At 61.3% G+C, this 115,343-nt stretch carries 103 protein-coding genes, 3 pseudogenes and 1 riboswitch (1 of these 107 running past the window's edge); of the genes and pseudogenes, 46 read left to right on the forward strand and 60 right to left on the reverse strand.

All coding sequences use genetic code 11. From position 1 onward, the window contains the following. The 8 genes from AC1DTN_RS18175 to AC1DTN_RS18210 form a co-directional block, all read right to left on the reverse strand. Positions 1-914: MBL fold metallo-hydrolase (locus AC1DTN_RS18175; RefSeq protein ID WP_477921955.1), on the reverse strand; the 914-nt coding region annotated here is incomplete at its 3' end. 231 nt (positions 915-1,145) lie between these two features. Further along, positions 1,146-1,976: an alpha/beta fold hydrolase gene (locus tag AC1DTN_RS18180; RefSeq protein WP_439017209.1), complete on the reverse strand. Its 831-nt coding sequence runs from the start codon at positions 1,974-1,976 to the stop codon at positions 1,146-1,148. 405 nt (positions 1,977-2,381) lie between these two features. Next, positions 2,382-3,173: an aminoglycoside phosphotransferase family protein gene (locus AC1DTN_RS18185; protein ID WP_477921956.1), complete on the reverse strand. Its 792-nt coding sequence runs from the start codon at positions 3,171-3,173 to the stop codon at positions 2,382-2,384. A gap of 84 nt (positions 3,174-3,257) precedes the next feature. Continuing rightward, positions 3,258-4,496 (reverse strand): MFS transporter, encoded by a 1,239-nt coding sequence (locus AC1DTN_RS18190; RefSeq protein WP_477921958.1) that lies wholly within the window; start codon positions 4,494-4,496, stop codon positions 3,258-3,260. Then, positions 4,493-5,131 (reverse strand): ArsR/SmtB family transcription factor, encoded by a 639-nt coding sequence (locus AC1DTN_RS18195; RefSeq protein WP_477921959.1) that lies wholly within the window; start codon positions 5,129-5,131, stop codon positions 4,493-4,495. The genes AC1DTN_RS18190 and AC1DTN_RS18195 overlap by 4 nt, the downstream gene beginning before the upstream one ends. Positions 5,132-5,196: 65 nt before the next feature. Beyond that, positions 5,197-5,742, reverse strand: a complete 546-nt coding sequence (locus tag AC1DTN_RS18200) for a type 1 glutamine amidotransferase family protein (protein WP_477921961.1) — start codon at positions 5,740-5,742, stop codon at positions 5,197-5,199. Between the two features lie 82 nt (positions 5,743-5,824). Further along, positions 5,825-8,557, reverse strand: a complete 2,733-nt coding sequence (locus AC1DTN_RS18205) for an ATP-binding protein (protein WP_477921962.1) — start codon at positions 8,555-8,557, stop codon at positions 5,825-5,827. Between the two features lie 124 nt (positions 8,558-8,681). After that, positions 8,682-9,218 carry a DUF1003 domain-containing protein gene (locus AC1DTN_RS18210; protein ID WP_477921964.1) on the reverse strand — a complete coding sequence of 179 codons (537 nt, stop codon included), beginning with the start codon at positions 9,216-9,218 and terminating at the stop codon, positions 8,682-8,684. Here AC1DTN_RS18210 and AC1DTN_RS18215 point away from each other — a divergent pair. The 3 genes from AC1DTN_RS18215 to AC1DTN_RS18225 are packed head-to-tail and all read left to right on the forward strand — an operon-like array spanning position 9,217 to position 11,957. Next, positions 9,217-9,375: a hypothetical protein gene (locus tag AC1DTN_RS18215; protein ID WP_162748097.1), complete on the forward strand. Its 159-nt coding sequence runs from the start codon at positions 9,217-9,219 to the stop codon at positions 9,373-9,375. The two genes, AC1DTN_RS18210 and AC1DTN_RS18215, sit on opposite strands and share 2 nt — an antisense overlap. A gap of 44 nt (positions 9,376-9,419) precedes the next feature. After that, positions 9,420-11,099, forward strand: a complete 1,680-nt coding sequence (locus AC1DTN_RS18220) for an NAD+ synthase (protein ID WP_477922080.1) — start codon at positions 9,420-9,422, stop codon at positions 11,097-11,099. Positions 11,100-11,123: 24 nt separating this feature from the next. Beyond that, the gene (locus AC1DTN_RS18225; protein WP_477921965.1) at positions 11,124-11,957 is read left to right on the forward strand and encodes a TolB family protein; all 834 of its coding nucleotides are present in this window, start codon (positions 11,124-11,126) and stop codon (positions 11,955-11,957) included. 510 nt (positions 11,958-12,467) lie between these two features. Here AC1DTN_RS18225 and AC1DTN_RS18230 read toward each other — a convergent pair. From AC1DTN_RS18230 to AC1DTN_RS18245, 4 genes and pseudogenes are all read right to left on the reverse strand, one after another. Further along, positions 12,468-12,772 (reverse strand): annotated as a pseudogene (locus tag AC1DTN_RS18230) (3-deoxy-7-phosphoheptulonate synthase); the annotation flags it as partial. 121 nt (positions 12,773-12,893) lie between these two features. Then, on the reverse strand, positions 12,894-13,262 hold the full coding sequence (locus tag AC1DTN_RS18235) for a hypothetical protein (protein ID WP_477921967.1): 369 nt from the start codon (positions 13,260-13,262) through the stop codon (positions 12,894-12,896). A gap of 150 nt (positions 13,263-13,412) precedes the next feature. Beyond that, the gene (locus AC1DTN_RS18240; RefSeq protein ID WP_477921968.1) at positions 13,413-14,480 is read right to left on the reverse strand and encodes a 3-deoxy-7-phosphoheptulonate synthase; all 1,068 of its coding nucleotides are present in this window, start codon (positions 14,478-14,480) and stop codon (positions 13,413-13,415) included. A 241-nt stretch (positions 14,481-14,721) separates the two neighbouring features. Then, the gene (locus AC1DTN_RS18245; RefSeq protein ID WP_477921969.1) at positions 14,722-16,146 is read right to left on the reverse strand and encodes a DHA2 family efflux MFS transporter permease subunit; all 1,425 of its coding nucleotides are present in this window, start codon (positions 16,144-16,146) and stop codon (positions 14,722-14,724) included. A gap of 142 nt (positions 16,147-16,288) precedes the next feature. Next, positions 16,289-16,478: riboswitch (cobalamin riboswitch) on the forward strand. A gap of 42 nt (positions 16,479-16,520) precedes the next feature. Between AC1DTN_RS18245 and bluB the strand changes: the two genes are divergently transcribed. Then, entirely contained in the window at positions 16,521-17,222 is a 702-nt protein-coding gene (gene bluB / locus AC1DTN_RS18250; RefSeq protein WP_442205811.1) for a 5,6-dimethylbenzimidazole synthase, read from the forward strand. Positions 17,223-17,239: 17 nt separating this feature from the next. On the opposite strand, the gene AC1DTN_RS18255 is transcribed toward bluB, so the two are convergent. After that, positions 17,240-18,784, reverse strand: coding sequence for an MFS transporter (locus AC1DTN_RS18255; RefSeq protein WP_113324486.1), 1,545 nt, complete (start codon positions 18,782-18,784; stop codon positions 17,240-17,242). A 134-nt stretch (positions 18,785-18,918) separates the two neighbouring features. Here AC1DTN_RS18255 and AC1DTN_RS18260 point away from each other — a divergent pair, with 134 nt between their 5' ends. Then, positions 18,919-19,773 carry a LysR family transcriptional regulator gene (locus AC1DTN_RS18260; protein ID WP_113324485.1) on the forward strand — a complete coding sequence of 285 codons (855 nt, stop codon included), beginning with the start codon at positions 18,919-18,921 and terminating at the stop codon, positions 19,771-19,773. 29 nt (positions 19,774-19,802) lie between these two features. Here AC1DTN_RS18260 and AC1DTN_RS18265 read toward each other — a convergent pair whose 3' ends face one another. Continuing rightward, positions 19,803-20,885: a DUF2865 domain-containing protein gene (locus AC1DTN_RS18265; protein ID WP_477921970.1), complete on the reverse strand. Its 1,083-nt coding sequence runs from the start codon at positions 20,883-20,885 to the stop codon at positions 19,803-19,805. A gap of 197 nt (positions 20,886-21,082) precedes the next feature. On the opposite strand from AC1DTN_RS18265, the gene AC1DTN_RS18270 reads away from it, so the two are divergent. Continuing rightward, the gene (locus AC1DTN_RS18270; RefSeq protein ID WP_477921972.1) at positions 21,083-21,616 is read left to right on the forward strand and encodes a ribonuclease H family protein; all 534 of its coding nucleotides are present in this window, start codon (positions 21,083-21,085) and stop codon (positions 21,614-21,616) included. A gap of 48 nt (positions 21,617-21,664) precedes the next feature. Here the strand turns inward: AC1DTN_RS18270 and AC1DTN_RS18275 are convergent, their stop codons facing one another. Continuing rightward, positions 21,665-23,977 carry an NADP-dependent malic enzyme gene (locus AC1DTN_RS18275; RefSeq protein ID WP_439015118.1) on the reverse strand — a complete coding sequence of 771 codons (2,313 nt, stop codon included), beginning with the start codon at positions 23,975-23,977 and terminating at the stop codon, positions 21,665-21,667. Between the two features lie 491 nt (positions 23,978-24,468). Between AC1DTN_RS18275 and AC1DTN_RS18280 the strand changes: the two genes are divergently transcribed. Next, a complete protein-coding gene (locus AC1DTN_RS18280) occupies positions 24,469-25,281 on the forward strand; it encodes a UDP-2,3-diacylglucosamine diphosphatase (RefSeq protein ID WP_113325376.1) in 813 nt (270 codons plus the stop codon). A gap of 193 nt (positions 25,282-25,474) precedes the next feature. Next, positions 25,475-26,695 carry an MFS transporter gene (locus AC1DTN_RS18285; protein WP_113325375.1) on the forward strand — a complete coding sequence of 407 codons (1,221 nt, stop codon included), beginning with the start codon at positions 25,475-25,477 and terminating at the stop codon, positions 26,693-26,695. Here the strand turns inward: AC1DTN_RS18285 and dgcA are convergent. Beyond that, positions 26,647-27,630 (reverse strand): N-acetyl-D-Glu racemase DgcA, encoded by a 984-nt coding sequence (gene dgcA / locus AC1DTN_RS18290; protein ID WP_477921974.1) that lies wholly within the window; start codon positions 27,628-27,630, stop codon positions 26,647-26,649. The two genes, AC1DTN_RS18285 and dgcA, sit on opposite strands and share 49 nt — an antisense overlap. A gap of 100 nt (positions 27,631-27,730) precedes the next feature. Here dgcA and AC1DTN_RS18295 point away from each other — a divergent pair, with 100 nt between their 5' ends. The 4 genes from AC1DTN_RS18295 to AC1DTN_RS18310 are packed head-to-tail and all read left to right on the forward strand — an operon-like array spanning position 27,731 to position 31,771. Continuing rightward, positions 27,731-28,900 (forward strand): MlaE family lipid ABC transporter permease subunit, encoded by a 1,170-nt coding sequence (locus tag AC1DTN_RS18295; protein WP_477921976.1) that lies wholly within the window; start codon positions 27,731-27,733, stop codon positions 28,898-28,900. Between the two features lies 1 nt (position 28,901). Next, a complete protein-coding gene (locus AC1DTN_RS18300; RefSeq protein WP_477921977.1) occupies positions 28,902-29,753 on the forward strand; it encodes an ABC transporter ATP-binding protein in 852 nt (283 codons plus the stop codon). Between the two features lie 9 nt (positions 29,754-29,762). Further along, complete coding sequence (locus tag AC1DTN_RS18305) at positions 29,763-31,133, forward strand: MlaD family protein (RefSeq protein ID WP_113325371.1); 1,371 nt, start codon at positions 29,763-29,765, stop codon at positions 31,131-31,133. A gap of 23 nt (positions 31,134-31,156) precedes the next feature. Further along, positions 31,157-31,771 carry an ABC-type transport auxiliary lipoprotein family protein gene (locus tag AC1DTN_RS18310; protein WP_007826825.1) on the forward strand — a complete coding sequence of 205 codons (615 nt, stop codon included), beginning with the start codon at positions 31,157-31,159 and terminating at the stop codon, positions 31,769-31,771. A gap of 78 nt (positions 31,772-31,849) precedes the next feature. On the opposite strand, the gene AC1DTN_RS18315 is transcribed toward AC1DTN_RS18310, so the two are convergent. Then, the gene (locus AC1DTN_RS18315; protein ID WP_113325370.1) at positions 31,850-32,716 is read right to left on the reverse strand and encodes a D-alanyl-D-alanine carboxypeptidase family protein; all 867 of its coding nucleotides are present in this window, start codon (positions 32,714-32,716) and stop codon (positions 31,850-31,852) included. A gap of 180 nt (positions 32,717-32,896) precedes the next feature. Continuing rightward, the gene (locus tag AC1DTN_RS18320; protein WP_477921979.1) at positions 32,897-39,862 is read right to left on the reverse strand and encodes an apolipoprotein A-IV repeat region-like domain-containing protein; all 6,966 of its coding nucleotides are present in this window, start codon (positions 39,860-39,862) and stop codon (positions 32,897-32,899) included. Between the two features lie 463 nt (positions 39,863-40,325). Here AC1DTN_RS18320 and AC1DTN_RS18325 point away from each other — a divergent pair, with 463 nt between their 5' ends. Beyond that, positions 40,326-40,697, forward strand: coding sequence for an Hpt domain-containing protein (locus tag AC1DTN_RS18325; RefSeq protein ID WP_113325671.1), 372 nt, complete (start codon positions 40,326-40,328; stop codon positions 40,695-40,697). Between the two features lie 310 nt (positions 40,698-41,007). Further along, entirely contained in the window at positions 41,008-41,328 is a 321-nt protein-coding gene (locus AC1DTN_RS18330) for a 2Fe-2S iron-sulfur cluster-binding protein (protein ID WP_113325670.1), read from the forward strand. Positions 41,329-41,626: 298 nt separating this feature from the next. Here the strand turns inward: AC1DTN_RS18330 and AC1DTN_RS18335 are convergent, their stop codons facing one another. Next, positions 41,627-42,256: a DUF922 domain-containing Zn-dependent protease gene (locus AC1DTN_RS18335; protein WP_113325669.1), complete on the reverse strand. Its 630-nt coding sequence runs from the start codon at positions 42,254-42,256 to the stop codon at positions 41,627-41,629. 102 nt (positions 42,257-42,358) lie between these two features. On the opposite strand from AC1DTN_RS18335, the gene folP reads away from it, so the two are divergent. The 3 genes from folP to folK all read left to right on the forward strand — a co-directional run bounded on the left by folP (position 42,359) and on the right by folK (position 44,267). Continuing rightward, the gene (gene folP, locus AC1DTN_RS18340; protein WP_477921981.1) at positions 42,359-43,231 is read left to right on the forward strand and encodes a dihydropteroate synthase; all 873 of its coding nucleotides are present in this window, start codon (positions 42,359-42,361) and stop codon (positions 43,229-43,231) included. A gap of 159 nt (positions 43,232-43,390) precedes the next feature. Next, positions 43,391-43,759 (forward strand): dihydroneopterin aldolase, encoded by a 369-nt coding sequence (folB, locus tag AC1DTN_RS18345; protein WP_113325672.1) that lies wholly within the window; start codon positions 43,391-43,393, stop codon positions 43,757-43,759. Beyond that, on the forward strand, positions 43,740-44,267 hold the full coding sequence (folK, locus tag AC1DTN_RS18350; RefSeq protein ID WP_477921982.1) for a 2-amino-4-hydroxy-6-hydroxymethyldihydropteridine diphosphokinase: 528 nt from the start codon (positions 43,740-43,742) through the stop codon (positions 44,265-44,267). Before folB ends, folK begins: the two co-directional genes overlap by 20 nt. Positions 44,268-44,324: 57 nt before the next feature. Here folK and AC1DTN_RS18355 read toward each other — a convergent pair whose 3' ends face one another. The 6 genes and pseudogenes from AC1DTN_RS18355 to AC1DTN_RS18380 all read right to left on the reverse strand — a co-directional run bounded on the left by AC1DTN_RS18355 (position 44,325) and on the right by AC1DTN_RS18380 (position 49,402). Further along, entirely contained in the window at positions 44,325-44,900 is a 576-nt protein-coding gene (locus AC1DTN_RS18355; protein WP_477921983.1) for a cysteine hydrolase family protein, read from the reverse strand. Between the two features lie 21 nt (positions 44,901-44,921). Continuing rightward, positions 44,922-45,140 (reverse strand): annotated as a pseudogene (locus tag AC1DTN_RS18360) (hypothetical protein); the annotation flags it as partial. A 380-nt stretch (positions 45,141-45,520) separates the two neighbouring features. Then, a complete protein-coding gene (locus AC1DTN_RS18365) occupies positions 45,521-46,072 on the reverse strand; it encodes a hypothetical protein (protein WP_477921984.1) in 552 nt (183 codons plus the stop codon). 211 nt (positions 46,073-46,283) lie between these two features. Further along, positions 46,284-47,363, reverse strand: coding sequence for a YcjF family protein (locus tag AC1DTN_RS18370; protein WP_442205822.1), 1,080 nt, complete (start codon positions 47,361-47,363; stop codon positions 46,284-46,286). Further along, positions 47,360-48,835 carry a YcjX family GTP-binding protein gene (locus AC1DTN_RS18375; RefSeq protein WP_477921986.1) on the reverse strand — a complete coding sequence of 492 codons (1,476 nt, stop codon included), beginning with the start codon at positions 48,833-48,835 and terminating at the stop codon, positions 47,360-47,362. The genes AC1DTN_RS18370 and AC1DTN_RS18375 overlap by 4 nt, the downstream gene beginning before the upstream one ends. A gap of 72 nt (positions 48,836-48,907) precedes the next feature. Further along, positions 48,908-49,402, reverse strand: a complete 495-nt coding sequence (locus tag AC1DTN_RS18380) for a SixA phosphatase family protein (RefSeq protein ID WP_442205823.1) — start codon at positions 49,400-49,402, stop codon at positions 48,908-48,910. Between the two features lie 277 nt (positions 49,403-49,679). Between AC1DTN_RS18380 and dksA the strand changes: the two genes are divergently transcribed. After that, on the forward strand, positions 49,680-50,099 hold the full coding sequence (gene dksA / locus AC1DTN_RS18385; RefSeq protein WP_007826301.1) for an RNA polymerase-binding protein DksA: 420 nt from the start codon (positions 49,680-49,682) through the stop codon (positions 50,097-50,099). A gap of 94 nt (positions 50,100-50,193) precedes the next feature. Here dksA and AC1DTN_RS18390 read toward each other — a convergent pair whose 3' ends face one another. Continuing rightward, positions 50,194-51,297 carry a flagellar biosynthetic protein FliO gene (locus AC1DTN_RS18390; protein WP_477921987.1) on the reverse strand — a complete coding sequence of 368 codons (1,104 nt, stop codon included), beginning with the start codon at positions 51,295-51,297 and terminating at the stop codon, positions 50,194-50,196. 303 nt (positions 51,298-51,600) lie between these two features. On the opposite strand from AC1DTN_RS18390, the gene cckA reads away from it, so the two are divergent. Beyond that, positions 51,601-54,204, forward strand: coding sequence for a cell cycle histidine kinase CckA (gene cckA, locus AC1DTN_RS18395; RefSeq protein WP_310388289.1), 2,604 nt, complete (start codon positions 51,601-51,603; stop codon positions 54,202-54,204). A gap of 78 nt (positions 54,205-54,282) precedes the next feature. On the opposite strand, the gene AC1DTN_RS18400 is transcribed toward cckA, so the two are convergent. Further along, the gene (locus AC1DTN_RS18400; RefSeq protein ID WP_007826295.1) at positions 54,283-55,209 is read right to left on the reverse strand and encodes a pseudouridine-5'-phosphate glycosidase; all 927 of its coding nucleotides are present in this window, start codon (positions 55,207-55,209) and stop codon (positions 54,283-54,285) included. Between the two features lie 30 nt (positions 55,210-55,239). Then, positions 55,240-56,184, reverse strand: a complete 945-nt coding sequence (locus AC1DTN_RS18405) for a carbohydrate kinase family protein (RefSeq protein ID WP_310388286.1) — start codon at positions 56,182-56,184, stop codon at positions 55,240-55,242. Positions 56,185-56,413: 229 nt separating this feature from the next. On the opposite strand from AC1DTN_RS18405, the gene recA reads away from it, so the two are divergent. The 3 genes from recA (at position 56,414) to AC1DTN_RS18420 (ending at position 61,410) form a co-directional block, all read left to right on the forward strand. Next, the gene (gene recA, locus AC1DTN_RS18410; protein ID WP_007826290.1) at positions 56,414-57,505 is read left to right on the forward strand and encodes a recombinase RecA; all 1,092 of its coding nucleotides are present in this window, start codon (positions 56,414-56,416) and stop codon (positions 57,503-57,505) included. Between the two features lie 153 nt (positions 57,506-57,658). Continuing rightward, positions 57,659-60,313 (forward strand): alanine--tRNA ligase, encoded by a 2,655-nt coding sequence (gene alaS, locus AC1DTN_RS18415; protein ID WP_477921988.1) that lies wholly within the window; start codon positions 57,659-57,661, stop codon positions 60,311-60,313. Positions 60,314-60,558: 245 nt separating this feature from the next. Beyond that, the gene (locus AC1DTN_RS18420; protein ID WP_477921989.1) at positions 60,559-61,410 is read left to right on the forward strand and encodes an AraC family transcriptional regulator; all 852 of its coding nucleotides are present in this window, start codon (positions 60,559-60,561) and stop codon (positions 61,408-61,410) included. A gap of 63 nt (positions 61,411-61,473) precedes the next feature. Here the strand turns inward: AC1DTN_RS18420 and AC1DTN_RS18425 are convergent, their stop codons facing one another. Both AC1DTN_RS18425 and AC1DTN_RS18430 read right to left on the reverse strand, forming a co-directional pair. Next, the gene (locus AC1DTN_RS18425; RefSeq protein ID WP_113322769.1) at positions 61,474-62,103 is read right to left on the reverse strand and encodes a glutathione S-transferase family protein; all 630 of its coding nucleotides are present in this window, start codon (positions 62,101-62,103) and stop codon (positions 61,474-61,476) included. Between the two features lie 552 nt (positions 62,104-62,655). Then, positions 62,656-63,867: an NADP-dependent isocitrate dehydrogenase gene (locus AC1DTN_RS18430; protein ID WP_113322771.1), complete on the reverse strand. Its 1,212-nt coding sequence runs from the start codon at positions 63,865-63,867 to the stop codon at positions 62,656-62,658. A 189-nt stretch (positions 63,868-64,056) separates the two neighbouring features. Here AC1DTN_RS18430 and AC1DTN_RS18435 point away from each other — a divergent pair, with 189 nt between their 5' ends. From AC1DTN_RS18435 to AC1DTN_RS18460, 6 genes are all read left to right on the forward strand, one after another. Then, positions 64,057-64,599 carry a hypothetical protein gene (locus tag AC1DTN_RS18435; protein ID WP_477921991.1) on the forward strand — a complete coding sequence of 181 codons (543 nt, stop codon included), beginning with the start codon at positions 64,057-64,059 and terminating at the stop codon, positions 64,597-64,599. A gap of 143 nt (positions 64,600-64,742) precedes the next feature. Beyond that, positions 64,743-66,779, forward strand: a complete 2,037-nt coding sequence (locus AC1DTN_RS18440; protein WP_477921992.1) for an FUSC family protein — start codon at positions 64,743-64,745, stop codon at positions 66,777-66,779. Between the two features lie 16 nt (positions 66,780-66,795). Further along, positions 66,796-67,626, forward strand: a complete 831-nt coding sequence (locus AC1DTN_RS18445) for an RNA methyltransferase (protein WP_477921993.1) — start codon at positions 66,796-66,798, stop codon at positions 67,624-67,626. Continuing rightward, entirely contained in the window at positions 67,607-68,407 is an 801-nt protein-coding gene (murI, locus tag AC1DTN_RS18450) for a glutamate racemase (RefSeq protein WP_477921995.1), read from the forward strand. The genes AC1DTN_RS18445 and murI overlap by 20 nt, the downstream gene beginning before the upstream one ends. 97 nt (positions 68,408-68,504) lie before the next feature. Further along, positions 68,505-69,680: an MFS transporter gene (locus tag AC1DTN_RS18455; RefSeq protein ID WP_477921996.1), complete on the forward strand. Its 1,176-nt coding sequence runs from the start codon at positions 68,505-68,507 to the stop codon at positions 69,678-69,680. A 109-nt stretch (positions 69,681-69,789) separates the two neighbouring features. After that, entirely contained in the window at positions 69,790-71,304 is a 1,515-nt protein-coding gene (locus tag AC1DTN_RS18460; RefSeq protein WP_477921998.1) for an ATP-binding protein, read from the forward strand. Between the two features lie 6 nt (positions 71,305-71,310). Here the strand turns inward: AC1DTN_RS18460 and AC1DTN_RS18465 are convergent, their stop codons facing one another. Beyond that, complete coding sequence (locus AC1DTN_RS18465; RefSeq protein ID WP_477922082.1) at positions 71,311-71,649, reverse strand: cupin domain-containing protein; 339 nt, start codon at positions 71,647-71,649, stop codon at positions 71,311-71,313. A 97-nt stretch (positions 71,650-71,746) separates the two neighbouring features. On the opposite strand from AC1DTN_RS18465, the gene AC1DTN_RS18470 reads away from it, so the two are divergent. The 6 genes from AC1DTN_RS18470 to AC1DTN_RS18495 all read left to right on the forward strand — a co-directional run bounded on the left by AC1DTN_RS18470 (position 71,747) and on the right by AC1DTN_RS18495 (position 76,737). Continuing rightward, positions 71,747-72,277 carry a MarR family winged helix-turn-helix transcriptional regulator gene (locus AC1DTN_RS18470; RefSeq protein ID WP_477921999.1) on the forward strand — a complete coding sequence of 177 codons (531 nt, stop codon included), beginning with the start codon at positions 71,747-71,749 and terminating at the stop codon, positions 72,275-72,277. A 197-nt stretch (positions 72,278-72,474) separates the two neighbouring features. After that, positions 72,475-73,092, forward strand: a complete 618-nt coding sequence (gene rpsD, locus AC1DTN_RS18475; protein WP_113324725.1) for a 30S ribosomal protein S4 — start codon at positions 72,475-72,477, stop codon at positions 73,090-73,092. Positions 73,093-73,164: 72 nt separating this feature from the next. Continuing rightward, a complete protein-coding gene (locus AC1DTN_RS18480) occupies positions 73,165-74,094 on the forward strand; it encodes a glutaminase (protein WP_113324726.1) in 930 nt (309 codons plus the stop codon). A 59-nt stretch (positions 74,095-74,153) separates the two neighbouring features. Beyond that, positions 74,154-75,020, forward strand: coding sequence for a tRNA 2-thiocytidine(32) synthetase TtcA (gene ttcA, locus AC1DTN_RS18485; protein WP_310388258.1), 867 nt, complete (start codon positions 74,154-74,156; stop codon positions 75,018-75,020). Positions 75,021-75,064: 44 nt separating this feature from the next. Continuing rightward, positions 75,065-75,895, forward strand: coding sequence for an inositol monophosphatase family protein (locus AC1DTN_RS18490; RefSeq protein ID WP_477922000.1), 831 nt, complete (start codon positions 75,065-75,067; stop codon positions 75,893-75,895). 17 nt (positions 75,896-75,912) lie between these two features. After that, positions 75,913-76,737 carry an inositol monophosphatase family protein gene (locus AC1DTN_RS18495; protein ID WP_439015094.1) on the forward strand — a complete coding sequence of 275 codons (825 nt, stop codon included), beginning with the start codon at positions 75,913-75,915 and terminating at the stop codon, positions 76,735-76,737. 8 nt (positions 76,738-76,745) lie between these two features. On the opposite strand, the gene hisC is transcribed toward AC1DTN_RS18495, so the two are convergent. From hisC to AC1DTN_RS18525, 6 genes and pseudogenes are all read right to left on the reverse strand, one after another. Then, on the reverse strand, positions 76,746-77,804 hold the full coding sequence (gene hisC / locus AC1DTN_RS18500) for a histidinol-phosphate transaminase (RefSeq protein WP_477922001.1): 1,059 nt from the start codon (positions 77,802-77,804) through the stop codon (positions 76,746-76,748). 32 nt (positions 77,805-77,836) lie between these two features. Next, positions 77,837-79,117, reverse strand: a complete 1,281-nt coding sequence (locus AC1DTN_RS18505; RefSeq protein WP_113324731.1) for a multidrug effflux MFS transporter — start codon at positions 79,115-79,117, stop codon at positions 77,837-77,839. A 130-nt stretch (positions 79,118-79,247) separates the two neighbouring features. After that, positions 79,248-80,495 (reverse strand): multidrug effflux MFS transporter, encoded by a 1,248-nt coding sequence (locus AC1DTN_RS18510; protein WP_442205920.1) that lies wholly within the window; start codon positions 80,493-80,495, stop codon positions 79,248-79,250. Between the two features lie 137 nt (positions 80,496-80,632). Then, positions 80,633-80,971 carry a Grx4 family monothiol glutaredoxin gene (gene grxD, locus AC1DTN_RS18515; protein ID WP_007826252.1) on the reverse strand — a complete coding sequence of 113 codons (339 nt, stop codon included), beginning with the start codon at positions 80,969-80,971 and terminating at the stop codon, positions 80,633-80,635. A gap of 146 nt (positions 80,972-81,117) precedes the next feature. Next, a pseudogene (locus tag AC1DTN_RS18520) lies at positions 81,118-81,237 on the reverse strand (c-type cytochrome); the annotation flags it as partial. Between the two features lie 24 nt (positions 81,238-81,261). Next, on the reverse strand, positions 81,262-81,498 hold the full coding sequence (locus AC1DTN_RS18525) for a hypothetical protein (RefSeq protein ID WP_477922003.1): 237 nt from the start codon (positions 81,496-81,498) through the stop codon (positions 81,262-81,264). A gap of 166 nt (positions 81,499-81,664) precedes the next feature. On the opposite strand from AC1DTN_RS18525, the gene AC1DTN_RS18530 reads away from it, so the two are divergent. Beyond that, entirely contained in the window at positions 81,665-82,810 is a 1,146-nt protein-coding gene (locus AC1DTN_RS18530; RefSeq protein WP_477922004.1) for a hypothetical protein, read from the forward strand. A gap of 137 nt (positions 82,811-82,947) precedes the next feature. Here the strand turns inward: AC1DTN_RS18530 and AC1DTN_RS18535 are convergent, their stop codons facing one another. From AC1DTN_RS18535 to AC1DTN_RS18550, 4 genes are all read right to left on the reverse strand, one after another. Continuing rightward, positions 82,948-83,181 carry a BolA/IbaG family iron-sulfur metabolism protein gene (locus AC1DTN_RS18535; protein ID WP_007826248.1) on the reverse strand — a complete coding sequence of 78 codons (234 nt, stop codon included), beginning with the start codon at positions 83,179-83,181 and terminating at the stop codon, positions 82,948-82,950. A gap of 19 nt (positions 83,182-83,200) precedes the next feature. Further along, a complete protein-coding gene (gene purL / locus AC1DTN_RS18540) occupies positions 83,201-85,435 on the reverse strand; it encodes a phosphoribosylformylglycinamidine synthase subunit PurL (RefSeq protein ID WP_477922005.1) in 2,235 nt (744 codons plus the stop codon). 241 nt (positions 85,436-85,676) lie between these two features. Further along, positions 85,677-86,249 (reverse strand): acyloxyacyl hydrolase, encoded by a 573-nt coding sequence (locus AC1DTN_RS18545; RefSeq protein WP_477922006.1) that lies wholly within the window; start codon positions 86,247-86,249, stop codon positions 85,677-85,679. Between the two features lie 125 nt (positions 86,250-86,374). Next, the gene (locus tag AC1DTN_RS18550; RefSeq protein WP_113321800.1) at positions 86,375-87,793 is read right to left on the reverse strand and encodes an aminotransferase-like domain-containing protein; all 1,419 of its coding nucleotides are present in this window, start codon (positions 87,791-87,793) and stop codon (positions 86,375-86,377) included. Between the two features lie 80 nt (positions 87,794-87,873). On the opposite strand from AC1DTN_RS18550, the gene AC1DTN_RS18555 reads away from it, so the two are divergent. Next, complete coding sequence (locus AC1DTN_RS18555; protein ID WP_439015091.1) at positions 87,874-88,128, forward strand: DUF1127 domain-containing protein; 255 nt, start codon at positions 87,874-87,876, stop codon at positions 88,126-88,128. An 8-nt stretch (positions 88,129-88,136) separates the two neighbouring features. On the opposite strand, the gene AC1DTN_RS18560 is transcribed toward AC1DTN_RS18555, so the two are convergent. The 7 genes from AC1DTN_RS18560 to AC1DTN_RS18590 all read right to left on the reverse strand — a co-directional run bounded on the left by AC1DTN_RS18560 (position 88,137) and on the right by AC1DTN_RS18590 (position 94,046). Next, positions 88,137-88,541 (reverse strand): hypothetical protein, encoded by a 405-nt coding sequence (locus AC1DTN_RS18560; protein WP_113321798.1) that lies wholly within the window; start codon positions 88,539-88,541, stop codon positions 88,137-88,139. Between the two features lie 23 nt (positions 88,542-88,564). Beyond that, positions 88,565-89,236 (reverse strand): phosphoribosylformylglycinamidine synthase subunit PurQ, encoded by a 672-nt coding sequence (gene purQ / locus AC1DTN_RS18565; RefSeq protein WP_113321797.1) that lies wholly within the window; start codon positions 89,234-89,236, stop codon positions 88,565-88,567. Next, positions 89,233-89,784, reverse strand: coding sequence for an RNA 2'-phosphotransferase (locus AC1DTN_RS18570; protein WP_477922007.1), 552 nt, complete (start codon positions 89,782-89,784; stop codon positions 89,233-89,235). The genes purQ and AC1DTN_RS18570 overlap by 4 nt, the downstream gene beginning before the upstream one ends. Before the next feature lie 44 nt (positions 89,785-89,828). Further along, positions 89,829-90,071 (reverse strand): phosphoribosylformylglycinamidine synthase subunit PurS, encoded by a 243-nt coding sequence (gene purS / locus AC1DTN_RS18575; RefSeq protein WP_007826230.1) that lies wholly within the window; start codon positions 90,069-90,071, stop codon positions 89,829-89,831. 15 nt (positions 90,072-90,086) lie between these two features. Next, complete coding sequence (gene purC / locus AC1DTN_RS18580) at positions 90,087-90,851, reverse strand: phosphoribosylaminoimidazolesuccinocarboxamide synthase (RefSeq protein ID WP_007826228.1); 765 nt, start codon at positions 90,849-90,851, stop codon at positions 90,087-90,089. Between the two features lie 231 nt (positions 90,852-91,082). Further along, the gene (locus tag AC1DTN_RS18585) at positions 91,083-93,431 is read right to left on the reverse strand and encodes a putative bifunctional diguanylate cyclase/phosphodiesterase (RefSeq protein ID WP_477922008.1); all 2,349 of its coding nucleotides are present in this window, start codon (positions 93,429-93,431) and stop codon (positions 91,083-91,085) included. Positions 93,432-93,491: 60 nt separating this feature from the next. After that, positions 93,492-94,046 (reverse strand): RBBP9/YdeN family alpha/beta hydrolase, encoded by a 555-nt coding sequence (locus AC1DTN_RS18590; protein WP_007826223.1) that lies wholly within the window; start codon positions 94,044-94,046, stop codon positions 93,492-93,494. A gap of 161 nt (positions 94,047-94,207) precedes the next feature. Between AC1DTN_RS18590 and AC1DTN_RS18595 the strand changes: the two genes are divergently transcribed. Next, complete coding sequence (locus tag AC1DTN_RS18595; protein WP_310388226.1) at positions 94,208-95,011, forward strand: DUF2189 domain-containing protein; 804 nt, start codon at positions 94,208-94,210, stop codon at positions 95,009-95,011. Between the two features lie 123 nt (positions 95,012-95,134). After that, the gene (locus tag AC1DTN_RS18600; protein ID WP_113321803.1) at positions 95,135-95,596 is read left to right on the forward strand and encodes a low affinity iron permease family protein; all 462 of its coding nucleotides are present in this window, start codon (positions 95,135-95,137) and stop codon (positions 95,594-95,596) included. A gap of 45 nt (positions 95,597-95,641) precedes the next feature. Here AC1DTN_RS18600 and purB read toward each other — a convergent pair whose 3' ends face one another. The 5 genes from purB to AC1DTN_RS18625 form a co-directional block, all read right to left on the reverse strand. Further along, on the reverse strand, positions 95,642-96,949 hold the full coding sequence (gene purB / locus AC1DTN_RS18605) for an adenylosuccinate lyase (RefSeq protein WP_025668863.1): 1,308 nt from the start codon (positions 96,947-96,949) through the stop codon (positions 95,642-95,644). Positions 96,950-97,011: 62 nt separating this feature from the next. Further along, entirely contained in the window at positions 97,012-97,497 is a 486-nt protein-coding gene (locus tag AC1DTN_RS18610) for a hypothetical protein (RefSeq protein ID WP_310388224.1), read from the reverse strand. 2 nt (positions 97,498-97,499) lie between these two features. Then, on the reverse strand, positions 97,500-98,228 hold the full coding sequence (locus AC1DTN_RS18615; RefSeq protein WP_442205837.1) for a DUF2259 domain-containing protein: 729 nt from the start codon (positions 98,226-98,228) through the stop codon (positions 97,500-97,502). Further along, positions 98,228-98,905, reverse strand: coding sequence for a ribulose-phosphate 3-epimerase (rpe, locus tag AC1DTN_RS18620; RefSeq protein ID WP_113321791.1), 678 nt, complete (start codon positions 98,903-98,905; stop codon positions 98,228-98,230). The genes AC1DTN_RS18615 and rpe overlap by 1 nt, the downstream gene beginning before the upstream one ends. A 57-nt stretch (positions 98,906-98,962) precedes the next feature. After that, positions 98,963-100,045 carry an ABC transporter substrate-binding protein gene (locus AC1DTN_RS18625; protein ID WP_477922009.1) on the reverse strand — a complete coding sequence of 361 codons (1,083 nt, stop codon included), beginning with the start codon at positions 100,043-100,045 and terminating at the stop codon, positions 98,963-98,965. Positions 100,046-100,217: 172 nt separating this feature from the next. Here AC1DTN_RS18625 and AC1DTN_RS18630 point away from each other — a divergent pair, with 172 nt between their 5' ends. Together AC1DTN_RS18630 and AC1DTN_RS18635 are read left to right on the forward strand one after the other, a co-directional pair. Further along, positions 100,218-100,712: a flavin reductase family protein gene (locus tag AC1DTN_RS18630; protein WP_113185176.1), complete on the forward strand. Its 495-nt coding sequence runs from the start codon at positions 100,218-100,220 to the stop codon at positions 100,710-100,712. 29 nt (positions 100,713-100,741) lie between these two features. Next, entirely contained in the window at positions 100,742-101,059 is a 318-nt protein-coding gene (locus AC1DTN_RS18635; RefSeq protein WP_113321788.1) for a TfoX/Sxy family protein, read from the forward strand. Here the strand turns inward: AC1DTN_RS18635 and AC1DTN_RS18640 are convergent, their stop codons facing one another. The 5 genes from AC1DTN_RS18640 to AC1DTN_RS18660 all read right to left on the reverse strand — a co-directional run bounded on the left by AC1DTN_RS18640 (position 101,060) and on the right by AC1DTN_RS18660 (position 105,865). Next, positions 101,060-101,482 (reverse strand): NUDIX domain-containing protein, encoded by a 423-nt coding sequence (locus AC1DTN_RS18640; RefSeq protein WP_113321787.1) that lies wholly within the window; start codon positions 101,480-101,482, stop codon positions 101,060-101,062. A gap of 7 nt (positions 101,483-101,489) precedes the next feature. Further along, positions 101,490-103,049, reverse strand: a complete 1,560-nt coding sequence (locus tag AC1DTN_RS18645) for a DEAD/DEAH box helicase (RefSeq protein WP_477922010.1) — start codon at positions 103,047-103,049, stop codon at positions 101,490-101,492. Positions 103,050-103,147: 98 nt separating this feature from the next. Next, positions 103,148-104,470 (reverse strand): peptidoglycan DD-metalloendopeptidase family protein, encoded by a 1,323-nt coding sequence (locus AC1DTN_RS18650; RefSeq protein WP_477922011.1) that lies wholly within the window; start codon positions 104,468-104,470, stop codon positions 103,148-103,150. Positions 104,471-104,576: 106 nt separating this feature from the next. Further along, complete coding sequence (locus tag AC1DTN_RS18655; protein WP_442205841.1) at positions 104,577-105,395, reverse strand: ferritin-like domain-containing protein; 819 nt, start codon at positions 105,393-105,395, stop codon at positions 104,577-104,579. After that, positions 105,392-105,865: a peroxiredoxin gene (locus tag AC1DTN_RS18660; RefSeq protein ID WP_439015082.1), complete on the reverse strand. Its 474-nt coding sequence runs from the start codon at positions 105,863-105,865 to the stop codon at positions 105,392-105,394. The genes AC1DTN_RS18655 and AC1DTN_RS18660 overlap by 4 nt, the downstream gene beginning before the upstream one ends. A gap of 119 nt (positions 105,866-105,984) precedes the next feature. Here AC1DTN_RS18660 and AC1DTN_RS18665 point away from each other — a divergent pair, with 119 nt between their 5' ends. Beyond that, positions 105,985-109,377 (forward strand): hypothetical protein, encoded by a 3,393-nt coding sequence (locus AC1DTN_RS18665; RefSeq protein WP_477922012.1) that lies wholly within the window; start codon positions 105,985-105,987, stop codon positions 109,375-109,377. Positions 109,378-109,411: 34 nt separating this feature from the next. Beyond that, the gene (locus tag AC1DTN_RS18670; protein ID WP_477922013.1) at positions 109,412-109,894 is read left to right on the forward strand and encodes a GNAT family N-acetyltransferase; all 483 of its coding nucleotides are present in this window, start codon (positions 109,412-109,414) and stop codon (positions 109,892-109,894) included. Positions 109,895-109,954: 60 nt separating this feature from the next. Here the strand turns inward: AC1DTN_RS18670 and tyrS are convergent, their stop codons facing one another. After that, the gene (gene tyrS / locus AC1DTN_RS18675) at positions 109,955-111,211 is read right to left on the reverse strand and encodes a tyrosine--tRNA ligase (protein WP_439015079.1); all 1,257 of its coding nucleotides are present in this window, start codon (positions 111,209-111,211) and stop codon (positions 109,955-109,957) included. Between the two features lie 121 nt (positions 111,212-111,332). Between tyrS and AC1DTN_RS18680 the strand changes: the two genes are divergently transcribed. Beyond that, a complete protein-coding gene (locus AC1DTN_RS18680; RefSeq protein ID WP_439015078.1) occupies positions 111,333-112,457 on the forward strand; it encodes an anhydro-N-acetylmuramic acid kinase in 1,125 nt (374 codons plus the stop codon). Then, entirely contained in the window at positions 112,454-112,981 is a 528-nt protein-coding gene (locus AC1DTN_RS18685; protein WP_477922015.1) for a GNAT family N-acetyltransferase, read from the forward strand. The genes AC1DTN_RS18680 and AC1DTN_RS18685 overlap by 4 nt, the downstream gene beginning before the upstream one ends. Here AC1DTN_RS18685 and AC1DTN_RS18690 read toward each other — a convergent pair. Next, positions 112,974-113,651: an alpha/beta hydrolase gene (locus AC1DTN_RS18690; protein WP_113325620.1), complete on the reverse strand. Its 678-nt coding sequence runs from the start codon at positions 113,649-113,651 to the stop codon at positions 112,974-112,976. The genes AC1DTN_RS18685 and AC1DTN_RS18690 overlap by 8 nt on opposite strands. Positions 113,652-113,868: 217 nt before the next feature. On the opposite strand from AC1DTN_RS18690, the gene AC1DTN_RS18695 reads away from it, so the two are divergent. After that, the gene (locus tag AC1DTN_RS18695) at positions 113,869-115,035 is read left to right on the forward strand and encodes a cysteine desulfurase family protein (protein ID WP_477922016.1); all 1,167 of its coding nucleotides are present in this window, start codon (positions 113,869-113,871) and stop codon (positions 115,033-115,035) included. A gap of 141 nt (positions 115,036-115,176) precedes the next feature. Next, positions 115,177-115,343, forward strand: partial view of a Fe-S cluster assembly protein SufB gene (sufB, locus tag AC1DTN_RS18700; protein WP_310388190.1) — the start only. Its footprint extends 1,303 nt past the window's final position; only the first 167 of its 1,470 coding nucleotides appear in the window; it begins with the start codon at positions 115,177-115,179; its stop codon lies off the right edge, out of view.

Consider the following 115,343-nt stretch of genomic DNA (forward strand, 5'->3'; position numbering starts at 1 on the left):
CCCTTGCGCTCGGCATAACCGACGCCGGGATAGGACCAGTGATAGCCCAGCAGCTTGATCTTTTCCGAAGCGGCGCGGTCGAGCAGCATCCGGCGGTTTTTCAGGGCGGTTTCGGGATCGGTGTCGAAGCCGAAATGCCAGGCGGGATGTTCGAAGAAGATCACGTCATTGGTGCAGGCGTCACCCGTGATGAGGAGATTGCCGTCGCCGGCAAGCTCGAAGGAAATGTGGCCCGGCGTATGGCCTGATGTTTCGATCACTTGCATTCCTGGCAGAATTTCCTGTCCCGGCTTGACGAGGGTGAGCCTGTCTTTCACCGCGAAGAGATCGCGTTGTGCGCCGCGGGCAAAATCGTGCAGCGCTGATGGCATATGGGTCTCATAGTCCTTATCGGTCCAGAAATTCCATTCGGTCTCGCTGACGAAATAGTCGGCATTCGGATAGAACAGCTTACCTTCGGCCACGGTCGTGGCACCCGAATGATCGGGATGGGCGTGAGTGAAGATCACCTTGGTGATGGCTTCCGGCTCGATGCCTGCTGCCTTCAGGTTGGCGGCGAGTTTGCCGGCACTGGCCTGGAAGTGGCTKCCGGAGCCGTTATCGATGAGGATCAGGTCGCTGCCGTGGCGGATGAGCGGGATATTGGCCTGAACCGGCGCGCCGGCCGCATCGCCGCCGAGCCGCGCCAGGATCGGCCGGCGCTCTTCCGGCGTCGCATCGGGAAGCAGGACTTCGGCGGGCAGAGTGATGAAGCCGTCGCTGACGACGGTGATATCGAAGGCGCCGTGCGTAAAGCGATGAAACTGCGCCGCATAGGTGCCGCGCGGCAGGGCAAGGGCCGCCGCGCCCGAGAGGGCGCCAGCCAGCAGTTGACGGCGCGTGGCCGATAGGCCGAGATTGTCCGGATTGTTCATCTGCTCGTCTCCTCTGAGATATCAGCATGAGGAGACAATAGCAGCACGGCGATAGGATTTCTCCTATAAAATTCAACATTATCAATGATTTACATTGATTTTCAGTTCTTTACGGCCGATGCCGGGGACACTATACCGGACAACCATTCCCTGACGACGGTGACGACCGCATATCAGGATGAAAAAGGCGCGCCGCAAGGGCGCGCCTTCGCATGTCTTCGAGAGAAAAACTTAATCCTTGATGAAGGCCAGCAGGTCCGGGTTGATGACTTCAGGATGCGTGGTGCACATGCCGTGCGGGAAGCCGGGATAAGTCTTCAGCGTGCCGTTCTTCAGCAGCTTGGCCGACAGCGGCGCGGAATCGGGATAGGGGACGATCTGGTCGTCATCGCCGTGCATGACGAGAACGGGCACGGTGATCTTCTGCAGATCTTCGGTGAAGTCGGTTTCGGAGAAGGCCTTGATGCAATCGTAGTGCGCCTTGGCGCCGCCCATCATGCCCTGACGCCACCAGTTTTCAATCACGCCCTGGCTGACCTTGGCGCCCGGACGGTTGAAGCCATAGAAGGGGCCGGTCGGGATATCGAGGAAGAACTGGGCGCGGTTGGCGACGAGGGCTGCGCGGAAACCATCGAAGACTTCGAGCGGCAGGCCGCCGGGATTCTTGTCCGACTTGACCATGATGGGCGGCACGGCGCCGATGATCACGGCCTTGGCGACACGACCTTCCTTGGCACGGGCGACATAGTGGACGACTTCGCCGCCGCCGGTCGAGTGGCCGATATGGACGGCATTCTTGAGATCGAGGTGATCGGTCAGTGCGGCAACGTCGGCCGCATAGGTGTCCATCTCGTTGCCTTCGAAGGTCTGGGTCGAGCGGCCGTGGCCACGGCGGTCATGGGCGATGACGCGGAAACCCTTTTCGAGGAAGAACATCATCTGCGCGTCCCAGTCGTCGGCGCTGAGCGGCCAGCCGTGATGGAAGACGATCGGCTGGGCATCCTTCGAACCCCAATCCTTGTAGAAGATTTCAGTTCCGTCCTTGGTCTTGATGAAAGGCATCGTCTGGCTCCAATTATCTGGTGATGTTGGACTGGTTGCGGCAAGCGCGGCTTTCGGCAGGGCGATGGCCGCAACGGCGGCGCCTCCTGCCAGAAGAACGTCCCGCCGTGTGGCATCCGCCGTCAGTGCAATGCTGCGTTCACTCATGATCGCCTCCGTGTGGCATGCTTGCCTCCTTGCGGGCTTCTCCGCGCCTCTTCGACGAGAACAAGCTGACTCACTTCCGGCAGCGATACGAGTTAACCGTCGTAAATTGATGCAAAGCAAAAATGACGGCAATGCGCCATTAGACGTACTAACCTCATGAAGACAGTATGTTATCCGCAAGCTTTTTATTCTCGAAGCTGCCGGCGCTAGCGGGATTACCGCCTTCAGAAGATCAGCAAACTGGATTGCCCGAAGCGATCATTGCAGATTGCGCCAGATGACCGGCCGGTTCTCGTTGAAAGATCTGGCCTCCTTCTTCCAATGATTGAAGTGTCCGCCCTCTTGCAGCCTGGTTGCCGCGTCCCGACCGACCATCTTCGCAACCGCCGTCTCGTCCCCCATGTGGTTCAGCACCTCTAGGACCATATCGAGCAGGCCGACATAGTCGCTGGTGCCATAGGCTGAACAGAGCAGCTTCAGTCGGCTGCTGCCATTGGCAAGGTCGCGGGCCGAGGGTTCGGCTAGGTCTTCGGAGGAAAAAGAAAGCGGTGCGAACCAATAGGCGAGGTAAGCGAGGTCTCGCAGATGCGGCCCCGGACCTGCGAGGTCGAAATCGATGATCGCGACCGGGAGACCATCCCGAAAGATCATGTTGTAGGGCGCAAAATCATTGTGACAAATCACGTCATTGCGTTCGGCAAGAGGGTAGGTATAGGCCCAATTGCCGTCGGGGACGAAGTCCAGGCTTCGGGTCGCATCGTGCAACTTCCGTAACATTGTGGCGGATTCGGTGAGGGCAGCGGTATTCTCCCAGAGCGTCTCCGGGATCATCGCCGTGCCTGCCATGTAAGAGAGGATTTCTCTTCCGCTGTCATCGATACCTAGGAAACGAGGCGCATAGGCAAAACCCCACCGTTCCAGTTGCTTCAGCAGCCTGTGCACGTTCCGGCTATTCGGGCTCATTGAACGGCGTACCGTATCGGCGACCCTGACGACGCCGGCATTGATATTACCACCTGCGAGTGGCGTTTCGTCATCTGATGTCGGCATCCTTGCTCCCCCAGAGCCATGATCGCACTTGCAACCAGATAGCGGAAATAGACAGGGTTGCCCACGAACAGTTCGGCAGTCTGCTTAGGAGGGGCTGGCGTCGGCGATCCGCCGCTTGTCGAAGCCACGGAAACTGCTGTGCGCCAAGGGAGCGAGCGTGGCGGCGAGATAGGCGAGACCTGTCAGAAGCAATGCGGTTGAAAGGCCCCACGCATCGACCAATGCGCCGCCGACGAGCCCGCCCAAGGGGAGGAGCGCCCAGCAGAGAGCGGCATTCAGCGATGTGACGCGGCCTATCAAAGGCTTCGGCGTGCGCTCGAAGAGCACGGCCGAGAGGATGGGATTGAGGAAGCCCGAGGCAAAGCCGCCAATGGCGAGCGTCGTAAAAATGAGCGCAAGCGGCGTTTCCACCGCAAAGACCAGAAAGCGCGGAAAGCCGGTCAGCAGGAAGGCGACCGTGTAAACGGCAAGGCGCGGCAGGCGCTCGCCGATCATGGCGGCAATCACGGCGCCGATGATCGAGGCGCCGGAGAAAACGGCGAACATGGTTCCGAGCAGGGCCGGGCCATGGCCCGAGGTCTGCGTCCAGACCGGCAACAAGACGGCGCCAAAGGCCTGATCGAGCAGATTGGTGGTTGCCACCATCAGCACGATTGCGACCAGTACCGCATCGCGCCGCAGAAAGCGCCAGCCTTCCGCGAGTTCACGGCCATAGACGGCGATGCCGGTTGCTTCGGGCTTCGGAGCGCGCCGCAATTGGGGGATGCAGGCTGCGACGACCACGGCGGCGGCGGCGAWGGTGAGGGCGTTGACGGCTAGCGCCTGGCTTGGTCCGACAAGGGCGATCAGCGCGCCGGCGCCGGCCGCGCCTGCGGCCGATGCAAGGCGCTCGATGGCGCCAGCGACGCCGGTCACGCGTTCCAGCGGCACGGAGGCGAGTTCCGCAATGTCGGGGACCATGGATTGCTTGGCGGCATCCGAGGGACCGCGCAGCACGCCCATGGCGAAGACGATCGGCAGCAGGATCGGCATGGTGAGCAGGTCGAGAAGATGCAGCACGGGCACGAGGCCGACTGCGATCACCGAGGCGCTGTCGCAGATGATGGCGATGCGCTTCGAGCCGAGGCGGTCGATCAAGGGGCCGCCGAGCGCCTTGGCGACGACATAGGGCAGCATCTCCATCATGGCGACGAGGCCGGTCAGCACGGGACTGCCGGTCGTGCTCAGCACCAGCCAGGGGATGGCGATGCTGGAGAGCCGCGTGCCTGAAATGGAAAGCGTTTCGGCGACCGCGAGCGCGACGAAGGGACTGCGGCGGCTCATGGCTCGCTCTCTTCCTCGCCATGCGGCAGGCGGCCCGGATAGGGAAAGGCGTGCAGCATGACAGTGAAAGGCACCGTGCCTGATGGCAGTGGCCCGCCGAGGGGCGGGGCCTCGCGCATCGCCTCCATGAGGAGGTCGTTCAGCCGCTTCGTCAGGGCTTCGGCCTTTTCAGAAGTCAGCGGAATGATGATGTCGCTTGCGGTGCTGGCCTTCCGCCATGCCAGCGGCAGCTCGGCATATTCCTCGACTGCTTTCTGCATCTGATCGACCTGCAGGGAGAGGATTGCCTGCGTGAAGGCGACGTCCATATCGAAAGCTTCGCCTTCGGTTTCCGCCGGCGGCACCGAGGTGATCTCGTGGCATGCCCTCCACCAGCGGTCACGACGGGATGGCCCCGGCGCATCCTCGATGAAACCATACTGGGCAAGCTGGCGCAGGTGATAGCTCGTCGCGCCGCTGTTGAGCCCGAGCCGTGTCGCGAGCTGCGTTGCCGTTGCGGGACCATCGATGCGCAGCATACCGAGCATGCGCAGGCGCACCGGATGGGCGAGCGCCTTCAGCGCCGTGACGTCGGGAACGACCCGGCTGACGTTGCGGTATGTAGATGACCCAGGTGTAGGAACAGGTGTTTTCATAGCGGCAGCTTAGTACCGCAAATGAATCTTTGCAAAGATTTCTTTGCATATGTGACTGTAGACTGTCAGCCCGCCGACGTCACTTTCTTGCGGCCTTCCAGCACGACCTTGAGAAGCGCATGGGCTGACAGCAGCGGGGACGCTTCGCAGTCGGCGAGGATCAGCAGGCCGGTGGCGGCACCTTCGGGTGTTATGTCCAGACGCCGGCCGGGAATGACGGCGACTGGTTTGCCCGATGTCAGAAAGGCGCGGATCGTGGCTGCGACGCCCTCGGCGGACCAGAGCGGGCCGGAAAGGCCGATGCAGAAGGCGGCGTCGAAATCCTCTGTCACGATCTGGTCGAGGCGCAGCGTATCGGCGAGATCGTCACGTGCGGCGCGGTCGGTGAGGAAGCGTCCGACAGCAGGCTCCTTATGGACGGTCTGATGGACGGTCTGACGCAACTCGCTGGTCAGATCGGCGAAGCCGCCTGATGGTGTCGCGAGGACGACTTCTGCCGGTGCATCCTTGAAAAGATAGTAGGCGGGTGCGAGGCGCGCGATCCTGACCTCGCTGTTATCTCCATCCGCAGCGAGAATGATCAGAAAACGGATGGGTATTTGGCCGTCCATGGGCATCCTCCTCTTGGGGAGCAATGATGCACAGACAACGAGAAGCGGACGAGTTGATCGTTGTAAATCGGTGTAAACGGGTTTAGCCGGCCGCGCCCGAAAGCTGCGCCGGTTCATGGCCGAGGGCTTCGAGATCGACGTTGATGCGGCGTTCCCAGCCGATCGCGCCATCCTGCCTTGCGGCGACGCGTGCCGCCTCGAGGATGGCTGAAGCGGCGTCCAGCCCTTCCGGGCTCTGTCCCTTTGCGGTGACCATTGCCTTCACCCGCAGGAGTTCGGGCAGGCACCAGCGTTCGCCCGAGGCATCGCCATGCTCCAAGGCGCTATCGATCACCGCATGGGCTTCCGCATGTTGACCGAGGCCTGACAGGGCCTGCGCCTCGATGGACTGGAAGTAAGTGCGGAAAAGGTTGAAGCCGGCAAGATCGAGGATGTCCATCGCCGGGCGCAGCTTTGCGAGGCAGAGCCGGTATTCGCCGTCCCGCAGACGTAGTTCCGCTTCGAAGCCGTCGGCATAGGTGTGCCAGACATCGAGCGACAGGGCCTTGGTATGGTCACGCAGAAGCCGGATCGCGGCAGCCGCTTCGCCGTCGTTCCCGGAGAGAAGCGCCAGCGGGCAGATGGCCTCGGCGAGAAGATTGCTGATCGAATGGTTATGGCCGATATCGCGGGCGTAGCGCATGGTCTCTTCGACCTCGTTCAGCGCGGCCCTCTCGTCGCCCAATATCCAGAGGCAACGGGCGATGATGATGCGCGCCGTCACGCGCTGGTCGAACTGAAAGCGGACGGAATGGCGGGCCTGCGGCACATGCTCGTAGTCGGCAAGCATCGCCAGAAGCTCCTGGCGGGCCTCGCTGTGGCGGCCGAGCCAGTGGAGCGTAGCAGCCTTCATGCGCCTGCCGATGATGACATCGGTCGGATCGGCGGAGGACGGAGCAAGGGCTGCGAAGCGTTCCGCCAGCTCCAGTCCCTGGCGAGGCTCGGCGCGGTTCAGCACATCGACCCAAAGCGCCCAAATGGCGCGCAGCTGGTGATCGACATCGCCGAGTTCCTCGGCGATCCGCCAGGCCGTCGTCCAGGCGGCAACGCCGTCTTCGGGTGCATTGGTGGCACGAAGCTGCGGCCAGCCGAGCGCGGCATAGAGTTTCATGCGGCTTTTCTCGTCAAGGCCGGGGCGGGCATCGAGGAAGGTTATTGCATGGGTGAGGGCCGCCAGGCACTCGTCAAGCAATGACAGGCGAAAGAAAAGCGGCAGGGCGGCGACCGTCAGGCGTATGCCGAGCAGCGCATCGCCGCCTGATGGACCGAAGGCCCAGTCCAGGGCTGCGCGCAGGCCCGGCACCTGCTGGGCGAAATCATCAGGCCATTCCTCCGGCGAGGCGGCATAGAGATCCTGCTCGGCGCTTTCGAGCGCGATAGAGAGATAGGCGGAAAAGCGGGCCATGACATCGGGCAGTTCGCCCGAGGCCGCAAGCTTTTCGCCGGCATAGAGGCGGGTCGTATCGAGCAGGCGGTAGAACGTTTCGTCGGTCGCTGTCTCGACGACGACCAGCGATTTGGCGACGAGGGCGGCCAGCAAATCCCCGGGTTCGGTGCCGGAGAGGACCGCGGCTGCGGCCCCGCTGTTGAAGCGGCCGCGGAAGACGGAGAGTTCGCGCAGCGCCTGCTGCTCCTCCGGCGACAGGATGAGGTAGCTCCAGTCGAGCGTGGCGCGCAGTGTCTGGTGGCGGGGCAGCGCCGTGCGCCGGCCGCGCGTCAATACCCGGAAGCAGTCGGAGAGCGAGCGGGAGAGGGCGGCGATGCCCATCGCCTCCAGCCGGCCAGCGGCAAGCTCGATTGCCAACGCAATGCCATCGAGCCTCGTGCAGATATCGACGACATCGGCGGCGTCCCCGTCCGTCAGCTCATAACCGCCGAGGCAGGCATCGGCGCGTTCGACGAAAAGCTGGACGGCGGGCGAGGCCAGGGCAGCCTCTGCTGTCACGGCAGACAAGGGCAGGTCGAGCGGCAGCAGACGGTGGACACGTTCGCCTTCGGCGCGCAGCGGCTCGCGGCTGGTGGCGAGGATATGCAGATCGGGCGCTTCCGCCAGCAGGTCTTCGGCGAGCTTGGCGATATCGGACACCACATGCTCGCAGCTGTCGAGCACGAGCAGAAGATTGCGCGGCTGCAAATGGGCAGCGATCTCCACTGCGATATCGTCGCTGCGCGAGAGGATGCCGAGTGCAGACGCCACGACCGTCGGCACGAGATTTCCGGTCGCGACTTCCGACAGGTCGATCCAGACGATCTCGCCATCGAAGCTGCCGCGCGCAATCACGGCGCGGGCAACGGTGGATTTGCCGATGCCGCCAGGGCCGGCGATTGTCACGAGACGGCCCTTGGTCAGCTGTCCGGTCACGGCCGCGATCGTCTGTTCACGGCCGAAGATGCGGGCGGGCAGGCGTTCGGGGCGAAATTTCTGGAGTGTCGGCCGAGCGACGGGCGCTGCGCCATTGCTGCGGCGATTGACGGGCGCGATGAAGGTATAGCCGCGGCCGGGCACGTTGGCGATGAATTGCGGTTCACGCTTGATGTCGCCCAGCGCCTTGCGCAGCGCCGAGACGTGGACGCGCAGATTGGCCTCGTCCACGAACGTATCCGGCCAGACCTGCCTGACGATCTCCGCATTGGTCTTCAGCTCGCCCGGATGATTGAGCAAAAACAGCAGGATATCGACGGCGCGGCTGCCGAGAGGCACGGCAGACCCTTCCCGCAACAGGCTGCGCCTGGCGGGCACTATCGAAAATGCACCGAACTGAAGCTCTTCTTCCAAGCATGCTCCCTGCGTGATGGCCGCAGGTTGGCTAAATGCCTGCTCCCTGTCAAATGAAACGCGGTGACAGGGCTGGAATTGCGACGAGATTTCAGACGTTTAAGGCCGTGCTATTTTAGCGGGCTCAAGCTTGGCCGCGCTCAGCAAGGATGGCGTTCAGGCGGGAGACATCCTCTCGCAGCGCAGTCAGTTCCGTCAGCACCCGCATATCGATCTTCTGATGCAGCGACAGAACCTCAAGCTCGGCCTTCAGATTCACCTCATAATCCTTGGCGGCTTCGAAACGATCGCGTTCGGCCTGCCGGTTCTGCGACATCATGATGATCGGCGCCTGGATAGCCGCAAGCATGGAAAGGATGAGGTTCAGGAAGACGAAGGGATAGGGGTCGAAGGCGCGGGAAAAARGGATGACCGTGTTGATGATGGTCCAGACGACGAGAAAGGCCAGAAATGCCAGAATGAAGGACCATGAGCCGCCGACACGGGCGATGCCATCGGCCAACCGCTCGCCGAAGGAGGATTCGGCGGCAATGGCGGCGTTGACGTCGGTGGAGATGATCTTGCGTTCATGTGCCTTGGCCAACACGCGCTTTTCGATGTCACCCAGTTCTTCGGCCGGCTTGCCGAAATGCAGGTGGACGAAATTCGGAAGATTATACATGGCATTGTCCCGGGAGTGGATCGAATTGGCGCGCAGTATTCCGCCGTCGCCGCAAATTGCAATGCGTATCGGCGTCGCGCAAGACAAACAGAGGGATAGGCAGAGCGATGGGGCCACCCTTCATCAAATTTTCGCCGCAGATCGCTACGGCTTTTGAAGCGGCTTATTGCGGTGCACGAAGGGGCGGATTAAATGAATGACATGACACAGGAAAACGCTCTCTCCCAGACCTTCAACATCGCCATCGCCCAACTGAACCCCACGGTGGGCGATGTCGCCGGAAACCTTGCCAAGGTGCGTGAGGCGCGCGCCGATGCGGCGCGGCAGGGCGCGCAGCTCTTGATGATGACCGAGCTTTTCATCTCCGGTTACCCACCGGAAGATCTGGTTTTGAAGCCGGCCTTCATCCGCGCTTGCTGGACGGCGGTCGAGAGCCTCGCGGCAGACACCGCCGATGGCGGACCGGGCATCGTCATCGGCTTCCCGCGCCAGGACGAGACGGGCCGCTACAATTCCATCGCCGTGCTCGACGGCGGCAAGGTGATTGCCGTGCGCGACAAGATCGATCTGCCGAATTACGGCGAGTTCGATGAGAAGCGCGTCTTCGACCAGGGCGCGATGCCTGGACCCGTGAATTTCCGCGGCGTGCGCATCGGCATTCCGATCTGCGAAGATATCTGGGGCGATCTCGGTGTATGCGAGACGCTCGCCGAAAGCGGCGCGGAAATCCTGCTCGTTCCGAATGGCTCGCCCTATTATCGCGGCAAGGTCGATATCCGCCATCAGGTGGTGCTGAAGCAGGTGATCGAGACAGGCCTGCCGATGGTCTATGCCGCCCAGCTCGGCGGCCAGGACGAGCTCGTCTTCGACGGCGCAAGCTTTGCCTTCAATGCTGACAAGTCGCTCGCCTTCCAGCTCAGCCAGTTCGAAACGGCCCTCGCTGTGACGACCTGGAAGCGGACAGAAAACTGCTGGCGTTGCTCGGAAGGGCCGATGGCGCGCATACCCGAGAGCGAGGAGGCCGATTACCGCGCCTGCCTGCTCGGTTTCCGCGACTATGTGAACAAGAACGGCTTCAAGAATGTCGTGCTCGGCCTCTCGGGCGGCATCGATTCGGCGATCTGCGCGGCAATCGCCGTCGATGCGCTCGGCGAGGAACGGGTGCGCACGGTCATGCTGCCGTATCACTATACGTCCGAAGACTCGTTGAAGGATGCGGCCGATTGCGCCAAGGCGCTCGGCTGCCGCTACGATATCGTGCCGATTGAGGGACCCGTGACGGGCTTTTCCTCGGCGCTGTCGAGCCTCTTCGAGGGCACGAACAGCGGTATCACCGAGGAGAACCTGCAGAGCCGTGCACGCGGCACCATCCTGATGGCGATCTCCAACAAGTTCGGCTCGATGGTGGTCACGACAGGCAACAAGTCGGAAATGTCGGTCGGTTATGCGACGCTCTACGGCGACATGAACGGCGGCTTCAACCCGATCAAGGATCTCTACAAGATGCAGGTCTATGCGCTGGCCCGCTGGCGCAACGAGAATGTGCCGCCAGATGCGCTCGGCCCCTCGGGCGTGGTCATTCCGGAAAACATCATCGACAAGGCGCCGTCGGCCGAGCTTCGCCCCGACCAGAAGGATCAGGATTCGCTGCCGCCTTATCCTGTGCTCGACGACATACTCGAATGCCTGGTCGAGCGGGAAATGGGGGTCGAGGAGATCGTGGCGCGCGGCCATGATGTCGAGACCGTCCACCGTATCGAGCATCTGCTCTATCTCGCCGAATACAAGCGCCGTCAGTCGGCGCCGGGCGTGAAGATCACCAAGAAGAATTTCGGCCGCGACCGGCGCTACCCGATCACCAACCGGTTCCGGGATCGATAGAAAACTCATCTGGGAGAGGACGAGATGCGCAGCTCTGTCGAAATCTACAACGTCAGGAGAGGCGAAAGCCGCGTCGTCTGGCAGACGGAGGCGCTGGTGGAGGCGCCGAATTTCTCACGCGACGGTGCCTATCTGCTGATCAATGGCGACGGGCTGCTCTACCGCCTGCGGCTCGACGGCAGCGATCTCGTGGAGAAGGTCGATACCGGCTTTGCTGTCCATTGCAACAATGACCACGGCATTTCACCCGATGGCGAAGAGATCGTCATTTCCGACAAGACCGAGTTCGGCAAGTCGGCGATCTACATCCTGCCGATCGAGGGCGGCAAGCCGCGGCTGATCACCAAGAACCTGCCGTCCTACTGGCACGGTTGGTCGCCCGATGGGCGCGAGCTTGCCTATTGCGGCATCCGCAACGACGTCTTCGATATCTACACGATCTCGGTCAAAGGCGGCGAGGAGAAACGGCTGACGCATGGAGAAGGCCGCAATGACGGGCCGGACTGGTCGGCCGACGGGCAGTGGATCTATTTCAATTCCAGCCGCACCGGGCTTATGCAGATCTGGCGCGTGCATCCTGATGGCACGGGTCTCCAGCAGGTGACATCGGACAATTACGGCAACTGGTTCGCCCATCCGTCACCGAACAACGACAAGGTGCTGATCCTCTCCTACGACCCAGATGTCTTCGACCATCCGCGCGATCTCAATGTAAGGCTACGCATGATGGACATGGACGGCGGCAACCTGACAGAGCTGTTCGAGCTCTTCGGCGGGCAGGGCACGATCAACGTGCCGAACTGGTCGCCGGATGGCGAGGAATTCGCTTTCGTGCGGTATTTTCCGGTGAAGTCTTAAGAGCGGCGCACCGCCATTTGATGAGTGAGCGGTGGGGAATAGCTTCGGACTGCAACTTAGCGTACGACTATAGATTAAACACACAACATAATGCAGCGCATCCGCGAGATAGGGCCTTGCGTAAAATTCATTTCATAAGAAAATCGATGATCATAATATCTATAATATACTTCGTATTTCTCTACATTTTAGCGAGAATACCGATGTCATATTACAATGTATATGAAGAGATTTCCGACGCTGCCGAATTAAGAGGCCCGTTGCGTGGGATGCTTCTAATCTCCCCGCAAGCTTACCCCTTATTTATATTGTCACTGTTAATGCTCGTCTTGAGAAAAAACGAGCGCGCCCTAAAAGAAGCGATGTGGCTCTGGACAGTGATATTTGTAATTGGTTCGGCGTGGACCGCTCTGTTCATCTACGCAATCGAAAACTCGTAGTTTCCTAAAATCCTCTATAGCAGATTGGGAATGGGCGGCGGGGTTTACCCGCCGCGACTGATGCGGCCACTCAGGCTGCGACGGCGGCCTTGCGGCGGTCGCGGACAGCCTGGGCCAGATCCTCGAGTACATCCACCGACATATCCCAACCAATGCAGCCATAGGTGATCGACTGGCCGTAGACGAGCGGCTTGCCGGGCAGGAGATCCTGGCGGCCGGCGACGAGATTGCTCTCGATCATCATGCCCTTGATATGGTCGTTGCGGCGACGATCTGGGCGGCGACCTCGTGGACGACCTTCGGCTGGTTCATCGGATCCTTGCCGCTGTTGGCGTGGCTGGCATCGATCAGCACGCGCGGATCGACGCCTAACTGGTCGCTGGATGGCGAGGAGTTGCCTATGTGCGGTATTTTCCCGCCAACGCCGGATTGTTCTGATGAAAGAATGACACGACGGGATTTCGCCTGCCGCGCAGGAACCTGCCACTCGGGCTGCCTAATTCTTTGCTCCCGCCTCGACAAGCTCCGGAGTGATCGTAATCTCCACCGTGCCTGAAGCAGAGCCATAAGGCTCGCATTCTGTAATAGCCTCACCCAGCGCCGGAGCCGCGGTCATCTCCCATGCCGATGGCGGCGCGCGGAAATTGACAGAAACAAAATCGGCAGATCCTTCCTTGAGGACCACCACAGCCGAGAGACCATAGTCCTTCGGCGCTCCTGCGGGTAGTTTCAGACATTTAAGTACCTGGGTGGATACGGTTTTTCCGAGGTCATCAGATGCGGCGAAGGCCGCTATGTGGCTCGTCGCCACTGCGGCCAGCACAACAGGCAGCTTTAAGGAAATCGCCTTCACCAAAAAACGCATTCATCACCCCTTTAAATAGTCATTCGACATAATGTGCGGCAATTTAAAACTTATCATTGAAATCAGTAGCATTGGAAGCGCGCCGACCGCGCGACGCGCTTCAATTTTTCGATCCGCCCAAAATCGCTGCACGATATTAGGCGACCTACATCAAGCCGCAACAGCAGCCTTCCGCCGTTCACGGACGGCCTTGGCGAGATCCTCGAGCACCTCGACGGACGTATCCCAGCCGATGCAGCCATCGGTGATGGACTGGCCGTAGACGAGCGGCTTGCCGGGAACGAGATCCTGGCGGCCGGCGACGAGGTTGCTCTCGATCATCATGCCCTTGATGTGGTGGTTGCCGGCAAGAATCTGGCCGGCGACGTCATGGACGACCTTCGGCTGGTTCATCGGATCCTTGTTGCTGTTCGCGTGGCTAGCATCGATCAGCATGCGCGGGTCGACGCCGAGCTTGACGGCTTCGGCGATGACAGCCTGCACGTCAGCTGCCTCATAGTTCGGCCGTTTGCCGCCACGCAGGATGATGTGGCAGTCCTCGTTGCCGCGCGTGGAGGCAATCGCTGCCTGTCCATCCTTGGTGACAGCCGGGAAATGGTGCGGCTGGGAGGCCGCCATGATTGCATCGAGTGCGATGCGCGCGCTGCCATCCGTGCCATTCTTGAAGCCGATCGGGCAGGAGAGACCCGAGGCGAGCTGGCGGTGGATCTGGCTTTCGGTCGTGCGCGCGCCGATGGCGCCGTAGCTCACGAGATCGGCAATATATTGCGGCGTGATCGTATCGAGGAATTCGCAACCGGCCGGCAGGCCCATGGCGTTGATGTCGAGCAGCAGGCGCCGCGCGAGGCGCAGGCCTTCCTCGATACGGTAGCTGCCATCGAGATGCGGGTCGTTCATCAGGCCCTTCCAGCCGACGGTGGTGCGGGGCTTTTCGAAATAGACGCGCATGACGATTTCGAGATCGCCGGAGAGACGTCGTCGCTGCTCCATGAGGCGGCCGGCATATTCGCGGGCGGCTGCCGGATCGTGGATCGAGCAGGGGCCGATGATGACGAGCTGGCGGTCGTCCTGACCGGTCAGGATATTGTGGATCGTGTCGCGCGTGCTGGTTACTGTCTTGGTAACAGCGGCGTCACGCGGGATTTCCGAAAGGATATCGGCAGGCTTGGTCAGCGGGGTGATCTCGACGATGCGCAGATCATCAATAGTGTCAGTCACGGTATGCTCTCCTGTTTGGTCATACCGTGGCGGAACAAAAAAGCCGCCAGGTTGACTAGCGGCTGTTCGGGTTGTCGTCGCGTTAGTTTCGGTTACGCACAGACCCGCATCCGCTGGAAGCAGCGGTACGAATAAAATCGCGATGCGTAAACGGACGAAATCGACATGCGGCTTATGTAGCCATGCCGATTGGAATTGTCACGTAGAATCTGTGAGGAAAAACGACAAATCCGTGAAGTTTTCAGCGGCTCTCCGCTATTGCCTGTCCCTGGGCCTCTTCCGGTTCTGCCGCCGCGGCATGTCTGTTCTTGTGGCGGCGTGTCGTCAGCTCCTCGCCGGCATTGGCGGGCAGGCGCAGGAAAGTGATGCAGGCAAGTGCTGATATCGCCGCCACGATGAAGAAGGCGATATGAAAATCCGAGACCAAAAGCTTGCCGCCGTGGAAGCTCGAGGAGATTTCCAGGATCGTACCGGCTACCGCAACGCCCATGGCCATGGAGATGCGCTGCGCCACCGCGTTGATGGCAGTCGCCTGGCTGCTGTCGGCCTCGTCCACATCGCCGAAGGCCATAGCGTTGACGCCCGAAAAGGCCATGGAGCGGAGGAGGCCGCCGACAAGAAGACAGCCCATGATGACATACATCGGCGTTTCGGCAGTGAAGAAGCCATTCACGCCGAGGAAGATTGCCGCGAGGAAGGTCGTCAGCGCGATGACGTTGCGGAAGCCGAAGGCGTTATAGGTGCGGGTGGCTGCAAATTTCGAGCCCATGGAGCCAAGAGCGCTGATGAAGGTGATCGAGCCTGACTGCAGCGGCGTCAGGCCGAAGCCGAGCTGCAGCATCAGCGGCATGAGGAAGGGCAGCGCGCCGAGGCCCATGCGGAAATTCGAGGCGCCGAGGATCGCCGCCCGGAACATCGGGTAGCGGAACATCTTGGGGTCGAGCAGCGGATGCGAGGTGCGCCTGGCATGCACGAAATAGAGAATGCCGGAGAGGACGCCGACGGCCACAGTGACATAGCCGTAGATGACGGGAACGGCGGGCAGGCTGATGACCGAGAGGCCGAACACGAAACCGGCAAAGCCGATACCCGACAGGAAGAAGCCCGGAAAATCCATCGGCTTCGGGCTTCGCGGCTCGACGGCCGGCAGGAAACGGGTGACGAGGACGATGCCGATAATGCCGATCGGCACATTGATCCAGAAGATCCAGTGCCAGCTGAGATAGGTCGTCAGGAAGCCGCCGATCGGCGGGCCCATGATCGGGCCGATCAGCGCCGGAATGGTCAGCCATGCCATGGCATTCACCAACTGGTGACGTGGCGTGCCGCGCACCAGGAGCAATCGCCCGACCGGCGTCATCATCGAGCCGCCGGCACCCTGGATGAGGCGGGAAATGACGAAGGCGGCGATGGAATTGGAGAATGCGCAGGCGACCGAGCCAACCATGAAAACGAAGATCGCGAGCCGAAAGATGTTGCGTGCACCGAAGCGATCCGACATCCAGCCGCTGATCGGAATGAAGATTGCGAGCGCCACGAGGTAGCTCGTTACCGCAAGTTTCAGCGCGATCGGCGAAGTGCCTATATCGGCAGCAATCGCCGGCAGGCTGGTGGCGATCACGGTCGAATCCATCTGTTCCATGAACAGGGCGACCGCAAGGATCATTGGTGTTAGGCGGGACACGGGCAACCGGAAGGCAATGAGAGGGGATTCGGCGCCAGCGGCGTCGGGTCTCGTTCTAGGCCAGCATTTTCAGCCTGTCCACGAAATGAATGTCGCATGCAGCTTGCCGCCATGCCGTTTCCGCGCCATAGATCACCCGTCAGGTGCCCGCTTTCACAAGCGGGAGAATCGGGAATCCGGTGCAAGACCGGAACGTGCCCAACGCTGTAAGGCCGACGCTTGCCGCATAGAATGCCACTGGCCGCAAGGCCGGGAAGGCGGCGGTCAAGCGGATGACGCCAAGTCAGAAGACCGGCCTGGCAAGATAGACCCAACCCGCGCGGACGGCGGGCGGTTGCGTTGTTGGGGATTTGACGATGCGACCCATTGATGATGCCGTTTGCCCGGCATCCAGCTTTTCTGCGGCCGAACGCGAGGCCGTCTATCACGCGATCATGACGCGGCGTGACGTGCGCAGCCAGTTCCTGCCCGATCCCTTGCCGGATGATCTCGTGACGCGGCTTTTGACCGCCGCGCATCACGCGCCCTCGGTCGGCTTCATGCAGCCGTGGAATTTCATTCTGGTGAAGAGCGTCGAGGTGAGGGCGCGGGTACGCGATGCCTTCCTCAAGGCGAATGAGGAAGCGGCCCGCATGTTCGACGGCAAGCGGCAGGAGCAATACCGTTCGCTGAAGCTCGAAGGCATCGTCCAGGCGCCGCTCGGCATCTGCGTGACCTGCGATCCAACCCGCAGCGGCAGCGTGGTGCTGGGGCGCACACATAATCCGCGCATGGACAGCTATTCCACCGTCTGCGCCATCCAGAACCTGTGGCTTGCGGCACGAGCCGAAGGGGTGGGCATCGGCTGGGTCAGCATTTTTCGCGAGGGTGACCTGAAGGAGATCCTCGGCATTCCCAATCATATCGAGGTGGTAGCCTGGCTCTGCGCCGGCTTCGTCGACCGGCTCTATGATAAGCCGGAACTGGCGGTCAAAGGCTGGCGGCAGCGGATGGCGCTGGAAGAGCTGGTTTTCCATGATGGCTGGGGGCAGGTGGAAAGCGAGGCCGCGCCGGTCTGAGCCGGCGCGGGTGTGCATCATTCTGCCGGCTGGGTGCCGCAATCCTTGGCGCAGGCCGGCGTCTTCCGATGGGCAAAGACGAGGAAGCTTGCGGCGGCCAGAAGCCAGACGCCGATCGCGCCATAGAGCATGACGCCGCCGAAGCCTGCGACGAGCGCATCATGCACCGTCCCGGCGGGAATGTCTGGCAGGGAGGCAATGTTGCCGGCGGAGATCCGTTCGGCGAGCAGGCGCAGGTCGCCGGCATCCGTCGAGGTTGGCAAGGTGCTCTTGAGGTGGGAGAGCACGCCGCTGAACAGGATGAAGCCCATGACGGCGATGTTGATGGCGAGCGAGATCATCCGGGCGCTCATGTCGATGCCGGAGGCCATGCCGGCGCGATCGCTGGAGACGGCACCTGTCGTCGTATTGGTGACCGGGGTGTTGGTGAAGCCAAGCCCGATGCCGGCAAGCAGCGCGCCGGGCAGCATCGTCAGCCAGCTTGGCGCGGTGGCAGCACTGCCTGACTTCATCAGCAGGAAGCCGAGCCCGATGGTGAAAAGGCCGCCGGGAATGATGATGCCCGGCCGATAGCGCAGCATAAGCCGTTCGGCGAGCGGCGGTACGACGAGCGTCGGCAGCGTATAGGCAAGCAGCGCCACACCCGCGGCCACACTGCCATAACCGAGACCGGCTTCATACCAGATCGGCAGATAGATCATGAAAGGCCAGAAGCTGATATTCATGGCAGCCGAGCCGATGATGGCGCCCGAGAAGGCGCGAATGCCGAAGACCGAGGCATCGAACATCGGTCGCGGGTTCAGCCTCTCGGCAAAGATGAAGGCGACGAGGCTTGCCGCGGAAAGTCCGATGATGCCAAGCGCGGCAGGGCTGGCAAAGCCGAGAGCCGGACCCTGGGTGATGAAGAAAGCGAGGCAGAAGACCGCCAGCGAAAGAGTGGCGATGCCGGCCATATCGAGCCGTCCTGCAGCGGGGTCCCGCGATTCCTCAACGCCCGTTACGGCAAGGGCCACCGTCACGGCTGCCAGCACGGCATGGATGAGGAAGACCCATTGCCAGCCGGCGGCTGCTACGATCGCAACGCCTATGATCGGGCCAAAGCCGAGGCCGATCCCGAAGATGATGCCCCACCAGCCGAAGGCCATGCTGCGGGCTCTGCCCTCCGGGAATTGATGGGAGAGGACAGCCACCTGGCAGATCAGCATCACGCCGCCGCTCATGCCCTGCAGAAAGCGAGCAACGATCAGCAGCGAAACATCCTGAGCGAGGCCGGCAATCAGCGAGGTGAGGCCAAAGGCGGCAATGCCGATGAGGAAGACGCGCTTGCGGCCGTAGCGATCGGCCAATGTGCCTGCCGCCATCAGCACCGTCGTCACGGCGATCGTATAGGCATTCATGATCCATTGCAGCGCGCTGAAATCGGCATGCAGCACCTTTTCCAGCGTCGGCAGGATTGCCGGTACGCTCGATATTTCAAGGCCGAACATCAGTGAGGAGAGGCAGGCCGCCATCAGGGCGACGATGCCTCTGATACGTGAGGATGGAGGGGAGGCAGAGGTCATGCTTTGGCCTTTCGACGTTGAGACTTACAAGGGTGACATCCCTTGTCGTCCATTTGCGTCAGCATAAGCAGAGCTTGATCATTACAGAATTGGATGATTGACTATTTCAGACACAACAATTTCGGATAGATCCAATGACCATGCTCGATGTCGATTCCGTTCAGGCTTTCGTGACGATCGCCGAGAACAAGAGCTTCACCCGCGCCGCCAATGAGCTCGGCAGCACGCAAGGGGCGATTAGCGTCAAGCTCAAACGGCTGGAGGAGCGGCTCGGCCATCGGCTGATCGAACGCACGCCGCGGCTGGTGCGGCTTTCGGCACAGGGGGCGGTATTTCTTGATGCCGCACGGGAATTCCTCGCTGCCCATGACCGGGCGATCGCGGCACTTTCCTCGTCGCGCCGTCATTTCAGGCTGGGCATTGCGGCCCATGTCGCCGGCCCGGAAGTGCCGACGCTGCTTGCGCGCCTCAATGCCCATGATCCGGGGCTGACGATCGAGGTGCGGCTCGACAATTCCTGCGAGTTGCTCGCCGCCTTCGATCGCGGCGACCTAGATGCGGCGATCGTCCGTCGGGATGAGGACCGGCGCGATGGCGAGGTTCTGGCACCAGAGCATTTCGGCTGGTTTGCAACGCCGCAATTCGAATATCGCCGCGGTGAACCGCTGCGTCTTGCAGCACTGTCGCCCAACTGCAAGGTGCGGGATGTCTGCACCCGGGCGCTCGATGCGGCCGGTATTCCCTGGGCGGAAGTCTTCCTCGGCGGAGGCTCTTCGGCTGTGACAGCAGCCGTTTCAGCCGGGCTTGCCGTCTCGACCTTCTCCCATCGTCTGGCGCCTGTCGGCACGATCGAGGTCAGCGAGCGCTTCGGCCTGCCGGCGCTGCCATCCTCCGAGGTCGTGCTGCATTCGACACTGACGGATGCCAAGTCGCGTGCGGCGCTGCGCACACTGGCGGCAGCCTTCCGGGAGCATCGCTCGTCAAACTGAAGACGCGATTTCGACTGCCGATATCGTGGTTATTGCTGTTGTTGGGGCTGCGGGCCTGATGTCGCCGGATTGGTGAGATCGATCTTGCCCTGATCGCCAGCCAGGAATTGCGGGCCAACCTGGCGCACCTTGTTGCTGGCGGGGTCGTAGGGACGATCCGGCACCTGCGCCTGCGGGGCGGGCGGGGCGCTCACAGCCTTCGGTGCGTCTGTATGGATCGTGGTGATCGAACCCTTCGGCTCAGGCGCCGGCGCATAGGCTGCCTGGCTCTTGCGCATTTCCTCGTAATAGGCGGTCAGATTGCAGGAGCAGGCGGATTTTTCGCCGGGTGCGCGGGTCTTGTAGGCGAAGGCATTCTTCATCGCGCCATAGGGGGTGCCCGTTGCCGTCGAGATCATGTTCGAGGCTTCGGCGCTGGAGATGTCGCGGTAATAGAGCTCCGTCTCCACACCAGGGCACATCTTGGCGCAGGTCGCGGCATCGCGGCCGAAATCGACCGAGGTTGCATTATTGCTGATCGGGAAGAAGCCACCGTCGCAGGTGCGTACGCAGATGGTGCTGACGGGCGAGAGCATTTCCGCCCGCGGCAGGCCGTAACGCTCGCCGCCGCCAAGCGGAATGAAGGTGTCGCCGCGCATGGCCTGCTCCTCGATGGAAGGAGCCGGGGCATATGCATCGCCTTGCGCAGGTTCGCTAAAGCTGTCGCTGTTGCAGCCATTGTCTTCGAGTGCGGCCATCAGCCCCTCGCGGGCCGGATCGGCACCACCCTGGCGCAACTCGTTGCGGCGGTCCTGCAGGTAGCGGATATTGTCCACCATCTTGGCTTCGGACTGCTCAAGCTCCTCACAGAAGCCGGCATTTTCGCCGCCGACGACGACCATGCTGCCCGACGTGCAGCCGTAGCGGCGCAGATCGCCGCGCACCTTGCGCAATTCCAGGTTCTGTTCGGCAAGCGCGCCCGCATATTGGCGCATCTCGGCACCATTCGTGCCGATCGATTGCGGCAGATCGGCAAGACGCCCGCGCAGATCCTCGCAGATCGCATTGGTCTCAGCGGCTGCCGGAACCGCAAATGCCAGAAAGAAGAGGAGAGACAGGTTTCGGCGCTTCACGACGTCGTCCCGGAATGAGAAAGTATCTATCGGTCAATTGCGGCTTCAACCGACCGCGCTTTGTCTTAACGTATTTCCCTTAATAAGCTCGAAGTAATTCCTAGCGCATTTTTGCGATCTTATCCAGCAAGCCCTATGCTCCCACTCCCATCTCTCCCGCAGCTACGCGGGAGCCCGCTGATATCTAAACGGCTGATATGACAGGAATTTCCGACGAGATTCGTTCTCTCTCAACGACACCGGTAAAACCGGAACCCCGACACGGCCTTCACGTTTTCGTGGACGGTTGTTATGAGCCCGGTACGCGGCAGGGCGGGTGGGCCTTCGTCGCCTACCGCGATGGCGTGGAAATCGCGTCCGGTTTCGGCGGCGTAGAAAATTCCGCCAACAATGCGATGGAACTGACTGCAGTGCTCGAGGCGGCAATCTGGATCAGCCGCACAGCAGAGGGCGTGGCAGCGGTCATCTGGTGCGATTCCGTCTATGCCGTAGACGGCTGCAACAGCTGGCGTCCTATCTGGAGGAACAATGGCTGGAAGAAAAGCAACCCAGGTGGCAAGGCCAGAAACCGGGCGATCTCGGATGCGGAACTCTGGAAAGCCGTCGATATCGCGCTATCCCAGAATCGATTGATAGCGATTGCCTGGTGCAAGGGCCATTCCGGCATTGAAGGTAACGAACGCGCCGATGAGCTTTCGGATCAGGGACGCCGATCCATACGGCGTGCCTGATATGCCCTATGCCAACGGCCGTCGCTTCGCAGACGGCCGCAGCGCGGCTTACGCCGGCTGCGATGCCTCGACAACAGCAAGTGCTGCCATGTTGACCACACCGCGAGACGTAACCGACGGCGCCAGGATATGGGCCGGCATTGCGGTGCCGAGCAGGATCGGGCCGACATGCAGGCCGTCGGTCATCGACTTGACGACGCCGAGCGTGATGTTGGCCGCATCGAGGTTCGGGAAGACCAGCAAGTTGGCTTCGTCATGCAGCGTGGTGTGCGGCATGACGCGGCGGCGCAGCTCCTCGGAGATCGCGCTTTCGCCGTGCATTTCGCCGTCGACTTCGAGATCAGGAGCCGCTTCACGCACCAGCTGCAGCGCATTGCGCATCTTGGTGGCGCTTTCGGATTCGCGCGAGCCAAAGTTCGAATGCGAGACGAGGGCGGCGCGCGGGGTGATGCCGAAGCGCTTGATTTCCTCGGCTGCCAGCACTGTCGCCTCGGCGATTTCCTCGGCCGTCGGATTGAAGGTCACATAGGTGTCGGTGAAGAAGGTCGCGCCGCGCTGCGAAATCAACAGGCTGAGCGCGGAGAAATCGCGCACGTTCGGACGCTTGCCGATGATCTGACGCACGTCGCGCAGATGCTTCTCGTAACGCCCTTCGAGGCCGCAGATCAGGGCATCGGCTTCCCCGCGCTTCAGCGCCAGCGCACCGATGACTGTCGTGTTGGTACGCACGATGGTGCGCGCTGCCTCCGGGATGACGCCGCGGCGACCGACCAGCTGCAGATAGAGATCGACATATTCACGGAAGCGCGGATCGTCTTCGGGGTTGATGACCTCGAAATCCGACAGAGGGCGGATGCGCAGACCGTAGCGCTTCAGGCGCGTTTCGATGACCTGCGGGCGGCCGATGATGATCGGCTCGGCAATGCCTTCTTCGATCAGAACCTGAGCGGCGCGCAGCACGCGCTCGTCTTCACCTTCCGAGAAGACGACGCGCTTGCGCTCTGCTGTCTTTGCCGCCGTGAAGATCGGCTTCATGATGAAGCCGGAGCGGAAGACGAAGCGGTTCAGATGGTCGAGATAGACATCGAAATCGGTGATCGGCCGGCGGGCGACGCCGCTTTCGGCAGCAGCCTTTGCGACAGCAGGCGCGATGCGCAGAATGAGGCGCGGATCGAAGGGCGAGGGGATGAGATAGTCGGGGCCGAAGACGGGGGTTTCACCGGAATAGGCGCGGGCTGCAACGTCCGACGGCTCCTCGCGGGCGAGGGCCGCGATGGCGCGCACGGCCGCCATCTTCATTTCCTCGTTGATCGTCTCGGCGCCACAGTCCAGCGCGCCCCTGAAAATATAGGGGAAGCAGAGGACGTTGTTGACCTGGTTCGGGAAGTCCGAGCGGCCGGTGCAGATCATCGCATCCGGGCGGGCAGCGCGGGCGAGGTCCGGCATGATTTCCGGCGTCGGGTTGGCAAGCGCCATGATCAGCGGCTTGTCGGCCATCTGCGCCAGCAGCTCCGGCTTCAGGACGCCGGCAGCGGACAGGCCGAGGAAGACATCGGCGCCGCCGATATTTTCGGCGAGCGTGCGCGTGTCGCTCTTCTGGGCGTAGATCGCCTTCCACTCGTCCATCAGCTCGACGCGGCCTTCATAGACGAGACCTTCGAGATCGTGGACCCAGATGTTTTCGCGTTTGGCGCCGAGAGTCACCAGCAGGTTGAGACAGGCAAGGGCGGCCGCACCGGCGCCTGACGCGACGATCTTGACCTCATCGATCTTCTTGCCGGCGAGTTCCAGGCCGTTGAGGATGGCGGCGGCGACGATGATTGCGGTGCCGTGCTGGTCATCGTGGAAGACGGGGATCTTCATCTTTTCGCGCAGCTGCTTCTCGATGCGGAAGCATTCCGGGGCCTTGATGTCTTCAAGGTTGATGCCGCCAAAGGTCGGCTCGAGCGAGGCGACGGTAGCGACCATCTGATCGACATCTGGCGCATCCACTTCGATATCGAAGACGTCGATGCCGGCAAACTTCTTGAAGAGGACAGCCTTGCCTTCCATGACCGGCTTGGAGGCGAGCGGGCCGATGTTGCCGAGGCCGAGTACTGCGGTGCCGTTGGAGATGACGGCAACGAGATTGGCACGGGACGTATAGTCGGCGGCCTGCTCCGGATTATCACGGATGGCGAGGCAGGGCGCGGCGACACCCGGAGAATAGGCGAGCGCCAGATCGCGCTGGTTGCCGAGCGGCTTGGTCGCCTGGATTTCCAGCTTGCCGGGGCGTGGATAGCGGTGGAAGAAAAGCGCCTGCTCGTCGAGGCTACCGCCCGTCAAATTCTTTTCCGATTTGGATTTTTCCTGGTGATCCATCGCCGCCTCCAGCGTTGTTCGAAGTCTTTTGAAGACTCCTCCATACATCAATCGACCGGCCGGAACAGTACGGAAATGGCCGCAGCGGAACTTTTTGACCTGATGGTAATGGGGAGCTGACATTAAGAGCCTTCCCTGGTCAGATTGCAGCATTCTGCCGGAGCAGGTTTTCGTCAGGGCAGAAGCGATTGGCGAAGGGCATACCCCAAGTAAGTCCGAGCCGATCGCTTCTGATCCTGGCGGAAAGATGCCCGGCCCTAGCCGGTTTGCAAGCAAACCACCGGGGTTGGCTGAAACGGGCCGCCTGATCGACCGGCCGACTCCGTTTGAGCCAGCAGAATGCTGCAATGTGACCAGGGAAGGCTCTAACCGGTGGATTGAACGGCTTTGCCGGCCTTTCCTGCGGTTTGTCATCTTCCTGATACACGAGTCTGATTTTGGAAGACCAGACGAAGAACGATGGGACACGAGCGGAAAGGCTTGTGACAGACATGATGGAACCTCGGCGCTTCCGCACCCTCTTCATTTCCGATGTGCATCTCGGCTCGAAAGCCGCCAAGGCGGATTTCCTGCTGGATTTCCTGAAATACCACGAGGCAGACACGATCTACCTCGTCGGAGATATCGTCGATGGCTGGCGCCTGAAGCGTAGCTGGTACTGGCCGCAAGTCTGCAACGACGTGGTCCAGAAGCTCTTGCGCAAGGCGCGCAAGGGTACGCGCGTCGTCTATATTCCCGGCAATCACGACGAATTCCTGCGCGCCTTTCCGGGCATGCATTTCGGCGGCATCGAGGTCGTCGAGCGCATCATCCACGACGGCGCTGACGGCAAGAAGTACCTGATCCTGCATGGCGACGAGTTCGACGTCGTCGTGCGCAACGCTCGTCTGCTCGCCTATCTCGGCGACTGGGCCTACGACACGGCGATCCGCATCAACATCGTGCTCGCAGCGGTCCGCCGCCGCCTTGGCATGCCCTACTGGTCCTTCTCGGCCTGGGCCAAGCTGCAGGTCAAACACGCCGTCAATTTCATCGGCGAGTTCCAGCGCGTGGTTGCCGAGGAAGCCCGCAAGAGCGGCGCCGACGGCGTCATCTGTGGCCATATCCATCACGCCGTGATCGAGGATATGGACGGCATCCGCTACATCAATACCGGCGACTGGGTCGAAAGCTGCACGGCGATCGTCGAGCATGAAGACGGCAGGTTCGAACTCATCACCTGGCGTGCGCTCACCAGCAACGTGGCGGCACTCACATCGGTCGAATTGCTGGAAGAGGGCGATCTTGCCCCGCAGGCTGCCTGAATAATGTGTGCGTACCGCATCGGCGGTCTCCGCCGGTGCATCATGAATTTAGCCGTTGCCGTCTGGTGACAGGCCCTATTTATTTTTTAAATCGTTTCGATTTATATCCGTATCGTTTCGATCGGGCTATTTCTCGCCATAGTCGTGTTTGATGGGATGTGTTAGGCAACGCACAGTTTCCTTCAGGTCCACTATGATTCCCGCACAAAATCCCTCGATGGGCGAGGGAGCGCCGCCGCGCTTCCGGCTGCTCAGCGCGCTTTGTTACAGCGCGCCGCTGCTGGTCAACGGTATCGTCCTGCCCTTCTTCCCCGTCTGGCTTGCGACTCACCAGTTCAACGATCATCAGATCGGCACGATCCTCGCCGTACCGATGGTGGTGCGCGTTCTCGTGGCGCCGATCGTGGCGGTCTTTGCCGACCGCATGCAAGAGCGGGCGCATGTGCTGCTGTGGTCGGGCATCCTCTCGCTGCTGACGGCCATCGCGCTCTACTGGACAAGCAGTTTCTGGTCGGTGCTGATCGTCTTTGCGCTGCAGGGCGCGACCTTCGCCCCTTATGTGCCGGTCGTCGAATCGATCGTGATTTCGGGTGTGCGCCGCTGGGGGCTCGATTACGGCTCCATGCGCGTCTGGGGCTCGATCGCCTTCATTATTTCGACGCTCACCGGCGGCGAGCTGGTCGGGCGCTGGGGTGGCGGCATGGTGCTGCCCGTGATGATCTTCGGCTTCGTGCTGACGATTACGATGGCGGTCTTCTGTCCCCGTATCGGGCCGACACGGCGGCGCGGCCAGCCGATCAACCTTCCGGCGACCACAGGCAGCGGGCTGCGCGAGCCGCATCTGCTGCTTTTGCTGCTCGGCGTTTCAATCCAGCAATCAAGTCATGCGCTGCTCAACGCCTTTTCATCGATCTACTGGCATCAACTCGGCTTTTCGGGCACCGAAGTCGGCATGCTCTGGAGTGCGGGTGTGGCCTCTGAGGTCACGGTGTTCTTCCTGTCGCGGCGCCTCAACCGCCGCTTCAACGCCTGGACGCTGATCCGCTTCGGCTGCGCCGTCAGCATCTGCCGCTGGGTGTTCTTCCCGACGGAGACGAGCTTTATCGGCTTCTTCATGCTGCAATGCCTGCACGGCTTCACCTATGCCTTCGTGCATACCGGCGTGCAGCGGCGCATCGTCGCGACCGTGCAGGAGACGCAGGAGGCCTCGGCCCAGGGTGCCTATTTCTTCTATATCGGCATGGCCTCGGGCCTGATGACGATCGCTTCGGGCTATATCTATTCCGCGCTCGGCCTCGACAGCTATTATGTCATGGCCTGTGTTGCCGCCTTCGGGCTCGCCCTCGTCATCATCGCCTATTACCTTCAACCCCAGAGGCTGGCTTCCGGCGGAAATACGAGAGAACCGGCATAATTCAGGGCAGGCTCACGATCGCGGGCGAGGAGCAGCGGGCCGTCGAGATCGACGAAATCGGCATCCTGCGCCAGCAGAACGGCAGGCGCCATCGCCAGCGATGTGCCGACCATGCAGCCGATCATGATCGAGAAGCCGAGCCGCTGTGCTTCTTCCTTCATTTCCAGCGCTTCCGTCAGGCCACCGGTTTTATCGAGCTTGATGTTGATCGCGTCGTAACGATCGGCAAGGCTTGCAAGGTCGCCGGTGTGGTGGACGCTTTCATCGGCGCAGATGAGCACATGGCGGGCAATCTCGGCCAGCATGTCGTCGCGTCCGGCCGGCAGCGGCTGCTCTACCAGCGCGATATTGGCTTCGGCAGCGATGCGCAGATGATGTTCCAGCCGGTCTTCCGGCCAGCCTTCATTGGCATCGAGAATGATGGCGGAATCGGGCGCGGCGGCGCGAACCGCCCGAATGCGGCTCTCGTCGTCGCCGGTGCCGACCTTGACCTTCAGGAGCGGGCGCTGCGCATGCTCGCGGGCCTTGGCCGCCATGACATCGGGTTCGCCGAGCGAGATCGTATAGGCCGTGGTCAGCGGCTTCAGCTTGCGCAGATCGAGCCGGAAAGCGACGCTCTTGCCCGTGAGCTTGGCTTCGAGATCCCACAGCGCGCAATCGACGGCGTTGCGGGCTGCTCCCGGCGGCATGGCATGCAGCAATCCGGCCCGCGAAATGCCGTCCTCGATCAGCGGGCGGGCCGCTTCGATCTGCGCCACGACGCTTTCCATCGTCTCGCCGTAGCGGCGATAGGGCACACATTCGCCCAAACCCCTGGCGCCTCCCTCCGTCAGCGTGCAGGTGATCACGTCCGCCGAGGTCTTTGCCCCGCGCGCGATGGTGAAAGTTCCCGCAATCGGGAACGAATTCATCTGGATATCAAGATGGCGCGGCATATTTGCTCTCCTGCGAGCATGGAAATTGCGCGTTGCTTCTGTATATTAACGCGCCGGGCGGCGAATATATGTTCGCGAGTCGGGACTGTCGCTGCAAGCATTGAAAGACACAAGTATTTTGAAGTCCGAGAAACGCAACGCCGCCTCGCTGCATGTGGACGACCGAGCCGGAGGCTCGGGCCAGCTTGTGCATCTTGAAGGCAATTGGCGCAGCGCCAACATCCATCTCGTCCTGCAGGATTTCGAGAAATTGTCGCGCAACAATAGCGGCGACCTGACGCTCGATCTCTCCGATGTCACCGATATCGACACAGCCGGCATCTGGTTGCTTTGCCGGCTAAAGAAACAGCAGGAAGAGGCGGGGCGACCGGTTCATTTCGAGAGTACGAACGAGCATATCGACGAGCTGATCGCCACCTTCTCCAAGGAGCCTGAAAAGCAGGAGCCCGAGCAGAAGGAGAAGCTCTCGATCGTCGAGCGCATCCTCGCACCGATCGGGCGGATGACCCTCGACGTCTGGGACAATGTCGCCGCTTCCATGTATATCCTCGGTTCGGCGGTGCGCGGCGCGCAGATGAAATTCGGCCGTGGCAGCGGCGTTTCGCCGGCTTCGATCGTCAACCAGATCGACCATATGGGCGTGCGCGCCGTTCCGATCATCCTGCTGATGTCCTTCCTGATCGGCGCGATCATCGCGCAGCAGGGCGCCTTCCAGCTTCGTTATTTCGGTGCGGAAATCTTCGTCGTCGACCTCGTCGGCATCCTGCAGCTTCGAGAAATCGGCGTGCTTCTGACGGCCATCATGATCGCCGGCCGATCGGGCAGCGCGATCACCGCCGAGATCGGCTCCATGAAGATGCGTGAAGAGGTCGACGCGCTGAAGGTGATGGGCCTCAACCCGATCGGCGTGCTGATCTTCCCGCGGCTGGTGGCGCTGACTGTTGCGCTGCCGCTTCTGACCGTGATTGCCAACTTCGCGTCGCTGGCGGGTGCCGCTGCCGTCGCCTATCTTTATTCGGGCATTACATTCGCAACCTTCCTGTCGCGCCTGCATGAGGCCGTAACGCTTTCGACCATATTGGCAGGCATGATCAAGGCGCCGTTCATGGCGCTCGTCATCGGCATCGTCGCAGCTGTCGAGGGCCTGAAGGTCGGCGGCAGTGCCGAATCGCTCGGCCAGCATGTGACGGCCTCCGTCGTGAAGGCGATTTTCGTCGTCATCCTGATGGACGGGCTTTTTGCGATGTTCTATGCAGCGATCGATTTCTGACATGGCGGACGACGTGGATCAGCAACCGATCGAAACGAGCAAAAACGGCAATCGAGATGTCGTGCTGTCGGCGCGCGACGTCACAGTCGCTTTCGGCCCCAAGGTCGTGCTCGACAAGCTCAATCTCGATATCTATCGCGGTGAGATCCTCGGCTTCGTCGGCGCTTCCGGCACCGGCAAATCTGTGCTGATGCGCACCGTGCTTCGCCTGCTGCCGCGCCGTTCCGGCACCATCAAGATTCTCGGGCAGGATTTCGACGAGCTGGACGAGCCGGAGCGCAATGCACTCGATATGCGTCTCGGCGTTCTCTTTCAGCAGGGCGCGCTCTTCTCCTCACTGACGGTGAAGGAGAATATCCAGGTGCCGATGCGCGAATATCTCGATCTGCMTGCTTCGCTGATGGATGAGCTGGCGCATCTGAAGATCCGCATGGTGGGGCTCGCAGCCGATGCGGCCGACAAATATCCATCGGAGCTATCGGGCGGCATGATCAAGCGTGCAGCACTTGCCCGCGCACTGGCGCTTGATCCTGAACTCGTCTTCCTCGACGAGCCGACATCGGGCCTCGATCCCATTGGTGCTGCGGAATTCGACGAGCTGATCGCCAATCTGCGCGATAGCCTGGGGTTAACCGTCTATATGGTGACCCATGACCTCGACAGCCTGTTTTCGGTCTGCGACCGTATTGCCGTGCTTGGAAAGAAGCGGGTAATGGTGGAAGGAACGATCGACGACATGCTCGCCTACGACGATCCGTGGGTTCAGGCCTACTTCAAGGGCAAGCGCGCGCGTTCGATCGTGCCGCAGGACGACGCGCCGGCGGCCCGGGCGCAGCATGACAGCGGGAAGTGACCGGAGACGATGGAAACCAAAGCCAATTACACGATCGTCGGTTTTTTCACCGTTCTGGTGATCGCAGCCGCATTCGGCTTCGTCTACTGGATGGCCGAATATGGCCGCAGCGGGCCGATGGCCGAGCTGATCGTGCGCATTCCGGGCTCCGCCAACGGTTTGAGCGTCGGTTCGCCTGTTCGATTCAACGGCATCCAGGTCGGCTCGGTGCAGTCTCTCTCCATCGATGCCGACGACCCGCAATACTCGCTGGCCTTTACCGAAGTGCGCTCGGATGCACCGATCTATCCGTCCACCAAGGCGGCCCTTGAAATCCAGGGCCTGACGGGTGCCGCCTATATCGAGCTTTCCGGTGGCCGCAAGGAAGACAAGAACATTCTCCAGCAGGCGCTGGAAAGCGGCAAACGCGCCGTGATCGTCGCCGACCAGTCGAGCGTCACCAACCTGCTCGCCACCGCCGACAAGATCCTTGACCGCGCCAATGACGCCGTCGGCGACGTGCAGGGCTTCGTGCGCGATGCGCGCGGGCCGCTGACCAAGACCTTGCAGAATGCAGAAACCTTCTCGGATGCGCTTGCCAAGAATTCCGGCAATATCGACAGCTTCCTGCAGAGCGTCGGCGATCTCTCCAATACTGTGCGCAACGTCTCAGGTCGGGTGGACTCGACGCTTGCGGCTGTCGAGGATCTGGTAAAGGCCGTCGATGCGCAGAAGATCAACACGATCCTGACCAATGCCGAGAAGGTGAGCCGCGACGTGGCCGATGCCTCGAGTGATCTTAAGGGTCTGGTCGCCAAAGTCGACCAGACGGTGACGACCTACAACGAGTTCGGCAAGAAGGCGCAGGTGACGCTCGATCGCGTCGATACGCTGGTCGCCGCCATCGACGCCAACAAGGTCAAGGGTTCAGTCGACGATATCGCCCAGGCGACGAAGGATGCGCGCGCCGCCGTCGCGTCGATCCGCGACGTGACCACCACGGTCGCTGACCGCCGCAAGGATATCGACCAGACGATCCAGGACGTCCAGCAGATGGCGAACAAGCTAAACTCGGCTTCGACGCGCGTCGACGGCATCCTCATCAAGGTCGATGCGCTGCTCGGCTCAGACAATACGAATTCGCTCTTCACCGAGGCGCGCGCGACGCTCGAATCCTTCAAGAAGGTCGCCGACAACGTCAATACGCGTATCGGGCCGATCGCCGACAATCTGCAGCGGTTCTCTGGCAGTGGCCTGAGTGACGTGCAGACGCTGGTCAACGAGCTGCGCGGCACGGCGAACAACCTCAACAATGCCATCAGCAATTTCGACCAGAATCCGCAGCGGATCATTTTCGGCGGGCCGACGGTCAAGCAATATGACGGGCGCACGCGGCGCTAAACAGAGGTCAGGGGTAGCGTAATATGGGTCTATCGCATGTGATGTCGCGCCGTTCCTGGATCCGTGGAACGGCGATTATTTTGCCGCTGACGGCAGCACTTCTTGCAGGCTGCGGAACGACGGCGAAGAACGACACCTATGATCTCTCGGCAGCTACGGTCGATGGCACCGGTCCCTCGGCCAAGAGCAAGCAGATCCTGATTGCCGATCCGACGGCATTGAAGGCGCTAAACAGCGACCAGATCGTCATCCGCGTTTCGCCCTCGGAAATCCAGTATCTGTCACGCTCGCAGTGGAGCGATACGCTGCCGCGGATGGTGCAATCGAAGCTCGTCCAGGCCTTCGAGAATTCCGGCAAGCTTGGCGGCGTTGGAAAGCCGGGGCAGGGACTGGCGATCGACTATCAACTCGTGACCGACATCCGCTCCTTCGAGATCGACGCAGCGTCTGGCAACAAGGCTGTGGTGGAGATTTCCGCCAAGATCCTCAACGATCGAAACGGCACAGTGCGTGCCCAGCAGGTCTTCCGGGCCACTGCTCCGGCCGGCGGCGACAACGTGAGTTTCGTGAAGGGACTAGGCCGTGCCTTTACATCGGTCACCGACCAGATTGTTGGCTGGACGCTGACGTCGATCTAAACCTTGTCTTTATAGAGATAAGGCCCGAAACCGTCAGACGGTTTCGGGCCTTATTCGTTCCTGGCTTGTCTGGACGACTTACTTGGTCGGCTGGGCATCCGTCATCGTCGGGTTGCCGCCTGTCGCGGATGCAGTCGCGGTCGAAGCGGAGGGCAGGTAGCTGTCGAGCAGGCCGGCCATCTTGTCGTCGCGCAGGCTGGCGGTCTTTTCGCCCATGACCACACCGACGACGCGGCGGCCGTCCTTCGCTGCGGATGTCACGACATTGTAGCCCGATGCGTCGGTGAAGCCGGTCTTGATGCCGTCGACGCCGTTGTAGCGGTACATCAGGTTGTTATGGCCGCGCAGCTTCATACCGCGAAACTGGAAGCCGCGCATCGAGAAGAGCTTGAACTCTTCGGGGAAGTCTCGCATCAGCGACACGCCGAGTGTGGCCATATCGCGTGCCGTGGTGACCTGCGCCGGATCCGGCAGGCCCGACGGGTTCTTGAAGACGGTGTCCTTCATGCCGAGCTGATGGGCCTCATCCGTCATAATCGTACCGAAGGCCTGTTCGGAGCCCCCGAGCTGTTCGGCAAGGGCCACGGCCGCATCATTGGCCGACAGCACCACGATGGCTTCGACAGCCTCCTTGACCGTGACCTTGCGGCCGGCGCCGACAGCGAGCTTGAAGGGCTCCTTGCTCTCGGCATTTTCAGACATGGTGATCTTCTGATCCCAGGTCAGGCGTTTGTCATGCAGCGCCTGGAAGGTGAGATAGAGCGTCATCATCTTGGTCAGCGATGCCGGATAGTTCAGATCGTCCTGGTTGGACGCTTCCAGAACCTGGCCGGTCTGCACGTCCACGAGGAAGCTTGCCTGGCCGGCCTCGGCCTGAATGAACATGCCCAAAAGAAATGCGGACGAGAGGGCGGCGGCCATGAGCCGGGAAGTCGTCTTGGTCATCAATGTCTACGGTCTCTGTCGTGGCAAGCAATTGGCTTGGTGATGGTCTGATGGGGGACTGCCCCGTGGTGCATGCGGATCAGGGATGTTTGTGACGGATTGAAGGAGCCGGGGCAATAAAAAAGGGCCATCCACAGATGACCCCTTTTGTCTCACCATGTCAGGCTTCCATCCGACAACTCAGTTCAACCGGCCCGCCGCGTGGGCAAGCATCGTATAGACCTTGCCAGTATCCGACGTGAGGTAGGACTGCGTAACCGTGCGGTTCGGATCGGTGCGGGCGACATCGGCGAGCAGCTTTTCGAAATCACCGATATAGCGGTCGACAGCGGTGCGGAATTCCGGCTCGCGATCGTACTTGCGCTTGATCTCGTCGAAAGTCTGCTGGCCCTTCAGCGTGTAGAGGCGACGGGTGAAGACGTCGCGCTCACCGCGCTGGTAGCGGCGCCACAGATCGACCGAGGCGTCGTGGTCGATGGCGCGGGCGATATCGACCGAGAGCGAATTCAGCGATTCAACGACATGGCGCGGGTTGCGGCTGTCATTGGCGCGCTGGGCGGGAGCAGGGGCCGGAGCGGCGGCTTCCGCTGCCGGACGGGCCGGGGCGGCACGCAATGCTTCCTCGGTCTCTTCACGCGAGGCGCCGCGCAGAAGATCGCTGATCCAGCCGCCGCTGGTGGCTTCCGTGCGCGGAGCTTCCTGCCTGACCGGAGCGGGGGCCGGAGCCGGCTGGGGAGCCTGAGCGACCGGACGCTGCGGAGCTGGAGTTGGTGCGGGTGCTGCTGCCGGGGTCGGGGCGATGGTGCCGCGCAGGCCCATGGATTCGATCGACTGGCGTGCCGTCGGTGCGGGCTGCGGGGCAGGCGCCGTCGGGATCACCGGCTGGGTGACACGCTGAGCGGGCTCAGCCTGGGCAAGCGTGCGGGCAACGGGCTCGGAGAGTTCCAGACGCTGGCTGGAGCGGCCGACGATCTGCGAAATATCCTGCAGGGCCTTGATCTGCTCGGCGACGGCGCGGCGCATGGCGGACGCGCTTTCCTTGGCTTCTTCCGGCAGGTCGAAGGCGCCACGCTTCAGCTCGGCGCGGGTGGCGTCGAGTTCGCTGCGGATATCGGTTGCGGAGCGGCGGATATCTTCCGTTGCTCCCGAGAAGCGGCCGACAGCGTCGTCGATCGCATCGCGGAGCGATTCACGCAGGTTCTGTGCTGCACTGTCGGAGGCGCGTCCGGCTTCGCCGAGCATGCGCTCGACGTCCGAGAGCGAGGCCGTCAGGCCGCCACGCAGGCGGTTGGTGAGGTCGCCGGAGCGGCGCTCGACATTGGCAAAGCTGGTGTCGATCGTGGCATTGGCTTCCTCGCCGGCGCGGTTGATCGCTTCGCGCATGTTGGACGCTGCTTCCTCGGCGCGCTTCTCGGTATCCGAAAGCACACGTCCGATATCGGCAAACGAGGCCTGTACGCTCTGGCGCAATGTGCCGGTGACCTGGTTGGAGCGCTGCTCGGCACGTTCGAAGACCATCTCGATCATGCCGCCGAGGCCGCGCATGGTCTTTTCGATCTCACCCGAACGCTGCACGAGGCCGGTTGCCAAAGTCTGCAGGGCGGTCTCACGCTCTTCCAGCGTCGAGACAAGGCCGGACTGGGCGGCAGCGAGAAGCTGCGAGGCCTGGCCGAGAACCTTCGAATGGTCGTCGAAGCGGCCGATGATGCCGCCGACCTGGGCGAGCGTCTGGCCTGATATATCCGACAGGCGATCGACCTTGCCTTCGAGAAGGCGGGTCGAAGCGGAGACCATTTCGGCAGCCTTGGCTGCAGAGTCCGTGAAACGCGTGGTCGTGTCGCCGAGGCGGCTGTCGACGCCGCTCAGCTGATCGGCGGCACGCGTCATCATCATGGACATGGCCGCGCTGCTTTCCGACAGGCGCTGGACAAGGCCGTTGACGTTGTTCGTCAGGCTGTTCTCGATGGCGGCGACGGCATTGGCGACATTTTCGGCCCGGGCGGCGACGGCCTGGGTGAGCACTTCATTTTCCGCACGCAGGCGCTCGGCGCTGAGGCTTGCTGCCGCGGTGATGCGGGCTGCAGCTTCCTGGCCGGCGTCGGTGTAGCGGTCGATGATCGGCCGTGCCGTCTCATCCAGAATGCGCGTCAGCTCGGTGGAGCGGCCGGCAAGCATGGAGTTCAAGTCGCGGGTGCGCTCGTCGAGCGTTGTGCGGATCGAATTGCCGCGTGCTTCCAGCGCCTTGTCGATATCGGTGAGTGTGGTGTCGATTTCGCGGGCACGCTGCTCCAGGCTGGAGCGGATGATGCTGCTGCGGGCTTCCAGCGCACGGTCGACTTCGGCCATGCTGGATGTGATCTGGCTGCCGGCATCGGTCAGCGTCGAGCGGATCGAATTGCCATGCGCTTCCAGCGTCTGGCCGGCATCGGCGAGCGCATGATTGATGGCGCTGACCTGGCTGCTGACGATGTTTTCTGCTTCCGCCACCTTGTTGACGATGACGTTGCCGGCCTCGGAGAAGGTCTGGGCAACGGCGGCAGCCTGGCCGGCGAGGCGGCTCTGTGCCTCGGCGACGCGGTTGACGATCTGCGAGGAGCGCTCGTCCATGGCTTCGGCGAACTGCTGGCCGGTGCGGCTCAGCAGTTCCGAGGACTTGGTGGCTTCGCCATCCATGCCTTCGGCAGCTTCGGCAACGGCGTTGCGCAGGCTGGCAGCAAGACCGGCTGCCTTGCCTTCGATCGTGCGGTTGACGGCATCGAGACCGACGGTCAGAGCGCGGTCCATGGTGGAGAGACGCTCTTCGATGCGCGCGGTGCCGCGATCCATCATGTCACTCAGGGCCGAGGTCCGGCCGTCGATCGACTGGGCCATGTTCGCACTGCCGCTGTCGAGTGTTTCGGCAAGATGTGCCCGGCGGCTGTCGAGAGCCTGGGTGAGATTGGCGCTGTGGCTGTCGAGAGCATGCGTGAGGTTGGCGCTGCTGTTGTCGAGGGCCTGGGTGAGGTTGGCGCTGCCGGCATGCAGCGCATCCGTCAGGCTGGCGGCGCGGCCGTCGAAAGCTTCCGTCAGGCTGGCGGTGCGGCTGTCGAGTGCCTGGGTCAGGTTTGCGGCGCTGTTGCCGAGCGTTGCGGCGATGCGCTGGGCTGTGTCGTCGCCGATCGAACCCAGACGGGAGATACTGTCATCCAGCAGGCCGGAGAGATGGCTGCCTGCAGCATCAACCTTGTCGGCCACGCCGCCGACACCATCGGCAATACGGGCCTCGATGGCGGCAAGGCTGGCTTCGACGCGGGTGCCGGTCTCCGTGAAGCGGCCCGTGAGGTTGTCGACGGAGTGGTCGAGATGGCCGGAGAAATCGGCGGCCGAACGCGAGATCGTGTTGGCGGCTTCCTGGAAGCGACCGGCAATCTGGCCGGCACCTTCGTGCATGCGATCCTCAAGCGACTGTGCACTCTTATCGATCGCAGTGCGGATCGCGGCCTCGCGATCTTCCAGCGACATTTCGAGCATGCCGATGCTCGTCGCAACCGACGTGCCGATCGAGGTCGCCTGTTCGGAGAGCGTGTCGTTGATGAGGTTATGAGCCTCAGTCAGCGTCAGCGTGATGGCATTGGTGCGGTCGTCAAGCGTGGTGCGGATGCGGTCATGCGCGGCGGCGAGCCCACCTTCGACGTTGCTTGCGGCATCGTTGGCAAGGGCGGCCATACGCTGCTGGGCGTCGGTGAGGCCATCCTCGATGCGGCCCGTCATGCTGCCGATGATGCCTTCCATGCGGGCGCTGCCGGCATCGAGGGCTTCGGACAGGGTGGAGGTGTGCTCGGCAAGCGCGGTTTCCAGACGTGCCTGATTATCCGTATAGGCGGCGCGGATCGCTTCCGTGCGGTCGGCAAAGGCGCCGGCAACACGCTCTTCGGCATTGGCAACGGTATCCATAATGGAGTTGCTGCGGTTTTCGAGCGCGGATTCGAAGCGGCTCTGGCCATCGTCGAGCGAAATGGCGAGCGCCATGGTCTTTTCGTCAAGCGTATCGGACAGGCGGTCGGCGCTATTCGTGACGGCATTGACGATGGATTCGGCGCGGCTTGTGAGCGCTTCCTCGATGCGGAGCTGGCTTTCGCCGAGTGATGCGGCGATCCGGTCATGCGTGCCGGTGGCAGCGTGGACGAGAGCATCAGTGCCCGCCGTCAGCGTGTCTTCCAGGCGGCTCTGGCTTTCGTTCAGCGAGATGGCAAGGGCCATTGCCTTTTCGTCGAGCGTTTCGGAGAGGCGGTCATGCGTGCCTGACACGGCGTTAAGCAACGCCTCCGAATGGGTCGACAACGTATCCTCGATGCGCGACTGCGTCTCGTTCAGCGAAATGCCGAGCGCCATGGCCTTCTCGTCGAGCGTTTCAGCGAGGCGGTCATGCGTGCCCGAGACGGCGTTGATCAACGCTTCCGAATGGGTCGAGAGCGTGTCTTCGATGCGCGACTGCGTTTCGTTCAACGAGATGCCGAGCGCCATCGCCCTTTCATCGAGCGTCTCGGCGAGACGGTCATGCGTGCTGGAAACTGTGCTGAGCAGTGCCTCCGAACGGGTGGCAAGCGTATCGTCGATGCGGGCCTGGCCTTCATTCAGCGAGATCGCAAGCGCCATTGCCTTTTCATCGAGCGTATCGGAGAGGCGGTCATGCGTGCCGGAGACGGCATCGATGATGGCCTCCGAGCGGGTCGCAAGCGTATCCTCGATACGGGCCTGGCCTTCATTCAGCGAGATCGCAAGCGCCATTGCCTTTTCGTCAAGCGTATCGGAGAGGCGGTCATGCGTGCCGGAGATGGCACTGAGGAAAGACTCGGACCGGGCCGCGAACGTATCCTCGATACGGGTCTGGTTTTGCTTCAGCGTCTCGGAGAGGCGGTCATTGGTGCCGGAAACGGCATTGATGAGCGATTCCGAATGGGTCGAGAGCGTGTCTTCGATGCGCGACTGCGTCTCGTTCAGCGAGATCGCCAGCGCCATCGCCTTCTCGTCGAGGGTTTCGGCGAGACGGTCATGCGTGCCCGAGACAGTATTGATGATGGCTTCGGAACGGCTCGTGAGCGCCTCGTCGAAGCGGGCGTGGTGGTCTGCGAGCGCGCCGATCAGCGCTCCGCCGCGTTCGGCCATCACACTGTCGATGCCGGTATGCGCAGTCTTCAGCGCATCGGTGATTTCGGCGGCGCGGGCGGCGAGAACGCTGCTCAGCTCTTCGGCGCGGCCGCCGAATGCCCCTGTGACCCTTTCGGTGCCGCTGTCGACGGCAGTGGTGAGTTCGGTCGTGGTTGTCTGCAGCGTATCGCGGAATTCGGCTGCCCGGGCAGCGAGGTTGTTCTGCAGTTCGGAGGTGCCAGCTGCGAGCGCCAGCGAGATTTCCGACGTGGCGTTGCTCAGCGCCGAACCGAGTTCGCCGGTACGGGTAGACAGCGCCGAGGTGATTTCCCCCGCACGGTCGGCAAGCGTGCTATCCAGCACTTCCTGGCCGGTTGCAAAGGCGGTCGCCAGCGCCAGCGACTGCTCACTCATGGACGTGCCGAGGCGCTCGATATTGGTATTGAGGATGCCTTCAATGGAATCCGCGTTGCCCGACAGCGTTTCGTTGATGCGGGTGAGGCTTTCGATGAGCTTGGTGTCGAGCGAGCCGGAGCGCTTGTCGAAGGCATCGGTGAATTCGGCGACGCGTTCGTCGAAGGCGGTCGAAAGCTGGGCGACAGTCGTCTGCAGGCGCTCCTCGAAGAAGCCGGAGCGCACGTCGAGATCCATGACCGCATCGTCGGCCGTCGATTGCAGGCTCTGGCGGAAGCTGGCGCCCTTTTCGTCGAGTGCGGCATTCAGCCTGGAGAGCACGTCGTCGAGCGTGCCGCCGATCGTGCGTTCGCCAGAGGTCAGGCTCTGATTGATCTCGCGGGTGCGGGAAACCAGGATTTCATTGAGCTGCTGAGTGCGCTCCTGAAGGGCGGCGTTCAGGCGCTCCGTGCTCGCATCCATCGTCGAGGCACGCGTCTCGAACTGGGTGAGCAGGCGCTCGCCATGTTCGTTGATCGTATTGGTCAGCGCGTCGAGGCGGTTGTCGAATTCATTGCCGATCGCAAGGCCGGATGCGGTCAGCGTATGGAGCAGCGTATCGGTCTTGGCGGCCAGCAGCGTGCCGAGCGACTGCATGGCGCTGTCCGATTTCTCCATGATCGCGGCAGCGCGCGTATCGATCAACGAGGCGAAGGCTTCGCCCGAGGTCGCAAGGCGGATAGCGATCTCTTCCGTCGCGAGCGACAGTTCTTCCTTGAGCTGATCGTGAACACCGGCGATCGAGGAGCGGATGCGGTCGGCATGATTGACGATCGCTTCGCGCTCGGAGCCGAGTTCGTGGACGAGGCCGCGCACGCGCAGTTCGTTATCCGCATAGGAACGCTCCAGCGCATTCACTTCGGAATGCACGAGCGTTTCGAGTTCCGAAGCGCGCGCAATGGTGCGCTCGATGCCTTCATTCATCGCCGAGACTTCGCGGCGCACGGCCTGGCCGACCGTCATGATGCGTTCAGACGCGATGGTTTCCGGCTCTGAAAGGCGCAGCGCAACTTCAGCCATGGAGCGGGCGGCGTTGCGCATGTCCTGGGCGCGCGAGATCATGATGGCGAAGGCATAGAACATCATGACCGGCACGATGATGCCGACAATGCCGGCAATCACGCCCGGCAGGGAGGCAAGATCAGTCAGCGAGCGGATCTGGGAGATCTGCGGCGCATAGAGCATGAACATCAGCCCGAGGCCGATGATGACCCACAGGATGGAAACGAGAGCGGCCGTGCGCAGGGCAGGGCGGCTGGAGCCGTTTTCCAGCGACTTCAGAAGCGAAGCGGGAGAATTGCGGCTGGCGTCGTTAGCCGGGGCGAAGGCCGGTGCTCGCGGAGCCTGCTGATCGCCTGTACGGCCAGAGCGGCCGCGGCGGCGCTGTGCTTCTTCCTGGGACTGATTACGGGCATTGGATGGGTCAGTCACATTAGCCTCCGGGGCGTGGGGCGCGTTGCCGCGGCGAGACGGCACGTTCTCCTGGCCGAAATCGATCTGAAGCGCCTCGTCCAATGCCTTGAACGCCTTGTCCTCGATCGATTCATTGTACTTGTTATTCGCCATTCCGATATGCCTCGCAATTCCCGGCCAGTCCGGCAGCGCGTCCGGGCCACCGCCTTTGCCCGGAAAGAACCTTTGCCGTGCCAGCCTTCCATCCAAGACGGACGGATAAGCATGTCATTTCAGAGTAGATAGCCGATTTTTCAAACGAAAGGTATCAAAACACTACCATTATCCACTCTGTCGGCAAAGGCGCGCGGCATGAGCCCGCCTCAACAGTATCGTAGTGACACATCTGGGCTGCCTACACAATTAATGAACCCTTGCGTTTCCATCCCTCTTAACCCGTTGTTAACACCTTTAAATTTTGGAAGCGGCCTAAAAGCCGATATTTTAGCGATATTTAAGGGACGTTAACCATATGGTTAGATTTTCGCCCGGAATGCGCCGGAATTTAACGGGATCGCCATTCTCCGACCGCACAACAGTAGCAAGCGCGGACGATATAAGACGGGAGAATTGGCAAATGGCAGCAGTGAGTATCGCATTCGAAGCACCTGACAATTCCACGGGGCCTTCGCCCTCCAAGATCAGGCCGATCGACCTTGTTCATCTTGCGCGCCAGACGATGGGCGACAAGACGGTGGAAATCGAAGTTCTCCAGATGTTTGCGCGCCAGGCGCGCGCCTGCCTGCAGGACATTGCAAGCGGCGAGTCTGCCAGGGTCGGTGCTGCGGCACACCGCCTGAAGGGAGCCGCAAGCTCAGTCGGCGCCTTCCGGGTTTCGCAATCGGCGGAAGCCGTCGAAGAGAACAATGGCGACGCGACCGCCATGGCAGCGTTGGGTGCAGCCGTCGTCGACGCCGAGAATTTCATTTTGAAACTCTGCCGCGGATAAGGCAGGACAGGTTTGGGCTGACCTTGAGCCTGTATGTGCGTCCATTTTGACGCACATACAGGCTCAATTTTTTCTAAATCTACGCATCAGGCTTTCCGAAAATCGATCCCGATTTTCTGACCGATACTGTAGGCCCGCTGTTCCATAGCGGAACGGCGGGTCTTTTTGCGACTTCTCCCGTGACGCATAGAGAATGGCGCAACCCTAGCCGATCTGCGAATCTCCGGGCGATCAGGCAATGTTGACTGACGCGCCGAATTGTCGGAAGAAAATCCGCCCATCTACTACGAAAGACCGGAACCTAATCCTGATGCCCAAACTTACCATCGTCGCCTTTGACGGAACGCGCTTCGATCTCGACGTCGATCAAGGCTCCACCGTAATGGAGAATGCGGTCCGCAATTCCGTGCCCGGCATTGAGGCCGAATGCGGCGGCGCCTGCGCCTGTGCGACCTGTCACGTCTATGTCGACGAGCAGTGGACTGAGATCGTCGGCCCGCCGGAAGCTATGGAAGAGGATATGTTGGACTTCGCCTTCGACGTGCGCCCGACCTCGCGTCTTTCCTGTCAGATCAGGATGAAGGCTGCCTTGGACGGGCTCACCGTGCACGTGCCGGAACGGCAGGCTTAACTCCCAAAACCGCAACTCTTTCCAAAAAGAGAGCCTCGCACGCCGGAGGCGGGCGAGGCGAGGCGGGCGCATTACCTACGGATGAGGGAGGAACACCCGCGGCTTCGGAACGCGCCAGGAGAACACAGTCACGAAAGCCAGCTGCCTTACTACACTTTCGAATATAGTCATATTACCGCGTTCCGGTTGAGTCCACCAGAATGAAAAATGACCGGTAAAAGGCTGGGAGTTCCACAAGCTTCGCACAAGTTTCATTGGGCAGCTAACGTTCTTTGCTCGCATTGTGGGCAAAAAGAGCTTATCTTTCGCCGCCCTTGCCCTTGAGTCTGTTGTTGAGCAGTCGCAGCATGCGATTCTGAAAATTGACCGCCTCGACGCGATCGAATCGGGCCTGCAACTTGTCGTGCTCCTCTACCCCGCGAGCCGACACATCCGAAACGAGCTCCTGCATGGCCTCGCAATTGCGCCGCGAAGGCAGCGCCTTGAGTTCACGTTCCATGACACGCGCCTGAGTGCGGGCGATCTCGGCATGGCGCTCCTCATGGCGCCTGATATCGCTCGACAGCGCATCCCAGATCATCGACAGCTCGCGGCTCGCGCCCTTGCGGTTGCTCCAGCGCGGCATGATGATCTGTGTGTGGACGGTGACCTTGACATTGCCGACACGGCAGCGGCCATTGTCCTGGATATAAGTCGCCTCGCCGCCGAAACGGATCTTGGTGGCGCCGGGATGGCGAGCGGAGGAGCCGTTCGCCGTAGGGCCACGGCGGCTCAGCTCATCGTCCAGCTCGTCGGCCGTCTTTCCCTTAATATCGAAATAAGAATAGCTTTTCGTTGCAACGACTTCGGCAGCCGCGGGGCCGCAGAGGAAAAAGGCAATCATGGAAAAGGCGATGGGAAGGCGCATATAACGCAACGCAAGCGGCATTCTGAACTGAACCTGTGTTGAAGTTTGGCGGAGCTTGGGGCATAGCCACCGCAAGAGCAATATCGGATAGCGGCTTTTTTGGCTAGCGACGGGATTAGACTGGTGAAGCAGCTCGATAGCAGTTTCTGGCGTGTGGCCCATGGCCGCGAGATCGAGCTCAACAAGCGCTCGGTGATCATGGCGATCGTCAACGTGACGCCAGATTCCTTCTCCGACGGCGGGCGCTACGACACGGTCGACAGTGCCGTCGAGCATGCGCTGCAGGCAGTAGCAGACGGCGCCGAAATCCTCGATATCGGCGGCGAGTCGACCCGGCCGGATGCGGCCTACGTCAGCCCGGCGGAGGAACAGGCGCGCGTACTGCCCGTCATAGAGGCGCTCAGCAGACGCACGCAAGCCCTGATTTCCATCGATACGTATCGCGCGGAAACGGCGCGGCGTGCCATCAGTGCCGGCGCCCATATCGTCAACGACGTCTTCGGTCTGCAGAAGGAGCCTGAAATCGCCACGCTGTCGGCTGAAACCGGGGCGGGGCTCTGCATCATGCATACGGGCCGCGACCGGCAGAAGCTTGCCGATATCATCGATGACCAGGTCTTTTTTCTCGAGCGTTCGCTGGAGATCGCTTCCGCTGCCGGTGTCCTGCGTGACCGCATCGTGCTCGATCCCGGCTTCGGCTTTGCCAAGGAGACGCCGAAGGAAAATCTGGAACTGATGGCGCGTTTCGAAGAGCTGCACCGCTTCGGCCTGCCGCTTCTGGCCGGCACGTCGCGCAAGCGCTTCCTCGGCGCCGTCACCGGCCGGGAGCCGGCGGAGCGCGATGCGGCGACGGCGGCGACGAGCGCGCTTCTCAGGCTGCAGGGGGCGGCTGTTTTCCGGGTACACAATGTCGCAATCAACAGGGATGCGCTTGCCGTAGCCGATGCTATGCTGGCCGCCCGGAACGACGCTTCGAAAGCGTGTCACGATCCATAAGATCCGGGTGCCACGCTTTAAGTCTTTGTTTTTCGCATGTCGTTATCGCAAAACCGCAGCGCACTGTTGCGCGACATGCTTGAAGTCTTTGTTTTACGCATGTCGTTGTCGCAAAACCGCTACGCACTTTTGCGCGACATGCTTTAGGGGGAGGCCGTCATGAGTACCTATACGATCCTGATGCAGAACTGCGCCTTCTTCGCCCGCCACGGCGTGCATGCCGAGGAGGAATTCCTCGGTCAGCGTTTCTTCGTGGATGCCGAACTGGAGGTGGAAGCGGGCAGCGCACTGGAAAACGATTCCATCGATGAGACTGTCCACTACGGCACCGCCTTCACCATCATCGAAGAGATCGTCGTCGGCAAGCGGCGTTACCTGATCGAGGCGCTGGCGTTCGATATTGCTAAGGGTCTTTGTAATAAATTCCCGCAGATCATCAGGGCCAAGATCACGGTGCGCAAGCCGAATGCGCCGATCCCTGGCGTGCTCGATTTCGTGCAGGTGACCGTTGAGCATCGTACCCGATAATCCATTCCGTCTCGCAACGCTCGGCCTCGGCGGCAATATCGGCGATCCGGTCAAGTCCATGGCATCAGCGCTTGCGGTGCTGGGCGCCCGTCCGGACTGCCGGGTGGCGGCTGTCTCGCGGCTTTACCGCACGCCGCCCTGGGGCAAGACCGACCAGTCCCATTTCTTCAACTCCTGCGCGGCGGTGGAAACACGGCTTGCGCCGGAAGCGCTTCTCGATCTCTGCCTGTCGATCGAGCGGGAGATGAAGCGCGAGCGCATCGAGCGCTGGGGGCCACGCACACTCGATATCGATGTGCTGACTTATGAGGGCGTCGCGCAGGATGCGCCGCGACTGGAACTGCCACATCCACGCATGACCGAGCGGGGCTTCGTGCTGATGCCGCTTGCGGATATCGCGCCCGAACTCATGGTCCGAGGCAGGGCGGTGGCCGATTGGCTAGCTGGCGCCGACATTGCGGGGATCGAAATCGCGGACGAGAGCCGCGACTGGTGGCGCAAGACTTAACGGAGCCGCCAAGCACAGGCTGCGAAACCTGAACAGCCCCAGGAGCCCTGCCATGCGTCAGAGACCGGAAAGGAATGCGTTCGTTTCGGTAATCTCCACCTGCACCGAAAAGCGGCCGCCCAGCAATTCCAGCGTAGCGTCATGCGTTTCGTCAGCACTGCTGCAGACAGCGTCTTTTAACAGAATGACGCGATAGCCGAGATCGATTGCGCCAAGTGCTGCAGCGAGCACGCAGATATCCGTCTCGCCGCCGGTAATAACGATGGCTTCGACCTTTTCCCGCGTGAGTGTTTCATGCAGCCGCCCGTCGACCCAGGGAGAATAGGTTCGCTTGTCTAGGAAGCGGGCAGGAGGCGCGAAAGGCTTCAGATCGGCAACAATATCAATAAGTTCCGGCGGCAAGCACTTGCCGGTCATCATCGGCCATTTTTCGTAGTAGTTCCTCCACATGCCGGGCATGGCATCAGCGGTCGGCGGCGGAACGAAGCGCGTGAAAACCGTTCGCTCCGCATATCGTCCCGAGAGTTCAACGATCTGCGGCGACACCGTCGCCATCCAAGGCACATGCCATGCCGTCTGTTCCGCGAACATCCTCTGCATATCGATGCAGAGATGGATCCAGTTATCGGGCATCGGACCTGAAGCTTCAAGCATTCAGGGCGAATTGATGCTGGGCAGGAAATCCTCGACCTGCTTGCGGTCAGTTGCAGAAAGCGGCTGCACCTGCTCCTGCCAGAAGCGTTCGGCCTCCGGCGGATCCTTCTCCCACTGGCGCACAGTGGTGATGTTGTCGTCGATCTTGCAGCGGCGGTGTCCGCCGAGGCGCAGATATTCCTTGGCGAGCTTCAGGCTCCTGGTTTCCGTATCCGTGCTGGTTGCGTTCATGTCCTTCGTCTCCATAGCTGAGCAGGAACAAGTCCTGCCGTTTACGAAGAACGGCGCGTGGCGGGAAATGATCCCATGCCATCACGAAATACTAAAATAGGGAACGCAGCCCGAGCGGTTCTCCTATCGAGGGCGGTCAAGCCGCTCTCGCAAAGAATCGCAGAAAGAGAGTCCATCATGGCAAACCAAGGCGTTCACACGGACAGCGTATCAAGGCAGACCAGCAGAGCAGTAAGAACAGCCGCTGACAACCAGGACCAATAGGAGAAACGCCCCGCTACTGCGGGCGTTTTTCGAGTGCGCTATCAGCCAAAAAGCAAAGCGGCGGAAAACCGCCGCTTCAGGAAAATCCGTTCGGAACGAATAGCCTACTGGATCGAGCCGACTGCCATTTCGTCGACCTGGCGGGTCAGCGTCAGGCCAATGACCGGAACCATCTGGCTTTCGACCTTGACCGAAACGGTGACGTTCATGGTCTTGTCGTCGCGAACGCGGGCAATCATCGCGCCGTTCAGTTTGGAGCGATTGATGCCAACGACGACGGTATCGTCGGTAACGGCGCCGGAAATGATATCGAGGCCCTTGCCTTCGGCGCCATCGAGGAACTTGCCCTTGTAGGTGGAACCGGACTGCGAGATGACAGCGCTCATCGGCTGCTTGAAGACGCCGACGCGGCAGGTGCCGTCGAGMTTGATACCGGCGGAGGAATCATCGGCCGGAGAACCGACGAGATTGCAGGTGAATTTCGTGCCCTTGTACTTGCCGGCGACGATTTCGCCCGGACCCTTCCAGGTGCCGGCGACGGATTCGAAGAAGGCCTTGTCGCGGGTTGCGGCAGTGGCGTTGGAAGCGACGTCTGCCACTGGAGACAATGCCGCGGCGGCCAGGCCGCATACAAAAAGAAACTTGCGCGAGTACATGGATTTTCCTTGGCAAACACCACTCGGGAACTGGTCTGAAGTTTTGCCGGAGAATGGTTAATGCTTTCTTTCTGGGGCGCTGAAATGCGTGGAAATACAGGGCTTTCGCAAGGTAAGGATTCTGAGGTTGCGCCTTTAGCGCATTGAATCCGCTTGAATTTTTTGTACCCTAAGTAAGAAGGCCTAAATATGTCGAAATTCGGCTTTTTGCTCAGGGGTTACCGTTGCGTGCCGTCATCGATGGCGTCAGGTCGCCGATGAAATCGCCGATTCCCGGCCGTTTCAGCGCCCGGAAAGTCAGCGGACGGCAGAGATCCATGGCGGCAATGCCAATCCGCGCCGTCATCAGCCCGTTGATGACGCCTTCGCCGAGTCGGGCCGAAAGCTTGGAAGCGAGCCCATGGCCCAGCACCTGCTGAACAAGGCTGTCGCCGACAGCAATCGAGCCGGTCACGGCAAGGTGGGCGAGCACGTCACGCATCAATCTCAGCATGCCGAGCGTGCCGGGACGGCCGCCGTACAGTTCGGCCATGGCGCGGATCAGGCGGGCAGCCTCATAGAGCACGTAGAGTAGATCGACGATGGCGCGCGGGCTGACGGCCGTGACGATCGAGACGCGCTTGGAGGAATTGACGATCAGCGCACGTGCCCGACGATCCAGCGGCGCAAGCAGTTCGCGCTCGGCAAGCGCAATCAGGTGCGGAGCATCGATGACCTCGCCTTCGGTCTCTTTCAGCGTGGCGCGGCCCTTGGCGGTTTCCGGCTTGTTGCCGAGCAGGCCTGTCAGGCGGGCGACGACCGCGCGCGCCTTGGCGGGCCGCGTTTCCAGAATCGCGGCATCGGCTTCAGCCTTGATAGTCTGCACCGCGGCAAGCCGCATCATGCCCGCCGTCTCCCTGATGACGATTGCAATGACGGCGAGGATGCCGATCGCGAGAACGGAAAGCGCGGCATAACCCAGCCAGTCGGCGCGGCTGAAGAGATCGCGGATCAGCCGGTCGGTCCAGAGGCCGAAGGCGAGCGACAGCAGAATGCCGAAAGCGCCGGCGGCGATGCTGGCGAAGGAGGTGCGCCGCTTGCGCGGGGTAGCGACCGGCAACGGGCTCAGATCCTGCTCAGGATTGAGGAAGGGATCTTCCTCATCCGGCGTCAGCACCACCTCGCCTGAGAAGCTAGCGGGCTTGCGGCGCTCGGCCCGTGGCGTTTCGGGCGCCGCATTCTCCTCCTCAAAGGTGAAGGCGGCGGGGGCGCGGCGCGGCTGATTGGGCTGGTCGATCGGCGGCTTGCTCATGCGAGGCGGTCTCCGAACAGGAACTGCATGGCGCGGTCGAGGCGGATATGCGGCACGGAGAGTTTGATCCCGCCGCCGGTTTCCTCGAGCTGCGGCGGGCGGAAGCGCACGACATTGACGTCGGGCAGCTCGACCGACGCGTCGCCGGCTTCGATGCGCTCGAAGAGAGATTCGGGGTTTTCCGGCAGATCGCCGGGGAAGATCGCCGTCTTGCGCTCACCGTCGAAGATTTCACCGGCGATCTTTTCACCGGCCATGGGTGTTCCGACAATGACGGGCAGGTCGTGGCCGTCGCGGCGCACGGTGGCTTCCCGCGTGGCGCGCACGGAGGCAAGCGCCATGACATCGATGCCAGCGCCGGCCATGCCGATGCGATCAATGGCGCGGTCGACCAGGCGGCGTGTCAGCCGGTCCAGCCGGTCATGGCTTTCGTGGTGCAGATGGTCCGCCTTGGTGGCAGCAACCAGAACACGGTCGATGCGCCGGCCGAGCAGCGACGACAGGATTGAATTGCTGCCGGGGCGAAAGCAGGCGAGCACATCGGTCAGAGCGCGCTCCAGATCCTGCACGGCTTCCGGACCGCGGTTCATGGCCTGCAGCGCGTCGACCAGCACGATCTGCCTGTCGAGCCTGGCAAAATGCTCGCGGAAGAAGGGTTTGACGACGACGGACTTATAGGCCTCGTAGCGGCGCTCCATCATCGCCCAGAGCGAGCCGCGCTCCGGCTTTCCATCCGGGGGCAGGGCAAGCGGGGCGAAGGTCAGCGCAGGCGAGCCATCGAGATCACCGGGCAGCAGGAAACGGCCGGGCGGAAGCGTGGAAAGCGAGCGTTCGTCGGCCTTGCAGGCCTTCAGATAATCGGCAAAGCTGGTGGCGAGATCGCGGGCGACCATTTCATCGGCGGAAGCAGTGATATCCGTCGCTTTCGTCAGCGCCAGCCAGGCATTCGACAGCTCGGCGCGAATGCCGGTTGCGGCAAGGGCGATGGTTTCCTCGCTGAAGGTGCGGAAATCCTTGCCGAGCAGCGGCAGGTCGAGCAGCCATTCGCCGGGATAGTCGACGATATCAATCGACAGGCGGCCGGGCGAGAACATACGCGTCCAGGAGCTGGCGCTCTGATAATCGAGCGTGATGCGCAGCTCGGAAATCGCACGGGTGGAATCCGGCCAGATGCGCTCCTTCACCAGTGCGCGGATATGGTCCTCATATTGGAAACGCGGCACGGCATCATCGGGTTGCGGCTCCAGGCGCACGGCCGACACCCGACCGGACTGAACCGCTTCGAAGAGCGGCAGCCGGCCGCCGTGCAGGAGATTGTGGACCAGCGAGGAAATGAAGACCGTCTTGCCGGAGCGGGAAAGGCCGGTGACGCCGAGCCGGATGGTCGGATTGACGAGACCGCTGGCGCGGTCTGCAAGATTATCCAGCGCGATCAGCGCATCGTCGGCAAAGGATGTCAGGCGTGGCGGCAAATCGGAATCCCTGATGGCACTGCCTGCAATATAGGAAGGGGCCGCTGCTGGAAAAAGAAGCGGCGCGAAAGCTCAGTCGATGACGAAATCGACGAGACGCCATGCCGAAGTCGTAGCGACATAGCTGATGACAGCGAGACCGGCTGTCGGGAAGCCTTTCGGCACAGAGGCTGCCATAGCCTTTTGGCCGATCAGCGCCGATAGGGCCTGCTCCATGGTCGGGTTATGGCCGACGAGCATGACGCTCCCCACATCCTGCGCATCGATGATTTCGAGATAGGTATCGACCGAGGCGTTATAGAGCGTATCGACAAAGCGCATGTCGAGCGTTTCGCCCATCGCCCGGTGCACGGCCTCGGCCGTGTCGCGACAACGAAGCGCGGTCGAGCTGATCAGGATGTCCGGACGGTAGCCCTTATCGGCGGCGCGGTCGGCGACAATTTCGGCATCGCCGAAACCCTTTTGGCTCAGCGGGCGGTCAAAATCGCGCTGTCCGGGCTCGGCCCAGGCGGCTTCGGCATGACGCAGGAGGTAGATCCGATGGGGTGGAGGCAGGAGGGCGGCCATGGGCAAATCCAGCTTCGAACGGAGCCTTTTCAGTAGCGGTTGCAATCCCGCAACGTCAACCGTCCACAGGCTTCCAAGAGCGCAAAAGGGGCGTCCCAACACGACGTTTTGAAGGCCAAGCAAAAATCGCTGGTCGGAATAATGATGCGAAAATAGACTGTTAGCTCAAATTTATGACAGATTTAAAAATCTGTTTACCTGTCTTATTTGGCTTGAATCGCGGATAGCGCATGGGATATACACCCGGCCAGATGAGATGTTCTTCAGGAGAATCGCGTTGAGTGAGAAGATCGATCTTAGCAATTATGTTCCCTCGGAAGACGAGGAGTTCATGAATACGAACCAGCGCGCTTATTTCAGAGCCAAGCTGGTTGCCTGGAAAAACGATATCCTTAGAGAAGCGCGCGAAACACTCGACCATCTGGCTGAGGAAAGCGCAAACCACCCTGATCTCGCAGATCGTGCATCTTCCGAAACCGACCGGGCGATTGAACTTCGCGCCCGCGACCGTCAGAGAAAGCTGATCTCCAAGATCGACGCAGCCCTGCAGCGCATCGAGGATGGCACGTATGGCTACTGCGAGGAAACGGGCGAGCCGATCGGCCTGAAACGCCTCGACGCCCGCCCGATCGCCACGCTGTCGATCGAAGCGCAGGAACGCCACGAGCGCCGCGAAAAGGTTTACCGGGACGAATAATCACTTCCGGACCGGCAATGAAAAAGCACCGCGAGACGATCGCGGTGCTTTTTGTTTTGGTGCCCTTTGCTCTGGGGCCATAAGGCTCCAGCTTTTACTTGTCGCGATTGACACTCATTTCGCCGAAGATGCGGGCGACTTCCTTTTGAAGTGCGGCATCCGCACCCGTGATCGGTGCCATATCGGGGTCGCGACGCGGCATTGAGCCGGGCTGAGGAGAACCGGGCTGCGGGGCGGGGCGGGCCTGCTGCGCATTGGGTACGGGAACCACGCGCTCGGCAGCCGGATTGGCCGATATCTCATCATCAAGGATGCGCTGGAAATCGCGGCGGATGGCAGCCGATTGCAAACCGCCATCTTCCGTCGCGAGCGGGGTGCCGCGCGAGACGGCGGGAGCGCTCTGGGCCGGCGGAGTGGACACTTCCGGTTCGATGCGCTGCTGCGGCAACACGCGCTGGCGGGCTGCATCGAGGATATCTGCGGCGCTAGCGGCATCGGGCACGGGTTGCGGAGCGGGGCGTTCGGGCTGGCGCGGCTGAAGCTGCGACACCCGCTGCGGGCCGTCGCGCTCGGCTGTGAGCGGCGGAGCGGAGACCTGTGGCGCGGGAGCCTGCTGGCCCGACATCTGCTGGGCAGACATGGGCGGCGCGACTGCCGGAGCGACCGAAGGTTCGGGGCGCTGGCGAAGCGGCTCGGCCTGCGGGGCGATGACTGGGACGATGACCGGAGCCGGTGCCGGGCTGTAGGGTTCGAAATCAGGTTCGGCGCTTGCCGCCACAGGTGGTGCGACGGGGGCGGCGACTGGCTTCGGCGGCGGCTCGCGGCGCGGCTGGACTGCTGCACGCTCCTGAGCGACAGCACGCTCCTCGACCGGCTGTGGACGGAACTCAGCAGCGGTTTCGGCTTCGGTTTCCGGCAGGATGCGGCTTTCGATGACGATATCGGTCGGGCCGCCGATCATGACGAGATGTTCGACATTGTCGCGGCGCACGAGAACCAGGCGACGGCGGGCGTCGACGGCGGCGGCATCGAGCACCTGAAGGCGCGGCTGACGGTTGCGACCACCGCGCACGAAAGGCGAGGGCGCGCGGCCGCGCAGGAACCACAGAACGGCGATGAGCAGGATGAGGGCAATGCCGACGCCACCGGCGGCAAGCAGGAAGCGGCTACCGTAAGCCCCTACAACATCATCGAACATAGGCACTCACTCCATTTCGCATTATGGCACAACAGACGACTTTTCCGCTCCTTAGGCAAGAGCCGGCGGGTCTGTCCAGTCACCGGCGAACGCGATTTCGTGTTGTGCAACTATTTGGCCGGGCGCTCGCTGCGGCACCGGCGGGATTACGGGCAAATTGGCGCGTTTGCCTGTGAATTCAAGCAGTCTAACGAAACCTGCTGTTTTTGCGGGCGCAGCAAGTTGATAAGAAGGAAAGACTGCCTGATTCCTGCTTCGTAGCGATGTTACGAGCGCGGCAGGAAGGGCTTATGCGAGGAATAGATGACGAAATCGCGTCAGGTCGACGACTATAACGCGCCGCTTGTGGATCGTGGGGGGCGTTCTGGCACGGCGATACGCATCATCCTGCTGGCGATCGTGCTGATTGCGGCGGCCGCGGCCTTCGTCTTCTTCAAGGATTCGCTCGGCAACGAGCTGGTGCTCGGCTGTCTCGGCGTTCTCGCCATGGTCGGCATCTTCTTTCTCGTCTCCTCCGTCATCGGCTTCATCGAGGTCATGCCGCAGCGCCAGTCAGACAGCCTGGCGCGCGCTTTCCTGAACGGCCATCCCGACGGAACGCTGATCACTGACGAGAAGGGCCGCATCGTCTATGCCAATGCCGCCTATGGCGCATTGACCGGCGCGCGCAAGGCGACCGAGGTGCAGACACTGGAGACGCTGCTGTCGCGCCACCGCGAATCGAACGAGGCGCTCTACCGGCTGGTGAACGGGTTGCGCGAGGGCCGGGAGGGGCGCGAAGAATTCCGCCTGCTGCGGGCCGTTGGCCCCGGAAGCAACGCCGGCGCGCATTGGTATCGCCTGAAAGCGCGGCTCCTGAAGCCGGAAGAGGGCGACAGCAAGCCGCTGCAGATCTGGCAGATCATCGATATCACCGCCGAGCGTGAGGATCAGGAGCGCTTCTTCAAGGAGTTGCAGAACGCGATCGATTATCTCGACCACGCTCCGGCAGGCTTCTTCTCCGCCGGGCGCAAGGGCGAGATCTTCTATCTGAACGCCACGCTTGCGGAATGGCTGGGTCTCGATCTCACCAAATTCATGCCGGGCTCGATGAACATCGGCGATCTCGTCGCGGGTGAGGGGCTGGCGCTGATCCAGTCGGTACAGGCCGAGCCGGGGCTGAAGAAGACCGTGACGCTGGACCTCGACCTGCGCAAATCGAACGGCCAGAGCCTGCCGGTGCAGATCATCCACCGCGTCACCTCCATGCGTGACGGAGCGCCCGGCGAGAGCCGGACGATCGTGCTGACGCGTGACAAGGACAGTGAGAACGGCCAGTCGGCATCGGCGGCCGCCATGCGCTTCACGCGCTTCTTCAACAACACGCCGATGGCGATCGCTTCGGTCAATGGCGATGGCAAGATTCTGCGCACCAATGCGCCTTTCCTGAAGCTTTTCTCCAATATCGTCTCGCGTGACGATCTGGAGCGCGGCGCGCTGATGGAAACGATCGTGCAGGACAGCGACCGGCCGCAGCTTGCCGCGGCACTCGCCGCCGCCAAGGATCGCCAGGGCGACATCCCGCCGATCGATTCCCGCACGCCGACCGATGATGCACGCTTCTTCCGCTTCTATGTGAATGCAGTCATCGATCAGAGCGACGAGGCGCCGGAGGAGGCGGCTATCGTCTATGCGGTGGAAGTGACCGAGCAGAAGGCGCTGGAAGCGCAGATGGCGCAGACGCAGAAGATGAATGCGGTCGGCACGCTTGCCGGCGGCATCGCGCACGATTTCAACAACGTGCTGACGGCGATCCTGCTGTCTTCCGACCATCTGCTCTTACAGGCGCGACCTGCCGATGCGAGCTTCGCCGATCTGATAGAGATCAAGCGCAATGCCAACCGCGCGGCGGTGCTCGTGCGCCAGCTTCTCGCCTTCTCGCGCAAGCAGACGATGCGGCCGACGGTGTTGAACCTGACCGATGTCGTCGGCGACCTGCGCATGCTGGTCGACCGGTTGATTTCGGGTACCAACGTCAAGCTCGACGTCGAATATGGCCGCGATCTCTGGCCTGTCAAAACCGATCTTTCGCAATTCGAGCAGGTGCTGATCAATCTCTGCGTCAATGCCCGTGACGCCATGCCTGATGGCGGCACGCTGACGCTGCGCACCCGCAATCTGCCGGCAGCGGAAGTTGCCGCCTTCAACTATTCCTACATGCCGCATGAAGACATGGTGCTGATCGAGGTGACCGACACTGGCACCGGCATTGCGCCCGAGATCATGGACAAGATTTTCGAGCCCTTCTTCACCACCAAGGATGTGGGCAAGGGCACAGGTCTCGGCCTTGCCATGGTATACGGCATCGTCAAGCAGTCCGGCGGCTATATCCAGCCGGAATCGGAAGTCGGCAAGGGCACGACCTTCCGTATCTTCCTGCCGCGCCATATCGTCGAACCGGCAGTCGCTGCGGAAGCGGAAGCCGCCGATCAGGCCGTTGCGACCGGTGGCGCGCAGATTGTGGAACTCGTCCAGCCGAAACAGCCGGAAGACCTGACAGGCTCAGCCGTCATCCTGCTTGTCGAGGACGAAGAAGCGGTGCGGCGCGGCGGCAAGCGCATGCTGGAGACGCGTGGCTATACGGTCCATGAGGCCGGCTCCGGCGTCGAGGCCCTCGAGATCATGGAGGAGCTCGAAGGCAAGGTGGATATCGTCGTCTCCGACGTGGTGATGCCTGAAATGGACGGGCCGTCGCTGCTGCGCGAGTTGCGCAAGAACTATCCGGATCTGAAGTTCATCTTCGTGTCCGGTTATGCAGAGGATGCGTTCGCCCGCAACCTGCCGCCGGAAGCGAAGTTTGGCTTCCTGCCGAAGCCGTTCTCGCTGAAGCAGCTGGCTGTGGCGGTGAAAGAGACGCTGGATAGCTGATATGATTAAGGGGCGCTGTGCGCCCCTCAAGTCTCGCTACGATGGATCGTTGGCGGGGTCAGCCCGCCAGACGTTGGCTTACTCGCCGAGCGCTACAGCAATCTCTGCGGCAAGCCGCGCATTGTTCTCTACCAGCGCAATATTCGTCTTCAGGCTCTGACCGTCGGTCAGGTCGAAGATCGTGCTCAGCAGGTAAGGTGTTACCGCCTTGCCGGTGATTTCGTCACGCTCGGCGCTATCAAGCGCGCGCTCGATGTAGATTTCCATTTCCTCGCGAGCGATTTCATCGGCTTCCGGAACCGGGTTGGCGATCAGCATGCCGCCGTCGATGCCGAGTTGTTCGCGCGTCGTCTGGAAATTGGCGATCGCCGCCGGGCTGTTCAGCGTCAGCGGGCTGCGAATGCCTGATGAGCGCGACCAGAAAGCCGGGAATTCGTCGCTTTCATAGGTCACGACCGGCACGCCGCGGGTTTCCAGCACTTCCAGCGTCTTCGGAATATCGAGGATCGCCTTGGCGCCGGCGCAGACGACGATGACGCCGGTGCGGGCGAGTTCTTCGAGGTCGGCCGAGATATCGAACGTTTCTTCCGCGCCGCGATGGACGCCGCCGATGCCGCCGGTTGCAAACACCTTGATGCCGGCACGCGCCGCCGCAATCATCGTCGCCGCAACCGTCGTCGCACCCGTGCGACGTTCGGCGATCGAGAAGGCAATATCGGCGCGCGATACCTTCATGACGTCCTTTGCCTTGGCGAGCTGCTCCAGCTCAGCGGGTTCGAGGCCGATATGCAGCGTGCCGTGGATGACGGCGATGGTGGCGGGGACCGCACCCTGATCACGGATGATCGATTCGACGCTACGCGCCATCTCGATATTGCCGGGGTAGGGCATGCCATGGGTGATGATGGTCGATTCGAGTGCCACGATCGGGGCGCCGCGCTGCTTGGCGGCGGCCACTTCCTTCGAGTAGGAGATCGGCAGCAGGGGCGAGAAGGGTTTGGTCATGATCCGTATCCGTTTATCGGTGTTGCCGCTTCATTGCAGAATTCTCGCCGCCGGGACAAGCGAAAGCATGTTGCGCAGCAGTTCGGGTGAAAGATTTTCGTTCACGGCGTGCCTCGACTGGACGGTGAGGGCGGCTGCCGCCGTGCCATGGCGAACCGCCTCTTCCAACGGCAGGCCGAGCATGAGGGCCGAGAGCGTGCCGGCTGCCAGCGAATCTCCAGCCCCCGTGACATCGGCCACTGTCTCCGAAATCGGCGGCTGCAGGACGAGCGCACGGCCATCCTTGAAGGCGACAAGCTCGCGCTTGCCACGGGTGACGACCGCACCGGTGACGCCGATGTCAGCGAGCAGGGACGGCCATGCGTCGGCATCTTCCGGCCGCAGACCGATGAGCGCCGCAGCCTCTGCCTCGTTGAGAAAAAGGTAGTCGATGTCTTCGAGGCAGGGCAGGAGGCGCACCACCTTGGCCGGCGAAATGGCAATAGCCGCCACCGGCTTGCCGAGCGCCTTTGCCCTTGCGACGATCGCGGCCGCCGTTTCCTCCGGCAGGTTGGCGTCGAAGAGAATGAAATCGGTGGCGGCAAAGGCGTCGCGCACCCAGCGGATCGACAGCCGCCGCGGTACGAAGAAGCGGTAAAGCTCCATGTCCGCCAGCGCGATGACCAGATTGCCGTCCTTCTCGATGATCGCCGTGTAGCTCGGCGTCTTGCGATCGAGGAAGACGAAGGGGCGGTCGTCTATACCCGCAAAGTCGGCCGCTTCGCTCACCATCTCGCCGATCGGGTCACCACCGCGCGGCGAAATCATCGTCACGTCGAAGCCGAGGCGCGCCAGATTGCGGGCCGCATTGAAGCCGCCGCCGCCCGGTTCCTCGAACCATGTGCCTGGATTGCTGGCGCCTGGCGCCGTCTCGCCGGCAATGCGGCCGCGGCGATCGATATGGGCGCCGCCGAGAACGAGAATCTTGCCGCTCATTTCTGCTGCTCCCAGACGAATCGAATAGCGGCAAGAACGCCGGCGTTCAGCGCAGGCGGCGCACTAAGGCGTTGCTTTGCATCGATAAAACAAAAATAGAACACAGGCCGTTTTACCTTTTTCTTTCAATTATTTGCAACCCTATTGCGAAATAAGAACAAATCAGGTACAAACTTCGCATCAGCGGCGACATTGCTTGAGCAGCGTCAATAACCTAAAGGTGGATCGAATGTCTCAGAATTCATTGCGGCTCGTAGAGGACAAATCGGTGGACAAAAGCAAGGCGCTCGAAGCGGCACTCTCACAGATCGAGCGGTCGTTCGGCAAGGGCTCGATCATGAAACTCGGCTCGAACGAGAGTATCGTCGAGATCGAAACGGTTTCTACGGGTTCGCTCAGCCTCGATATCGCGCTCGGCATCGGCGGCCTGCCGAAGGGCCGTATCATCGAAATCTACGGTCCGGAAAGTTCTGGTAAAACGACGCTCGCGCTGCAGACCATTGCCGAAGCGCAGAAGAAGGGCGGCATCTGCGCCTTCGTCGACGCCGAACATGCGCTCGATCCGGTCTATGCCCGCAAGCTCGGTGTCGATCTGCAGAACCTTTTGATTTCCCAGCCGGACACCGGCGAGCAGGCGCTTGAAATCACCGATACGCTGGTGCGCTCCGGCGCCATCGACGTTCTCGTCGTCGACTCCGTTGCAGCGCTGACGCCGCGCGCCGAAATCGAAGGCGAAATGGGTGACAGCCTGCCGGGCCTTCAGGCCCGCCTGATGAGCCAGGCGCTGCGCAAGCTGACGGCTTCGATCTCCAAGTCGAACACCATGGTGATCTTCATCAACCAGATCCGTATGAAGATCGGCGTCATGTTCGGCTCACCGGAAACGACGACGGGCGGTAACGCGCTCAAGTTCTATGCCTCCGTTCGCCTCGACATCCGCCGCATCGGCCAGGTCAAGGAGCGCGAAGAGGTGATCGGCAACCAGACGCGCGTCAAGGTCGTCAAGAACAAGATGGCGCCTCCCTTCAAGCAGGTCGAATTCGACATCATGTATGGCGAAGGTGTCTCCAAGACCGGCGAGCTCATCGACCTCGGCGTCAAGGCCGGCATCGTCGAGAAGTCGGGCGCCTGGTTCTCCTATAACAGCCAGCGCCTCGGCCAGGGTCGCGAAAACGCCAAGATCTTCCTGCGCGACAATCCGGATCTCGCCCGCGAGATCGAGACGGGGCTGCGCCAGAATGCCGGCCTGATTGCCGACCGCTTCCTGCAGAACGGCGGCCCTGATGCCGGCGACGACGCAGGTGATGCCGGCGACATGTAATTCGCCCTGACCGCTGAGGCAATTCAGCACCGGCCGCGTTCTCTCACGAGAATGCGGCCGGTTTTGTTTGTTTGCTGGACAGTGGCAAGGTCGAACGATAAAAGCCGATGGATTTAATTTTACCTGCCTGCTGGCAGCATCGAAGGGCATGAAATGAGCGGTGTAAACGATATCCGGTCGACCTTCCTCGACTACTTCAAGAAGAATGGCCATGAGGTCGTTCCATCGAGCCCGCTCGTGCCGCGCAATGACCCGACGCTGATGTTCACCAATGCCGGCATGGTGCAGTTCAAGAACGTTTTTACCGGCTTGGAAAAGCGTCCCTATTCGACGGCAAYGACCTCGCAGAAGTGCGTACGCGCCGGCGGCAAGCATAACGATCTCGACAATGTCGGCTATACTTCACGCCACCTGACCTTCTTCGAGATGCTCGGCAACTTCTCTTTCGGCGATTATTTCAAGGAGAATGCGATCGAGTTTGCCTGGAAGCTGGTCACCGAAGGTTTCGACCTTCCGAAGAACCGCCTGCTGGTGACGGTCTATTCCGAGGACGAGGAAGCCGCGACGCTGTGGAAGAAGATCGCCGGTTTTTCCGACGACAAGATCATTCGCATCCCGACGTCGGACAATTTCTGGCAGATGGGCGATACCGGCCCCTGCGGCCCGTGCTCGGAAATCTTCATCGACCAGGGCGAGAATGTCTGGGGCGGCCCTCCCGGCTCGCCGGAAGAGGATGGCGACCGGTTCCTGGAATTCTGGAACCTCGTCTTCATGCAGTTCGAGCAGACCGAGCCCGGCGTTCGCAACCCGCTGCCGCGCCCGTCGATTGATACAGGCATGGGCCTGGAGCGCATGGCTGCCGTTCTGCAGGGTGTGCAAAGCGTGTTCGACACCGACCTCTTCCGCACGCTGATCGGCACCATCGAGGATACGATGGGTGCCAAGGCAGAGGGCAGCGCCAGCCACCGCGTCATCGCCGACCATCTTCGCTCCTCGGCCTTCCTGATCGCCGATGGCGTGCTGCCATCGAATGAAGGCCGCGGCTATGTGCTGCGCCGTATCATGCGCCGCGCCATGCGCCACGCACAGCTTCTCGGCGCCAAGGAACCGCTGATGTACAAGCTGCTGCCGACGCTGGTGCAGGAGATGGGCCGCGCCTATCCGGAACTGGTGCGCGCCGAGGCGTTGATCTCCGAAACGCTGAAGCTCGAGGAAAACCGCTTCCGCAAGACGCTGGAGCGTGGCCTGTCACTTCTGTCAGACGCGACCACCGACCTTTCCAAGGGCGACATGCTGGATGGCGAGACCGCCTTCAAGCTCTACGACACCTACGGATTCCCGCTCGACCTGACGCAGGATGCGCTGCGCGCCCGCGAAATCGGCGTCGATATCTCCGGCTTCACCGATGCCATGGAGCGCCAGAAGGCCGAGGCACGTTCGCACTGGGCCGGCTCCGGTGAGAAGGCCACGGAAACCGTCTGGTTCGAGCTAAAGGAAAAACACGGCGCGACCGAATTCCTCGGTTACGACACCGAAACGGCTGAAGGCGTCGTCCAGGCGATCGTCAAGGACAGCGCCGTTGCCGACGAAGCCAAGGTCGGCGACAAGGTGCAGGTCGTCGTCAACCAGACGCCATTCTACGGCGAGTCCGGCGGCCAGATGGGCGATACGGGCGTGATCTCGTCCGACCACGGCAAGATCGAGATTTCGGATACGCAGAAGAGGGGTGAAGGCCTGTTCGTGCATCTGGGTACGGTCATTGAAGGTGTGATCAAGGCCGGTGATGCGGTCGTGCTGACGGTCGATCATGCACGTCGCTCGCGCCTGCGCGCCAATCACTCGGCAACCCATCTTCTGCATGAGGCGCTGCGTGAAGTGCTCGGCACCCACGTCGCCCAGAAGGGTTCGCTGGTCGCTCCCGAGCGCCTGCGTTTCGACGTCTCGCATCCGAAGCCGATGACGGCGGAAGAACTCAAGGTCGTCGAAGAAATGGCAAACGAGATCATTCTGCAGAATGCGCCCGTGACGACCCGCTTGATGAGCGTCGATGATGCCATCGCGGAAGGCGCCATGGCGCTGTTCGGCGAGAAGTATGGCGATGAAGTGCGTGTTGTTTCGATGGGTACGGGTCTGCATGGTGCCAAGGCCAACAGGCCCTATTCGGTCGAGCTCTGTGGCGGCACGCATGTGTCGGCGACCGGCCAGATCGGGCTCGTGCGCATCCTCGGCGAAAGCGCCGTCGGTGCCGGCGTTCGCCGTATCGAAGCGGTGACCGGTGAATCGGCGCGCGAATATCTCGCCGAACAGGACGATCGCGTGAAGACGCTTGCCGCCTCGCTGAAGGTGCAGCCGTCGGAAGTGCTGTCGCGCGTCGAGGCACTGATGGACGAGCGCCGCAAGCTCGAAAAGGAACTGGCCGATGCCAAGCGCAAGCTCGCCATGGGCGGCGGGCAGGGCGGTTCTGCCGATGCCGTGCGCGACGTCGCCGGCGTGAAGTTCCTCGGCAAGGCCGTGGCCGGCGTCGACCCGAAGGATCTCAAGGGCCTCGCCGATGACGGCAAAGCCAGCATCGGCTCCGGCGTGGTGACGCTAATCGGCGTGTCCGAAGATGGCAAGGCAAGTGCTGTCGTTGCCGTGACGCCCGATCTCGTGGATCGTTTCAGTGCGGTCGATCTGGTGCGCGTTGCCTCCGCAGCGCTCGGCGGCAAGGGTGGCGGCGGTCGTCCTGATATGGCGCAGGCCGGCGGCCCTGATGGAGCCAAGGCTGATGAGGCGCTTGAGGCTGTTGCAGCAGCGATTGCAGGCTGAATTTCTGACATGGATTGAAAGCAAAGGCGGGACATGTTCCCGCCTTTTGTTTTGGGCGAACGCCGCCTTTTACTCAACGTCATCCTCGGGCTTGTCCCGAGGATCTGCTGTGATCCGCTGTAGATCCTCGGGACAAGCCCGAGGATGACGAAAGGGCAGGCCGCTTGCGTTTCCCGGCAAGTCAGCAGGATTTGTCAAATCAGGCTATGGTTTGCTGCAGCCGATCGAATAGCAAAGGGTTTGATATGACAGGTGAAACGGCATGGGCGCTCTACGAGAACCGTCTGAGACGGGTCTCGGCCTATATCCACGATCATCTCGACGAGGATCTGGATATGGAGCGGCTGGCCGAGATCGCCTGCCTGTCGAGCTATCACTGGCACCGGATCTATCGGGCGATTTACGGCGAGACGCTGGCGGCAACCGTCAAGCGGCTGCGGCTGCATCGCGCGGCGGGCGATATCGTCCGCACGGAACTGGCGGTCGCCGAGATTGCGAAGCGATCAGGCTATCCCAATCTCCAGTCCTTCAACCGCATATTCAAATCGGTCTATGGAATGCCGCCGGCACGCTACCGGAAAGAGGGAAGCCACACGCAGTTCGAACCCTCAATCTCCGGAAAGGTGAAAACCATGTTTGACGTAAGCCTGAAAACCATCCCGCCGCTCGAATTGGTCGGCGTTCCCCGTACCGGCTCCTATATGGAGATCGGCAAGGCCTTCGAGACGCTGTTCGGTACGCTCTATGCCCGCGGGCTCGCAAAACCCGATATGCGAATGATCGGCGTCTATCTCGACGATCCCGATCTCGTGCAGCCCGAGAAGTTGCGCTCCGTCGCCTGTGTCGCGGTCGGCGAAGAGACGACCGCCAACGCACCGCTGGAGCGGCGCGTGGTGGAGGGCGGCGACTATGCCGTGCTGCATCACAAGGGGCCCTATGCCGATATGTACAAGGCCTACCAATGGCTCTACGCCCAGTGGCTGCCGGCATCCGGCCGGCAGATCCGGGATCGCGTCATGTTCGAGGAATATCTCAACAATCCGCGCGAGGTCGCGCCGACCGAGCTGCGGACGGATATCTACATGCCTCTAGCCTGATCAGCTCTTTTCTTTACGCAATTCCGGACGCAAAACCGCTGTACACTTTTGCTGGAATTGCTTTCAGGCCGCCTGCATGGCTTTCGCCGCCTCATCATCCAACGCCGTTGCCCGCTTGTAGGCATCGCGTTCGGCGAGGCGGCCAAAATAATCGACGAAGGCCTGGCGCTTTTCGATACTGCCGAAAGCGAGACCCCAGCCGATATGCGAGCCGACATAGACGTCAGCCGCCGTGAAGCGGCTTCCGGCAATATAGGGGGAGGCGGCCGAAACCGCCTTTTCCAGCGTGCCCATGACGTCACCGAAGGAGCCGCAGCCGGCCATGCGCAGCCGCTCCTGCGGGATCTCGAAGCCGAGCGCCTTCAGCGTGACGGAAGCTTCCAGCGGCCCGGCGGCGAAGAACATCCAGCGGTAGTAATCGGCCCGCTCATCGGGCTGCGGGCCGAGCCTTGCCTGCGGAAACGTGTCCGCAAGATACGCACAGATTGCCGCGCATTCCGTCACGATCGTCTTCCCATGACGGATCGCCGGCACCTTGCCCATCGGGTTGACGGACAGATAGTCCGGGCCCTTCATCGTCCCGCCGAATGTCAGGATTTCGGTATGATATGGCACGCCGGTTTCTTCCAGCATCCACCGCGCTATCCGGCCGCGCGACATCGGGTTCGTGTAGAAGGTGATTTCCTCGGTCATCCTGCTCTCCTCTTTCCCATGCTCTTTTCGTAGCGCTGGCGCGGGAGATTTCAACCCTCGGAGAAGGGGGCGTCTTCACGGCCGCGCGAGGGATGACCTCTGTCGCCGGCGGCGCGTCAACTCCAGCAGTCCGGCCGGGAGGGCACCGCCAGCGCTGATTGTAGTGCTGGGTCTGGGTCTGGGTCTCAAGCAAAGCAAGATCAAGATAAAAAACAATCATATCCTGGCCCTCGCGTCGCGCGAGGAGCCTTACAAGCTGCAGAAATTCGGGGACAAAACTCTTCTTGGCCATCAGAACCTCCATGCTTAGAGCGCCGTGCGTCCATTTGGACGCACTAAGGACGCTCTAGTTTTTTGAATCTACGCATCAGGCTTTCCGAAAATCGATTCCGATTTTCAGGCCGATGTTGTAGCGAGTATCTGAATAGGCCTTGCAACTTACGCGAAGCTTACTTTTTAAAGTAACTGCTAATTTAGTGGCAAAAGCCAATTTCGCCTGACAAAAAAACCCGGCACAAGGGCCGGGTTTTTCGATTTCTATCTGAGCAGGGCTCAGGCCATTGCGGCCTGCAGGTTCTGGTCGATCTTGTCGAGGAAAGCGGTGGTGGAGAGCCACGGCTGATCGGGACCGATGAGCAGCGCCAGATCCTTGGTCATGAAGCCGGCTTCGACGGTGTCGACGCAGACCTTTTCGAGCGTTGAGGCGAACTTGGCGAGTTCGGCATTGTCGTCGAGCTTGGCGCGGTGTGCGAGACCGCGGGTCCAGGCGAAGATCGAAGCGATCGAGTTCGTCGAGGTTTCCTGGCCCTTCTGGTGCTGGCGGTAGTGGCGGGTAACCGTGCCGTGCGCGGCTTCGGCTTCAACCGTCTTGCCATCGGGCGTCAAGAGAACGGAGGTCATCAGGCCGAGCGAGCCGAAGCCCTGGGCAACCGTGTCGGACTGAACGTCGCCATCGTAGTTCTTGCAGGCCCAGACGTAGCCGCCCGACCACTTCAGCGCGGAAGCGACCATGTCGTCGATCAGGCGGTGTTCGTAGGTGATGCCGGCTTCCTTGAACTGATCCTTGAATTCGGTCTCGAAGACTTCTTCGAAGATGTCCTTGAAGCGGCCGTCATAGGCCTTGAGGATGGTGTTCTTGGTCGACAGGTAGACCGGCCACTTGCGCATCAGGCCGTACATCATCGAGGCGCGGGCGAATTCGCGGATCGATTCATCGAGGTTGTACATGGCCATGGCAACGCCGGCGCCCGGCGCGTTGAAGACTTCCTTCTCGATGACGGTGCCATCTTCGCCGACGAACTTGATCGTCAGCTTGCCCTTGCCGGGGAACTTGAAATCGGTTGCGCGGTACTGGTCGCCGAAAGCGTGACGGCCGACGACGATCGGCTTCGTCCAGCCCGGAACGAGGCGGGGAACGTTGCGGCAGATGATCGGCTCGCGGAAGATGACGCCGCCGAGGATGTTGCGGATCGTGCCGTTCGGGCTCTTCCACATTTCCTTGAGGTTGAATTCCTTCACGCGGGCTTCGTCCGGGGTGATGGTCGCGCACTTGATACCGACGCCGTACTTCTTGATCGCGTTGGCGGCATCGACCGTTACCTGGTCGTTGGTGGCGTCGCGGTTTTCAACCGAAAGGTCGAAATAGTCGATGTCGAGGTCGAGATACGGATGGATCAGCTTGTCCTTGATGAGCTGCCAAATGATGCGAGTCATTTCATCGCCGTCGAGATCGGCGACGGGATTGGCGACCTTGATCTTCTTCATGTATCTGCCTCGTAAGCTTAGGAAGGGACTATGCCCCGGGTGGGTGATGTGGGTCCGGAGCGCTATAGCATTGTGAGCCGGGAACGCAAAGCAGAACGGGCAGGGACGTGACGTTTTTGCCGCCATTGCCAAGAGCGGGAAAATGGCTAACCTCCGCCACATAAGCCCCCGAGTCCCGGACATTTTGCCATGAAAAAGATCGCCGTTCTCTTCGCCGGCCTCATTGCCGCCTCGTCCGTCCTGACGGGCGTTTCGCTTGCGGCCGACGCGACCGCGCCGGTCAAGGAAATCATTGACGACACGAAGAAGAACTGGGCGAGCGATGTCAGTGACTGGATCGATATTTTTGAAGAAAGCAGGCTCGCGCGGCTCTACAGCAAGGACTTCGGCGACAAATACAAGGACGCCGCCAAGAATCCGGCGGCCGACGAAGATGGCATTTCGCCCTTCGACTATGACGTGATCGTCAACGGTCAGGATGCCTGCCCGCTGCAGGACCTCTCCATCGAAAGCGGCCAGCCGACAAATGGCACAACCGAGGTGACGGTGAAGTTCAAGGCTGCGACATGCATGGAAGGCGCACCCAACAGAGACGCCTTCACGACCGTGCGTTTCGAGGTGATCGAGGAAGCGGGCAAAGCCGTCATCGACGATATCATGATCCAAGGCGAAGAGGGGCAGGGGCCGATCTCGCTCAAGGAAGCCATGGTGCAAATCGCCAACGGCGAATGACCCTGATGAGGTCACCGACTGGCGACTCTCCAGGGCGGCTGATGACACTTGGCAATCATCATATTGGTGTGATTTGATTTTTGTCGAGGCGGCGGTATCTCGCTCTCGGGTTCGCCACATCCGGCGCATGAGGACTGGCAAGGGTGATTTCCGGCTTTGAGTTCCGAGACTGGCTGCTTGCCAATGACCCGGCGCTTTCGCGCCTGCGCATGGGCACGCGTGTCACGCTGTCGATCGTGCTCTCCTTCGCAATCTTGCTTTTGATCCACATGCTCATCGTGCCGCTGCCGATCGCGTCCTATGGTCTCGGAATCGTTCTGTCGATCGAAGGCGGGGTCGCGGTGCGCGACAAGGGCTCGACGCGCCAGCTCATCACAAGGCTGCTCGGCTGTCTTGCAAGCCTCGTCGTCGTCGGCATTGCAGCCGCGCTTGAATCGCAGCGCTACCTTTCGGACTTCATCTTCCTCGTGGTGATCTTCCTGGCCTCATCTGCGCGCATTTATGGCCCGCGTGGCTTTGCTATCGGCATGTTCGCCTTCACCTCCTATTTCATGGGCTCCTACTTCCACCCGACGATCGGCGAATTGCCTGTCGTCTTGATCGGCCCTGTTGTCTCGGCGCTTGTCAGCCATTGGGTGAGGGCGGTGCTTTTGCCCGACAATTGGCGGCGCGATCTGCTGCGCTCACTGGAGAGCGTGCGGGGCCGCATCAACCAGATCCTCTTCAAGCTTGCCGCCCTTGCGGCGGATGGAAAGGTCGATGAGGCCGACCGGCAGGAGCTGCGCCAGCTGGAAGACCGGCTGAAGGAAGTGGTGCTGATGGCCGAGAGCTTCATTCCGCGTCCGCCCGGCGGCGTCTTCGATGGCGCTTCCGCACCGGCCGCGGAACTGGCGATCCGGTTGTTCGATGCGCATCTGGCGACGGAAAGCGCCATCGTGCTGGGCTATCAGAGTGCGCCGCCCTTTGCACTCATCCATGCCGTGATCGAGGATGACAAGGCGGTGCTTTCGGCTGAGGAGAAGGCGGTCGCCGACATGGAGGGCCAGCCGCAGGGAGAGACGGCACGTGCGCTCCTCTGGCTCGCAGCTGCGCGCAGGCAGCTCGCAGAAACGATCGATGCCGGACGCAGGTCGGATTTCGCCGAGATCGCCTCGATTGAAGAGTCCAGCGCACCTTCCACTATCGATTTTTCGTTCAGAAACCCGCTGATGCGCTCGGCCCTGCAGATCACGCTGGCAGCGGCGATTGCGATGACGCTGGGGCTCGCCTTGTCGCGCGAGCGCTGGTTCTGGGCGGTGCTCGCCTCCTTCCTTGTCTTCACCAACACCAATTCGCGCGGTGACACTGCCATCAAGGCGCTGCAGCGATCGATCGGTACCCTGCTCGGAATTGCCTTCGGCCTGGTGCTTGCGACATTGCTGACCCAGCATTTGGCGATTGCGCTATTGGTTTCGGTCGCCTGCGTTTTCCTTGCTTTCTATTTCCTGCAGATTTCCTATGCGACGATGACCTTCTTCATCTCGATCGTGCTCTGCCTGGTCTATGGCATGATGGGTGTCCTGACCTTCGATCTCCTGAAACTGCGACTTGAGGAAACGGTCATCGGCGCGGTCGCGGGAACGCTGGTCGCCTTCCTCGTCCTGCCGGCGCGCACGCGCGGTGCGCTCGATACGGCGGTCGCCAAGTGGTTCGAGGCCCTGAAGGAGCTGCTATCGGACGTATCGGACAAGAAGAGCCAGCCCGAACTCATCGTCATCTCGCAGAAGGTCGATGCCTGCTACCGCGACATAACGCTCGCCGCACGCCCGCTCGGCTCTACCTGGTCCATTGTCACCAGGCCGGGACAGATCCGCCAGACGCTGGCAATCTTCCTGTCGGTCACGTACTGGTCGCGCATTCTGGCACGAAACCACACGGCCGATGCCGTCGATGACGATCTGAAACGCAGGATCGCTGCCGATATCAGCATGCTGGACACGGTTGCGCCGCGCGGCTCGGAGTGTTTCCTCATCACCCGAAAGCAGATGCGGCCGACCGGCAGGCACCTGCCGCTCTGGCGGGAGGGCGCTCGGCTGGCGGTGGAAATGATCGGCTCGACGCTGGAGCGGCTCTACCCAACGGAGACGCAGGACTTGCCGTTTGCAGCCGGCAAAGCTATTGCGCCCGTAAATCAGGAATAGGAAGACAAATAGGCACATGGCGGGTACGAACAGCGAGCGTCAACTTCTGGCCGAAGGGCCGGTCATCATTCTGGTCGAGCCGCAGATGGGCGAGAATATCGGCATGGTGGCGCGCGCCATGGCGAATTTCGGCCTTGCCGATCTGCGGCTCGTCAACCCGCGCGACGGCTGGCCGAACGAGAAGGCGCAGGCCGCAGCCTCCAAGGCCGATCACGTGATCGAGGGCACCAAGGTGTACGACACGCTGGAAGAGGCGATTGCCGATCTCAACTTCGTCTATGCGACGACGGCGCGCAGCCGCGACAATTACAAGCCGGTGCGCTCTCCGGTCTTTGCCGCGTCAAACCTGCGCAGCCGGTTCCGGGCAGGTGAGGCCACCGGCATCCTGTTCGGGCGCGAGCGTTGGGGGCTGACGAACGAGGAAGTGGCGCTTGCCGATGAGATCGTCACATTCCCGGTCAATCCCGCCTTTGCCTCGCTCAATATCGCCCAGGCGGTATTGCTCATGTCCTATGAGTGGATGAAATCCGGCATGGAGGATCTGGAGGCGGTGCCGTTCCAGGCGCTCGAGCAGCGGCCCTCCACCAAGGAGCAGCTTTTCGGGCTGTTCGACCAGCTGGAAGAGGCGTTGGATTCACGCAACTATTTCCATCCGCCCTCGAAAAAGCCGAAAATGGTCGACAACCTGCGCGCAGTTCTCTCCCGCCGAGCGTTCACGGAACAGGAAATCAGCGTGTTGCGCGGCGTCATCTCCTCCCTCGACCGCTTTTCGCGCGACAGTCCGCGCAAGGGCGGTTCCACTCGATCCGCCAAGGGTGCGCCCACCGATGACAGCGCCGACGAATGAGCTGAAACCCGTCCTCGTCTTCGATTCAGGCATAGGCGGGCTGACCGTGCTGCGCGAGGCACGTGTGCTGATGCCAGAACGCGGCTTCATTTATATCGCGGACGATGCCGGCTTTCCCTATGGCGGCTGGGAAGAGCAGGCGCTGAAGGAGCGCATCATCAGCCTCTTCGCCAAGCTGCTCGAAGACTAYGATCCGGAAGTCTGCATCATCGCCTGCAACACGGCCTTCACGCTGGTCGGTGCGGATCTGCGCGCCGCCTTTCCGCAGATGACCTTCGTCGGCACGGTGCCGGCGATCAAGCCTGCTGCCGAGCGCACGCGCTCCGGCCTCGTCTCGGTGCTTGCGACCCCTGGCACAGTCAAGCGCGCCTATACGCGCGATCTCATCCAGTCCTTTGCGCAGCAATGCCATGTGCGRCTCGTCGGTTCCGAAAACCTGGCCCGCATGGCGGAGGCCTATATCCGGGGTGAAGCCGTTTCCGATGAAGCAGTGACGGCCGAGATCGAGCAATGCTTCGTCGATAAGGACGGCCGCAAGACAGATATCGTGGTGCTTGCCTGCACGCATTATCCGTTCATGGCCAATCTATTCCGCAGGCTGGCGCCTTGGCCGGTGGACTGGCTGGACCCTGCGGAAGCCATTGCGCGGCGCGCCCGCACGCTGGTACCGCAGGTGGCGGACGCCGTTCACCCCGATAATTTCGACTTTGCCGTCTTTACATCAGGCAATCCCGATTTTGCCACCCGGCGGCTGATGCAGGGTTTCGGGCTGAGCGCCTGAGAAGGCACTACGCGCTTTATTTCACCTGTCTCATCGCGCAAGATCTCCGCGGGGAATCGCGAGCGGGTTTGGCGCTCAAGATGTAAAGGGATGCGCCGTGCCGCTGCAAAGACTTGTCATGCTGATCTTCTTTCTGCAACCGATAGCCTTTGGCGCCTGGTTGCCGCGGATTCCCGATATCCAGGCGAAGCTTGAACTCGGCACCGCCGATCTCGCCGTTGCCCTTCTGGGATTGCCGATCGGCACGCTGATCACCCTGCCGTTTGCCGGCCGCCTCGTCTCGCGCATCGGCGGGCGCATGGCGATCATCTATGGTTTCATCTTCTTTCTTGCCGTGGTTTCACTGCCAGCCTTCGCGCCCAGCGCCGTGCTTCTATTCTTTGCCTTGATGATCGTCGGGGTCGCGCTCTCGACGGTAGAACTCGGCATGAATGTCGAGGCCGATGTGACGGAGAAGGCGACGGGGCTGATCATCATGAGCCGCTGCCATGGCTTCTGGAGCCTCGGCATCATGGTCGGCAGCCTGATCGGCGTTGGCGCCATAGCCATAGGGCTTTCACCGCACTGGTCGATCCTGATCACAGCGATCGTTATCCTGCCGGCCGGGCTGATTGCCAGCCTGCGCCTGCCGAAATTGCCGGAAAGTCACCACGAGGAGAATTCGCAGGTAAAGACCGGCTTCAAGCCGCCCAGTCTTGCCCTGCTCGGGATCTGCGCCTTCGTCTTCGGTGTGACGATGACCGAAGGTGCGATCGCCGATTGGTCGGCGGTCTACCTCCGCGATGTCATGAATGCCGCGGGCGCGCAAACCGGCCTCGGTTATTCGGTTTTTGCCTTCATGGTTGCGGCGGGGCGCTTCAGCGGTGATTACATGAAAGGCCGTTTCGGCGCGGTTGCCATTGCCCGCGGCTGCGGCATCGCCTCGCTTGTCGGCATGCTCGTCGTTCTCCTTGCGCCGGCGACACCGCTTGCCCTCATCGGCTTTGCCGCTGTCGGTGTCGGCGTTTCGGTCGGATTTCCGCTTGCGGTGACGGCCGTCGCCTCGCTGACTGATCGGCCGCCTGCGTCAAGCGTTGCGACACTTTCCTTCGCAGCCCTGAGCGGCTTTCTCATCGGGCCGCCGATTATCGGCTTTCTCGGCGAACTCCTGGGCTTGCGTGTGGGGCTTGCGGTCTTGCTGGTACCGCTTTTCGTCAGCCTGCTCTGCACCCGTTTGCTGATCCCGACGCAGAAGGAGATGGCGGGCGGCCTCGTCGAGCGCGAGGCGGTGTAAAAACCTATTTCCCAGGGCTGACTTTCCCTGTGGGTTCTTGACGGTTTGACGACAACAGTGCCTGCGAATCTGCTAGAGACGGGCCGGGAATTTGTAAGGGGAATTGGACGTGCAGGTTGGCATCGATATGGGACTGGCGTCCGGCGCTCCGGCGACGCTCGATATCGAGGAGCTGCTGGCGACACGTCTGCTCGTTCAGGGCAACTCCGGCTCCGGAAAATCGCATCTCCTCCGCCGTCTGCTGGAACAATCCGCCCAATGGGTGCAGCAGGTCATCATCGATCCCGAAGGTGATTTCGTCACGCTCTCCGACCGGTACGGCCATGTCGTCGTCGATGGCGAGCGCACCGAGGCCGAGCTTGCCGGCATTGCCAACCGTATCCGCCAGCACCGCGTATCCTGCGTTCTCACGCTGGAAGGGCTCGATATCGAGCAGCAGATGCGGGCCGCTGCCGCCTTCCTCAACGGCATGTTCGATGCCGATCGCGAATATTGGTATCCTGTTCTCGTCGTGGTCGACGAAGCGCAGATGTTTGCGCCCTCTGTCGGCGGCGACGTGTCGGAAGATGCGCGCAAGGCCTCGCTTGGCGCCATGACCAACCTGATGTGCCGCGGACGTAAACGCGGGCTTGCGGGCGTCATCGCCACGCAGCGTCTTGCCAAGCTTGCCAAGAACGTCGCGGCCGAAGCCTCGAACTTCCTGATGGGCCGCACCTTCCTCGATATCGACATGGCGCGCGCCGCAGACCTGCTCGGCATGGACCGCCGCCAGGCGGAAATGTTCCGAGATCTCAAGCGCGGTCATTTCGTGGCGCTCGGCCCGGCCTTGTCGCGCCGCCCGCTGCCGATCCAGATCGGCAATGTCGAGACCTCGGCGCGCTCTTCCAGCCCGAAGCTGATGCCGCTGCCGGATGCGCCGCAGGATGTGGAAGACCTGATCTTCACGCCCCACCCGGAAGAATTCCAGCGGCCGATGGTACGGCGTACGCCGCCGGCACCACGCCCGACCACAGATATCCTTGCCGAACTGTCACGCTCGACGCCATCAGCAGCACCGTTGCAGGCTTCCGAGCCGCGTGTGGCCCAGCCGGAAATCTCGGCAGAAGAGCGTGAGGAACGGCTTGCCGGCGTGCTCGCCGAAATCCTCGACGATCCGGGCTCCGGCTTCCGGACCGATGCGGTACTCTATCAGGAATTCCTGGTGCGGCTGCGGATGCGCCGCGTTCCCGGTCCGCCGATGTCGCTGCCGGAATTCCGACGGCGCGTCGCGGTTTCGCGCTCTGGCGTCGATCCCGAAATGGCGGCAGGCGAAGCGTGGGCGACGGCACTTTCGCTGTCGAACGGCGTCACCGACGATCTGCAGGGCGTCTTCCTGATGATGGCGAAGGCTGCGATCGGCGGCGAGGCTTGCCCTTCGGACGCCCGTATCGCCCGTGCTTACGGCACGCATTCGGCCCGGCGCGCGCGCCGGCTGCTCGGTTATTTCGAGGAGCAGGGGCTCATCGTCGTGCACACGGATTTCAGCGGCAAGCGCATCGTTGCCTTTCCGGACCTGCAGGCTGAGACCGCGCCGGGCTCGGCCGATGCGCCCGACAGCGATTTTCTGAAGAGCGCCGCAGAATAGGCCTGTTCAGACCCAGCTCTGGATGATTTCGGTGCTGGCATGGATGCAGGTGAGCTCCAACCGCGTCGTTCCGACATTCTTGAAGCAGTGAGGCGTCTCGGCATTGACGATGACGATATCGCCGACACTGGGCTCCAGCGTCTCCTCGCCAACGGTGAAGCGCGCCTTGCCGGAGCGGACGATCCACATTTCCGTGTAGGGGTGAACATGCAGGTCCGGCCCCTGGCCAGGCTCGTTGTCGATCAGGAAGATCGAGACCGGCGCGCCGTAATCACCGCCCTCGAAACGGATGGTGCGATTGGCGAACTGCTGCTGGCTTTCACGCGGTCTGACATGGAACACGATTTCCTCCTTGGATCACGCTGCAGGTTCGCTATATTTATCTTCACGAGAAGATAATCTTCCCAATTTATCTTCTCGTCAAGATAGTTTTGGAGTAACCATGGAAAAGCGAGACCATGTCGACCGGCTGCGCGCTCTCTGGGCGGAAGAGCTGCCCGATCTCGATACGACGCCGATGAGCATTCTCGGACGCATCTACCGGATCTCTAATCTGGTGCGGCCATCCATCGAGGCGACATTCTCGGAATTCGATCTCGATCGCGGGGAGTTTGACGTGATAGCGACGATCCGGCGCGCTGGGCCGCCATACAGAATGATCCCGACGGAGCTCTACAGTCTTCTGATGATCTCCTCGGGCGGGCTGACGCACCGGCTGGACAGGCTGGAGAAATCCGGGCTCATCCGGCGCGAGCGCTCTGCCGGAGACAAGCGCAGCTTCGAGGTGGCGCTGACGGAGGAGGGCATCCGCCGTGCCGAATCCGCCTTCCGCGAAGACATGAAGCGGGAACTCTGCCATCTCGAAGGGCTGGACGAGGACGAGCGTCGGGCGCTGGCCGCGCTCTTGCGTAAACTTGCCGGTTCGCTGGAACGGGCGGGCGAGTACGGGCTTGCTGCGGCAGATTCTGTTTGACAATCCTGTGACTTATCCCTAAAGACCGCCCCAGCACCGGGCAGCAATGTCCGGTGTTTCATTTGACATGTCCCGTGGATCCTGTCCGTTCGCGAATGGAAAGATCCTGTCGGGTCTCGGAAACGAGATCAAAGGAGGGCGTGTTTCCTTCGCGCGGTTTGGCAACAAACCGTCCTAACTTTTTGAAAGGAAATACGATGAGCAAGCGCGAATCGTCCAAGTACAAGATCGACCGCCGTATGGGCGAAAACATCTGGGGCCGTCCGAAGTCCCCGGTGAACCGCCGCGAATACGGCCCGGGCCAGCACGGCCAGCGCCGCAAGGGCAAGCTTTCCGACTTCGGTGTGCAGCTGCGCGCCAAGCAGAAGCTGAAGGGTTACTACGGTGACCTGCGCGAGAAGCAGTTCCGTGCGATCTTCGCTGAAGCTGACCGCCGCAAGGGCGATACCTCGGAAAACCTGATCGGTCTTCTGGAGTCCCGCCTCGACGCGATCGTCTACCGCGCCAAGTTTGTTCCGACGGTCTTTGCTGCCCGTCAGTTCGTCAACCATGGCCACGTTACGGTCAACGGCGTGCGCGTCAACATCGGTTCTTACCGTTGCAAGGCCGGCGACGTCATCGAAGTTCGTGAACGTTCCAAGCAGCTCGTTACGGTTCTGGAATCGGTTTCGCTCGCAGAGCGTGACGTTCCTGATTACGTCGAAGTCGACCATAACAAGATGGTTGCCACTTTCGCACGCGTTCCGACGCTTGCCGACGTTCCGTACCCGGTTGTCATGGAACCGCACCTGGTCGTCGAATTCTATTCTCGCTAATCAGCGAGAGGCGTTTTCGCATACAGAAAAGCCGCCCTCCAAGGCGGCTTTTTTGTTCTCTGGAGAGAAGCCATCATGGATTTGCAGGCAGTCCTCGACAGCATCTACAAGGAGCTGACGCCCCGCATCGGCGAGGGCAAGGTCGCGGATTACATTCCCGAACTTGCCAAGATCGATCCGAACCAGTTCGGCATGTCGATCATTACCGTCGACGGCAAGGTCTACAGCGTCGGCCATGCCGACGTCGCCTTTTCCATCCAGAGCATTTCCAAGGTCTTCATGCTGACGCTGGCGCTCGGCAAGGTGGGCGAGGGGCTGTGGAAGCGGGTCGGCCGCGAACCCTCGGGCTCGGCCTTCAATTCCATCGTCCAGCTCGAGCATGAGCACGGCATCCCGCGCAATCCCTTCATCAATGCCGGCGCTATCGCCGTCAGTGATGTCGTCATGGCCGGCCATGCGCCGCGCGAGGCGATCGGCGAGTTGCTGCGCTTCGTGCGTTACCTCGCCGACGACGAATCCATCACCATCGACGATAAGGTGGCGCGTTCGGAAACGGCGACCGGCTATCGCAATTTCGCGCTCGCCAACTTCATGCGCTCCTACCGCAATCTCGACCATCCGGTCGATCATGTGCTCGGCGTCTATTTCCACCAGTGCGCGCTTTCGATGACCTGCGAGCAGCTGGCCCGTGCCGGTCTGTTCCTGGCTGCGCGCGGCAGCAATCCGCTGACCGGCCATTCGGTGGTGTCGCCGAAGCGGGCGCGACGCATCAATGCGCTGATGCTGACCTGCGGCCACTATGATGGCTCAGGAGATTTCGCCTATCATGTCGGCCTGCCGGGCAAGAGCGGCGTCGGCGGCGGCATCTTTGCCGTGGCGCCGGGCATCGCCTCGATTGCAGTGTGGTCGCCGGGGCTGAACAAGGTCGGCAATTCGCAGCTTGGTGCCGTGGCGCTGGAAATGCTGGCAGCCCGCACCGGCTGGTCGGTTTTCGGCGATTGAGGCTGGGTTGGCCTGCGGCTTTCTGCTAAGCAGGACGCGCACATCAGACGGGTAAGAAGATGAATATCGCAGCCAATATTGCCGACGATCTGGAAACGGCTGAAGCCGGCATCGGCCATACGCTGTTTGCCGACGCGCCGCCTTCGGTCTCCTTCAACAAGCTGCGCAAGCGCCTGCTGCGGCAGGTGCGTCAGGCCTTCGAAGACTTCGACATGCTGAAGGACCAGAAGCGCTGGCTGATCGGCATTTCCGGCGGCAAGGATTCCTACGGGCTGCTGGCGCTGCTGCTCGACCTGCAATGGCGCGGGCTGCTGCCGGTGGAACTGATCGCCTGCAATCTCGACCAGGGTCAGCCGAACTTCCCGAAGCATGTGCTACCGGAATACCTCTCCAAGATCGGCGTCAAACACCGCATCGAATATCGCGACACCTATTCGATCGTGAAGGAGAAGGTGCCGGAGGGGGCCACCTACTGTTCGCTCTGCTCGCGCCTGCGCCGCGGCAATCTCTACCGCATTGCCAAGGAAGAGGGCTGCGATGCACTCGTGCTCGGCCATCACCGCGAGGACATTCTCGAAACCTTTTTCATGAACTTCTTCCATGGCGGCCGGCTCGCCGCCATGCCGGCGAAGCTTCTGAATGATGAAGGCAACCTGATGGTGCTGCGGCCGCTCGCCTATTGCGCCGAGGACGATATGGCGAAATTCGCGACTGCCATGCAGTTTCCGATCATTCCCTGCGATCTCTGCGGCTCGCAGGACGGTTTGCAGCGCAATGCGATGAAGGACATGCTTGCCGATATCGAGCGGCGCATGCCCGGCCGCAAGGACACGATGCTGCGCGCGCTCGCGCATGTGAACCCATCGCATCTGCTTGATCCGAAACTTTTCGACTTTTCTGCGCTGAACGTCACCCAAACGTCATAATGGACTTGCTATGAGCCTCTGCAGATCCATGCAACGAGTCCAAAATGATTTTCTCAGACAATGACATAGAGTTTCTCGGCGATTGCCTCCGGCATGTCGCCGAAGAAGAGATCATGCCGCGCTTCCGCAATGCGGCTGCGGCCAATGTTTCCGAAAAGACATCTTCCGTCGATCTCGTCACGCAGGCCGACCTGCGCTCCGAGGCCTATCTGACGGCGGCGATCCGCGAGCGCTTTCCCGGCGCCCTCATCGTCGGCGAAGAAGCTTATGAGGCGGATCGTTCCGTCGTGCCAGCGCTTGCCGATGCCGATCTTGCCTTCGTGATTGACCCGGTCGACGGCACCTTCAATTTTGCGGCCGGCCTGCCTGTCTTCGGCACCATTCTGGCCGTGACCGTCAAGGGCGAGACGGTTGCCGGCATCATTCACGATCCGGCCCTTGGCGATACAGTCGTTTCCCTCAAGGGCGCCGGCGCCTTCCAGCAGAAGCGTGATTGCGAGCCTGTCCGCCTGAAGGTGGCGGAGCCGATCGAGCTTAACCGCATGATCGGCGCCATGGCCTGCAGCCATATGGAGGAACCGGACCGTTCGCGCGTTGCCGGCAACATGGCGAAGATCCGCATGACCTTCGCCTTCAACTGCTCCGCCTATGAATATTGGATGGTCTCGTCCGGCAAGCTGCATTTCATCGGCCATCCGAAGCTGATGCCGTGGGATCATCTTGCCGGCGTGCTGACGCATGAGGAAGCCGGCGGCCATACGGCCAAATTCGACGGAACGCCTTATAGACCGGGCGAGATTTCCGGCGGCATCATCTCGGCTCCCGACAGGGAAAGCTGGGAGATGATCCGCAGCGATATCATCGGCCACCGATAAACCGAGGGGAAAGTGCCATGACGACTGCCGTAGACACGATGAAGCTTGCCGATCTCCTGCGGCAGGCAGCGAAAGCCGAGATCCTCCCGCGCTTTCGCCGGCTGGGCAGCAGTGACGTGCGCGCCAAGACGGAAGCGACCGACCTAGTCACCGAGGCCGATGAGCAGGCCGAAAGAATGATGAAGGTCGAGGCCGCGCGCCTCTGGCCGGAGGCGCTCTTCATCGGCGAAGAATCGGTTGCCGCCGATGCAGCACTTCTCGACAAACTCGAAGGTGCCGATCTCGCCATCGTCGTCGATCCCGTCGACGGCACGTTCAACTTCGCGTCAGGCATTCCGGCCTTCGGCGTCATGGCCTCGGTCGTATCCAAGGGCGAGACCGTTGCCGGTATCATCTATGATCCGATGGGCGACGACTGGGTCATGGCCGAGAAGGGTGGCGGCGCCTGGCTGCGCCGTCCAGACGGCGAAGCGCAGCGGCTGACGGTCGCAGAGCCTGTCGCGCTCGACCAGATGGTCGGCATGGCCTCCACCGGCTACCTGCCGCAGGAGAAGCGCGCAGAGATCCTCGGCAATCTCGCGAAGGTGCGCTTCCTCACCAACTACCGCTGTGCGGCCCATGAATACCGCACCTTTGCCGGCGGGCATGTGCATTACCTGATGTACAACAAGCTGATGCCCTGGGATCATCTGGCTGGCACTTTGATCAGTCAGGAAGCCGGTGCCTATGCCGCCCGCTTCGACGGCTCGGCCTATCAGCCGCATCATGTGACCGGCGGCCTGCTGATCACGCCGGACAAGGAAAGCTGGGACATCCTGCGCCGCGAGGTCTTCACGGTCTGAGCTTCAGCTCAGACCAATATCTGCTTCAGCGCGTCCAGAAGCTTGTCGCATTCGGCATCGGTGCCGATGGTGATGCGCAGGAAATCCTCGATGCGCTCCTTACGGAAGTGCCTGACTAGGACAGCGCGCTTTCGCAGTTCCGCAGCAATTTCCGCGCCGCCGCGGGTGGCGTGGCGGGCGAAGACGAAATTGGCGGAGGAGGGCAAGACCTTGAAGCCGAGTTTGCCGACGGCGGCGGTCAAGCGCTCGCGGCTTGCGATGATCAGATCGCAATGTTTCTGGAACCAGTCCCGATCTTCCCAAGCGGCCGTTGCACCAGCCTGCGTCAGCCTGTCCAGCGGATAGGAATTGAAGCTGTCCTTGACCCTCTCCAGCGCGTCGATCAACGGCCGCTGGCCGACGGCGAAGCCGACGCGCAGGCCGGCAAGGCCACGTGATTTCGAGAAGGTCTGGATGACGAGCAGGTTCGGATATTTCCGGACGAGCGGGATGGCGCTCTCGCCGCCGAAATCCACATAGGCTTCATCGATGACGAGGACCTGATCCGGATGCTCCGCAACCATCGCCTCGATCGCTGCGAGCGGCAGCGCGGTGCCGGTCGGCGCGTTCGGATTCGGCAGGATGATAGCGCCGCAGGGCTGGCGGTAATCCTCGGTTCGTACCATCATCTTTTCGTCGAGCGGGATCTCGCGGAAATCGATGCCGTAGAGGCCGCAATAGGTCGGGTAGAAGCTGTAGGTGACGTCGGGGAAGAGCAGGGGCAGATCGTGGTTCAGCAGCGCCTGGAAGGTATGCGCCAGAACCTCATCCGAGCCGTTGCCAACGAAGACCTGGCCGGGATCGAGATCATGGCTTGCGGCGATCGCCTTGCGCAGCTTCAAACCGGTTGGCTCGGGATAGAGGCGCAGCGTGTCGTTGACCGCTTCCGAGATCGCCGCCAGCGCACGCGGCGATGGGCCGTAGGGATTCTCATTGGTGTTCAGCTTGACCAGGCCGTCGATGACTGGCTGTTCGCCCGCCACGTAAGGCGTCAGGGATTGAACAATGGGGCTCCAGAAACGGCTCATCGGGATCTTCCAGTCTTAGCTCTCAAGCAGCATTACATGTGAACGGCGCCGGGTTCGATCTGCGGGCTGTCACCGGGATGGGTGAAAAGCTTGCCCTTTTCGGCCCAGAGCACCATGACGACGGTAACGGCGCCGAAGACCGCGAAGCCGCCGAAAAGCGGCTGGACGGTGCCGTTGAAGAGCTGGCCGACTCCGCCGCCGAGAAGGGCGCCGAAGGTCGTCGACACGAAGCCCGTCACGGCCGTTGCCGTGCCGGCGAGATTGCCCATCGGCTCCAGGCTGATGGCCGTGAAATTGGTAGCGATCACGGCAAACATCATCAGGAGGATCGAAAAGAGCGCATAGGAGAAGGAGAAGGCCGGCGTGCCGCCAAGCGCCGCGACGAAGCCGATTGCCGAGATGATGGTGAAAAGCAGCATGGCGGCATGCGAGATACGGCGCATGCCAAAGCTGCGCACCAGCATGCCGTTCAGGAAGTTGGCAACGGCAATGCCGCCCGCCGTTGCCGCAAAGGCGATCGGCAGCCAGTCGCCGAGGCCGTAGACCTCGCCGAAGACCTGCTGCACCGAGATCACATAGGCGCTGATGACGCCGGTGAACATGGTCAAGCCGATCATGTAGCCGCAGGTGATACGGTTGGTCAGAACCGTCTTGAAGCCGTCGCCGACAGCGGCGAAGGAGAGCGGAATACGCTCGTCCGGTGGCAGGGATTCCTTCAGGCGCAGAAGCGCCCATACGAAGAGGATCGAGGCGACGATGCCGAGCAGGATGAAGATCCAGTGCCATTCGGCATAGGTAATGATCAGCTGGCCAACCGAGGGGGCAACGATCGGCACGATCATGAAGACGATCATGACATAGGACATGACGCGGGCCATCTCGCGGCCGCCGAAGCAGTCACGCACGATTGCCATGGTGGTGATGCGCACGGCCGCGCCGCCGATGCCCTGGACGAAACGCATGATCAGCAGCATTTCGAAGCTGCCGGTGGCGGCCGCCGCAAACATGCCGAGGATATAGCAGGCCAGGCCGCCGAGCAGGATGTTGCGGCGGCCGAAGGCATCCGACAGGCTGCCGAAGATGATCTGCGAGGCGCCGAAGCCTAAGAAGAACACGCCGATAACGAGCTGCGTGTCATTGCTGTTGGTCACACCAAGCGAATGGCCGATGCTGGGCAGAGCCGCCAGCATGCTGTCGATCGCCATGGCGATGCTGGCGGTCATGATGGCGATGGTCACCACGAACTCGACAAAGCCCATGCCGATGCGGGCCGAGCCCTGGTTTTCCGTGTGCGGTTTATGTGTCGGAGTCATTCGAATCCCCCTGAATGACGTAAGAACGGCCGAAAACGCGGCCGCATGAATGCGGGATGCGACGGGTTCCTACCAGGATGCCCGTCGCCTGACGTGTCTGAGAGCTTCAGTCCCGGTATGGGGCCTGATATCAGTGTCCGATATCAGTGAAGCTGGAAAGCGATGCGTCCTTCGACAGCGGCGCATGCTGCGCTCTGAACAGCCGGCCCTTTTCGGCGATCAGCACGAAAACGATGCCGATCAACGAGACGACGAAGTAGCCCACGATCATCGGCGTCGCCGTGCCGTTGAAGGACTGGCCGATCATGGCGCCGATCGATGCGCCACCGACCGTGCTCATGAAGCCGATCACCGAAGAAGCCGTGCCGGCGAGATGGCCGAGCGGCTCCATGGCGAGCGAGTTGAAGTTCGAGCCGATCCAGCCGAACTGGAACATGACCAGCGCGAAGAAGGTGATGAAGATCGGGAACGGCATCGGCTGCGGCCCGAAGACCTGCACGAGCATCCAGATGAAGCTCAACGCGCTGAAGCCTAAGAGCGAGGCATGCGACAGGCGGCGCATGCCGAACCGGCCGACGAGCTGCGAATTGATGAAGGACGAGAAGGCCATGAACAGCGCCACGCCGGCAAAGGCGACCGGAGCGTAAACGCCGAGCCCGTAAATGCCGACATAGACCTGCTGGGCGGAATTGATGAAGCCGAACAGCGCGCCGAACAGGATCGTGCTGGCAATGGTGTAACAGAGGGCGACACGGTTCGACAGGAAGATCGCAAAGCCCTGCAGGATCGAGCGCGCCGTGAACGGGCGAACATTAGCCGGATCCAACGTCTCCGGCAGGCGCAGATACATCCAGATACCAACGGCCGTCGCCATGGTGCCGATGAAGACGAAGATCATGTGCCAGGTGCTGACGAGCATGATGATCTGGCCGCTGCCGGGCGCAATAACAGGCACGACCATGAAGACCATCATGATCAGCGACATGACTTCCGCCATCTGCCGACCACCGTAGACATCGCGGACGATGGAAATAGTAATGACGCGGGTCGCGGCGGAACCAAGACCCTGGATGAAGCGCAGCGCCAGAAGACCGGCAAAGGTCGGGACGACAGCGATACCGAAGGCGGCAACGACGTAAATACAGAGGCCGATCAGGAGCGGAATGCGGCGACCAAAGCGATCGGAAAGCGGACCGTAGAAAAGCTGCGCGAGGCCGAAGCCAAAAAGATAGGCGGAAACGACATATTGGCGATGATTTTCGTTCTCGACACCGAGACTGGCACCGATCTGCTGCAGTGCGGGCAGCATGATGTCGATCGCCAGCGAGTTGACTGCCATCATGAAAGCCGCAAGCGCGATGAATTCGAGCTTGCCCATGGGCAGCCGACCCGCGGACATGGCTTGTGATGAATCTGTCACAATGAAATTCCCATAAACAGGTCAAGGCGCTGCTTAGCGCAGCGCCTCGAACTCAAGATACAGATTTGGAAACCGGACGGACGCCCGGTGACCGATCAGGCGACGGCAGTCTTAATGGTGACGCCGTTTTCCTGGAGGTGCTGCTGCAGCTCACCGGCCTGGAACATTTCCCGGACGATGTCGCAGCCGCCGATGAACTCGCCCTTGACGTAGAGCTGGGGGATCGTCGGCCAATTGGAGTAATCCTTGATGCCCTGGCGGATTTCCGAATCGGCGAGCACGTTGATGCCCTTATAGTCCACACCGATGTAATCGAGGATCTGGACGACCTGGCCGGAGAAACCGCACTGCGGAAACTGCGGCGTGCCCTTCATGAAGAGGACGACGTCGTTGCTCTTGATCTCGTTTTCGATGAATTCGTTGATACCGCTCATGGGACCTAATCCTTTCAACAGGCGGGTTAAAGGCCCGCCGTTTCAATCGTTTTCTTTAGATAGCATGTGGAAGCCGGAATTCCAGCCGCCAAAACCAAAAAAAGACCAATCCGCGACACTCTGTGGCGCGCATTGTTGCCGCTGCGTTACGGCTCCCTGCTGAGGTAGGCCTGGATCTGTTCTATCTCGGTATCGGTGAAGTGCCTGAAATCCCATTGCGAGACTTCGGTCACGACGCCGAGATCACGCCCGCCCATGCATCTGCCTCGAAGAATTGCGGGCATTGCAGCTTACGATGGGGAAGGTTTAGGCGCGGCGCGGCCGGCTGCCGTACGGCGCTTGCTGACCTGCTTGCGAGCGGGCTTGCGGCTCGTCGGCGTTGCCTTGCGGGTGGTGCGGCTCGTCGTTGCAGGAGCTGCCTTACGTCGCTTGCGCTTGGTCGTGGTGCGGCCCGTCGTCTTCTTCAGGATTTCCTTCAGCACGCTATTGACGACGCCTGACACCAGTTCATTCACGAGATTGGCCACAAAATTCCCCCTCAGCCCTATCGAAACGCACCTTACTTATTGAATTCCGGAAGAGTTCGCTTAGCAAGACGGCTCGAAGGTTTTATCCGGTTTTTCGCCGTATTTTCAGGCGAACCCGTCATCCTGGCAACGGCGCACTCAACCCGCCTGAAAGAAGAAAAACACTATGAAATTCGTCGATAAGCGGGTTGTGCTGCATTTCCCCGGATTCGAACCGCTTGATGGCGCAGCGCACCGGGCGCGGTATGAGCGTACCGCAAGGCAAAGCGCATCCGTCTGGGGCTACAATGTCGCAACCGGTGCTGCGGCCGAGGGGCACTATGTTTCCTTCGATGTCGGCACCGGCGCCGATGGCTGGCAGACGCAGACACGCGTCCATGTCTTCGACCATAACGAGCTGGTGCAGCGGTTGCGCACCGGCAACACGGCAAGCCGGATCGCGGCGGGCTTTGCAAGCTTCTGGCAGGTTGTGCGCGAGGGCGGCATGGCCGGCTACTTCCGCCATGCCTGGCGCTTTGGCCTGTTCTTCCTCTTTCCCTTCCTGCTGACGGCGCTCGCAATCGTCATCACGCTGCAGATCCTGACGCTGCATTACTGGCTGGGACTTCCCGGCTGGCACGTCGGCTGGAGCGCGCCGCTGGCGGCCATCTTCTTCACCTTCGGCTTCCTGCCGTTCTCGGAGCGCTTCCACACGCTGCATCTTTTTGCCGACTGGGAAATGGCCGTGGCGCTGGCACGCATGGACAGGCCTGTTTTCAACGACTGGCTGGAACAATGCGCGACGTCGCTGCGCGCAGCACTCAACGAGGAGGCCGATGAATATGTCATCTCCTCGCACAGTATGGGCTCCAGCGTCGCGGCGCATGTCGTCGGGATTCTGTTGGAGCGGGAGCCTGACGTTTTCAAGGGCAAGCGCGTGGTGTTCGCGACGCTCGGCTGCGCGATCCTGCAATGCGCGCTGATGTCGTCGGCCACGCTCTTGCGCTCGCGCGTCGGCCTGATTGCGCGTTGCCCGGATATTTTCTGGCTCGATGTGCAGTGCCTGACGGACTCGATCAACTTCTACAAGGTGCCTGTCGTCAGCGTTTCCGGCCATCCGGATGCGCCGCAGGCGAGCATGATCCATATCCGCGTGCGGCAGATGCTGACGCCTGAACATTACAAGAAGATCCGTAAGGATCAGCTGCGCGTGCACCGCCAATATGTGCTGGGGCCGGACAAGAAATCCGCCTTCGATTTCACGCTGCTGACCGCAGGCCCGATGCCGGCCTCGGTCTTTGCCTATCCCGAGCAGGACAAGCTGCCGGCCTGAGAGCTCAGCAATGAAGAGGTGAGGAGGCGTCGATCACTTTCGAGCCATCGCTTCCGTTTCAAAACAAAAACCCGGCGGAAGAAGCCTTCCAGCCGGGCCTGTTCGTTTCAGATCTTCAGTCGGCCGAAGCCAGCATTTCAATCCGGTGCCGAGGTCTGCAGGGCAAGAGCGTGCAGGATGCCGCCCATATTGCCCTTCAGCGCCTCATAGACCATCTGGTGCTGCTGCACGCGGCTCTTGCCGCGGAAGGCTTCCGCGACGACTTCGGCGGCGTAGTGATCGCCGTCGCCTGCCAGATCGCGGATCGTTACCTTGGCACCGGGAATCCCGGCCTTGATCATGTCTTCGATATCGCCGGGTTTCATGGCCATGATCGTTACTCCTTGCGCATCATTCCGCGGCGACAAGCTCGCCGCGGCCGTCCATGAAATCAGGGAACCACGATTCATGGGCATCGCGCAATTGCTGAATCGGCAGCGCAATCAGATCGTCGACGACGAGGGCATCGCCCTTGATAGTACCGAGGCGGCGGAAGGGGATGCCTGAACCTTCTGCGTTGGCGCAGATGAAATCGGCAACATCCTTCGGAACGGTCAGAACGTAGCGCGCCTGATCCTCGCCGAAGAGCTGGGCATGGGCCGCACCCTTGCCTTCGCTGAGGCTGACGTTGAGACCCTTGCCTGAGGCCATCGCCATTTCAGCGAGCGCCAACACGAGGCCGCCGGAGGAAATGTCGTGGCAGGCGGTCGCCTGACCGTTACGGATGACCGAGCGGACGAAATCGCCGTTGCGGCGCTCGGCAGAGAGATCGACTTCAGGTGCCGGACCTTCGGCGCTGCCGACGACATCGCGCAGATAGATCGACTGGCCGAGATGGCTGCCGTCGGTGCCGATGAGCAGAACCTTGTCGCCTTCGGCAGCGCTGCCGATGCGAGCCATCTTGCGCCAGTCTGGCATCAGGCCGACGCCGGCAATGGTCGGCGTCGGCAGGATCGCGACACCATTGGTTTCGTTATAGAGCGAGACGTTGCCGGAGACGATCGGGAAGTCCAGTGCGCGGCAGGCTTCGCCGATGCCCTTCACGGCCTCGACGAACTGGCCCATGATCTCGGGCTTTTCCGGATTGCCGAAGTTCAGGTTGTCTGTGGCCGCCAGCGGCTCGGCGCCGGTCGCGGTGATGTTGCGCCAGCATTCGGCAACCGCCTGCTTGCCGCCCTCGAAGGGATTGGCCTCGACATAACGCGGGGTGACGTCGGAGGAGAACGCCAGCGCCTTCAGCGGATGGCCTTCGACGCGCACGACACCGGCGTCGCCGCCCGGAAGCTGCAGGGAGTTGCCCTGGATCAGCGTGTCATATTGTTCGTAGACCCAGCGGCGGCTGGACTGGTTGGCGGAGCCGACGAGCTTCAGCAGCGCTTCGTTGTAATCTTCCGGTGCTGCAACGAGGTTGGCAGGCAGGGGCGCGCGCTTGCCAGATTCGCGCCAGGGGCGGTCATATTCCGGAGCCTGGTCGCCGAGATCCTTGATCGGGAGGTTCGCGACTTCCTCACCCTGATGCATGACACGGAAGCGCAGATCATCGGTAGTCTTGCCGACGATCGCGAAATCGAGGCCCCACTTGACGAAGATCGCCTTGGCTTCCTCTTCCTTTTCCGGCTGCAGCACCATGAGCATGCGCTCCTGGCTTTCCGACAGCATCATCTCGTAGGCGGTCATGCGCTCTTCGCGCACCGGCACCTTGTCGAGCTCGAGCAGGATGCCGAGGTCGCCCTTGGCACCCATTTCGACGGCGGAGCAGGTAAGGCCGGCTGCACCCATATCCTGGATGGCGATGACGGCGCCGGTCTTCATCAGTTCGAGGCAGGCTTCGAGCAGGCACTTTTCGGTGAAGGGGTCGCCGACCTGAACGGTCGGACGCTTCTCTTCGATCGATTCATCGAATTCTGCCGATGCCATGGTTGCACCGCCGACGCCGTCACGGCCGGTCTTGGCGCCGAGATAAACGACCGGCAGGCCGACACCCTTGGCTTCCGAGAGGAAGATGGCGTTCGACTTGGCAAGGCCGGCTGCGAAGGCATTGACGAGGATGTTGCCGTTGTAGCGGGCATCGAACTCCACTTCGCCGCCGACCGTCGGCACGCCGAAGGAATTGCCGTAGCCGCCCACACCTGCCACGACGCCGGCAACGAGATGGCGTGTCTTCGGATGATCCGGCTCGCCGAAACGCAGCGCGTTCATTGCCGCGATCGGACGCGCTCCCATGGTGAAGACATCGCGCAGGATGCCGCCGACACCGGTCGCCGCACCCTGATAGGGCTCGATATAGGACGGATGGTTGTGGCTCTCCATCTTGAAGACGACGCAGTCGCCGTCATCGATATCGACCACACCGGCATTTTCGCCAGGTCCCTGGATGACGCGCGGTCCCTTGGTCGGCAAGGTGCGCAGCCACTTCTTGGAGGATTTGTAGGAGCAGTGCTCGTTCCACATGGCCGAAAAGATGCCGAGCTCCGTGAAGCTCGGTTCGCGGCCGATCAGATCCAGAATGCGCTGGTATTCATCCGGCTTGAGGCCGTGTGAGGCGATGAGTTCCGGCGTGATCTTGATAGTGTTTGGGATGGTCATGAGCTCTCGAAAGTCCCTGCCTTAGAGCAATCCAGCAAAAGTGCGCAGCGGTTTTGCGTCCGGAATTGCGTGAAACAAAGAGATAGACCATGACCGAGATTCGAAGAACAACGGACATGCCCTAGCGCGTTTGCCGTGTCTTTAGCTTAAGTAGGAATTGCGCGCGATAGGAAAATGCCTGCCGTCAACAGAGGGCAGGCATCAAAAGCTTCACAATGCTGTCTTTAACGGGCGAGGCTCGTCAGAATTTGTAGCCGACCATCAGTCCGGCGCGGGTCATGCCGTCGTTCGGGCCGTCGCAGAGATTGGCATTCGAGGAATGGGCGAGTTGCGCCATGACATTCCAGTTGCTGTTGAAGCGATAGCCGGCGCCGAGATATTCGTGGAACAGCACACGACAGCCGAGGTCGGGGTGGTCGTCGTCATCGCGAAGCTCGCCAGTGTGGATGACGCCGCCGAAGCCAGCTTCAGCGAAGATCTTGTCGCTGAGGTCGACCGTCCAGGTGAAACCGGCGAAGAACTGCGTGGCTTCACCCGCCGTGCCGATCGAGGTGCCGACATGGACGCGCGGATGCATGAGCTGCTGCTTCCAGCCGGTTGCCTGCTCAAAACCGAAGGGATCGAAAAGGGCCGTTATTTCGGGGAAAACGCCATCTTCATGGGAATGTCCGCCCTGTACGGAAGCGGAAGCGCCAAAGCGCAATTCGTCGAAAATCTTGTCTCCGGCTTGCGCCGCTGATGACATTCCCAAGCTGCTGGCGATTACTGCGACCGACGCGATACTCGACAGGCTTAAACKGAAATCGGATTTCATCTGCTGTCCCTTGATTCTCGCCCGACCAGCGGAATGGGAAAGAGGTAACATGCAGGTATCGACGGTAAAGCGCTCGTGTCCGGATCGTGGCTTTTTCCACAATCCTGACACCAATTTGCAACAGTTCAGATCTCTCCGTCATAGGCGGAGCCGCCATTTTCCAATAGGCGTTTCAATATCATAAGACCCGACACAAGCTCGTTTCTATCCTTCGGCGAGGAGAAGCCGATGCGCACGCGGTGATAGACCTTCTCGCCACGCGCGGCCTTGAACTCGTCCTCGTCATCGACAAGCACGCCATCGCGGAAGGCGGCATTCTTGAAGGTGCCGGACAGCCAGGGTTCCGGCAGTTTCAGCCACAGGAAGGGCGCATGCGGGTGGGATTCGAAATCGAATCCCCGCATGACCTCACGGGCGAGGCCCACGCGGGCCGATAGCTCCACGACACTTGCATTGCGGATCTCGTGCGCCTTGCCGCTCTGGACGAGCCGCGCGCAGGTTTCGGCCAGAATGAAGGGCAGGCCGCCCGTAACCATCTTGTGCGTGACCTTGATGCGCTGGGCGAAATGCGGCGGGCAGGCAACCCAGCCGCCACGCACGCCGGCCGCTACCGATTTAGACAGGCCGTTGACCAGGAAGGTGCGATCGGGCGCGATTGCGGCAAGCAGCGGCGTAGCGTCATTCGCCATGCCGCCATAGAGATCGTCCTCGATGATCCACACGCCATGCCGTCTGGCGATATCCGCAATGGCGACGCGCCGCTCATAGGGCATGATGGCAAGGGTCGGATTGTGGACCGTCGGCATCAGGAAGATCAGCTTCGGATGCTGCTGCTGGCAGAGCCGCTCGAAATCCTCGGGAATAACGCCGTTCTCATCCGACTCGACCGTCAGCGTGCGCCGCCCGAGCAGGCGGACGCTGCGGCTGACCTGCGTATAGGTGAGGTTTTCGAAAACGATCTTGTCACCGGGTGCAGATACGGCGGCGATGACGGCAATTGCCGCCGCATGCGCGCCGAGCGTCGGAACGACATTTTCGACCTCCGGCGACCAGTCGTTGCGCGCCAGCCAGAGACGACCTGCCTCGAACCAGTTCCGCGGGAAGCTGCGTGAATAGGAGGAGATTTCCGCCAGATGCTGCTCGCCGATCTCGGCCATGATGCCGGCGATCACCTTGCCCTGACCAAGATCGGGGGCGGCGGTCGTGTCGAAGCGGAGCTTGTTTGCCGGGGCGTCTGCAATGCGGGTGCCGCTCAGCGAAAGGGTAAGGGGATCCGTCTGTTCGCTCGGGGGCGTATCGGCACGATCGAGTACATAGGTGCCGCGGCCGACTTCACCGGCGACGAGGCCACGCTCATGAACCAGCGCATAGGCGCGGCCGATTGTTCCGATTGTCACCCCGATGTCATAAGCGAGATTTCGCTGCGGCGGCAGCTTGGCTCCCGCCGGCAAAGCGCCGGAAGCAATGGCGGATTCGATATTGTCCGCAAGCCGCATATAGACTGGGCCGGAGCCCTGCGAGAGATCTGGGAGCCAATTTGTCATGGTGACAATGAATAGATTGTCACCCTCTTGCTGTCAATACTATGTGACAATCACTAGAGCGGAAACAACAGGAGCCAAGGATGTCCGTTGTACCTCAAATGAAGAACCAGATTGTATCGATTGTCTCTATCGATAGCCCACACGAAATTGTCCTCCCGAGGCAGGCGCCGGCCACGACTCGGCTCGGCCGCCTGTGGGCAGTCTTCGTTCTGTGGCAACAGAAGCGGGAGGGGCGCCTGGCGTTGCGCGGACTGACAGCGGATCAACTCAAGGATATCGGCCTGTCGCGGTCCGATGCCGCACGCGAAGTCAGCAAATCGTTTTTCTGGGATTAAGCCAAAGCTTAGCTGCAGGCGCGATTGCCGCCCGACCAGCGGGTGACATCGGCAGCGATGCGGCCGGCGACCGGCTCGGACATCATGGGGCCGAACGCCTGCATCTTGGCCGGATTGCCTTCGGCCTGCACGACGAGCAGCGGCCGGCTTTCAGGGCTGCCCTTGTGCACGACGAGAATGCGCGGACGACCGGAGAAGGAATTGAGTTCCGGTGCGAGCTTGTAGGCCGCAAAAGCCGCATCGCCCGACTTGAACCAGCAACCATTGGCGCCGAGCGCCACACGCTCCATCGTCGACAACGCACTGCGGTCCGGTCCCTTTGCAGGCGTCGAGGACTGGCAGGCAGCAACGAGTGCGGCAAGGCCGGCAAAGGCAGCAGCGTTAGCGATGGCTGCGAAAAGGCGAGGGTGCATCTATCTTGCTCTTCGGCCAGAATTCAGGCGGCGATGACGTCGAGCGCCGAGGCGAAGAGGCCGCGGCCATCCGAACCGCCATGAGCGGCTTCGATGAGATTTTCCGGATGCGGCATCATGCCGAGCACATTGCCCTTGGCGTTCATAACGCCGGCAATGTCGTTGACCGAACCATTGGGATTGGTGCCTTCGGCATAGCGGAAAACGACCTGGCCGTTGCCTTCGATGGCAGCGAGCGTTTCCGTGTCGGCAAAATAGTTGCCGTCGTGATGGGCGACCGGGCAGCGGATGATCTGGCCTTTTTCATAGGCGCGGGAAAAATCCGTCTCGGCGTTGACGACTTCGAGCTTGATCTCGCGGCAGACGAATTTCAGGGAGGCGTTGCGCATCAGCGCGCCCGGCAGAAGGCCGGCCTCGACCAGAATCTGGAAACCGTTGCAGACGCCGAGCACCTTCACGCCTTTGTTCGCCTTCTCGATGATCGCCTGCATGACCGGCATGCGAGCAGCGATCGCTCCGCAGCGCAGGTAATCGCCATAGGAGAAGCCGCCGGGAATGACGATCAGGTCGACATCAGGGATTTCCGTTTCCGTCTGCCAGATCGTCACCGGCTGCTGACCGGAGATCTTGGTGAGAGCGGCAATCATGTCGCGATCGCGGTTGAGGCCCGGAAGTTGAACGACGGCTGATTTCATGAGGTCCCCGCGTTTGGCGAAAGATATTGAACTGGAACGCTTTCGGCGAGCCATACTCCATTGTCTGAGACAAAGAAAGAATGACCCTCTGAAAACATGCGTGCTGCGTCTACACGCAGGATAATAGTGTCGCCCTTGCGGCGTGTTGCGACGATCTTGGCCGTATCGACATCCGCCGAGAGATGGACGTGGCGCCGTTCCATCTTCGTCAGGCCTTCGCGCTCGATCAGGGGCCAGTTCACGAGTGACGTACCGTGAAAAAGAATTGCAGGCGGCTGGACCGCCTTCAACGCAAGATCGATTTCGACGCTGTGGCCCTGGTTGGCGCGAATTCTGTTATCGACGAGTGCAAAGCGCTTCTTCGGGTTGTTCTCGATGATCCCGATAATATCGGCACGGGAGATGTCGTATTTCGACGTCACCGCCTTTTCGAATGCATCGAAGGATACCCAGCCCTCGGCATCAAGCGTCAGGCCTGCGGCTTCCGGCGCATGGCGCAAAACATAGCTCATGAATTTCGAGACTTCCGTCTCCAGCTTTGCTTCCATGACGCTTCATCCTGAAGGCCCGCCGCGTGGCGGGCCTATGATCGTCAGTCGATCGCGATCGCGTAGTTCTCGATGACCGTGTTTGCGAGGAGTTTCTCGCACATGGCCTTGAGGTCGGCTTCGGCCTTGGCCTTGTCGGTGCCTTCGAGCTCCAGGTCGAAGACCTTGCCCTGGCGGACATGACCGACGCCGCCGAAGCCGAGGGCGCCGAGCGCGCCTTCGATGGCTTTGCCCTGAGGATCGAGAACGCCGTTTTTCAGCGTGACAGTGACGCGAGCCTTGATCACTTGTTTTCCCTGCTTTTACTTGACCAGAACGGGGCCAGTGCCGCGCACGGGCTCGTTTTCATTGATGATACCGAGACGGCGCGCAACTTCGGAATAGGCTTCCAGCAGACCGCCCATATCGCGGCGGAAGAGGTCCTTGTCCATCTTCTTGTGGGTCTCGATATCCCAGAGGCGGCAGCTGTCCGGCGAGATTTCGTCAGCCAGGATGATGCGCATCATGTCGCCTTCGAAAAGGCGGCCGCATTCGATCTTGAAATCGACGAGCTGGATGCCGACGCCGAGGAAGAGGCCGGTCATGAAGTCGTTGACGCGAATGGCAAGCGCCATGATGTCGTCGAGCTCAGCCGGATTGGCCCAGCCGAAGGCGGTGATGTGCTCTTCGGAGACCATCGGATCTTCGAGCGCATCGGACTTGTAGTAGAATTCGATGATCGAGCGCGGCAGGACCACGCCTTCCTCGATGCCGAGGCGCTTGGCGAGCGAGCCGGCGGCGACGTTGCGCACGACGATCTCAAGCGGGATCATCTCCACTTCCTTGATCAGCTGCTCGCGCATGTTGAGCCGGCGGATGAAGTGGGTGGGAATACCAATCTTGTTCAGATGGCTGAAGATATATTCAGAAATACGGTTGTTGAGGACGCCTTTGCCATCAATGACTTCGTGTTTCTTCTTGTTGAAAGCAGTGGCATCGTCCTTGAAGAACTGGATCAGCGTGCCCGGTTCAGGCCCTTCATACAGAATCTTTGCCTTGCCCTCGTAGATACGGCGGCGACGGTTCATTGTGGTTATTCTCTAGCTGTTGGCGCTCTTGGGATAGCGCGCGTGGATCGATCTCGTGGCGTCCCCTTAAAGGAAAAGAGAGAGTTTCACAATCCGCCTATCACTCCTTCCCCGGTTTCCGGCCTTGGGCGGGAAAACCGCAATGAGAATCGAAATCTTGCCAAGGAAAGATTACCGCCTTTTTCTTTACGGTGGAATGAAGGCAAAATCTCGGAGGGGTTATACAGGTCTTTATCCGGAGGCTGTTTTGGAGATGGGCCGGCCCACGGAATGGCGGAGATCCTTCTGCAGTGCGCGAGCCTCACCCTCCGGTTGCCGCCAGCTTTCGCCACGGATGAAAGCCGGGAACTGTAGGCCGGACATCGGCCGGGCGAGCGCATAGCCCTGCAGCATGTCGCAGCCGAGCTCCTGCAGGATGCGGACGTGATCGGCGGTCTCGACACCTTCTGCGGTGACGAGAATATTCAGCGAGCGGCCGATCTCGATGATGGAACGCACGAGCTTGCGCTGCTCGGCCGATTGCGGCAGGTGCCTGATCAGCTCGCGATCGATCTTCAGTGTTTTCGGGCTCAGCCGCAGCAAGCTGACGATCGAGGCATGACCGGTGCCGAAATCATCGACCTCAATGTCGATGCCGAGCTTCTTCAGCTTTTTGAGATTGGCGGTGACCGCCTCGTCGCAATCGTCAAGCGAGATCGATTCTAGCAGTTCGAATGAGACCGTGCCGGGCTCGATCTTCAGCGAGCGCAGCTTCTTGCCAAGCTGCGGATCGGAGAGTCTCCGGCCGGAGACATTGACGGAGATGCGGGGAATGGTGAAGCCTTCGCGGATCCAGGCCTTCCGGTCGGCGATCGCCTGTTCGAGGATCAGCGCATCGATGGTCGAGACGACGTCGAGATCCTCGGCAATGTCCAGGAAGCGATCCGGCGCCAGCAGTCCGTGTTCCGGATGCTGCCAGCGGGCCAGCGTCTCGATGCCGGCGATATCGAGCGTGCGGGCATCGAACTGCGGCTGATAGAAGGGCACGAATTCGTTGCGCTCCAGGCCGATCAGGATTTCATCGGCAAGGCGCTTGGCCGTCAGGATCGTACGGCGTGCAGCATTGGAGAAGAATTCGTGGCGGTTGCGGCCGGAGCCCTTGGCCCGGTAGAGCGCGATATCAGCATTGAGCAGGAGCTGCTTTTCGTCGAGCTTGGGGCCGCTATCGATGGCGATGCCGATGCTGGCGCCGAAGCGGCAATCATGCCCCTCGTATTTGATGGGTTTGCGCAGCTCGCGGATGATGCGCTCGGCGACGGTGGCAATCTTCTTCGAGGGAGTGTCGACGATGCAGAGAACGACGAATTCATCGCCGCCGATGCGCGCGACGAAATCGGTGCCGCGAATGGAATCGCGCAGCACCCGGGCAGCATGTTTGAGCATATAATCGCCGGCGCGGTGGCCGAGCGTATCGTTGATCTGCTTGAAGCGGTCGAGATCGATATGAAGGATGGCAAGCGCCAGACCTTCCTCGCGACAATGGGCGGAGAGTTCCTCCAGCATCTTGTCGAGATAGCGACGGTTCGGCAGGCCGGTCAGATAATCATGGAACGCCAGATGCTCGATGCTTTCCTTGGCGGCTTCGAGTTCGCGGTTGCGTGCTTCTGCAAGATCCTTGGCGCGCCGCAACTCGTTGCGCAGCGCCACTTCCTCCGTCACGTCCCAATTGGCGCCGATCAGCTTGCGGCAGCCATTGCCGTCGACGAAGAAGGCCGAGCGGGCACGGATGATGCGCTCGGCGCCATCGCCTCTGATGATACGAAATTCCTGATGAAAGCCGGTCTCGTTGTTGACGTTGCTTTCGACGGTTTCGTTGACGCGATCGCGATCATCAGGATGAACAGTGCTGAGCCAGGCATTGGCTGCGGAGAAACGATCGGCATCCTTCAGTCCGTAGATGGCAATAAGGCGGTCGTCCCATTCGACGGTCCCGTGATCGATATCGGCTTCGAAAACGCCGATATCGCTGATCTGCAAAGCGAGGTCGAGGCGGCGGGAGAGCTGCGCGAGCATCTCCTCGGTTTCCTTGCGCGCGGTGATGTCCGTGTCCGTGCCGACGACGCGCTGAGCAGCGCCGTTCTCATCCCACTCGACGGGTGCGCCGCGGCATTCGATCCAAACCCAGTGGCCGTCCTTGTGGCGCTCTCGATACTGGAAGACATGATAGTCGGGGTCGCCGGCATTCTGGCGCTCGATGGCGTTGATGACGAAATCGCGATCATCGGGATGAACGAGCTGCAGCCAGGCCTCGTAGTCGCCGTCGGCCTCCTCATCCGGCGCCATGCCGCGTATGCTCTTCCAGGTCTGCGAGTAATATTTCTTGTCGAGGCGGTAATTGTGGTCCCAGACACCGAGCCCGGAGCCAACGAGCGCATAATTCCATCGGCTTTCGCGCTCCGCAATGTCGGAATCGTCGGTGTAGCTTGCGAACCCATCGGCCGCCGGCTCGTCGCAACTGACATTGGCGGCTTTTGGCGGGTGGGTTTGCTTCACGGGGCGCTCTCGCTTTTCTGGCGTCAGCGCAGTCTGCGGTCTTTCCATTAAGAAATGCTTAGAAAGCGATCGCTTAATTCACTGGAAATGCCGGATTTTTTGGCTTTCTCAGCCGGGCAAGCGGCTGAGAAACTGGGCAAAGACCATCGTGCCTTCCGGCCAGGGGCCGTGGCCGGATTCCGAGTTAATGTGACCGGACTCGCCCGCATCCACAAGGAAAGAACCCCAGCTGTTGGCGATGTCATCAGCATGCTCATAGGTGCCGAAGGGATCGTTGCGGCTGGCGACCGTAATCGAGGGGAAAGGCAGCGGATCGCGCGGGTAGGGGCCGAAGGTCATGAGATGCTTCGGGCGGATATCCGGATTGGCAACATCGGGCGGCGCGACGAAGAAGGCGCCGGCTACGCGCTTTTGAAACAGCGGAATTGCGTGGATCACCGATGGCACCCCGAGGGAATGAGCGATGAGCACCACGGGGCGTGTTGAGGCATTCACCGCTTCGGCGATGCGCGCGGTCCAGTCCTCGCGCACGGGCTTGGACCATTCCGCCTGCTCGACTCGGCGCGCGGTGCTGAGTTTTGCTTCCCAGCGGCTCTGCCAATGGTCGGGGCCGGAATTGGTATAGCCGGGAATGATGAGGATATCTGCGTCTGAAGCTTTCATGGTGCCGCCGATGTGAGAAAGCTTAACCGCGATGTCAAGGGAAAGAGCGACTTAGCTCAAAAAATTTGCTAACGTGGCTTTATGCCGGTTGCGTTCTCGTGTCGGCCCCTTGTTGCCGACACATTCGCCTCCGGTTCATCTTGGCTGAGGAGGAGAAAGCCATGACGACATTTCATGTCATGACGGGTGCTGGCGAGAGCTTCGCACGGCCCGTGGTCAACAGGATCAGCGTAGCCGACGTCTTCGACGCGCTCAGGCTGGGTTTCGAGGATTTCCGCGAGAAGCCTTCGCATTACGTTTTCCTGTGTCTCATGTATCCGATCGCCGGTATCTTCCTGACGATGCTGAGCTCGGGCGCCAATCTCGCACCGATGATCTTTCCGCTGATGTCGGGCTTTGTGCTGATCGGCCCGATAGCCGCGATCGGCCTCTACGAAATCAGCCGCCGGCGCGAGGCCGGACTCGATTCCTCTTGGAAACATGCACTCGATGTCCGCCATTCGCCGGCTTTGCCGTCGATCATCGCCGTCGGCCTCCTGCTGTTCGGGATCTTCACCGTCTGGCTGGTCACGGCGCAAACCATCTATACAGGCCTTCTTGGCGAGGTCTTCCCGCGCTCCATGTCGCTCTTCCTGCAGCAAGTGTTCGGTACGCCGGAAGGCATGCAGCTCATCCTGTGGGGTAATCTAGTCGGCCTCGGCTTTGCGTTCGTCGTACTGGCGATCACCGTCGTGACCTTCCCGATGCTGCTCGACAGGGACTGCGGGGCGGTGGCCGCGATGGTCGCCTCGATCCGGGCAACCTTCGTCAATCCGATACCGGTATTGCTCTGGGGCCTGATCGTTGCCGCGTCGCTCGTCATCGGCACAATCCCGCTCTTTGTCGGCCTCGCACTCGTCATCCCAATCCTCGGCCATGCGACCTGGCATCTTTACCGGAAGCTGATCGCCCGCGAAGCCATGTAACGGCAACATCCCGGGGTGTCGCGAATTTGCGCGATGCCCCGGAATTTCAACAGAGCCCGGAACCTCGGAACCTTGCTTGGAGTTTGTCTTGTGCCGACTTCGAAGGAGGATTTCAAGGTGACCATACGCCATGTGTTTGCCCACTTCGCAACCAAGATATCGGAGTGGGCGGGCAAGCCGGTGACCTTCATTCTGGCGCTTATCGCCGTCATTATCTGGGCTGCTCTCGGCCCCGTCTTCGACTACTCGGAAACCTGGCAGCTGGTGATCAACACCGGTACGACGATCATCACCTTCCTGATGGTCTTCGTGCTGCAGAATGCGCAGACACGCGATACGCGGGCCATCCAGGCAAAGCTCAACGAAATCATCCTGACGAGCCATGCCGAGAACCGCTTCATCGGCATCGAAAATCTCGACGAAGAAGACCTCAAGCACCTCGACTTGCTGGTGGCCAAGGCGGCTAAGGGCCGGGGTGAGACAGAGGTTTGTGAGATATCGGATGAGCCGGGCGATACATCGATCGGCAAGCCGGAGAAAAAGAAGCGCGCTGCGCCGGCGACTACGTCCCGGAAGCGAAAATGAAAACGGCGCCTCACGGGCGCCGTCTCATGACCTGTCTTGTGCCGATCAAGCTTCGCCGAAGACGCGGCGGAAGATCGTGTCGACATGCTTGGTGTGATAACCGAGATCGAATTTCTCGCGGAGATCCGCCTCGGAGAGTGCAGCGCGCACCTCGGCATCGGCCAGCAGTTCTTCGAGGAAATCCTTGCCCTGTTCCCAGACCTTCATGGCGTTGCGCTGCACGAGGCGATAGGCATCCTCGCGGGAGGTGCCGGCCTGCGTCAGCGCCAGGAGAACGCGCTGCGAATGGACAAGGCCGCGGAACTTGTCGAGGTTCTTCATCATGTTCTCGGGATAGACCACGAGCTTTTCGATGACGCCGGCGAGACGGTTCAGCGCGAAGTCGAGGGTAACAGTGGTATCCGGGCCGATGGCGCGCTCGACGCTCGAATGGCTGATGTCGCGCTCATGCCAGAGCGCCACGTTTTCCATCGCGGGTACGACCGACATGCGCACGAGACGCGCAAGGCCGGTCAGGTTTTCAGTCAAGACCGGGTTGCGCTTGTGCGGCATGGCCGAAGAGCCCTTCTGGCCCGGCGAGAAGAATTCTTCCGCCTCCAGCACTTCGGTGCGCTGCATGTGGCGTATTTCGATCGCGACGTTTTCGATCGACGAGCCGATGACACCGAGGGTGGCGAAGAACATGGCATGGCGGTCACGCGGGATGACCTGCGTGGAAACGGGTTCCGGAACGAGGCCGAGTGCTGCGCAGACATGCTCTTCGACAACAGGGTCGATATTGGCGAAGGTGCCGACAGCGCCGGAGATGGCGCCTGTCGCGATTTCAGCGCGGGCGGCAACGAGGCGGGCGCGGTTGCGGCTCATCTCGGCGTAGAAGCGGGCGAAGGTCAGGCCCATCGTCGTCGGCTCGGCATGGATGCCGTGGCTGCGGCCGATGCGGATCGTATCCTTGTGTTCGAAGGCGCGCGTCTTCAGCGCTGTCAGAACACGGTCCATGTCGGCGAGCAGGATATCGGCAGCGCGCACGAGCTGGATGTTGAACGTGGTGTCGAGCACGTCGGAGGAGGTCATGCCCTGATGGACGAAGCGGGCGTCGGGGCCGACGATTTCTGCAAGATGCGTCAGGAAGGCGATGACGTCATGTTTGGTGACGGCCTCGATCTCATCGATGCGGGCAACGTCGAAAGTCGCCTTGCCGCCCTTTTCCCAGATGGTGGCGGCTGCCGACTTCGGGATCACTCCGAGGTCTGCCAGCGCGTCGCAGGCATGGGCCTCGATCTCGAACCAGATGCGGAACTTGGTTTCGGGAGACCAGATGGCGACCATATCGGGCCGGGAATAACGAGGGATCATGGACGAGCGCCTTCATTTCGTGACAGTAGCTGCGGCCCCTGTAGCAAAGACGGCCGGCAATCTCAACGCATGCGTTTGGCAAGAGCCAGGCTAGTGACAAAAAGACAGACCAGTCCGAGGGGCAAAAACAGCCCCAGGCCAAGGACAAGGAACTGATAAACGGCGCTGGCGCCGGTAAAGACAAACTGGAACATCCAGATGACCGAGCCGAACGGCGAATGCCAGCGGGAATAGAAAATCCGGTAGTCCATGGCGAAGAGAAAGGCCGTCATCAGGACCGTGCCCATCGTCAGCACCAGGAAGAATGCGGCAAAACGCGCCTCCGCCTGATGGCCGAGCGCAAGATAACGCCCGGCAAGCAAGTTAAAGGGCCAGGAGAGCAACCCGCCGCCGAAATAGAGGATGGAGAGATCGAGCACGTGGCTCGTCTCCATACCATTGCGCAGATAGAGACCCGCCATGGCGGAGATCAGCATCTGGACGCCCCAGAGCGGGGCGCCGATGAAAAGTTCTGATAAGGACGGCCATGCCGCCCGCAGACGGTTCATTCTCAGGGGTGAACCGGAACGGCGATCCAGCGGCCGTTGCGGCCGTCAGGAGAGGCGCTCAGCGCCAGGATGAGGGCGATATGGACAGGCTTGCCCGATTCCGGCTGATAGACGAGGGCGCCGCCCATGCGATATTCCACAGTACAGCCGCGATCTGCCGGCAGCGACTTGTCCTCATGCACCAGCTGGCGGTTCGGTGCACCGTCCTTCTCGATGAGCTGCAGGGTGAAGCCGATGACGCGGTTGACGTCCTTGCAGCTTTCCGGCTTGGCGACTTCGGCATCGCCGAGCAGCAGCGAATAGGCGCCCCGCGGCGGGCCGTCACTTGCGATTGTCGTGTAACGGATCGTCTTCATCGGCGAGCCGAGTTCGGTCGGCGGGTTGAAGGCGGCGATCAGGCCGGGATTGGTCAGAAGGTTGTACTTGTCCATCTGCTGGCGGGCTGCCGTCAGATTCTGGCGGCGTGCCTTGGACAGATCGGCATCCTTGTCGGTCAGTTCCAGATGAAAGGGCGTGCCCTCGAGATCAGCACCCGTTTCGGTATTGATGAAATAGGTCTCCGAATAGGGGATCTTGCCATCCTTCATGCCGAATTCCTGGAAGGCAAAGACCTTGCCGTCGGCGGAGAAGCCGACAGGCTGCATATTGGCGATATCGCCAGCAGAGGCCATGGCCGCCATGCCGGTCAGCAAGACGGCGAAAAACCCGCCCATGAACATGCGCTTCGTCATCAGCGAGCTCCCTCAGCCGCGTTGCGAAGGGCGGTAATGGCCTGGCGATAGGTCTCGACCGAGCCGCCCTTGAAAATTGCCGATCCGGCGACGAGCACATTGCCGCCGGCCTTTGCCACGGCAGGCGCGGTATCGACCGTCACACCGCCGTCCACCTCAAGCTCGATCGGGCGATCACCGATGAGTGACTTCGCCGCTGCGATCTTGTCTGCCATTGCCGGAATGAATTTCTGGCCGCCGAAACCGGGGTTGACGGACATAATGAGAATGAGGTCGACATCGTCAAGCACGTTCTCGACCACCGAAAGCGGCGTTGCCGGATTGAGGGTGACGCCGACCTTCTTGCCGAGATGGCGGATCGTCTGCAGCGAGCGGTGCAGGTGCGGTCCGGCCTCTGCATGCACGGTTATGCGATCACAGCCGGCCTTTGCGAAAGCCTCCAGATAGGGATCGGCCGGCGAGATCATCAGATGGCAATCGAAGGTCGCATCCGTATAGGAGCGCAGCGACTTGATGACATCGGGGCCGAAGGAGATGTTCGGCACGAAATGGCCGTCCATGACGTCGAGATGGATCCAGTCGGCGCCGGCCGCAGTGACGTTGCGTACTTCCTCGCCGAGTTTTGCAAAATCTGCCGCCAGGATCGATGGGGCGATGCGGATGGGCAGTGTCGTCATGTTCTCGGTCTCCTCTCAACCGGAAGCGGCGAGCGCCTCACGGCAAATTTCAATAGGTCAATCTGTCCCATCGGCCGGCGGGACGAAAGTGTCGCCGCGCCATTCGAGAAGACGATAGGGATTTTGCGACAGTTCGTGGGCCGGTGTGAAGATGACCGGGCCGATCGGCGTATTGAACTGCGTTCCGATCAGTTTTTCGGCCACCGGCTTGCCTTCGGCCACCGCTGCCTGCACGGCCTGATCGGCAATCAGCGCGGCTGCGGCTGCCGGCAGAACATAACCTTCCGGTTCGGTTCCGGCTGCGCGCAAGGCCTCAACGGTCGCAGCCGCATCCGGCAGAAGCGCATATTCGGGAATGGCAACGGCGCCTACGCCATCAGCCAGCGCCAGCGGCTGGTTTGCAGCGCGCATCGCGTCGCCGCTCAGAATGTCGAGCGGGATATTTTCAGCCTTGGCGTCCCGGGCGATGATGGCGACATCGTTCCTGTCACCGCCGATGAAGACCTTGGTGGCGCCGGCCCGCTTCAGGCGGCGCACGAGGCCGATCTGTTGTTCCTGTCCCGGCCGGTAGGTGTCGGTGAAAACAGGCTTCAGGCCATTTTCTTCCAGTGCGTTGCGCACGGCTTCCGTCAGTTCGCGGCCATGGATCGTGCCGTCCTCGATGAGGGCGATCGGAGACGCCGTCCATTGCTGCAGGATGATCTGGATGACCCTGGCGGCTTCATCACTATCCTGCGGACCGAGGCGGAAGAGGGGCCAGCCGTTCTTCAGCGAATCCTCCATCAGGATGCGCGAGCGTACCGACACGGTGATGACGGGAATATTGGCGTCCTTCAGCTTCGGCAGGGCGCCTTCCAGCGTCTCGCTGCAGAGGAAGCCGATGGCGATCTGAACCTTTGCAGCGATCAGCGCATCGGCGATCGCCTGGCCGCTATTGTCCTGGCAGGTCTCATTGACAGGAACGACCGTATTGCCCGCCCGCTGGATCTCAAAATTCCCGCCGGCGGAAATCTGTGCGCCGAGCGAGGCGAAAGTGCCCTCTTGCGGCGCCACGACGCCGATCGTCACGCCGGCCGCGCGGCCTTCGGCCGTCAACGCCATGAGCGACAGAAGGGCGGCTATGACACGCAGGGTCATCATGAAAGGTGCAGGTCTCTCGTCTTGTCCATGCCCTTTTATCCGCACGGCGGCAATCGTCAAAGAAAAACAAGCGTGTTCTGCAGCTTTTAGAGGGTGCCATTGTAGAAAAGGTAACCGATGCCCGCCATATTGGTGAAATAATAAAAACAAGACACTGATTGTGGAGAAGCATGTGTTGAACAGGCAGCATATCGATCCCGGCCTCTATCGCGATGCCATGAGCCGCTATGCCGGCCATGTGCAGCTCGTGACGACGGCGCTCGGTGAAGCCCGCCGTGGCGTCACCATCACGGCTGCCTGCTCGGTGTCCGACAATCCGGCTTCCGTTCTCGTCTGCCTCAGCAACACCAATGCGAAGAACGAGATATTCTGGCGCAGCGGCATCTTCGCGCTGAACTCGCTCGGCGCCCACCATCAGGGTGTTGCCGATGCTTTTTCAGGCCGCACGCATCTGGAAAACGGGGATCGTTTCTTGAGCGCCCGCTTCGAAACGCTGGCAACGGGCGCGCCCGTGCTTGCCGATGCGCTTGCCGTCTTCGACTGCCGGGTGACCGACATCAAGGAAATGCCGACCCATAACGTCATCTTCGGCGAAGTCGCTGCCGTTCGCTTCACCGAGATCCACCCGGCGCTTCTTTATTTGAACCGCGGTTATCACACGATATAGGCTCGGCTGCGCAGGAAAGAGGACAGGCCATGGACAATGCCGGCATCGATGAAATGTTTCAGTCGCTTGGGCCTGTCACCATCAAGCGCATGTTCGGCGGCAAGGGCATCTACCATCTCGGCCGCATCCTGGCGCTCGAGGTGCGCGACGAAATCCTGCTGAAGGCCGATGAAGAGAGCGCACCGGAATTTGCCGCGGCGGGCGCCAGCCAATGGTTCTACGAGGGCAAGAAGGGAACTCCGGTGAAGATGCCCTATTGGAGCATCCCCGACGAGGCCTATGACGATCCCGATGTCATGGCGCGCTGGGTGCGGCTTGCCTATGAAGCGGCGCTGCGGGCTGAATGATCAGCGCAACTCGCCAGCTGGAAGAGCTGATATCGCGACCCTGGTGAAAGCCGACAGCGGCTCAGGCAGGTCGGCAAGGCCAAACCAGCCGAAATCCGAGAGCTTGTCGGGTTCGGTGAGCTGCGGCTCGCCCGCCACATCGCGGGCGATATAGAGAAGGGAAATCCAGTGCTGGCGGTCGGCCTCGATGATCTGTTCGGTCAAGCCGATCCGCTCGACGCGGCCGATGGTCAGTCCCGTTTCTTCTTCCGCCTCGCGACGCGCGGCTTCCTCAGCCGGCTCCATATGGTCGACCTTACCGCCGACGATATTCCAGTAGCCGGCTTCAGGCGGACGCACGCGTTTGTAGAGGAGGATTTTGCCGTCGCGCAAAATCACCAGGCCTACACCGAAGCCTGGGAAATCGATGCCGGGCTTGCCCATCGGGCAATCAGACCTTGGCGTTGCCAGCGATCAGCATGAAAGCGGGGATATCGTCACCGAATCCGACCGGCGTCGGGCCGTCGTCATGGTCGCGATGGCGGCGGCGCTCGCGATTGTCATCATTCGCCGGATATTGCCGACCGTTGCGCGCGTTGTTCTGTGGCTTCGGTTCTGCTTTGCGCTCGTTCTTCACGGTTTCGGCCCTTGCTGGTCTTGCTGGTGCTGCTTCCACGACTTCAACGCCATTATCTTCGGCGTTGATATCAGATTTATGACTCGCAGACCGGTGGTCACGGCCACGATCCTTATCCCGCTCGCGAGTCTTTGCGCGGCGGGGAGAGCGATCGCTGTCGCGGCTTTCTTCGGCCGGGGGCAGAGAGGAGAGATCGCCGCTCTGCCATTCGACCTTTTCGCCGATCAGCTTTTCGATCGCGTCGGTATGTTTCTGGTCGCGGCGGGTGACGATGGTGAAGGAAGCACCGGAGCGACCGGCGCGGCCGGTGCGGCCGATACGGTGAACGTAGTCTTCCGAATGGATCGGCACGTCGAAATTGAAGACGTGACTGACATCGGGAATATCGAGGCCGCGGGCTGCGACGTCGGAGGCGACGAGCAACTGGATGTTGCCGTCCTTGAAGTTGGCAAGCATGGCCATGCGCGAGCGCTGGTCCATGTCGCCGTGCAGGGCGCCGACCGAGAAGCCGTGACGCTCCAGCGAACGGAAGAGATCAGCGACATCCTTCTTGCGGTTGCAGAAGATGATCGCGTTCTTCAGATCGGTCTGAGCGCGGATGAGGTCACGCAATGTGGCGCGCTTCTCGTAATCCTTGTCGTGAGAGGCGACGAAACGCTGCGTGATGGTGACCGACGCCGAGGCCGGCTTGGAGACTTCGATCCGCTCCGGGTTCTGCAGGAAGCGATCCGCGAGCTTCTGGATCTCCGGCGGCATGGTGGCCGAGAAGAACAGCGTCTGGCGGGTGAAGGGGATCAGCTTGGCAATGCGCTCGATATCGGGGATGAAGCCCATGTCGAGCATGCGGTCGGCTTCGTCGATGACGAGGATTTCGACGCCGCTCATCAGCAGCTTGCCGCGCTCGAAATGGTCGAGAAGGCGGCCGGGGGTGCAGATCAGAACATCTGCGCCGCGCTCGAGCTTGCGATCCTGATCTTCAAAGGAAACGCCGCCGATGAGGAGGGCGACGTTGAGGCGGTGGTTCTTGCCGTATTTTTCAAAATTCTCGGCAACCTGGGCGGCCAGTTCGCGGGTCGGTTCCAGGATCAGCGTGCGGGGCATGCGGGCGCGGGCGCGGCCCTTTTCCAGAAGCGACAGCATAGGAAGAACGAAGGATGCCGTCTTGCCGGTGCCGGTCTGTGCGATGCCGCAGATATCTCGGCGCTCAAGCGCGAAGGGAATTGCCCCGGCCTGAATGGGAGTGGGGATGGTGTAGCCCGCATCAGTAACAGCGGAGAGCACTTTGGGGCTCAAACCAAGTTCAGCAAATGTCGTCAAAGGGAAAACTGTTTCCGTTCCGTTCGGCCGGTCTCTGGCGAGTCGGCAGGATTGCATGCCGCAATGGTGGGCGACATAGTCCTAAACGGCCGGCAAGTCAAGGAATAGCGGCTCCACCCCAGGAGCGAGGTGAAGCGTTCGTTACTGCGGTCCGGCTATTTTATATAAGTGGCAAGTTTAAGGCCGGCATTCATGAAATAGATCGGATCGACGGCATGTCCATCCTGACGCACCTCATAATGCAGGTGCGTACCGGTGGAGCGGCCGGTGCTGCCGGCCAGGCCAATGACATTGTTGCGATCGACCGTGTCGCCGACCTTGACCAGAATTTCCGACATATGGCCGTAGCGCGTCGAAATGCCATTGCCGTGATCGACCTCGACCATGTTGCCATAACCGCCGGTCCAGCCGGCGGCGGTCACCTTGCCGGGCGCGGTGGGGCGGATCCTTTCACCCGGCGAGAAACGGAAGTCGATGCCGGAATGCAGAGCAAGCCGGCCGAGGAAGGGATCGCGCCGGTTGCCGAAGGGGCTGGTGACTTCCTTGCCGATGGCCGGATTGCGGAAGGGCAGGGATTCGGCGGTGCTGCGCACCGTTTCCAGACGCGTCAGCGCGCCATCGAGCTGCACCAGCGAATTGTTGAAATCGTCGTTGCTTTCGGGCTCGACGTAAGGACCACCAACGGCGCTGTCCTCTTCTTCCTTGGCGGCGATCGTCTCAGCCGGAACGGCGATATGAAAGCGGTCGAGCACGCCTTCAATCGTATTGGCGGCGTTGCCGGCGTCGCTCGTCAGCTGGTCGATGCGGTTCTTCTGGTCCTGCTCGACGGTCTTCAGCGAGAGCGTGACCTTCGAAAAGATGCGGTCGGCGCGATCGCCGACGGTTTCTTCAGCGGGAGCATAGGCAAGGGTGGAATTGTCGGGGGTTTCGGCGTCGGCCGGCTTGTTGTCGCCTGCCAGCATCTTTTCGATCGCCTGTGCGCCGCCGGTCAGCGAAGCGCGTTTGTCCTTGATCTCGGGCGCATAGGATTGCGCCGGCACATCCGCGGCAGACGCATTCTTGCCAGTCAGCCCAGAGCTTTCGGCGCGATCGAGCAGGTTATCGAGCTTGCCGTGGCGCGAGGTCAGCGCCATCTGCTGTTCCATCAGCTTGTCGACCTTGTCCTCGACCACCTGCTGATCGAGAAGCTGGCGAGAGGTGATGCGGTCGACCTGGGCGCGCAGCGCGGCGATGCGATCCTCATAGTCATGCTGCATGCGGGCCTGGCGGGCCATGGTCGCGCCGATCAGATCGTCGCGCAGCACGAGGTAGGAAGTGGCGAGCAGATAGCCGATGGAAAAGACGCCGACGAAGCAGAAGGCCAGCGCCGCCATCCACGGCTTCACCGTCATGTGACGCACCTTGTCACCACTGGCAAGAATGAGGACGTGTTCCTGTGCCTTCTTGCCGAAGACCCGACTGTGATGTCCGTTCGTCACGAAGGGTCTCCCAAAGATTCGCTTTTAGCGCCCAGCCTCATTGGGAAATGATTACATACTTTTATGGTTAACAGTCGGTTTACGCAGACCTATTGGAGCTTGCCGCTCAACTCTGGCTGGTCGAGGTGAGCGCGCGGTAGAAGGAGGGGGTCAGGCCGGCTTCGGCGCGGGCCACATCGTTGAACGGCGCCTTCAGCGGACCGCGGAAATTGGCGCGCACCAGCTCCTGAAACGTCCTTGCAGGATCACGCTTTTCGCGCGCACAGAGGAAGCGAAACCACTTGGCGCCGACGGCGACATGGCCCTTCTCGTCGTTGTAGATGACGTCGAGAACGGCAGCACTTTCGAGGTCGCCGGTCTCGCGCATCTTGGCCTGCAGCGCAGGTGTAACATCGAGGCCGCGCGCTTCGAGAATGAGCGGCACGACGGCAAGCCGGGCTGTGAGGTCGTTGCGGGTCGAATGCGCCGCCTGCCAGAGGCCGTCATGGGCGGGCAGATCACCATAATCGGCGCCGAGATCATTGAGCCGCTTGCGCACCATGCGGAAGTGCTTGGCCTCTTCGTAGGCCACCTGCATCCAGCCGTCGAAGAAGGAATTCGGTACATGCGCCGAGGCAAATCGGGCAACGATGTCGAGCGCGAGATCGACGGCATTGAGCTCGATATGGGCGATCGCGTGGAGCAGGGCGATGCGGCCATGAACGGTATGGAGCGATCGTTTTCCGACCTGTGTCGGCGGCACCAGCAGCGGCTTTTCCGGCCGGCCGGGACGCTCGGGCAAGGGAGCATCCAGCGGCGAGCGCAGCGAGATGCGCCGGGCGAACCATCTGGTAGCGCTTTCCTGCGCGAGCCCCGTCTTGCGATCGAGATCGGCGGAGCGGATCGCATCGATCGCGCCGCCGCGCAGCGAGGTGATGGTCGTCACGCAGCGAGGTTCCTGACGGCTGCCAGCACCGTTTCGGCATGACCGGCAACCTTCACCTTCTGCCAGATGGTGGCAATCGTGCCGTCCCTGCGGATCAGGAAGGTGGTGCGCTCGACGCCCATAAAGGTGCGGCCGTACATCTTCTTTTCCTTCCAGACACCGTAGGCCTGCAGCACGGTCTTCTCTTCGTCCGAGGCGAGTGCCACCGTCAGCTTGTGTTTCTTGATGAAGCGGTCGTGGCAGGTGGCCGAATCGGGCGACATTCCGACGACGGCGGCACCGGCGGCTGCAAACTCACCGGCAAGTGCCGTGAAATCCAGCGATTCGGTCGTGCAGCCCGTCGTGTCATCCTTGGGATAGAAGAACAGAACCACCGGCTTTCCATGGAAATCCGAGAGTGAAATGCGCCCGCCGCCATCGCGCGGGAGGCTGAAATCGGGAGCAGGAGAGCCAATACCGGGAGCGGACATTCTCAAAACTTTCTTTTGCCGGGTTTAGGAGGGATACTATATCAGACGGGTTATATAGTGGATGAAACGGCGTCCCGCCCAGAGCCGTTCAAATCAGATTCAGGAGTTTCCCAAGGCGCATGTCAGCCATCCGCGGCGAAAAAGTCACGTTTCGCAAGAAGGATATCGTCGCGTTGCACAACCTGCCTTCCGCGCAAGTGGAGGATCCTCTGATCGTGCATTGCCCGCCGCCGCGCTCGCGCATGCGTGGCACCGCAAAGGTCACCGGCGGCTTTTGCGTGGTGATCCTGTTCATCCTGGCGGCGATCGTCTTCACCATCGAAAGCGGGATTATCGACGCGCCGCTGTCGCAGCAGGCGCAGTCGGCGCTGAACAGCGCGCTGGGGCCGCGCTACCGCGCCGAGGTCGGCTCCACCGTCATCCGCTTCACCTCCGGCCTGCGGCTGGCGCTCGAAGCGCGCGACGTCAACATGATCGACCAGCAGAGCGGCCAGCATCTTTCCACCACATCCTCCATGCGCATGGCGCTTGATCCGCTGCAGCTCTTCCGCGGCCGCATCGCCGTATCATCGGTCGAAGCTGACGGCATTGCCCTTGATACGTCGCTGCTTCCATCAAGCGCTCCCATCAAGCTTGACGACCTGCGCGTCGATGCGATTCCAGCGGCAATGGAGACGATCTTCTCGCATCTCGACCTGTTCGAAAGCTTCGTCGAACGCGGCGCTACCGACTCCGTGCGTATCTCCGGCATCGATATCAAGCTCGCGGATACGGCAAATGGGCCGCTTTCGCTCGTCGTCGACAGTCTCGCCTTCGAACATGCCGGGCCGAACTCGCTGCAATTGAGCGGCCAGATTTCCATCAACGGCGAGGCAGCCGACCTCAATGTGATCACCGAACAGGCGGGCGGGCACGCATCCCGGCTCGTGGCCACATTGTCGCATGCCGACCTGACGCCCTTTACACTGAAGCGCAACGAACAGGGCGAGATCCGCCAGGGCCTCAATACCTTCGGCGATCTCACCATTTCCGCAGTCAGAGCTGCCAACGGCGTCAAGCCATCGCTCAATGCGGCTCTCAAATTCGATCCAGGCCTCATCTATGTCGACGGCGATTCTCAGGAGCTGACGGACGGGCAACTCAATCTGGCCTATGACTTCGACAAGCAGACGCTGGAGATCGCCAAATCGCAGCTGCATCTCGGCGCGACCATTCTGCCGATCAGCGGCGCACTGATCGACCTCGACAAGCTCGATCCSAATGCRGGCAAGGGGTTCGGCATCGACGCGCTGATTAGCGGCGGCACGGCCGCACCCAATTCCGGCGAGCAGCCGCTGTCCTTCGATCTGCAGGCGACCGGACGCTATCTCGTCGCCGGCCGCGAATTCCAGTTCACGAATATGGTGGCTTCCTCACCGCTCGGCTCCCTCTATGGGGCGCTGCACATCCGGCTGAACGAGAAATCACCGGAGATCAGTTTTGCCGGCCAGTCGCAGCAGATGCAGACGACGGCGGTCAAGCAGCTCTGGCCTTTCTGGATGGCGTCCAAAGCGCGGGTCTGGGTGCTGGGAAACCTCTTCGGCGGCGTGGTGACCGATGCTTCCATTTCCGTCTACATTCCGCCAGGGCGCCTGGATGAGGCGGCAGGAGGACGGGGCCTGCGGCTCGACGAAAACCAGCTCCGCATCGCCTTCGACATCGACGGTACGCGCTTGAATGTCGCCGGCGAGATCCCGCCTGTGCGCGATACTGCGGCGCATTTCGACCTGACGGGCGGAAAGGCTACGATCTCACTCAAGAGCGGCACCTCCTATTTCCCATCCGGGCGTTCGGTGGCGGTGCAGCCGGGCACCTTCGTGATGCCATCAGTCTATGACAAGCCGCTGATGGCAGATGCTGACATTTCCGTTTCAGGCTCGGCGGATGCGGTGGGCGAGCTTCTGACCTACAAGCCGATCAAGGTGTTGCAGCGCGCAGGCTTTGTGCCCGACGACCTTAAGGGCACTATCGACGCCCATGTGCAGGCGCATTTCGGACTTCTGTCCTCGCAGAACCCGCCGCCTCCCGAATGGGAGGCGCAGATGAAGCTCACCGATGTCGCGCTTGCCAAGCCGTTCTCGGGGCGTGTCATCACCAATCTCGACGGCACACTCGATGCCGATCCGCAGCAGGTGAAGGTCAAGGGCAAGGCCGATATCGATGGCGTCTCCGCCGATATCGATATGCTGGAGCCYGTCGACAAATCTTCTGGCATCGAGCCGCAGCGCGTGATCACGGCAACGCTAAACGGCGATCAGCGCGACAGGCTGCTGCCCGGCCTGTCCGGCATCCTCGGCGGCAGCGTCAAGCTGGTACTGACGCGCCTCGACGAAGACCGGCAGGACGTGCAGCTCGATCTCGGCAAGGCATCGCTCGACCTCCCCTGGATCGGCTGGTCGAAGGGCACTGGTATTCCCGCCAATGCCGAATTCGAGGTTTCCGGCCCGCCCGATAATACGCAGGTCAAGAATTTCCGTCTGAAGGGGGATGGCTTCGGCGCGACCGGGGCGCTCACCATCGGCAAAAGCGGCCTGATATCGGCGGATTTCGATAGCGTGAAACTGTCTTCCCTCGATGATTTCGGGTTGTCGCTGAAGCGCAGCAAAGGCGGCTTCGATATTTCCGTATCCGGCGCCAGCGCCGATGCGCGACCGATCATCGCCCGACTGAAATCGGATTCGGACAGCGACGGCGACGGCAGCGACAGCAGCAGCGTGAGCGTGCGGGCGAAACTGCAGAACATCATCGGCTTCAACGACGAGAAGATCGGTAATTTCCAGGCGCAGATCGCCATGAGTGGCAGCCGGCTGCAATCGCTGAATTTCTCCGGAATCACGGATAGCGGTGAGGCGGTCGTCAGCCAGATGCAGGGCGGCGGCGTCATCAACATCACCAGCGGCGATGCCGGCTCCGTTTCACGCTTTGCCGATCTCTACCAGCATATGCAGGGCGGGCTTCTCAATCTGGCTATCCGTCTCAATGCGGGCGGCGGCTGGGATGGCTCGCTCGATGTGCGCCGCTTCTCGATCGTCAACGAGCAGCGCCTGCGCTCGATCGTTTCCACACCTGTCGGTTCGGACCAGCGCACGCTGAACGAAGCCGTCAAACGCGATATCGATACCTCCTCGCAGCGCTTCCAGCGCGGCTTTGCCCGTGTGGTTTCGCGCGGCGGGGCAATCTCCATCGAAAACGGCGTCCTGCGCGGCGACCAGATCGGCGCCACCTTCCAGGGCGTGGTGCGCAATGCGAAGGGCAACATGGACATGACCGGTACCTTCATGCCGGCCTATGGCCTCAACCGGCTGTTTGCCGAGCTGCCGCTGATCGGCGTCATCCTCGGCAATGGTTCAGACCGAGGCCTGATCGGCATCACCTTCAAGCTGACAGGCAAATTCGACCAGCCGAACCTGCAGATCAACCCGCTCTCGGTGATCGCGCCCGGCGTGTTCCGCCAGATCTTCGAATTCCAGTAAATCGCTAGTTCCAGTAAATCGCTGGGGGTTATCGGTGCAGAACTCCATCCTGATCCGGCCTTATACGCCCGGGGATAGCGACGCGACGATCGAGATTTTCCTGCGCGCCATCCGTGAAGTCTCGTCGCGCGATTATTCGCCTGCGCAGATCAATGCCTGGGCGCAGGTGGAAGATCCCGCCAAGTGGGCCGAGCGCCGGATAAGTCGCCCGGCCTGGATAGCTGACATTGACGGCAAGCCAGTCGGCTTCTCCGATCTCATCGCCGATGGCTGCCTGGACATGATGTTCGTGCATCCCGAATTTCAGGGGCTCGGCGTGGCGAGCCGGCTGCTGGCGCGCGTCGAGCAGGAGGCGCTGGCATCAGGCATGGAGCGGATCTACACGCATGCGAGCCTGACGGCGCGACCATTCTTCGAGCGCAAGGGGTTCGTTGTGGTCACGCGACAGACCGTCGAAAAGCGCGGGCAGAAGCTCGACAATTTCGTGATGGAGAAGTTTTCCCCGCCATTATCCTGAAACAGGCAAAGAAAAAGCCGGCGGGAAGGCCGGCTTTTCTCTTGGCATCGCTGGCGCGGTTTACGCTGCGCGGCGGATCAGGATGTGCTTCTTCTTGCCGAGCGACAGCTTGATGACGCCATCGGCGGTGATTTCGCCGCTGCCGATCATCTTGCGCTCGTCGCTGACAGCCTGGTCGTTGATGCGCACGGCGCCGCCCTGGACGTGACGGCGGGCTTCGCCGTTCGAGGCGGCAAGACCGGCGCGGACAATCAGCGACAGGAGGCCGATGCCGGCGTCGAGCTCGGAGGCCGGAACCTCGACAGACGGTAGGTTGTCGGAGAGACCGCCTTCCTCAAACGTCTTGCGGGCCGTCTCAGCTGCCTGTTCCGCGGCTTCGCGGCCATGCAAGATCGCGGTGACCTCGGTCGCCAGGATCTTCTTGACCTCGTTGATTTCGGAACCGCCAAGTGCCGAGAGGCGGGCGATCTCGTCCATCGGCAAGGTGGTGTAGAGCTTCAGGAAGCGAGAAACGTCGGCATCCTCGGTGTTGCGCCAGTACTGCCAGAAATCATAGGCCGAGAGCATGTCGGCATTCAGCCAGATGGCGCCCGTGGCCGACTTGCCCATCTTGGCACCCGACGAGGTGGTCAGCAGCGGCGAGGTCAGCGCGTAGAGCTGCTTCGTCCCCATGCGGTGACCGAGGTCGATGCCGTTGACGATGTTGCCCCACTGGTCCGAGCCGCCCATCTGCAGGCGGCAGTCGTAGCGCTTGGCAAGCTCGACGAAGTCATAGGCCTGGAGGATCATGTAGTTGAATTCCAGGAAGGACAGCGACTGTTCACGGTCGAGGCGCGTCTTGACGCTGTCAAAGGACAGCATGCGGTTGACCGAGAAATGCTTGCCGACATCGCGCAGGAACTCGAGATAGTTCAGCGAGCGCAGCCATTCGGCATTGTTGATCATCAGCGCGTCCTTCGGACCGTCGCCATAGTTCAGGTAGTTCGAGAAGACGCGCTTGATGGAGGCAATGTTGCCTTCGATCGTATCGACGGTCATCAGCTGGCGGGCTTCCTCCTTGAAGGAGGGATCGCCGACCATGCCGGTGCCGCCGCCCATCAGCGAGATGGCGCGATGGCCGGTCTTCTGCATCCAGTGCAGCATCATGATCTGGATCAGCGATCCGGCGTGCAGGCTAGGTGCGGTCGGATCAAAGCCGATATAGGCCGTCACGGTTTCCTTGGCGAAGAGATCGTCGAGGCTGCTTTCATCGGAAATTTGATGAATGAAGCCGCGCTCTTGCAGCGTGCGGAGGAAATCGGACTTGAACTCGGACATGGGCTTCGTCTCTTCAACGTCGAACGGGATTTGGGATTGACGCTTGTTGAACCGTCGCGGCGCGTTTAGCACTGTTTTTCCAAAAGTGCATCCGGGAATCGCATGAAAGGCTCGCGGCGCAATGGATATCGTCAGGACTGCGATCGGCTTGATGAGCGGCACCTCGATGGACGGCATCGATGTGGCGCTTCTGCGGACGGACGGGCGAGGCTTCATCGAGCGCGGACCGTTCCTGGGGGTGGCCTATGACGGCGGTTTTCGCGAGAGGCTGAAGCGCGCGCTGGATTTGGCCCGGCCGCTGACCGATCGCACTGCGCGGCCGCACGAACTGCGTGAAATAGAAATCGAACTGACCGAACGTCATGCAGATGCCGTTACGGCATTTCTCGGTAAATTTGGCCTTAGCAGCGGTGATGTCGATGTGCTCGGCTTTCACGGCCAGACCGTGCTGCACCGGCCGGACGACGCGCTGACGATCCAGATCGGCGACGGGCAGCTTCTGGCCGAACGATCAGGCATTCCCGTTGTCTATGATATGCGCGCCAATGACATGGTGCATGGCGGGCAGGGCGCACCGCTGGTGCCGGCCTATCACGCCGCCCTTGCCGGCCGGTTTCAGAAGGAAGGGCAGGCCGTCTGCTTCGTCAATATCGGTGGCATTTCGAACCTCACCTATATCGGCGCAGAAGGGCGCATTGCCGCCTTCGACAGTGGCCCCGGCAATACGCTGATCGACCAGTGGGTGGAGATGCAGACCGGGAAGACCTACGATCCCGGCGGCGAGATCGCCGGGCGCGGACAGGTGGTGCCCGATATTGCCGCCCGTTATCTCGGCAGCCCGTTCTTCAAGGGCAATATCCGGCGCTCGCTCGACCGTGGCGATTTCAATCCGCTGGCAGATGGCGAGGCGAGCCTGGAGGATGGCGCGCGCACGCTTGCGCATGTAGCTGCCGCCTCGATCGTCAAATGCGCCTCCTATCTGCCCGAGAGCCCTTCGGTCTACATCGTCTGCGGCGGCGGACGGCTGAATGGGACAATCATGGCGGAGTTTGCCGATATGGCCGGGAAGACCGGTTCTCGTGTCATCACTGCAGAAGAGGCCGGTTTCGACGGAGATGCGATGGAGGCGGAAGCCTGGGCCTATCTGGCCGTGCGCTCGCTGGAGGGACTGCCGCTCACCTATCCCGGCACGACGGGCGTCAACCAGCCGGTAAGCGGTGGTGTCCTGGCGGAGCCGGCCAGATGAGCGGGGAAGTCATTTTCGAAACGCCGCGCCTTGTCGCTCGGATGTGGGAGGACGGCGATGCCGACCTGATCCACGACCTGCATTCGACAATCGAGACGACACGCTACATGTCTGGCGGAGCGCCCTGGTCACGCGAAAAGTGCGAGGAGCGGCTGCGAACATATCTTGCCGAGCAGGCGCGCGACGGTACGACGAAATACAAGATCGTCAGCCGACAGGACGGCCACTTCATCGGACGTGCCGGGATCTCGATCTACCACACCGGCGAGTATGAGATGGGTTATGCTTTCTACGCCCGAGAATGGGGTAAAGGCTATGCGACGGAAATCGCAGCAAGCCTTGCCGACTGGTTCTTCGCGAGAGATCTTGCGCCGCATTTCATCGCTTTTACGCACCCCGACAATCTCACCTCGCAGCACGTATTAAAAAAGATCGGCATGCGAGAGCGCGGGCCGATCTTTATCGAAGGTATCAAGGGCGTGGAATTCGAGATGACGGCCGCCATGCGGCAGGCCGTTACCTGATGCGCTTGGCTGCCGGTTCCGGCACCAGCTCGCCGTTCAGGCGGCGGTCAAGATAATCCTCGCACTCGGCCATCAGCGTGTCGACCTGGCCGTTGAAGAAGTGGTTGGCGCCAGGCACCGTGCGGTGGGTGATGAGGATGCCCTTCTGCGTCTTGAGCTTCTCGACGAGGCCATTGACGTCCTTTTCGGGGGCTACCTTGTCCGATTCGCCATTGATGATCAGGCCGGAGGACGGGCAGGGCGCCAGGAACGAGAAGTCATAGGTATTCGGCTGCGGGGCAATCGACATGAAACCTTCGATTTCCGGACGGCGCATCAGAAGCTGCATGCCGATCCAGGAGCCGAAGGAGTAGCCGGCGACCCAACAGGTCTTCGAATCGGGATGCAAGCTCTGCACCCAGTCGAGCGCGGAGGCGGCATCCGAAAGCTCACCCGCACCATGGTCGAATTCGCCCTGGCTGCGGCCGATGCCCCGGAAATTGAAGCGCAATGTCGTAAAACCGCGCTTCTGGAACATGTAGAAGAGCTGGTAGACGATCTGGTTGTTCATCGTGCCACCAAACTGCGGATGCGGGTGCAGAATGACGGCGATCGGTGCGCTTTTTTCCTTGGAGGGCTGGTAGCGGCCTTCGAGACGGCCGGCTGGGCCGTTGAAAATAACTTCGGGCATCGGTACTCCGGGTTTTATTTCGCGTTCACGCCACGTTTGGCGACAACATGACTTGACGACAGTTGTCAGCTTTTCTAAAACGCAGTTTAGAACAATTCGAAACTTGCATGGCGATCCACGCAGCGTGGAACGTGTCATAAGGCAAGCCCGGCGGAAATTTCAAGAAAAATGCACCGCCGCGCCCGAAGCAAGCTCGTCAAGCGCAGGACCGAAGACAATGGCGCCGCCACGCCTTTATCTCGATTGGAACGCAACATCGCCGATGCACCCTGCAGCGCGTGACGCGATCATGCGCGCCATAGACGTGTTCGGCAATCCAAATTCCGTGCATGGCGAGGGCCGTGCCGCCCGCGCCGCCATCGAGAGCGCGCGCCGCAAGATTGCGCTGCTGACGGGGTCCGACCCCGCCAATGTGATCTTCACCAGTGGTGCGACCGAAGCGGCCAACATGGTGCTGACACCAGAATTCAGCATGGGCCGCACGCCGCTGAAGCTCGGTCGTCTCTATCATTCCGCCGTCGAGCATTTGGCAGTCCGCGAAGGTGGCCGTTTCCCGAAGGACAGGACGACCGAGATTCCGGTGACGGATGCCGGCGTCGTCGATCTGAAAGCGCTTTCCGACCTGCTCGATGCTCACGACAAGACGACGGGCCTGCCCATGGTGGCGATCATGTTCGTCAACAACGAGACTGGCATCGTCCAGCCGGTTGAAGAGGCGGGCAGGATCGTGCGCGCGCATGGCGGGCTCTTCGTGGTCGATGCGGTGCAGGCGGCCGGCCGTCTGCCGATCGAGATCGGGCAGATCGGCGCGGATTTCATGATCATTTCCTCCCACAAGATCGGCGGCCCGAAGGGCGCCGGCGCACTCGTCACCCGCGGCGAAGCGCTGATGCCGAAGGCGCTGATCCGCGGCGGCGGGCAGGAGAAGGGTCACCGGTCAGGGACACAGAATTCTCTGGCGCTGATCGGTTTCGGGGCTGCGGCGGAAGCCGTGCTGCAGAACCTTGAGGAGCGCAATGCTGCGATTGCCGTGCTGCGCGACCGGCTGGAAGCCGGCATGCGCGCGGCAGCACCCGACGTCATCATTTACGGCGCCGGCGGCCCGCGCGTCGCCAACACCATTTTCTTCACGCTTCCCTGCATGAAGGCGGAGACCGGTCAGATCGCCTTCGATCTTGAAGGCGTGGCACTTTCAGCGGGTTCGGCCTGCTCCTCCGGCAGGGTAGGCGAAAGCCATGTGCTGACGGCGATGGGCCGTGATCCGAAGCTCGGGGCTCTGCGCATGTCGCTCGGCTTTTCGACGACGAAAGAAGACGTGGACAGGGCGATTGCAGCCTTCGCCAAGATTGCCTCCCGGCGAAAGCTGGCGGGCGAGGCGGCCTGAACGCCTCACAAACTTGCGGAAACGCAAATTTCTACTTGCCAACAGGGCTGAAAAGTCCCTTTTGGCCACTTACATCAGGGGTAAGTAATTGCCCCACTGACAAGCTGCCGGACCTTTTATCCGGCGAGATTGGAGAGTGACATGCCTGCTGTCCAGGAAACAGTCGATCGCGTCCGCGAAATCGACGTGGACCAGTATAAATACGGCTTCGAAACCGTCATCGAAATGGACAAGGCACCCAAGGGCCTTTCCGAAGACATCATCCGCCTGATTTCCACCAAGAAGCAGGAGCCGGAATGGATGCTCGA

Source organism: Rhizobium sp. 01T444, from assembly GCF_056398305.1.

Bases quoted from the DNA above. Each gene is read 5' to 3' on its own strand.
- AC1DTN_RS18180 (WP_439017209.1), bottom strand. From the start codon at position 1,976: ATGCCTTTCATCAAGACCAAGGACGGAACTGAAATCTTCTACAAGGAT.
- AC1DTN_RS18185 (WP_477921956.1), bottom strand. From the start codon at position 3,173: ATGCCGACATCAGATGACGAAACGCCACTCGCAGGTGGTAATATCAAT.
- AC1DTN_RS18195 (WP_477921959.1), bottom strand. From the start codon at position 5,131: ATGAAAACACCTGTTCCTACACCTGGGTCATCTACATACCGCAACGTC.
- AC1DTN_RS18200 (WP_477921961.1), bottom strand. From the start codon at position 5,742: ATGGACGGCCAAATACCCATCCGTTTTCTGATCATTCTCGCTGCGGAT.
- AC1DTN_RS18215 (WP_162748097.1), top strand. From the start codon at position 9,217: ATGGCATTGTCCCGGGAGTGGATCGAATTGGCGCGCAGTATTCCGCCG.
- AC1DTN_RS18220 (WP_477922080.1), top strand. From the start codon at position 9,420: ATGACACAGGAAAACGCTCTCTCCCAGACCTTCAACATCGCCATCGCC.
- AC1DTN_RS18225 (WP_477921965.1), top strand. From the start codon at position 11,124: ATGCGCAGCTCTGTCGAAATCTACAACGTCAGGAGAGGCGAAAGCCGC.
- AC1DTN_RS18235 (WP_477921967.1), bottom strand. From the start codon at position 13,262: ATGCGTTTTTTGGTGAAGGCGATTTCCTTAAAGCTGCCTGTTGTGCTG.
- AC1DTN_RS18245 (WP_477921969.1), bottom strand. From the start codon at position 16,146: ATGATCCTTGCGGTCGCCCTGTTCATGGAACAGATGGATTCGACCGTG.
- bluB (WP_442205811.1), top strand. From the start codon at position 16,521: ATGCGACCCATTGATGATGCCGTTTGCCCGGCATCCAGCTTTTCTGCG.
- AC1DTN_RS18255 (WP_113324486.1), bottom strand. From the start codon at position 18,784: ATGACCTCTGCCTCCCCTCCATCCTCACGTATCAGAGGCATCGTCGCC.
- AC1DTN_RS18260 (WP_113324485.1), top strand. From the start codon at position 18,919: ATGACCATGCTCGATGTCGATTCCGTTCAGGCTTTCGTGACGATCGCC.
- AC1DTN_RS18270 (WP_477921972.1), top strand. From the start codon at position 21,083: ATGACAGGAATTTCCGACGAGATTCGTTCTCTCTCAACGACACCGGTA.
- AC1DTN_RS18275 (WP_439015118.1), bottom strand. From the start codon at position 23,977: ATGGATCACCAGGAAAAATCCAAATCGGAAAAGAATTTGACGGGCGGT.
- AC1DTN_RS18280 (WP_113325376.1), top strand. From the start codon at position 24,469: ATGATGGAACCTCGGCGCTTCCGCACCCTCTTCATTTCCGATGTGCAT.
- AC1DTN_RS18285 (WP_113325375.1), top strand. From the start codon at position 25,475: ATGATTCCCGCACAAAATCCCTCGATGGGCGAGGGAGCGCCGCCGCGC.
- dgcA (WP_477921974.1), bottom strand. From the start codon at position 27,630: ATGCCGCGCCATCTTGATATCCAGATGAATTCGTTCCCGATTGCGGGA.
- AC1DTN_RS18305 (WP_113325371.1), top strand. From the start codon at position 29,763: ATGGAAACCAAAGCCAATTACACGATCGTCGGTTTTTTCACCGTTCTG.
- AC1DTN_RS18310 (WP_007826825.1), top strand. From the start codon at position 31,157: ATGGGTCTATCGCATGTGATGTCGCGCCGTTCCTGGATCCGTGGAACG.
- AC1DTN_RS18315 (WP_113325370.1), bottom strand. From the start codon at position 32,716: ATGACCAAGACGACTTCCCGGCTCATGGCCGCCGCCCTCTCGTCCGCA.
- AC1DTN_RS18320 (WP_477921979.1), bottom strand. From the start codon at position 39,862: ATGGCGAATAACAAGTACAATGAATCGATCGAGGACAAGGCGTTCAAG.
- AC1DTN_RS18325 (WP_113325671.1), top strand. From the start codon at position 40,326: ATGGCAGCAGTGAGTATCGCATTCGAAGCACCTGACAATTCCACGGGG.
- AC1DTN_RS18330 (WP_113325670.1), top strand. From the start codon at position 41,008: ATGCCCAAACTTACCATCGTCGCCTTTGACGGAACGCGCTTCGATCTC.
- AC1DTN_RS18335 (WP_113325669.1), bottom strand. From the start codon at position 42,256: ATGCCGCTTGCGTTGCGTTATATGCGCCTTCCCATCGCCTTTTCCATG.
- folB (WP_113325672.1), top strand. From the start codon at position 43,391: ATGAGTACCTATACGATCCTGATGCAGAACTGCGCCTTCTTCGCCCGC.
- AC1DTN_RS18355 (WP_477921983.1), bottom strand. From the start codon at position 44,900: ATGCCCGATAACTGGATCCATCTCTGCATCGATATGCAGAGGATGTTC.
- AC1DTN_RS18370 (WP_442205822.1), bottom strand. From the start codon at position 47,363: ATGAGCAAGCCGCCGATCGACCAGCCCAATCAGCCGCGCCGCGCCCCC.
- AC1DTN_RS18380 (WP_442205823.1), bottom strand. From the start codon at position 49,402: ATGGCCGCCCTCCTGCCTCCACCCCATCGGATCTACCTCCTGCGTCAT.
- AC1DTN_RS18390 (WP_477921987.1), bottom strand. From the start codon at position 51,297: ATGTTCGATGATGTTGTAGGGGCTTACGGTAGCCGCTTCCTGCTTGCC.
- cckA (WP_310388289.1), top strand. From the start codon at position 51,601: ATGACGAAATCGCGTCAGGTCGACGACTATAACGCGCCGCTTGTGGAT.
- AC1DTN_RS18400 (WP_007826295.1), bottom strand. From the start codon at position 55,209: ATGACCAAACCCTTCTCGCCCCTGCTGCCGATCTCCTACTCGAAGGAA.
- AC1DTN_RS18405 (WP_310388286.1), bottom strand. From the start codon at position 56,184: ATGAGCGGCAAGATTCTCGTTCTCGGCGGCGCCCATATCGATCGCCGC.
- recA (WP_007826290.1), top strand. From the start codon at position 56,414: ATGTCTCAGAATTCATTGCGGCTCGTAGAGGACAAATCGGTGGACAAA.
- AC1DTN_RS18420 (WP_477921989.1), top strand. From the start codon at position 60,559: ATGACAGGTGAAACGGCATGGGCGCTCTACGAGAACCGTCTGAGACGG.
- AC1DTN_RS18425 (WP_113322769.1), bottom strand. From the start codon at position 62,103: ATGACCGAGGAAATCACCTTCTACACGAACCCGATGTCGCGCGGCCGG.
- AC1DTN_RS18430 (WP_113322771.1), bottom strand. From the start codon at position 63,867: ATGAAGAAGATCAAGGTCGCCAATCCCGTCGCCGATCTCGACGGCGAT.
- AC1DTN_RS18435 (WP_477921991.1), top strand. From the start codon at position 64,057: ATGAAAAAGATCGCCGTTCTCTTCGCCGGCCTCATTGCCGCCTCGTCC.
- AC1DTN_RS18445 (WP_477921993.1), top strand. From the start codon at position 66,796: ATGGCGGGTACGAACAGCGAGCGTCAACTTCTGGCCGAAGGGCCGGTC.
- AC1DTN_RS18470 (WP_477921999.1), top strand. From the start codon at position 71,747: ATGGAAAAGCGAGACCATGTCGACCGGCTGCGCGCTCTCTGGGCGGAA.
- rpsD (WP_113324725.1), top strand. From the start codon at position 72,475: ATGAGCAAGCGCGAATCGTCCAAGTACAAGATCGACCGCCGTATGGGC.
- ttcA (WP_310388258.1), top strand. From the start codon at position 74,154: ATGAATATCGCAGCCAATATTGCCGACGATCTGGAAACGGCTGAAGCC.
- AC1DTN_RS18490 (WP_477922000.1), top strand. From the start codon at position 75,065: ATGATTTTCTCAGACAATGACATAGAGTTTCTCGGCGATTGCCTCCGG.
- AC1DTN_RS18495 (WP_439015094.1), top strand. From the start codon at position 75,913: ATGACGACTGCCGTAGACACGATGAAGCTTGCCGATCTCCTGCGGCAG.
- hisC (WP_477922001.1), bottom strand. From the start codon at position 77,804: ATGAGCCGTTTCTGGAGCCCCATTGTTCAATCCCTGACGCCTTACGTG.
- AC1DTN_RS18505 (WP_113324731.1), bottom strand. From the start codon at position 79,117: ATGACTCCGACACATAAACCGCACACGGAAAACCAGGGCTCGGCCCGC.
- AC1DTN_RS18510 (WP_442205920.1), bottom strand. From the start codon at position 80,495: ATGGGCAAGCTCGAATTCATCGCGCTTGCGGCTTTCATGATGGCAGTC.
- grxD (WP_007826252.1), bottom strand. From the start codon at position 80,971: ATGAGCGGTATCAACGAATTCATCGAAAACGAGATCAAGAGCAACGAC.
- AC1DTN_RS18530 (WP_477922004.1), top strand. From the start codon at position 81,665: ATGAAATTCGTCGATAAGCGGGTTGTGCTGCATTTCCCCGGATTCGAA.
- AC1DTN_RS18535 (WP_007826248.1), bottom strand. From the start codon at position 83,181: ATGGCCATGAAACCCGGCGATATCGAAGACATGATCAAGGCCGGGATT.
- purL (WP_477922005.1), bottom strand. From the start codon at position 85,435: ATGACCATCCCAAACACTATCAAGATCACGCCGGAACTCATCGCCTCA.
- AC1DTN_RS18550 (WP_113321800.1), bottom strand. From the start codon at position 87,793: ATGACAAATTGGCTCCCAGATCTCTCGCAGGGCTCCGGCCCAGTCTAT.
- AC1DTN_RS18555 (WP_439015091.1), top strand. From the start codon at position 87,874: ATGTCCGTTGTACCTCAAATGAAGAACCAGATTGTATCGATTGTCTCT.
- AC1DTN_RS18560 (WP_113321798.1), bottom strand. From the start codon at position 88,541: ATGCACCCTCGCCTTTTCGCAGCCATCGCTAACGCTGCTGCCTTTGCC.
- purQ (WP_113321797.1), bottom strand. From the start codon at position 89,236: ATGAAATCAGCCGTCGTTCAACTTCCGGGCCTCAACCGCGATCGCGAC.
- AC1DTN_RS18570 (WP_477922007.1), bottom strand. From the start codon at position 89,784: ATGGAAGCAAAGCTGGAGACGGAAGTCTCGAAATTCATGAGCTATGTT.
- purC (WP_007826228.1), bottom strand. From the start codon at position 90,851: ATGAACCGTCGCCGCCGTATCTACGAGGGCAAGGCAAAGATTCTGTAT.
- AC1DTN_RS18585 (WP_477922008.1), bottom strand. From the start codon at position 93,431: ATGGAAAGACCGCAGACTGCGCTGACGCCAGAAAAGCGAGAGCGCCCC.
- AC1DTN_RS18590 (WP_007826223.1), bottom strand. From the start codon at position 94,046: ATGAAAGCTTCAGACGCAGATATCCTCATCATTCCCGGCTATACCAAT.
- AC1DTN_RS18595 (WP_310388226.1), top strand. From the start codon at position 94,208: ATGACGACATTTCATGTCATGACGGGTGCTGGCGAGAGCTTCGCACGG.
- purB (WP_025668863.1), bottom strand. From the start codon at position 96,949: ATGATCCCTCGTTATTCCCGGCCCGATATGGTCGCCATCTGGTCTCCC.
- AC1DTN_RS18610 (WP_310388224.1), bottom strand. From the start codon at position 97,497: ATGAACCGTCTGCGGGCGGCATGGCCGTCCTTATCAGAACTTTTCATC.
- AC1DTN_RS18615 (WP_442205837.1), bottom strand. From the start codon at position 98,228: ATGACGAAGCGCATGTTCATGGGCGGGTTTTTCGCCGTCTTGCTGACC.
- rpe (WP_113321791.1), bottom strand. From the start codon at position 98,905: ATGACGACACTGCCCATCCGCATCGCCCCATCGATCCTGGCGGCAGAT.
- AC1DTN_RS18625 (WP_477922009.1), bottom strand. From the start codon at position 100,045: ATGATGACCCTGCGTGTCATAGCCGCCCTTCTGTCGCTCATGGCGTTG.
- AC1DTN_RS18635 (WP_113321788.1), top strand. From the start codon at position 100,742: ATGGACAATGCCGGCATCGATGAAATGTTTCAGTCGCTTGGGCCTGTC.
- AC1DTN_RS18640 (WP_113321787.1), bottom strand. From the start codon at position 101,482: ATGGGCAAGCCCGGCATCGATTTCCCAGGCTTCGGTGTAGGCCTGGTG.
- AC1DTN_RS18645 (WP_477922010.1), bottom strand. From the start codon at position 103,049: ATGCAATCCTGCCGACTCGCCAGAGACCGGCCGAACGGAACGGAAACA.
- AC1DTN_RS18660 (WP_439015082.1), bottom strand. From the start codon at position 105,865: ATGTCCGCTCCCGGTATTGGCTCTCCTGCTCCCGATTTCAGCCTCCCG.
- tyrS (WP_439015079.1), bottom strand. From the start codon at position 111,211: ATGTCCGAGTTCAAGTCCGATTTCCTCCGCACGCTGCAAGAGCGCGGC.
- AC1DTN_RS18680 (WP_439015078.1), top strand. From the start codon at position 111,333: ATGGATATCGTCAGGACTGCGATCGGCTTGATGAGCGGCACCTCGATG.
- AC1DTN_RS18685 (WP_477922015.1), top strand. From the start codon at position 112,454: ATGAGCGGGGAAGTCATTTTCGAAACGCCGCGCCTTGTCGCTCGGATG.
- AC1DTN_RS18690 (WP_113325620.1), bottom strand. From the start codon at position 113,651: ATGCCCGAAGTTATTTTCAACGGCCCAGCCGGCCGTCTCGAAGGCCGC.
- AC1DTN_RS18695 (WP_477922016.1), top strand. From the start codon at position 113,869: ATGGCGCCGCCACGCCTTTATCTCGATTGGAACGCAACATCGCCGATG.